Origin of the sequence: Enterococcus sp. 4E1_DIV0656 (assembly GCF_002140695.1) — a bacterium.
Lineage (GTDB): Bacteria > Bacillota > Bacilli > Lactobacillales > Enterococcaceae > Enterococcus_D > Enterococcus_D entomosocium.
Window position 1 is genome coordinate 1,420,518 of record NZ_NGLF01000001.1, and the last position, 115,343, is coordinate 1,535,860.

Here is a 115,343-nt window from a genome sequence, read left to right on the forward strand (position 1 = left end):
CAGCGCTTGTACGGCGGGCAATGTTGAACCCTCCCATGTGCTAGAAGCGATGGTAGGCAAAGAGCATCCAGCTATCCGGGAATCGGTCAGAGTCAGCTTTGGCTATGGCAACACATTGGCGGAAATCGAAGCATTTGCTCAGCTATTAGCAGAAACTGTCTTAGCAACGAAAAAGTAGGAGAACAGCTAGCAATCTCGCTGAAAACTATTTATAATGAAAGAAATGATGTTAAAGAGGTGAAGAACATGGCATTTGAAACAACAGCAACCGTTTTAGGCGCAGCAACCCAATACCGCATTGCTCCTGAAGCAAAAAAATATACGTTGCGGGACAATGGCTTTACAGAAACGAACGGCGGCAACTTCCAATTGATTCGTGGCCTTGAAGCAACACCCCAAAGCAAAGAAGGATTTAAATTAAAAATCACTGTTGCAAAAGATCTGCAAACCTTCAAGATGTCGATCACGACAGCCAATGGATTAAAAGCAGTCAATATTTTCAAAGATGAACAGCACAAAATGCTGCAAGAAAAATTTTACTTTTTAATGGATGGTTTTATCAGCCGCGGGTTGTTTGTCAAAGCGTAAGCTTTTGTCAAAAGCAGCTATACCGTTCAAAGGGCAAGAAGTGTGTCACTCCGCCAAACAGGCAAGGGATTGATACACTTCTTTTGTATCTTTGCCGGTTTCTTTTTATACTAAAGTAAACAAACCTAAGCCGTTCTCAGAAAGTGGATACGTTGAGACGAGAAAGAAGGAATCCAGATGAAACGAACCTTAAACAAGCAATCCGTGTTAGCCGTTGGAATGGGGACTTGGCATATGGGGGATGACCCTGCTAAGGAAAAAGCCGAGATCGATGCGCTGCAAGCGGGCATCAAAGCCGGAGCGGCTGTCATCGATACCGCAGAAATGTACGGCGAGGGAAACGCAGAAACGCTAGTTGGCAAGGCGATCCAGCCCTTTACACGAGGGGATCTTTATTTGATTTCAAAAGTTTATCCCTGGAATGCCTCCGCAGATGAATTGCCGAAAGCTTTAGACCGTAGCTTAGCGCGTTTAGGCACCGACTATCTTGATCTGTATCTGCTCCACTGGCGAGGAGATGTGCCGTTAGCAGAAACAGTTGACGCACTAGAAGCTGCCAAAGCCTCTGGAAAGATTCGTGCATGGGGCGTCTCTAATTTTGACGTGGCAGATATGGAGGAGCTGTTGCGGTTAGAAAACGGCGATCAATGTGCCGCCAACCAAGTACTCTATAATTTAGGTGCCCGGGGGATCGAATACGATCTTTTGCCTTGGCAGGCAGAGGCTGAGATTCCGGTGATTGCCTACTCACCCATTGCTCAAGGCGATCGGCTAGGGCACCACTTCAAAAATGATGAAGTGGTGAAAGAGCTGGCAGAAGCCAAAGGCTGCACGATTTTTCAGCTGCTTTTGGCATGGACCCTTCGACAACCCCACGTCTTAGCGATCCCCCAAACCAGTGACTCGCTGCATATGCTGCAGAACATTGAAGCTACCAAAATCGTTTTTTCCAAAAGCGAATTGGCGACAATCGATGCACGCTTTCCGGAGCCAACGAAAAAGCAGCCGCTAGCGATGATTTGAAGACCCTAATCACAGAAAAAAGCAGTAAAGTAAGGAGCGACTATGAAATTTTTTACGTCTGATACCCATTATTTTCATGCAGCCTTGCTCGGGGACAATGACTTTGCCCCACGCCCCTTTGAGACAGTGACGCAAATGCATGAAACGATGATCGCTAGCTGGAATGAGGTCGTTGCGGATAAAGATGTCGTTTATCATTTAGGGGATGTCGCGATGCACCCTGCTTATGAAGCAGGTTTTCCAGAAATTGCGGCGCTGTTAGCACAGCTGCAGGGCAAAATCGTTTTTATCAAAGGCAATCATGATACCCGGGCTTTCTTTGCGTACTTGCGCAAGCATGATCCTGGTTGTTTGGGAGCCCAAAAGTATGCGTTTGAAGATGTTGGTGTTTTGCTGAAGTTTGCTCATCAGCAATTTTTACTAACCCATTATCCTATGCTGCTGGGGATCACCAAAAACAGCCGCAATCTGCATGGGCATATCCATCATCATAGTGTACCAATCGCTGAGAATCTCAACGTAGGAGTCGATGCACCGGAATTGGCGTTTCTGCCGCAGCCGCGTCCCTTCGGTCGACCAGTTTCCGAAAATGAACTGGCGGTGCTACATCATGCAAAGCAACAAGAACTTGCCAAGCTAGCTCGTTAACAGATAACAAGAAAAGCAAGCATCCAAACAGATTCGGGTGGCTTGCTTTTTTTGTGATGACTTTGACAGCAAGCTTTGATTAAGGAAATTTTTTTGATAAAAATAAACTTTATATGTAAAAAATAATCGATTCCAAGAGTTATTATTTGATGGATATTTAAGAAATGTGTATGCTTTAAGTAGAAAGCAGTAAAGGAGGTTGCCAATGCGTAAGATTTCTAAAGTGATTTTTATCATCGGATTGCTTTTACTCTTACTTGTCTTTTATTTTGGGATCATCGCCAATCAGCAAGCGGCTTCATTGCCTGTTTACTTGATTCCTTTGGATGAATATCCTTGGGTCGGATCTTCCATGAGTATGCTGCTCTTTTGGTTATCTGTTGGCTTTGCTATTTTTACAGTGATCGCACTCTTTGTCGTTTTGTTTTATCCAAAACGCTCAGACCGCTTGATCATTCCCCATAAGACAGGCGATTTAGTGATTCAGAAGAAGGCGTTAGAGCATTTTGTGCTCGAGCGGGTGAAACAAACAGATTTCATCCATCAGCCATCGGTAAAAATCAAAATCGTCAAGAATAAAGTAGCGGTAAAAATCGATGGAGAAATGAAACAAACAGCAGCCATCCCGCAAAAACAAGAAGCTTTGGTTGGTGAGATCAGCAGCAGTCTGCAGCAGCTTTTCGGTATCGAAAGCAATATCCAAACGGAAGTTGTTTTAAAAGATACGCAAGAAACGCCAGCAGCCCATGACCAACCGCGTGTAGTTTAGGAGGAACAGGTATGAGTGAATGGTTCTACCACTATAAGATCCCGCTTATCTTTGCAGGTTTCGGTTTGATCCTAGCGATCCTGTTTCTAACGATCGGCTTTTTGAAAACCATACTGCTGGTGCTATTTACGGCACTAGGTACGTATCTGGGATTTTATCTCAAAGAAGTCGGATTCTTTGAACAATTTCAAAGACCGCGCCGTTAACTTTGGTAACATTATTAGTTTAATTTATATCAAGATTATAGTAGGAGGAATGTACGATGGAAAACCAAACAAAACCAACAGCAGGTGTTAAAGGAGAATTAACTTACGAAGATAAAGTGATTCAAAAAATCGTAGGCATTGCATTAGAATCTGTAGACGGACTCTTAACAGTCGATGGCGGTTTCTTCTCAAATATTGCAGGTAAATTAGTCAACACCGATGATGTGACTTCAGGGATCAACGTTGAAGTTGGGAAAAAAGAAGTGGCAGTCGATCTTGATATCGTTGCAGAATATGGCAGCGACATGACCACGATCTACGACCAAATCAAAGAGGTTGTTTCAACACAAGTCAACAAAATGACGAATTTAGAAGTCATCGAAGTAAACGTGAATGTAGCAGATGTCAAAACACGTGAACAATTCGAAAAAGACTCTGAAACAGTTCAAGACAAAGTAAGCAGTGCGGCAGAAACAACTGGCGACTTTGCGTCAAAACAAACACGTAAAGCCAAAGGTGCCTTCAACCGGACAACGACGCGTATTCAAGAAAACAACGAACCACGCGTTCAATAATAGCAAGATAAGCAAAAGACTAGCTGCGGCTAGTCTTTTTTTGTCCCACAAAAGGTGTATTTTTGCAGCTTCAGCCGATCAGAACATCAAAGCCAAAAGCTCCAATAATGGATTCCTTCTGCTTGAAAGACATCGTTAGGATAGCTTTTCTCATAATGGGCTTTTTCGGGGGAATCATTAGGATCGAATACTTGAATCGTTCCTTCTTTGTTCAAAGCCAATACCATAATATGTCCGGATGTCGTAAAGGTTCCTGCTTGAACCGAGACCACAACGGGGATGCCTTGTGTCATTTTCTCATAGGCAGCCTCAAATGAATCCCCTAAATCGGCAAATTGGTAACCAAAAGCTTCGGCAAACTGAGGAAAGATTTGCCAACTCGTTCCTTGTTTGGGAAGATAAAATTGATCGCCAGCCCACTCCAATAGTTTGTCAGGATTCGGCGGACGATCCGTCCAAAAAGAATCGATCATGGCTAAAGAAGCAATAGCGCACCCGTTTGCCGCAAACGTATTTTGCTCTTCTCCATATCCATACGTGTTATTGCCCCAGCGTTGATCGGTTTGTACAATCAACGGCAGTTGCTGCGTATCTGCCATCGCTTGTTGAAGAGCTTGATTGGCTTGGCGAGTGAACTGTTTTGAGACAAGCGCTGTCTGATCAAACGCAGCATCCCTGACCTGATCAATCACGTAATGAATGACAAAAACACCACCGATGAGAAAAAGCAGCAGTGCAAGGCTCTTTTCTTTCTTCCCATCGTTTCTCCTCGTTTTCGATATCCTTGTGTGCAATCGCATGAAATGCCCCTCCTCGTAAAGTAATATCTAAGAGAAGTATAGTCTTTTTCTAATAAGAGCATTTCTGCATTTCCTGAAGAATTTCATACGATTTTATGACAACCACCATTTGAAAAGTAAGTTGTTGCTGTTTGGACAGCTGTCGATGACAGACACAAAAGCAGCGCTTCCTCTATTTGGCTGAGTGGGTGGAGTAACGAACAGCAACTTCTCTCCAGATGTCTTTTCTAAAAAAGGAATTTTTAAGAAAAGACAGCAAACAGTGAAGTTTTTTGTGTTTTGTTGTATAATGCAAATTACTGAAAAGTTGCGACCTTCAAATCGTAGATGATTTCAGAATCTATAATTGAAATGATGGTGAAACGATCATGTCTAACGAAAACACCCGTGTGGTGGTTGGAATGAGTGGCGGGGTAGACTCGTCAGTAACAGCACTTTTGCTGAAAGAACAAGGGTATGATGTTGTTGGGATCTTTATGAAAAATTGGGATGATACCGATGAAAACGGTGTTTGTACCGCAACAGAAGACTACAAAGACGTAGCCAAAGTGGCTGCGCAAATCGGGATTCCTTATTATTCAGTGAATTTCGAAAAAGAATATTGGGACCGTGTATTTGAATATTTTCTTGCAGAATACCGTGCCGGACGGACGCCAAATCCAGATGTCATGTGTAACAAGGAAATCAAGTTCAAAGCCTTTTTGGATTATGCGATGGATCTTGGTGCCGACTATGTAGCAACTGGCCATTATGCGCAAGTGACCGTTGATGAAAACGGCGTAACTCATATGTTGCGAGGCGTGGATAACAACAAAGATCAAACGTATTTCTTAAGCCAATTGTCACAAGAACAATTGAGCAAAACCATGTTCCCACTAGGCGGCATGGAAAAATCAGAAGTACGAGCGATCGCTGAACGGGCAGGTCTAGCAACAGCCAAGAAAAAAGATTCCACGGGTGTCTGCTTTATCGGAGAAAAGAATTTCAAACAATTTTTGAGTAATTACTTGCCAGCGAAAAAAGGCAATATGGTTACATTAGATGGCGAAGTCAAAGGACAACACGATGGCTTGATGTACTACACCATCGGACAACGTCAAGGCTTAGGCATTGGCGGCGGCGGTGCCACTCAAGAACCATGGTTTGTCGTAGGAAAAGACTTAGCGACCAACACTTTGTATGTGGGACAAGGATTCCATCACCCCGCTTTGTATGCAGATCGCTTGGAAGCAAGCCAAATCCACTTTACTACAGAACAAGACCGCGGCACGGAATTTTCATGCACAGCAAAATTCCGCTACCGTCAACAAGATGTACCGGTAACCGTGCGTCTATTAGATGGAGATCGAGCAGAAGTGATTTTTGACGAACCAGTACGCGCCATCACTCCGGGACAAGCAGTCGTTTTTTATGACGGCATGGAATGCTTGGGCGGCGGTTTGATCGATGCAGCCTACAAAGAAGCCAAAGAATTACAATATGTTTAACACCTAACAAAATCAGCCCTAGCTAAGAACACTGAACCAATCAGTTGCACTTAGCTAGGGCTTTCTTTATTTGTACCAACGAATGTTTTGCGTAATCAAGAGAACCAAAAAAATAGGTAGCCGTTTATTCTTTGATCTTGAAAAGGTGGATCTTTTCGCTAAATGCAGCGACTTGTGCAGGATCGATCGTACCGTTTGTTTTCGAGAGCGCATTAGACATACCGCAAGCCATCGAATAGATCAATGCTTGTTCCATTGGAAACTGTTTATTCAATGCAACAGCCATACCACCAACGGTTGAATCACCACAACCAGTCGTATTAACGATGGCGATTTTAGGGATCTCGATCTTAAAAAAAGTCGACTGATGTTTAACGATTGCCCCATCGTCGCCTTGAGAAACCATGACGGTGTCGATCCCTTCGAAGAGAGAGCTCTCTAAGACAGAGAAAATGTCTTGCGATGAATGCAATTTTTGACCCATTAGTTCTTCTAATTCCTGTTGATTTGGTTTAATAAAATTCGGACGAGCATTCGTTTGAGTCAAACAATTTTTTAGTTGTTCCCCAGCTATATCCATGAGGATCGGGACTTGTTCACCTAATGATTGACGGATGAATTGAAGCAATTGATCGTGAAAATGCCCATTATCAGAATTTACTGATCCAGAAATACAGACGACCGTGATGGGGTGTTGTTTAATTATTGCTGCAAGGTGTTGGTAAAAAAGTTGTTCGTTTTCCTCCGACAGATAAAGTCCTTTTTCTACTAGCTCAGTATGGGTGTTACCGTCATGCATGATCGTGATCGCATTGCGAGAATTGCCGTTGATGGTGAGGAAATCCAATACATAACGTTCTTCAGCTAGTAAAGAATCAAGGATCGTTTTGCCTACAGGTCCACCTAAAATACCTGTCAATAAAACGGCTTCCCCAGATTGTGCGATGACTCTGCCAGCATTGATGCCTTTTCCTCCAATTGATGTATGTGGGTTATCTACCCGATTTACTTGATCCAATTTTAGCGAAGGAACAAGATAGTTGTAGTCCATGGAAGGGTTCATTGTGATGGTTAAAATCATTTTTGTTCCTCCTTGAGGATCTCTGTAAAGGAACGATAATAGTCAAAAGTAGTCTCAGAAAGTTTATCATCAGTGATCAAATAGTCGATATCTGAAAGCGAGTAGAAGGTATAAACGTCAGAGCGATTAAACTTGGAACTATCTGCAACGATGCATTTTTTGCGGGAATGTTTGAATGCGACTCGTTGAATCGAACCTTCAACAAGATTTGCAGTGGTAATATTATTTTCAAAAATCCCATTTGTAGCAGCAAAAGCGATATCGATATTTAAATTTTCAAAACTCTTCTCTGCTGTTTCCCCATAAAATTCTTCCGTCGTGCGGGAAAATTCTCCACCGGTCAATAAGACACGATAGTCTGTGTTGTAAATCAAATAATTAAAAGCAAGTAAACTATTTGTGATCACGAATAAGTTTGCTTTTTTTAGTTCAGGTAAAGCGTGGAGCATCGTAGTTCCCGCACCGATATAGATAGTATCGTTGTCTGATATGATACTGTTCATTACTTTTCCGATGAATTTCTTTTCGGCAACGTTCGTATCGATTTTTTCTTGAGTAGAAAGCTCGTGTTCGATTTTTTCGAGTTTTTGGGCGCCACCATAGATTTTTACCAATAAAGATTGATTCGCTAACTCTGTAATATCTCTACGAATGGTCATATCGGAAACGTCTAATGTTTTGGCTATTTCTGCAATGGATAAGTAATCGTGCTGATTCACTAGCGCTAGAATTTTTTCTTGCCGTTCTTTCTTTAACATAGTTTCACCTCTGGTTGATTAACGATTTTTTTAAGTTTCTTTTTTATCGATGTTCTTTATACATTAATTAATAGCATTTACTTTTGGAAAAAGCAAGGGAAAATGTTCATCTTTGTTAAAGTTTGATAGTTTCGTGTATTGGTGAAAGGAATCAGTTTGAAAAAAATACCAAAAGAAAGCGTTGACAAGAAAAATTAACTATTGTATATTTACATTGTAAAACATATTGTAACAAACTTTAACAATATTTATCATTTGAGTTGAACAAGGAGGAAGAATAGATGGGCTATACGAGCATGTTTGATGAAAGGCTAATTTTTCTCGATGTGGAAGGAGAGGAGTTGAAAGAACTATTTGAAGAAATAGCCAAACGATTACAGCAACAAGGTTTTGTGAATGAACAGTATGTAGAAGGATTACTAGCAAGAGAACAAGCTTTTCCAACTGGACTGATTACACAGTATTTGAATATTGGCTTGCCTCATTCAGAACCAGCGTATGTCGAAAAGCCTTTTATTGCGATCGTGCGTCTGAAAAACGAGGTGAAGATGAAGCAAATGGGCGACAGTCAAGAAATGCAGGTCAAGGATCTCTTTTTTCTAGGAATCAAAGAACCAAAAGAGCAAGTCGGCTTACTGCAATCGTTAATGGCATTATTTATGGATGAAGGATTTGTAAAGGCATTCATTGAAACACAAGAAGTGCAGGCAATTTATCAGCTAGTTACACAGTATACAAAATAAAATTTTTGGAGGAATTTAAGATGAAAAGAAGATTGGTCGTAGCATGTGGAAGTGGGGTTGCAACAAGTCAAACGATCGCAAGTAAAATTGCTGGAATGCTTGAAGATGACGGAATCGATTTCCCCGTTGAAGCAGTTGATTACAAGTCGATCCAAAATGAATTGCCGTCGACAGGAATTTATGTGTATGTTGCTCAGCCAGATGATGAAGTATTGGAAAAAGCCGCTGAGCTAGGTGTACACGTTTTTGCTGGGATTCCGTTTCTTACCGGTATGGGTATGGATACGATTTATGAAGAAATCAAAGAATTGATTGGCTAGTACAAAACATCCTATCAAAAGAAAGAAGTGAAAAAAATGCAAGTATTTCAAGACATTATCAATTATATCTTAGGTTTAGGTTCCGCTATTTTTGTGCCGCTAATCATTTTAATCCTAGGCTTGGTTGCAGGGATGAAATTCAAAAAAGCCTTTATGTCTGCAATCACGTTAGGTATTGCTTTTACTGGGATGTCTATGGTCATTGGCTTTATGTCAAATGCAGTTAGTCCAGCTTCCGAAGCATTGGCAAAAAATACTGGCTTGAACTTGCCTGCGCTAGATTTAGGGTGGACAGGAGCGGCAAGTATCACCTGGTCATGGTCCTATGCATTTGTTTTCTTTGCCGTCGTTCTTGGCGTGAATTTTGTCATGTTGATTTTGAACTGGACCAAGACGTTGAATGTCGATATGTGGAATGTATGGGGTAAAGCGCTGACTGCCTATCTGGTCTACTTTATCAGTGGAAGTTTACTTGCTGGGTTTATCACCGCCATCGTACAGGTTATCTTGGAACTTAAAATGGGGGATATGTTCCAACGCCACATTGAGGATTTGACTGGTATTCCTTTAGTAACAGTGACCCACTTGATGAATATTTCAGCAGTGCTTTTATTACCGATCAATGTGATTATGGATAAAATTCCTTTCTTTAATCGACGGGCCGATACCAAAGCCTTAAAAAAGAAAATCGGTATCTTCTCTGAAAATTCGGTGATGGGCTTTCTCATTGGTTTGGGCTTGGGATTAGCTGCAGCTTATGGCGTGTCAGGCTCATTGAACTTAGCTATTCAAATCGCGACTGCAATGGCTTTGTTCCCAATGATCTCAAAAATGTTTATGCAGTCTCTTTCACCACTGGCTGATGCAATGTCGGAAATGATGAAAAAACGCTTTAAAGATCGGGAAGTTTACATTGGGTTAGATTGGCCCGTATTAGCTGGTCGCTCTGAGATTTGGGTCACTGCTATCTTGTTGGTACCTGTCTTTATTGGCTATGCTATCATCTTGCCGGGAAATGCTGTGTTGCCTTTAGCAGGAATCATTAACTATTCGATCGCAGTAGGTGGATTATTGCTCACCGGCGGAAACTTGGTGCGTATGCTGATCATGGGGGTTATTTCGATGCCAATCTATCTATATGCAGCTACGTATTTGACGCCGATCCTAACGGGCTTAGCAGATCGAACCGGCGCAGTAGAAGGAATACAAAAAGGGCAGCAAATCACTTGGTCTTCGATCGAAGGACCGGAATTTCGAATTTTATTTGCAGAAGCGTTTAAAGGAAATATCTTGGGTATCGTCGGTTCCGTTGTGTTTATCGCAATGTTTGTCTGGTTGTATAAATATATGAATAAGGTAAAGGTACCAAGTCAAAGATATGAAGAACAAGGGACCCCATCGACGCAAGTACGTGCGACGAATGGCTAATATTTTCAAAAAGGAAAGGACGACAGGAATGGGAAAGAGCGAAAAAATAAAATGGCAATTGCTTCTTTTTCTAGCAATTGGCTGCTATCTCTTAGCTTTGGTGACACAACAGTACCTATTTAATGTCGTAGCGATTGGTCTAGCAGTCTGTGTATACAAATATGGCAGTCCAGTACTTTTTAAAGAATACGATGAACGAAAAAAGAAAAAAGAGGAAGAAGCAGCTAAAGTAAGGGAAGCTGTACAAACAATCTTACGCAACAAAACGTTTGAAAAATAAAAAAGGTGGTCTTGAATATGTCAGATGGACGGATGATTTTTGAAAGAGAACGGGAAGATTTAGCACGAATCGTAAAATTGATTTTTACCCGGAAGAATACAAATGTTGCAGGCGGTAATTTTTCTTTTAAAACAACCGATGAAACTGGAAAAGAATACATTATTATGACACCAACTATGATGTCAGAAGCCTATTTAGGAGAGGTCTCACCAGCCCAGATTTTAGTCGTTGAGCCTCATACGAGAACAGTGATTGATGGGGTTGGTCAGCTGACACGAGAAATCAACTTACACGAAGCGGTTTATGATACGAATCCAGCGATAAAAGCAGTCTTACATGCCCATTCTCCTCACTCGATGTTTTGGGCAACCGCCGGATTGGATATGCCTAACTTAACAGAAGCGACCCAAAAAATTGGCTATATTCCTGTACTAGACTTTGAACCTAATTGCTCACCAGAATTAGCAGAATTAGTTTCTGATTACATGAAAAAAGAACAACTCGCCTTACCGAATATGTTGCTCCTCAACAGTCATGGGGTACTGATCAGTGCGCCAGGAGCATCTGGCATCGAAGCAATCCATAAAGCTTTGCAAATACTAGATACCACGGAATGGAATGCGGAAATTGCCTATAAGCAAACGATTTTTCAATCTTTAGGCTTGTTAGATGGTTTTTACTCCAAAGGGAGACAAGTAGGAACACTTGAAGACTTGAAAAAACATACACCGATTTATAATAAAGAAGAAATTTTTGCTGGTGGTGATTAGCCAGCAAGTAATCATCTTTTTCGATTGATAAAAATCCAAGAACATTCGTTTACGAGTTCTTGGATTTTATTTTTTTATTCAAAATATGCTATAATTTAGTCAGAAAATGAATGTTTTTGATGCATTGGCATTTTTAAAAGAAAGGGGGAGGGGCATGAATCGTACAAGATTCAACCTCATGAAATGAGGGACGTTAGTGCCGTAGGGGTGGTGTTGCTTCATCAGAATCAGGTCATTTCAAGCCAAATCAACCAACTTGCCTTAGCTGTACTATTTGGTTTAGCAGGGTATTTGATTGTTGTAAAAAGTTCTACTTTTTGTCCGCTCAGATTGCGGGGCATTCCGATCAGTATAACCAAGCAGAAGTCAAGTGGGGCAAAATTGCGGGAGTGGTCGCCTTCTGTATTGCGCTGATCAATTTGATTTTGGTCTTTGTGTGAGTGCGACGGAAAAAAGCCACCAAAAGAAATCTTTGGCGGAAAATGGTTTACTTTGGTCATGATCGATCATCAAATTCGGCTTGATGTGCTTGAAAAAAGCGGTAATACTGCTGGACACTAGCTAACTGGGTCCACTTCCGAACATCGACGGGCGTTTGATCCAAATCATAGATTTTGGCTTCCTTTAAAGATAAAACGAAAGGACTATGGGTAGCAATAATGAATTGACACTGTTCATAGCGGACAAAATCTTCCAGTAACTGCACTAGTTCCAGCTGACGATCAGCAGAAAGGGAATTTTCTGGTTCATCTAATAAGTAAAGACTGTTGGGACGAATTTTTTCTTGAAAGAAGCGAAAGGCACTTTCACCATTGGAATATTCTCGGACGTTGTCGATCAAGTGCTTGCGAGTGAATTTGGACTGTGTGTTGGATCGTGCGAGATTGATTTTCTTCAATTCATGGTAATCTTCAAAACCTGTGAAACGAAAGTCCGCATGCTTTGCTTGGTAGTATTCTTGGAACACTTCTTCTCGGCGATGATCGATCCCTTGATTTAAGTTTCGGATATCAAGCATGAAGTCAAAGACGTCATCGCTGGTCAATAGCACTTTTTCTTGCGGTTCGTCGTTGCTACGAGCAGAACAGTAGGATAGATAGTCCTCGAAAAAATTCGACCGATTATACGCAGCAAAGCGCTGCGCGTGGATCTTTTCGGCAATCACGTTCAATGCAGTGGTTTTGCCAGAACCATTGCCGCCATATAAAATCGTGATTGGTTCAAAATCGATCTGCTGAAAACGGCGGGCACTGAGAATCTGAAAAGGGTAGTAAGAATCATAGACAGTCCGTTGGATAGAAAGGAAAAAATCAAACTCGGTTTCTTGATCGGGAAAAGTGATTTGTTCGAGATACATGGGGCACCTCCTAGCAGTTTCGTGGTTGCCATTATTGTAGCATATCCATCACAGATAAAATTTTTTTTGCGAGGTTAAAATAAATCTTGTTTGATATTTTTTTAATCTTTTACTGTTATATTCACAACAGGAAACTTCTGTGCTAGACTATAAGGGCATAGAAATGATGTAATCTTAAGCAACCGATAAAACGTACAAAAAAACGAAGGTTTAATGAATTCTTTAAGCGATGTTTAAATGCTGAAACTTATTCCTTGCAAGTTTAAGTAAAAGTGACTAATATGGGGAAGGAATCGTGAAAGGAGCAATGGAATGTATCAAGTAGTAGTCATGTATGGGGACAATGAACCGTGGTGGTTTTTTGAGGGATGGCAGTCAGATATTCAAGAGGCGTTCACATTTGCAACTTTCAGCGAGGCGCAGTCATTTTATGAACAAAAATGGCAAGAAATCAGAGAAGAGTATTCGTACATAAATGCAAAATCAAACTTTATGACGGCTTTTTGGAATGAAGAAGACGAACGCTGGTGCGAAGAATGCGACGATTACCTCCAACAATATATTGGACTGGCATTGCTTAAAGAATATCAGCAAGTCGTCGATGAAAGCAGGAAAGATTTTTATGAAACAACTAATTCTAGCGGAAAAGCCAAGCGTTGCCAAAGACCTCAGCAAAGTTTTGGGCTGTGAGCAAAAACATAAAAATTATTACGAAGGACCCAAGGCGATTGTTACTTGGGCCCTTGGTCATTTATTGGGCTTGAAAATGCCTGAAGATTTAAACAAAGAGTGGGCATCATGGCAGATGGAAACATTACCGATGATCCCTAAGTCCATCGGGATCAAGCCGTTGCCAAAAACCGGTCATCAACTAAAAGCCATCAAACAATTGGCTCAAAGAAAAGATGTCGGGGAAGTCGTGATTGCCACCGATGCGGGAAGAGAAGGGGAGCTAGTCGCTCGCTGGATTTTGGAGTGGGTTCGTTTTGACAAACCAGTCAAACGTTTGTGGATTTCTTCGCAAACCCCTAAAGCCATCAAAGAAGGCTTTGCAAAATTGCAGTCAGCCAAGCACTACGACAATCTTTACTACTCCGCCCTTGCGCGGGCAAAAGCCGACTGGCTGGTAGGATTGAATGTCACGCGGGCATTGACGGTCAAATATCAAGACAATCTTAGTGCGGGTCGGGTCCAAACCCCTACCTTAGCTTTGGTGCGCAGTCAGGAAATGCAGATCGAGAGTTTCCGTCCGCAAACCTATCATGTGATTACCCTAAACGTAGGCGATGCCAAGGCCCGCCTGCAACAAAAAAATCCTTATCAACTAAAAGAACGCAGCGACGCCGAAGCATTGGTCAAACAAGTGAGTCAACAGAATGGTCGCGTGACAGCGATCGAAGAAAAGGTCAAAACAGAAAGTGCACCACTGCCCTACGATTTGACCGAGATCCAACGAGAAGCCAATCAGCGTTATGGGTTTTCAGCCAAGAAGACCTTGTCGCTTGTTCAAAGCTTGTATGAAACCCACAAAATCGTCACTTACCCAAGGACGGATTCCAAGTATTTGACCAATGATATGAAGGCAACCATGAAGGAACGCCTGCAGGCAGTTGCGGATTTTGCCCCAGAAGTCAAAGGATACTTGAAAAATGGTGGACAAGTGGTGCAGCAAGCTGTCTTCAACGATAAAAAAGTCACGGATCACCATGCCCTACTGCCAACGGAACAGCGGGCACGTTATGAAAAATTAACTACCGATGAACAACGAATCTATCAAATGATCGTTAGTCGTTTCTTAATGCTCTTTGCGAAACCTCATAAAAAACAGCAACAGAAAGTGACAGTGACCTTTGGTTCTGAGACCTTTGTGTTCAACCGCAATACCGTGTTAGAAGCGGGATGGAAAACGACTTCCGAAGAGGAAACCAGTGATGTGGCTTGGCAAAAAGGCAGTATCGTCAAGCCTGATTTTACCATCCAGAAAGAGTTGACCACACCACCGAAACCGTTGAATGAAGGAACTCTTTTAGGCAAAATGGAAAAACACAGTCTTGGTACGCCGGCAACCCGTGCGGAGATCATTGAAAAGCTGATCAAATCTGAGCTGATGGAGCGGACCCCAAGCGGCTTGCAAGTATCGCCAAAAGGCAAGCAGTTGTTAGTCTTAGTCAATCCTTCCTTGGTGACACCAGAGTTGACGGAAAAATGGGAGAAGGAACTGGAAGCCATCGCGAAAGGCACCTACTCTGCCCAAACCTTCCTCGCGCAAATCGAAGCAGACACTAAACAATTGGTTAAAGAAATCAAGCAAAGTGAGAGCAAGTACCAAGATTTCTCATTGACCCAAAAACGGTGTCCAGAATGCGGCGAACCATTGCGGGAGAAAAATACCCGTGATGGCAAGATCTATGTTTGTTCCAGTGGCACCTGCAAGTACCGTCGTCGGAAAGACCCGAAAGTTTCAAACCGACGTTGCCCGCAATGTCACCGAAAGATGGAGATCATTGAGGGCAAAAATGGCGCCTATTTCCGCTGTAAATTCGATGGGACCACCGAAAAAATGGCGGATAAAAAAGAGCGCAGCAAAAAGCTGTCGAAACACGAAGAACGCCGCTTGATGAATAAAATCAATCAAGAAGAACCGCAAGAAAGCCCATTAGCAGCTGCTTTAAAAGCTGCGATGGAGAAGAAATAACTGAATGAGGTAGAAAATAAAAAAGAGTGAGGACGATTTTGCTGTCTCTCACTCTTTTTTTGTATCCATTCATTCATTTAAGCATTTTTTTGACGGTATTCTTTCGGTGAGATACTTTCTTTCTTCTTGAACAAAAAGGAAAAATAATTTGGGTCATTATAGCCAACATCAAAGGCGATCTCAGATAGCCGTAGATTTGTCGTTAACAGCAGTTCCTTAGCTAAGGTCAATCGTTGCTCGGTCAAGTATTCGATAAACGTAGAATCAGTGGCTTGCGAGAAGATGGTGCTGAAGTGCGCCGGACTCAAATGAACTTTTTCAGCAACTACATTTAAGGAAATATTGGGATCAGAAAAGTGCTCACTGATAAAGGCTTTGGCTTGATTGATGACGCTTTGATACTTCGCCATTGCAGGATTGATGGGTTGTTTGGTCAATAGCGGCAACAGTTCTGCCAGAGTCGTTTGATAGTTCTCTGGCTCATGGGTCAATGCCGCTAGATAGTCTAAGTCATGGGCGTGCTGAACGATCTGGGGCAGCGAATGACTGTCTTTTTTCTTCAATAATGCCAGCAATTCGACCAAGACGAACAAACGGTACATTTGCGTTCGCTCAACGGTCCCTTGAGGCGCCATCAATTCATCGGTCAGCTCAGGGATCGTCTGTTTCCCAGCATTTGCCAGTCTTGAAGCAAGATCGGTTTTGAAAGGATTGGTGGGGGACAGTTCCCCTTCTCGAATGTCATCTTCATAGCTGATGATTTTTTCCTTGCGGATGCTGCCATAGGTTTTTAGCATGTCACGAGCTTTCTGATAAGAAAGAGGGATGCCCGAGAAACGATCTGCTATAGGTCCGATCGCCACTGCCACTTCTTCCCCAGAACCATGAACGAGGCTTTGAGCGATCTGATAGGCTTTTTCTAAAACTTGTTCGCGGTCATGGTCAAAAAGTAAAAACTTGATGAAGCGGCTAGACACACTGGAGAACAAGACGGCATCATCTTGCTCATAGGCTTTGGTCAGCTGCTGGCTAAAGCGAGTGTAGTCAGAAAAACTTTGATTGAAGGGGGTTTTTGCTAACAGCACACAAAACTGTTTGCCTGAAAAGCGCCGTCCCAGTTCTTCTGCTTGCAAAAAAGCTTCTGAGATCGTGATCTTTTGTTTAAAAAGATGATTCAGAAAGTGATTTTTTTTGATTTCCATTTCGAATAAATCGTCTTCTTTGGATAATTGCTGATGGGTGGTTTGTTGTTCATCTAAGTGTTGAACGACGGTTTTGATGGCCTGTTCTAATTCTTCGTTTTTGATGGGCTTGAGTAAGTAATCGTCTGCTTGCAGCTGCAGTGCCGTTTTTGCATAGTCAAAATCATCAAAGCCGCTAACAAAAATAATGCGAACTTGCGGCAATAATTTTTTGGCTTCTTTCGCAAAGACCAAGCCATCCATAAACGGCATTTTGATATCGCTGATAATAATATCCGGACGCAGATCAAGGATCGAAGCTAGCGCCAATTCGCCATCGGCGGCTTCATCGCTATAAACGATCGGGTATTGTTTGGCGAGAGTCATGATTTGGTGACGCAAACTATCGCGAATCAGATGTTCATCTTCAACTATGAACACTTTGTACATGGTTGGGTTCCTCCCTTTTTGGTACTGTGACGTTAATCGTGGTGCCTTCTTGGTATTGACTGTGGATCGTCAGTTGCGCTTCGCTGCCGTAGTTCAGCTGGAGACGGCGATAGACGTTATATAGGCCATAGCCGCTCTCAGAGGCGGGATCAGTGGTTTCTTTAAGGTTACGACGAATCTCCTCCAAACGCTCAGGGTCGATCCCAATGCCGTTGTCACTGATGGTCATTTGAATCTGGTGAGGCAATTCTGACACTGTAATTCGAATCATGCCGACGCGACGGACAAACTTGGTGCCATGATAAACGGCGTTTTCAACTAGGGGCTGCAGGACCATTTTCAAAACCTGCAGTTCTGGACTGACGGTTTGATCTTCGATGGTGTAAGACAGCATCCTACCATAGCGAATCTGCAAAATCTTCAAGTAATCGCCCACATGCCGCAATTCTTTTTCCAAAGGAATCCAGTCTTGCCCTTTGCTTAAGGAGATACGGAAAAAATCCGACAACGCATAGGTCATTTCCGTTGCTTGCTCGTAACGGGCAGCTTCAATCAAAGAAACGATCGCATCTAAACTATTATAGATGAAATGTGGGGTAATCTGGGCTTGTAAGACCCGCACCTCACTTTGGGCTAAGTGATACTGCTTCAAGGCATTTTCTTCCAAGAGCCGGGTCAAGTCATCTGCCATTCGATTCAAGCTACTCGTCAAGGTCCGCAGCTCTGGGGTTTCTGGCAGTTCTGCTCGGTAGCTCAAATGTCCTTGGGATAGTTCGTTAGAAAGATCTAATAACCGATCCAATGGGTCTTGCAGATTGTCCCGAACAAAGCGCCGATTTTTATTGATGATAGCAAAGATGATCAAAAGCAACACGACTTGAAAAAGGATCAGTAACAATACCGATTGGACTAGTTCGTGATTGGTTTGGCTGGCTAAGCTGATCTCTACCCCGACGAATTGCTGCAAAATATCGGATAGCAAATCGATCACCGAATCCACTTGGATCATGACGTATTGGTTTTTTTCCACTGGTTCATCCTTGAGAATATTGTCGATCAACTGTTGCTGATAGGTTTCTAAAGAATCGAGCGTCCGAAAGGCGACCGCTAAAATATTGAGCTCTTTCGCAGTGCTGGTATTTTCTTGGATGTGTTGCAGGTCGCTCCTCAATTCCTCAATTACATTGGTTTCTTGGACTTGTGCGACGGTTTTTTGGCCGAAGACTAAGTCCCACATCTCCTCCAAGACAATGGCATCGACTTTTTCCGATAGTTGATTGGCTTCTTCAATATTGTTGATGGTATTTTGGTAAATGAAAATCTGCCGTGAGTAAAACACACTACTTAGTACGAGGGGAATAAAGGCGACGAGGATCATCAGTTTATTCGTCTGTTGAAAGATGCCCTTGATACTTTTTGTTTTCATCTTCATCTCCTCAATAATTTCTCGGTGGAATCTGATCGAAATCCATGTCACTGGAAAAAACTGTTTCATGGACATAGATTTCACGAGGAATGGCATCGGCGCCGCGAGCCAAGTAGCGAGAGATGGCATTTTTGACGAACACCCCGGCATCTGGGTTGCACTCAACGACACAATTGACCACTCCTTGCTTCAATTTATCGATCATTTCTTTTTGAGCATCGATCGATACGATCACTAAATCCTTCCCCGGCTCAATATCGGTTTTTTCTAAGGCTTCTAGGGCACCCAACGTCATCTCATCATTGTGGCTGAACAAGACATCAATCTGTTCCATTTTGCCTGCTTCGATGTATTGTTCGATGACTTCTTTGCCTTTACGGCGGATGAAATCGCCGTTTAATTCGTCTACGACTTGGATCGTCACATTGTTATGGGCATAATCACGCTTGATGGTTTCTCGGAACCCTTCTGAGCGCAAATACGTCGGGGACGTAGCATCCAGTCCCGTCAATTCTAAAACATTGACTGTTTCGTTCTCATGCTCTTTATAATAATTACTAACGTAGAGACCTGCACGATTGCCCTCGGCTTTGAAGCTTGGCCCGATATGGGTCAAAAATAAAGAGGGATCGCTGACATTGACATGTCGATCTACCACGAAAACGGGAATCCCAGCTTGGGCCGCTTCTTCCAAAATCGGTTCCCAATTGTTTTCCTGAATGGGGGTAAAGACGATGGCATCGACTTGATACACGATAAAATTACGGATATCTTGGATCTGTCGCTCTTGATTCATATAACCGTTACGATAAAGGACTTCATAGCCTTCCTTCTCTAATTCAGTGCGGATCGATTCCGTATGGCGTTTACGCCAGCTGCTTTCCGTTCCCGACTGGGAAAAACCGATCACAATACTTTCTTCCGCTGTTTCAGTGGTTGTTTCTTTGTTTGCTTGGCAACCAGCCAAGCAAGCTAGAAACAAACAGACGAACAACCCAATTTTTATATTCCTCATTTTTTTCACCTCTATGGTCTATTCTACTAAAAAATACGGAAGCGCTTTACACAAAATATCAAATCAAATAAAAACCAAGGGAATCTTAAAAAATCCAAGATTCCGAAGAGAAAAGGGGGTAACTGGGCCGTTTTTTCTCAAGAAATCCAAGAAACCTCGAAAAAATCTAAATGTAAGCGATTCCTTAACTAGCTATACTGAATATGTAAGAAAAAGACATGGAGGGATCACAATGAAAGGTACTTTTGGTAAATTGGTCGTCCTAGCATCCACCTTATTGGTTGGTGGATTGTTAGCAGCTTGTGGGAATGGATCAGATAGCGGGGCAAACGGTGACGGAGACAAAGGATTTGTTGGGATCGCGATGCCGACCAAATCGGCAGAACGATGGATCGCAGATGGCAACAATATGGTAGAGGAATTAGAGAAGCTTGGCTATAAAACTGACCTGCAATATGGAGAAGACAAAGTAGAAAACCAAGTGGCACAAATTGAGAACATGATCACCAAAGGCGTTGATACTTTAGTGATCGCCTCGATCGATGGTTCGGCACTGACGGACGTGTTGGAAAAAGCCCATAACGAAGACATCACAGTCATCGCCTATGACCGTTTACTGATGAACTCGGAATACGTCGATTATTATGCCACCTTTGATAATTTTGGAGTCGGCGTGCTGCAAGCGTCTTATATTGAAGACAAATTAGGTCTCAAAGACGGTGAAGGACCATTTAATATTGAATTATTCGGCGGCTCTCCAGATGATAACAATGCATTGATCAATTATAATGGGGTCCTTTCGGTCTTCCAACAATACTTTGACAGCGGACAGCTAGTCGTTCCTTCTGGTCAAACCAACTTCAACCAAATCGCTACCTTGCGTTGGGATGGTTCAACCGCGCAAGCTCGGATGGACAACTTGTTGAGTGCCAACTATACGGATCAAACATTGGATGCTGTTCTTTCACCGTATGATCCAATCAGCCTAGGAATCATTTCATCGCTTAAAGGTGTGGGCTATGGTTCCTCTGATAAACCACTACCTGTGATCACCGGTCAAGATGCGACGGTGGCAGGAGTGAAATCAATCATCGCGGGCGAACAAACCCAAACGATTTTTAAAGATACACGAGTGTTAGCGAAAAACACGATCGAAATGATCGAAGCCATCACCAATGGCGAGGAAGTGCCAGTCAACGATACTGAAACCTATGACAATGGCGTCAAAGTCGTACCAACCTACTTGTCAAATCCCGTTTCTGTGGATAGCGACAACTACAAAGAAGAACTGATCGATACCGATTACTATACAGAAGAAGAGCTGGGCATTTAAGCAAGGAGTGCAGATCCAGCGAGAAAAGATGCTAGTTTCCCCTAAAGCAGCAGAGAAGAACGAATCATCCCCAGTATTCGTTCTTTCCGCTTTTCTTGCAAAGGGAGCGCATCACTTTTACATAAAAAGGAAAAGGGTGAAAGAACATGGCAGATAATATTTTGATGATGAAAGGCATCGTCAAAGAGTTTTCAGGGGTTCGCGCCCTTGATAACGTCAACCTCTCGATCGAGCGAGGAGAGATCCACGCACTGTGTGGAGAAAATGGCGCCGGAAAGTCCACGCTGATGAATGTCTTAAGCGGACTCTATCCTTACGGCAGCTATGATGGAGAGATCTATTATGAAGGGGAGTTATGCAAGTTTAAAGATTTGCGGGACAGTGAGGACAAAGGAATTGTTATTATTCATCAAGAGTTAGCCTTAAGTCCTTACCTGTCGATCAAAGAAAATATCTTTCTAGGAAATGAACAAGCCAAGCACGGCATTATTGATTGGGATCTGACCGAAAAGAAAACAGATAACCTCTTAAAGATCGTTGGCTTGAAATTAGACCCGAATACGCTGGTTTCACAAATCGGTGTCGGGCATCAACAGCTGGTGGAAATTGCCAAAGCATTTTCAAAATCCGTCCGATTGTTGATTTTAGATGAACCAACCGCGGCGTTGAATGAAGAAGAAAGTGCCAATCTGTTAGAGCTGATCAAAGAGTTTCGCAACCAAGGGATCACCTCGATCATTATCTCCCACAAGCTGAATGAAATCGTCAATGTGGCGGATCGCATCACGATTTTACGAGACGGGCAAACGATCGAGACGCTGAGCGGGGCCGAAATCTCTGAAGAGCGTATCATTCGCGGCATGGTTGGGCGAGATTTGACCAATCGTTACCCAGAGCGGAAACCCGCTATTGGTGAACCGTTTTTTGAAGTCAAAAATTGGACGGTCCATCATCCAATCGACCATACCCGTGTGGTGAATGAAAATTTGAACTTGATGATCCGCAAAGGAGAGATCATCGGCATCGCCGGTTTGATGGGTGCGGGACGGACAGAGTTTGCCATGAGTGTCTTCGGTCATTCCTATGGCAGTTCGATTTCGGGGGAAGTCTATAAAGACGGCCAACCGATTTCTGTCAAAGACGTGCCAACCGCCATCAAAAATGGGTTAGCCTATGTGTCGGAAGATAGAAAAGCGTTGGGCTTGAATCTGCTGATGGATATTCGCGAGAACACCACCATCGCTAGTCTTGCCAAAATCAGCCGCCAAGGGGTCATCGATAAAGAAAAAGAAGTCACGATGGCAGAAGAATTTCGCAAAAAAATGCGGACGAAAACCAATTCAATCTATCAAAACGTCGGCAGCTTGAGTGGTGGGAATCAGCAAAAAGTCGTTTTGGCAAAGTGGCTGATGACCACACCAGATATCTTATTTTTAGATGAACCGACCCGCGGGATCGATGTCGGGGCGAAGTACGAAATCTATACGATCATCGAAGAGATGGCAGCAGCTGGCAAAGCCATCTGTATCATCTCCTCGGAGTTACCAGAACTATTAGGCATGTGCGACCGGATCTACACGATGAACGAAGGCCGCTTCACGGGCGAAGTGTTACGGGAAGAGGCAGACCAAGAACGATTGATGAATCTAATGACACTAGAAGAGAGTGGGGTTTGAGATGGAAACAACCAATAAATTAAAAAAAGAACGCAGCCATTCGCTGAAAGAAAAGGCACTGGAAATCTTTAGTAAATACAGTATGATCATTATCTTAGCAGTATTATTGGTGGCCTTTCAGCTCATGACCGACGGAATTTTCTGGCGGCCGCTGAATATCACCAACCTCGTGTTGCAAAACAGTCATATTCTCGTTTTAGCAGCCGGTATGCTTTTGGTCGTCTTGTTAGGACATGTCGATCTATCCGTAGGCTCCGTGATGGCGTTTGTCGGTGCGATTGCAGGCGTCTTGATGGTCAATAACGGCATCAGTCCTTGGTTGGCAGTGCCTCTTTGCTTACTGATGGGCGCAGTGATCGGTGCCTGGCAAGGCTTCTGGGTCGCGTATGTCGGTATCCCAGCATTTATCGTGACCTTGTCTGGTTTACTAATGTTTCGAGGATTGACCCAAGTCGTCTTAGGCGGTCAATCATTGGCACCGTTTCCCAAGGCATTCCAACAAATTTCCACCGGCTATTTGCCAGATATTGCAGGCGGTCAGATCCATTTACTTTCCATGATTTTAGGTGTAGTGATCACGGGCATCCTGATTTTAGGCCAATGGCGGACCCGTGAGCGCCGCAAAAAAAATCTTTTTGAAGTGGAATCAATGGCAGCCTTTGCCTTTAAAGCCGTCTTTACTGCGGTTGTTTTTCTCGGTGCTACCTACATCTTTGCCTCTTATCAAGGGTATCCGATCATTTTGATCGTCTTAGGGGTGATCGTGGCTGCCTATGGCTTTTTGACTAACAAAACCGTCGCTGGTCGGCAAATCTATGCAACCGGCGGCAACAAAAAAGCAGCCGAACTTTCGGGAATCAAGACGAAGAAAATCACCTTCTGGGTCTTCGTGAACATGGGGATGATGGCAGCTTTGGCGGGCTTGGTTTTAGCGGCTCGGTTGAATGCAGCCACACCGCAAGCGGGAACGTCAATGGAATTAGATGCAATGGCCGCAGTGTATTTCGGCGGTGCTTCTACCTCAGGCGGTATTGGTACTGTGATGGGGGCGATCGTTGGTGGTCTCGTGATGGGTGTCTTAAACAATGGGATGTCGATCTTAGGGGTCGGTGTCGATTGGCAGCAAGCCATCAAAGGGTTGATTTTGCTGCTGGCTGTCGTGCTGGATATCTACAATAAGAAAAAGAAAATTTCGTAGGAGGGCCTGTTTATGGAGGACCAAGCACAAAAGACGATTTTATTGATTTGTACCGCCGGCATCACTACGGGTCTCTTAGTGAAAAACATGCAGCGGGCCGCAGATGAAAAAGGGCTAGCTGTGCATATCTATTCGGCACCAGCCATCATTGCTGAACAGATCCTGCAGCAGCAAACAGTCGATGCTTTGTTGATCGGTCCGCAGTCGAAGTACGAAGTCAATCGATTAAAAGACTTTCTCATGGTCAAAGCGGTGCCATATAAATTAATCAAAGAAACAGATTACGAGCTGTTAGATGGCGAAGCTGTCCTTACAGACAGCCTGACCCTCTTACAAAACGATCACTAGGCTCGCGTAAAAAGATGTGTCTTTTAGCGTTTGAATATGTTGTTTAGAGTAGTGCCTTGCGAATCCCCCAAGCAAGCACTACTCTTTTTATCGTAAAGTAGTTTGATCACCTGATAGGGAAGACCCGTCGATTGAATGGTGCTTCAGTCAGTTCCTGTACTTCGTTTGCCAGTGAGCGTACAGATGACGGAAGTACAGTAAAGGCGTTGGATCTTTTCCAATGAGGAAACAGTCAAGAATCGATCTTGTATCTGTTTCCTTAAAGCAGCAAACAACTCATAGAATGGAGGAACAGATTATCGAACCAGCAGAACTTACCCAGATTCGCCCCAGTAAACGACAACTACAGTGGCAGCAGTTGGAATTTTATGGCTTTATCCACTTTGGTCTCAATACGATGACCAATCGTGAATGGGGGCTCGGCAATGAGTCGCCAACGGTATTTGACCCGCAAAAGCTAGACTGTCATCAATGGGTTTCCACAATGAAGCAAAGCGGTATGCAGGGAATCATTTTGACCTGCAAACATCATGACGGCTTTTGCTTATGGCCAAGCCAGCACACTGCTTTCACAGTCGCTTCAACGCCCTGGCGCAATGGTCAAGGTGATTTAGTGAAAGAACTTTCTGATGCTTGCCGTCAAGCAGACCTGAAATTCGGCATTTATTTATCGCCTTGGGATCAGCATGAAGCTTGTTATGGAATGGGGCAAGTCTATGATGATTTTTATACGGCGCAGTTGACAGAACTTTTAACCAATTATGGTGATATATTCGAAATATGGTTAGATGGGGCCAATGGTGAAGGACCCAATGGAAAACGCCAAAACTATGATTGGGAACGGTATTATCAAGTGATTCGTGAGCTGCAACCCAATGCAGTGATTGCGGTTTGCGGACCGGATGTCCGTTGGGTAGGAAACGAAGCGGGGCAAACCAGACTTCAAGAATGGAGTGTGGTGCCAGCAGCATTAAAGGATGCTGAAAAAACAGCGAGTCATTCGCAAAAAGCCGATAGCACAGCGTTTCGGCAATCGATTTCCAGTATGGAAATGGATTTAGGAAGCCGACAAGCGCTGAAAAAGTACGGCATTAAAGAAGCTGCCGAATTGGCTTGGTACCCTGCTGAGGTCAACTTATCGATTCGCCCCGGCTGGTTTTATCATCCATCAGAAGACCAACAAGTAAAAAGCGGCGCTGAGCTCTGGTCTTTTTACAAGCAGATCGTTGGGGGCAATAGTTCTTTTCTACTTAATGTGCCGCCGATGCCGGATGGTATGATCCATCCAACGGATCAAAAGGCATTGCAGCAATTAGGTCACTCGATTAAACAATTGAAAGAGGTGACGGCTGAAAGGACCGGCACGTTTGCGAGCTCTTCAACCAGTGTGTCCAGCAGAATGGATAAGCTCCAACTATCTCAAGCGTTTGGCCAGTATTGGAAACCGGACTTGGAAGACAAACGGCCATGGCTGACCCTACATTTTGCAGAACCGGTCGTCATCAATTCACTTGTATTGAAGGAAGCGATTCAATATGGGCAACGGGTAGAAAAAGCAAAAATTTTTCTGCAAACTGTAGAAGGACAAACGTTACTGACCGAAATAGTGACGATCGGCTATCAAAAAATCATCAGCTTTGAAGCGGTCGGCGTGTCTGCTGTCAAAATCGTTTTTACTCAAGTTCGGCAAACACCGATCATTCAAACCATGGTCGCGCGCTATGTGCCTCAGGAAGAATAAAGTAACCCAAAAACAGACAGTCGGCTGACTGTCTGTTTTTGAGGGATACAAATAAGGAATAAAAGTGGATATTAGTTAAATGCGACTGCCTAGGGGGCAAATCCGAGAACAGTGCATGGTAACTACAAATTAAGGAAGTGTGATGACATTTTCTGAATCTTTGTCGAAGAAATGCGCTTTGTTGATGTTGAAAGCTAAATCAACTGTTTCACCTGGACGGTGGAAGTCGCGGGCATCAACTTTCGAGATAAATTCAGTCGCACCTACACGTGTATAAAGCATTGTTTCTGCACCTAATAGTTCAGATACGACCACTTCAGCACGTACAGTTGCTTCAGGAGAAGCTTCCAATGCGATTTGTTCACTGTGGATATCTTCTGGACGAATACCAAAGACTAATTGTTTGCCTTCGTAGCCTTTTTCAACAAGAATCTTATTCTTGCCTTCAGGAATACGTAAATTCAAACTTTGACCATCAGAGATCATACCGTTATTCAACGTAACATTGAAGAAGTTCATTGCTGGTGAACCGATAAAGCCGGCAACGAAAATGTTTTTCGGTGTGTTGTAGACTTCTTTTGGTGAACCGATTTGTTGAATGAAACCATCTTTCATGATAACGATCCGGTCAGCCATGGTCATCGCTTCTGTTTGGTCATGGGTTACATAGATCGTCGTTGTTTCTAAACGTTGGTGTAATTTTGCGATTTCCGCACGCATGGCAACCCGCAATTTCGCATCTAAGTTTGACAACGGCTCATCCATCAAGAAGACTTTGGCATCACGAACGATGGCACGGCCTAAGGCAACCCGTTGACGCTGACCACCTGAAAGGGCAGCAGGTTTACGATCTAAGTATTCTGTCAAACCTAAGATCTCAGCGGCATTTTCTACGCGTTTTTTGATTTCTTCTTTGTCGTATTTACGCAATTTCAAACCAAATGCCATGTTGTTGAAAACAGTCATATGGGGATACAATGCGTAGTTCTGGAAAACCATCGCGATGTCGCGGTCTTTTGGTGCTACATCGTTCATTACTTTTCCACCGATGCTCAATTCGCCTTCAGAAATATCTTCTAAACCAGCGATCATTCGAAGGGTTGTTGATTTTCCGCAACCAGAAGGTCCAACGAAAACGATAAATTCGCGATCCGCGATATCTAAATTAAAATCAGTTACCGAATACGCATCATTATTGTCATATTTTTTGTGGATATTTTTTAAGGCCATTTCTACCATTGGGATTACCTCTTTCCATTTAGTTTACATGAATAGCATAAATGAAAACGCTTCGAATGCGCAACGGAAACCTGCACAAGAAAAAAACGTTTTCTTGTGCAGGTTGTTTAATTGCTCTGATGGGTGAATTGGTCGATCAGTAAATAGCAAAGCAGCAGATCATCCATATTTTTTAAATTTAAACGTGTCAGTGTTTGAAACTTATCGATCTTATATAGGAGAGAATTCCGATGCATAAACAGTTCTTTGGCTGTGGAACTCGCATTGCCTTGATTGCGCCACAGGGATTGAATGATCGTTTCGGTCTCTTCTTCAAACCAATCTAGATACAAGGTACGAAACAAGGAAATATACTCGGAAAAGCCATTGCGAAAAAGAGCGAAGACCACTTTGGGCAGATCCATACTTTTACTGGTAGTTTTCGTTTTTAACTCATTTTTAAACAGGGTAGATTCACTCGTCCATAAGGTAGTGAAGTCGTGGCGTGGGTGATGGAAGGGGCCAACGAACAGCTGGGAAGAGCAGTCGAAATCCATATCCAAAGCCACGAATAAGCCGTCGAGATCTTCGATGGGTAAATTAGTGTCGTCTTGTTTTTCTACGATCACCGCATGGTCTTCGGTGAGGAAAAAAAGATCCACCACGCTAGGGAGCATTTGCTGGATCTCTGCGAGCCATTCGGATTGCAAGGAGTCAATGGTTCGGGTGAAATGAACTTGCAGCATTCGGACCCACGTTTGGTCTTGAACGGGCTGATGTTCAAATAAAATCGGATACCATGGATGGTTTCGGTTATCGATTTCTGGTTGCAAAGAGCCGTTTCCCAGTTGGATCAGCAGTTTTTCACTGTCACTTAATTGGTCAGTTGGCAGCCAAATATATTTTTTGCCGAAAGCGATGGATTCGATGTCCTTCGTTGTGGATACTTTGTCATGCAGCGTTGCCTGGGGGAAACGCGCTTTGATGTCATTAAAAGAAAAAATGAGAAAGACCTCCTTTGAGATACTCTACGTATTCTTCATTTAGTATAGCATGTTCTAAAAAAACCGTTCAAAATTTTCCCAGAAAAAAGCACAGCCCTTCACCGAAATCTCTGCCTTTGCATGGCAGGAGGATTGCTTTTTTCCCGAAGCGATGACTTCTATAATCCTAACAGTTGTTTTTTCTTTAAGGCAAATTCTTCTTCAGTCAAAATTCCTTCATCGACCAACATTTTCAGTTCGCGAAGATCAGCAATGACCTGTTCCGTCGGAGTTACAGTTGGTCGCGGGGGCAGTATTGCATGCTCACGGGGGAAGTTAGTGAGATAGCGCTGTATGATCCGAGCAATCAGCAGGTCTTTTTCGGCAAAGCAAAGGGAGTGGTTTGGTTCCGTCCTTCTGCGAGAATGGGTTTCTCTGATTGCCCCGCCGCCAATATACAGTTCCAAGAAGCCATTGCCTTTCCAAAGACCAGATTCGGCAACTTCTTTCAAACTGACACTGGTGATCTGGGGAATCTGCAAAACCTGCTTTTCTTTCTTTTTGTAGTCGATGATCGTGAGCGTATCTTCTGTGATGGCCCAAGCCTCACGATAATGATAAGACAGTAATTTGATTTTACCAGCCTCCTCATCCACGTAACTTTTGGCTGATTGCCCGCCAAGTACTGCAAGGCGAGTGGTTAAAAAATCATAGGCTTTTTGGGCATCGATTCGATTGGTGAAATAAAGCAGATGAGGATCACCTGGTACCTGCAGGCGGAGGTAGTCCACTAAGAGACCTTTGCCTATATGTAATTCCACATCGGCAATTTTTGCCATGGGAATCTTTTCATCTGGGATTTTTGGATGGGTATGGTTTATCAAAACACCTTTACTGGTAATAAACCAGCGACAACTAGCCTCGTGTTTGCGATTCTCTCGATATTTTTTTGAATAAAGAATGATTGGCGCCTCACGATTTTCATTCATATTTCTCGTCAAAGTGTTTGCCTCCTTCATAGAAATAACTAACTATTTATTCAATTATACAACAAATTTAATCTTATTTATTTTTATTATGAGTAAAATCTAGGTGAATGATCGTTTGGAATTTTTTCTCTATTACTTTTTCAGAAAAATTAGTATAGCAGCAATTGACAAGGAAGCGGTTTCTTGGTATCTTAGATGTACGGACAACTTTTGAAAGATGGGATGAAAATGGCGAATAAGTACGAACAAATAGCGGATATCTTAAGAGAAAAGATCCGCTTAGGCACCTATCAAGAAGGCGATGCGATCCCTTCAGAAGCAACCTTACAGGAAGAATTTCATTATAGCCGCCACACGGTGCGCCAAGCGATCGCTGTTTTGGTCAATGAAGGTTATTTAAGAAAAGAACGGGGCTCAGGTACCTACGTTTCAAAACCTGAGACTGTCAATCATAAAAACCGCAAAACGATTGGGATCATCATGACCTATTTGTCTGATTATATTTTCCCATCGATCATGCGTGGCGTGGAGCAGACATTGCGGGAGCAAGGCTACTCACTGCTTTTAGGCTCAACCAACAATGACCATGAGCAAGAAAGAGCGTGCTTGCAGCAAATGATGGATCAAGGGGTAGACGGGTTGATCGTTGAACCAACGAAGAGCAGCCAGTACAACCCGAATCTTGCCTATTATGTCGCCCTCCAAGAAGCTGGGATTCCTCTCGTCATGATCAATGCCTATTACGAAGAACTAGACTTGCCGCATATTTGTGTCAACGATACACGTTCTGGTTTTTTAGCAACCAATTATCTATTAGAACAACAGCATCAGCAGTTGATGATGATCACGAAAATCGATGACTTACAAGGGAAATATCGGATGAAAGGGTTTGTCAAAGCGTTGACCCAAGCCAAGCGGACGTTTGCAGCAGAAGACGTCTTGACGTATACGACGGAGACGAAAGAAGCCGTTATTGAACAAGCGATCCAGCGCTTGACGGCTGCCGATAATCAAGTCACAGGCATCGTTTGTTACAACGATGAGATCGCGCATCGCTTGATTCAAGCATTGACGGCTGCTGGGAAGAACGTTCCTACTGATTTTTCGATCGTGGGTAACGATGACTCGCCTCTTAGCACCTTGTCCACACCGACGATCACCACACTGACTCACCCGAAAGAAGCGATGGGGGAATTGGCGGCACAATGGATCACTACAGGTAAGGCAACAGAAGCGCAACGCTTTTATTTTGAACCGGAGCTGATCGTTCGCGGTTCAGTCAATAACCAAAAAGGAGAATAAGAAGATGACGCAACAAGTAAGGCAAGCAATTATTGACGGGCGCACGTCTCTTGGGATCGAGCTAGGCTCGACACGGATCAAAGCTGTCTTGATCGATGAGCAGTTTCAGACGATCGCTTCAGGTAGCTTTGAATGGGAAAATCAATTGGAGCAAGGGATTTGGACCTACTCACTAGAGGCGATTTGGCAAGGACTGCAAGCCAGCTACCAAGAGTTGGCGCACAACATCCAACAGCAATTCGAGGTACCTTTGACGACGATCGGCAGTATCGGTTTTTCTGCAATGATGCACGGCTATATGGCTTTTGATCAGCAAGGCACGCTGTTGGTACCTTTTCGGACATGGCGCAATGCGATCACGGAAGAAGCAGAAAAAGCCTTGACGGCATTGTTCCAATACAACATCCCGCAGCGTTGGAGTATCGCGCATTTGTATCAAGCGATTTTGAATCAAGAAGCCCACGTCCCAGAGGTTGCTTTTTTCACTACCTTAGCCGGCTATGTCCATTGGCAGCTGACAGGGGAAAAAGTTATCGGAATCGGCGATGCATCAGGGATGTTCCCAATCGACAGTACGACAAAAAACTATGATGCGAATATGCTGCAGCAATTTGATGCACAAATCAGCAGTCAGGGGTATCCTTGGCAGATCAAAGACCTTTTGCCGCAAGTGTTGACAGCAGGCGAACCAGCCGGCACATTGACGGCAGAAGGGGCAAAAAAACTCGACCCAACTGGTACTTTGCAAGCTGGCATCCCGTTATGTCCGCCAGAAGGCGATGCGGGCACTGGCATGGTTGCCACGAATAGTGTGGCACAGCGAAGCGGGAATGTTTCAGCCGGGACGTCTGCTTTTGCCATGATCGTCTTAGAAGAACCCTTAACTAAAGTGTATCCAGAGATCGATTTGGTCACGACGCCTTCTGGTGATTTGGTGGGGATGGTCCATACGAATAACTGTACCTCGGAGATCAATGCCTGGGTCAAACTTTTCCGCGAATTTGCCGACGCAGCTGGAATGAAACTTTCCACGGAAGAATTGTTTGCGACCTTATTCAACGAAGCATTGAAAGGGGATTCAGACTGTGGCGGGATGCTTTCTTATGGCTATTATTCTGGTGAAAATATCACTAAGATCCCTGAAGGACGGCCGCTTTTCGTCCGATCGCCAGAGAGTTCTTTTACTTTAGCAAATTTCATGCGCTTACATCTGTTTAGTGCCTTTGGTGCGATGAAGATCGGGATGAAGATTCTGGAAGCCGAAGACGTCGCTATTGATCGAATCGTTGGTCACGGTGGGATCTTCAAAACGCCAGAAGTTGCCCAACGTGTCTTGGCAGCTGTCATGGAAGCCCCAGTCACGGTCATGGAAACGGCTGGTGAAGGCGGCGCCTGGGGGATCGCCCTTTTAGCAGCGTACCTTCGCCGTCATACGCCAGAACAATCCTTGGCAGCATTCTTAGCAGATCAAGTGTTTAAAAATGACCACGGCGTGACCTTAGCCCCGACAGAAGCCGATATTCAGGGGTTCACCGTCTTTACCCAACGTTACCAAGCAGGGTTGCCGATCGAGCAAGCGGCAATCGATGCGTTGATTTAAAAAGAAAGAAGGGAATTTTGTGTTAGAAGGATTAAAAGAAGAAGTCTTTCAGGCCAATTTGGCATTGCCTAAGCAAGGATTGATCAAATACACCTGGGGCAATGTGTCAGCAGTGGATCGCCAACAGCAATTGTTTGTCATCAAACCTAGCGGTGTTGACTATGAAACCATGCAAGCCAGTGATATGGTGGTTTGTGATTTTGAGGGCAACGTAGTGGAAGGAGCGAAAAATCCTTCCTCCGATACGCCAACGCATGCCGTTTTATACAAAGCATTTCCAGAAATTGGTGGAATCGTCCATACCCATTCTACTTGGGCGACGAGCTGGGCTCAGGCAGGACTCGATCTGCCAGCGATGGGCACGACCCATGCCGATACGTTTTATGGAGCAGTCCCCTGTGCGCGCTTTTTGACGCAAGCCGAGATCGATGAAGGTTATGAAGCACAAACAGGACAGGTGATCGTCGAAACCTTTAAGGAACGCGGCATCACGCCAGAAGAAATTCCTGGTGTCTTGCTTCACGGTCATGGACCGTTTACCTGGGGCAAAACGGCGGATGCGGCGGTGATGAACGCAGTGGTCTTAGAAGAAGTTGCTAAGATGAATTTTATCACGCGCCAGCTCAACAGTTACGCACCCGAATTGCCGCAGCGGGTCTTAGACAAACATTATTTACGCAAACATGGAGAAAATGCCTATTACGGGCAAAAATAACGAAAAAGGAGCAAGTAGAATGTTAGAAATCGGGAAAAAAGAATTTTGGTTCGTCGTAGGATCACAGCACTTATACGGAGAAGAAGCATTACAAGAAGTACGGGACCATGCAGAAGAAATGGTCAAAAGCTTAAATGACAGCTCAAAGCTGCCTTATCCAGTCGTTTTACAAGAACTCGCTGTTACTGCCGATACGATTACGAAAATCATGAAAGAAGTCAACTATCGGGATGAAGTCGCTGGGGTGATCACCTGGATGCATACCTTCTCACCAGCAAAAATGTGGATTCGCGGCACGAAATTATTACAAAAACCATTGCTGCACCTTGCCACTCAATACAATGAACAAATTCCATGGGAAACCATCGATATGGACTTCATGAACTTGAACCAAGCGGCTCATGGTGACCGAGAATATGGATTTATCAATGCCCGTTTGAAAAAGCAAAACAAAATCGTTGTCGGCTATTGGAAAAATGAAGCCATCCAAAAAGAAATCGCTGCTTGGATGGACGTGGCAGTCGGCTACAATGAAAGCTTCCAAATCAAAGTCGCTCGTTTTGGCGACAACATGCGTAACGTTGGGGTGACCGAAGGCGATAAAGTCGAAGCACAGATCCAATTTGGTTGGACCGTTGATTATTTTGGGATCGGCGATTTGGTACAAGTTGTCGATGCGGTGACTGACGAAGAAATCGATGCACTCTTTGAAGAATACAGCCAGCTGTATGATTTTGATTATGGCGATTACGACAAAGAAGAGTGGGGACGTCATGTCAAAGCCCAAGCCAAACAAGAAATCGGTCTGCGCCGCTTCCTTGAAGCAGGCGGCTATACGGCATTTACCACGAACTTTGAAGACCTGTATGGTATGCAGCAGTTGCCTGGTTTAGCTGTACAACGCTTGATGGCAGAAGGCTACGGGTTTGCCGGTGAAGGGGACTGGAAAACAGCCGCTATTGATCGCTTGATGAAAATCATGGCTCACAATAAAGCGACTGGTTTTATGGAAGACTATACCTATGAGCTGACACCAGGAAAAGAAGCCATCTTGCAATCCCATATGATGGAAGTCGATCCAGTATTAGCAGCCAATAAACCAAAAATCGTGGTTTCACCACTGTCAATGGGGGATCGTGAAGACCCAGCTCGCCTCGTCTTTGACGGCCAAGGCGGCGAAGGTGTCGTGGTTTCGATGGCCGACTTTGGCACCCACTACAAATTATTGATCAATGAAGTCGATGCCTTTGAGCCAACTGAAGAAGCACCAAAACTACCGGTTGCACGAGTAATGTGGACGCCAAAACCAAACTTCCACGATGGCGTCAAACAATGGATCGAAACAGGCGGTGGCCATCACACCGTTGTCTCACTTGTCTTAAATTCTGACCAGATCGAAACATGGGCGAAGCTTGTAGGATTAGAATACGTAACGATCAAATAAGTACCCAATCACAAAAGAAATCGTTGGCGATGCCGGCGGTTTCTTTGCGTTTTTCTTAAGCTTTCTTGCCTTCTGGCTGTAAAGTGCGGGCAAGCAAACCCTTGAAAGCACCAGCAATCAGCAAAATTGACTTTTAAATATAGGGGGCATAGACTTTTATGTAAGAGTGGAACAATGGACTAAAAGGAGGAGCACAATGAAGACAACCTACGATACACCAGAGTATTATCAGAAAATGAACGCTTGGTGGCGAGCAGCCAACTACCTTTCCGTTGGTCAGATCTATTTGAAAGACAATCCCTTATTGCGCCGCCCCATCGAAGAAAAAGATTTAAAAGTGAATCCAATTGGTCACTGGGGAACGATCGCCGGACAAAATTTTATTTACACCCATCTCAATCGCGTCATCAATAAGTACGACTTAAACATGTTTTATATCGAAGGACCAGGCCATGGCGGACAAGTCATGGTTGCGAATGCTTATTTAGACGGCAGCTACAGCGAGATCTATCCAAAAGCCACCCAAGACGAAGTAGGGATGAAACATCTATTCAAAACCTTCTCTTTCCCAGGTGGGATCGCTTCTCATGCGGCACCTGAAACGCCAGGTTCGATCCATGAAGGCGGCGAGCTAGGCTATTCCATCGCCCACGCTACCGGAGCTATTTTAGACAATCCCGATGTCATTGCAGCAGTAGTGGTCGGTGATGGTGAAGCCGAAACCGGACCGTTAGCGGGCAGCTGGTTTTCAAATACCTTTATCAACCCAGTCAATGATGGCGCAATTTTGCCTATCTTGCATTTGAATGGCGCCAAAATTGCCAATCCAACGATTTTGGCTCGTAAAAGCGACCAAGATCTCACGAAATATTTTGAAGGCATGGGTTGGACCCCTTATTTCGTAGAAGGGGACGATCCAGAAGCGGTTCATCCGCAATTGGCACAGAAGATGGATCAAGCCATCGAACAGATCCACGCGATCCAAGCAGAAGCCCGCAAAGGTTCTGCGGAAGAAGCCGCTATGCCTCATTGGCCTGTTTTGATCGTTCGCACACCAAAAGGGTGGACTGGACCGAAAGTCTGGGATGGCGAGCCGATTGAAGGGGGCTTCCGTGCCCACCAAGTGCCGATCCCTGTCAATGCGAAACACATGGAACACGTGGATGCTTTGACGGATTGGCTGCAGTCTTATCGTCCAGAAGAGCTTTTTGACGAAAACGGCCGCATCAACGCTGAGATTCAAGAATTGGCGCCAAAAGGGGAGCAACGGATGGCTGTCAACCCAATCACCAACGGGGGGATCGATCCGCAACCGCTACGCTTGCCAGATTGGCAAGCACATGCCATTGCGATTGAGACACCAGGGGAAACGACGGCCCAAGATATGATGGTCTTTGGGAAATTTGCCCGTGACATCATCAAAGAAAATCCTGACAACTTCCGCATTTTTGGCCCAGATGAAGCCAAATCCAATCGGTTGAACCATGTGTTCGAAGTCACGGACCGCCAATGGTTGGAGCCAAAACATCCTGATTATGATGAATGGCTATCTTCAGTGGGCCGTGTGATTGATTCACAATTATCAGAACATCAAGCAGAAGGCTTCTTGGAAGGCTATGTGCTGACGGGGCGTCATGGCTTCTTTGCCAGCTACGAGTCATTCCTAAGAGTCGTTGATTCTATGATCACGCAGCACTTCAAATGGTTACGAAAAGCCCATGATCTTGACTGGCGCAACCCGTACCCCTCATTGAATTTGATCGCTTCATCAACGGTCTTCCAACAAGACCATAATGGGTACACCCACCAAGATCCAGGGATCATGACCCATATTGCAGAGAAAAAAGCCGACTTTGTGCGGGTCTACTTGCCAGCCGATGCCAATAGCTTGATGGCTGTCATGGCAGAAACGCTCGCTTCTGAAGAAAAGATCAATCTAGTGGTCTCTTCGAAACACCCACGTCCGCAGTTTTATTCGGCGGATGAAGCGAAAGTGCTTGTCAAAGATGGCTTGAAAGTCATCGACTGGGCATCGACAGATGAAGGACAAGAACCGGACATCGTGATCGCAGCTGCCGGGACGGAACCGAATTTGGAAGCATTAGCTGCTGTTTCCTTGCTGATTGAAGCCTTCCCAGAGTTGAAAGTCCGCTTCATCAATGTGGTCGATCTATTGAAATTGCGTCGTCCAGAAGTCGATCCTCGTGGGTTGAGCGATGAAGCATTCGAAGCCTACTTTACGAAAGACAAACCGATCGTGTTTGCTTTCCACGGGTATGAAGGACTGATTCGCGACATCTTCTTTGGCCGTCGCAACCAACAGCTTCATATTCATGGGTACCGAGAAAATGGCGACATCACGACACCGTTTGATATGCGGATCCTTTCTGAATTGGATCGCTTCCACTTAGCCAAAGACGCCGCCGAATGGGTCTATGGAGAAAAAGCAACGGACTTTGCCAAAAAAATGGCAGACACCGTTGCGTATCACCATGACTTTATTCGAGAAAACGGCTATGATATCGCCGAAGTCGAAGAGTGGGAATGGAAACCATTGCGTTGATTTTTTCTCCATAACACCAACGTAAGACAATTTAAGAACAAAATAAGTACAAAACGATCCGCAACAGGGTCGGGACGCCTTACCAAGGAAGCCCGACCGACTGTCTGCGGATCGTTTTTTTAAAAGACGTCGAAACCGTAATTTTTGATATGCTGTTTCAACAAGGCGAGATAGTCCAAAGCCATCTCACTCAGTTCCATTTTCTTGTGTTTGAGGTAACCTAGTGTCATCGCATCATCGACTTCCAAAGGAATCGCAACGATTTTTTCATCATTCAGCTCACTGCTGATGATCCCAGAGCTGATGGTATAGCCGTTGAGACCCACCATCAAATTGAAGATCGTGGCACGATCGCTGATGCGAATGTGTTTTTTGCGTTGTAAAGTGCTTAAGATCTCTTCAGAAAAGTAGAAGGAATTGGTTTCCCCTTGTTCGTACGACAAATAGGTATAAGGTTCCAAATCAGCTAATGTGATGCTTTTTTTCTGAGTCAGTGGATTTTCTCGGCCGATGAAGACGTGGGGTTTGGCTTCAAATAAAGGAATGAATTGCAGGTCTTTTTCGTGGATCAAACGGGTGAGGACCGTCGTGTTGAAATCATTCAGATAAATGACCCCCAATTCGCTCTTAAACGTCTGGATATCATCCAATACATTTTGTGTTTGGGTCTCCCGCAAGGTGAATTGAAATTCATCTTCCCCTAACTGTTTGACCAGCTCTACGAAGGCGTGGACGACGAAGGCATAGTGCTGTGCAGAAACACTGAAAACATGCTTGCGATGGCTGTCTTTGCGAAAGCGTTCGTCCAAGAGATTGACTTGGTCTAAAACATTTCGAGCATAGTTGAGAAAGGAACGGCCATCATCGGTCAAGGTCACCCCTAATTTACTGCGGTAAAACAGCTGCAGATCATACTCTTTTTCCAACTCTTTCATGGCTTGGGAGAGGGAGGGCTGACTGATGAAAAGCTGTTTGGCGGCTTCATTGAAAGAGCCGGTCTCTACGATTTTTTCCAAATATTCAAGCTGCTGGATACGCATGGGAAGCAACCTCCTTTTTGTGTTATAGGTATTGCCTATGGAATATATAAGTTTATAAGTATTATCTATAGTATAAGATGTTTGCTAGAATAAATCTAACAATTTTGAAAACTTTGTATAGGAGGAATGGATATGGCAACAGACAAATTTCAGCTTGTGGGGTCATTGTTACGACCACAAGATTTATTGGACTACAAAAATCAAATCGAGCATCGGGAGGACATCCGCTACCCGTTTTATGATGCGTTTCCTGGCTACCAAGAAACGGAAGCAAAAGCGATCGCTGACATCATTGAAGCGCAAAAAGAACACGGCATTACAGTCATCACAGATGGCGAACATGGCCGCTCGATGTGGCACCTGGATTTTCTCTGGGGATTAAAAGGCGTTGAGCGCTATATCTCCGATCATGGGTATGCCTTTGAAGATTTGGACGGTGGACATTTTGAAACGCGTAAAGACATCGGCATCCGGATCACAGAACCATTATCTGGCAAAAACCATCATTACTTGACATTGTTTAAAGAAACCAAACGCCAAGCTGGCGACCTGCCAGTCAAAATCACCGTCTGGGGGGCTGCCCACGCGTTTACCGAGCTGACTGTCTTTAACGACCTCGTTGGTGAAGGTCAGGTGTATCCAACGAAAGAAGCCTTGCGGGAAGGGCTGCTTAACGCCTACAAGGAATTCTTGCAGGAATACCGAGAAGCCGGTGGTGAGATCGTTCAGTTCGATGATTGTTTATGGGAACTATTTGCTGAAGACAATGACAAGAGCTTCTTCACCCAAGGCAATGACGGCTTAGAAGCGTTAGCCGATGAATTCGTGGCGATCAACAACGAAGTCGCTGATTACGCCCACGAATTAGGATTAAAAGTCTGGACCCACAATTGTCGCGGCAATTACCAAAGCCGCGCGGCTGCCAGTGGTACCTACAAAGCGATCGCCGAAAAATTCTTACGTGATCAGCATTATGACCGCTTTTTCCTGGAGTGGGACGATGACCGTGCCGGTGATATCTCGGCTTTAGAAGCGCTGAAAGATCGTTCAGAAGTGGAAGTTGTCTTAGGCTTATTATCCAGCAAAACCGCCACATTAGACGATGGAGAGCGAGTGATCGCCTTATTAGACAAAGCTAGTCAAATCATTCCTAAGGATCGGCTTTATCTTTCTCATCAATGCGGCTTTGCCTCTTGTGACTGCGGCAATGAGCTTTCGACTGAGCAGCAATGGGCAAAAATCAAGCAAGGGCAAGCCTTAGCTGAAGCATACTTCGGTTAAGCAGTTGCGTCTTCTTTACCCTGAATCTTCCCCTGGAAATCGGTGCATTCCACAAAGTTTCGAAAATTTCAGAAAAAATGTTTGACATTTTCTTTAAGAGCGAGTAAAGTAAGACACAACTTAATGAAACAGACATCGAAAAGAAGAGTAGCAAGGCTTGCTGTTTGAAGAGAGTCTCTGGTTGGTGCAAAGAGATAACGCATGGTTGTGAAACACATCTTGGAGTCGTTTTTCCGAAAGAAAAGTAGGAGAGACCGGGTTTGCCCGTTACAGCAGCAGTCATTGATTGATGACTTTCTGAGTTCAGTTGCTGTGAAGCACTGATAAACAAAGGTGGAACCGCGTTGATAACGTCCTTTAGCTGTAATGGCTAGGGGACGTTTTTTTTTCTCTTTTTTTGCGGCTCACCGAAAATCGAAAGTGGAAGGATCACAAGAACTGCACGAGGCCTTTTCCTGTGAAGGAAAGGCAAATTGAGGTGGAACCACGTATCTAGCGTCCTCTGGCAAATGCCAGTGTGCGCTTTTTTTGTTTTTCTTTTTTAGAAAAATGAAACTTGCCAGTTGCCCTCACCAGCCAACGCACAGCGCCACATAAGCGTCGGAGTAAGCCGTCGCTAAGCTGTTTTTCTGCCAAGCGAAATTGAAACCTATCAAGGAGGAAGTCACCATGTTTGAGTATTTAGTCAATGTTATGCCCCAACTAATTTCAGGAACCGGAATCACCGTTAAATTGTTCGCACTGACCTTAATCGGGTCCATTCCCTTAGGCATCTTGTTTGCCTTTGTTTTAGCCAGTCGCCTGCGTATTTTGAAATTGATCGTGCAAGTCTACGTTTGGTTGATGCGAGGAACGCCTTTATTGCTGCAGTTGATCTTTGTTTTCTACGGTCTGCCGATTTTAGGGATCGTCTTTGATCGCTTTGAAGCAGCCTTGATCGCCTTTATCATCAATTACGCTGCGTATTTTGCTGAGATTTTCCGTGGGGGGATCCAATCGATTCCAGCCGGACAATACGAAGCTGCGAAAGTCTTGCGTTTATCCCCAATCCAAACGATCCAAAAAATCATCATCCCACAAGTCGTCAAGATCACCCTGCCATCTGTCGGCAATGAAGTCATCAATCTTGTCAAAGACACATCCCTCGTCTACATCTTGGGCTTGTCAGACGTGATGCGAATCGGAAAAATCGCCATGGAGCGAGACAGTACCTTGCTTCCGTTAGTTGGGGTCGGCTTGATCTACTTGGTGATGACGGGCGTCTTCACGTTATTGTTAAAACAAATCGAGACCAAACTGGACTATTACCGTTAGGAGGAACCACATATGTTAGAACTAAAACAAGTATCAAAATCATTTGGCGCCAAAAAAGTCATCGATCAGCTAGACCTGACGATCGAAGACGGCAGTATCTTAGCGGTGGTCGGTCCTTCCGGTGGCGGGAAAACCACCTTGCTTCGGACACTGGCTGGGTTAGAAACGATCGATTCTGGAAGCTTTTTACTGGATGGCAAAGCCTTTGATCCCACCGACACAAAAGAACAAGAACAAGTCGTCGGTGTCGTCTTCCAAGACTTCCAATTGTTTCCCCACTTGTCGGTTTTTGAAAACATCACTTTGGCACCAAAAATGGTGCTAAAACAAGACAAAGCCGCGTATACAGCAAAAGCCGAACAGTTGGCAGAAAAACTAGGGTTAAGTGACCTATTAGCCCAATACCCCTTCCAGTTGTCCGGGGGGCAGCGGCAACGGGTGGCTATCGCACGAGCGATGGCGATGAATCCCAAAGTGTTGGCCTATGACGAGCCTACCAGCGCCTTAGATCCAGGCTTGAGACAGCAAGTCGAACAGCTGATCTTGGATCTGAAAAAAGAAGGAGTGACCCAGATCGTGGTGACCCATGATTTGGTTTTTGCCGAAAATATTGGCGATCAATTATTAAAAGTAGCAGGAGAATAAGGGGGAGAACAAAATGAAAAAATTACTATTAACGGGAATCGCAGCAGCAAGTGTATTTTTATTAGGGGCGTGCGGCAGCAGCAATGACACCACAACCAGTGCCGCTGACAAAGAAGAAGTGATCGTCGGCCTAGACGATACCTTCGTACCGATGGGCTTTAAAGACGACCAAGGCAACATCGTTGGGTTTGATGTGGATTTAGCCACAGCGATTTTGGATCTAACAGGAACCAAAGTCAAATTTCAACCAATCGACTGGTCCATGAAAGAAACCGAACTAAGCAATGGCACCATCGATATGATCTGGAACGGGTATACCAAAACCGCAGCTCGTGAAGAAAAAGTATTGTTTACAGATACTTATATGGAAAATAAACAAGTCTTGGTCACAGCGAAATCAAGCGGCATTACTAGCTTCGATGATATGGAGGGCAAAGTCTTAGGTGCCCAAGAAGGTTCTTCTGGTTATGAGACCTTCAATAACCAACCGGAAGTTTTGAAGGATCTTGTAGACGGCAATGACGCAACCTTGTATGCCAGCTTTAATGAAGCCTTTATCGATCTAGAAAACGGTCGGATCGACGGTCTTTTGATCGACCGCGTCTACGCAGAATATTATTTGACTCAAACAGGCAAAACCGATGACTTCAACGAAATCGAAAGCCCTTTTGAAGCAGAAGATTTTGCTGTAGGTGTGCGTAAAGACGATCAAGCCATGGCAGATAAAATCAATGATGGTTTGAAAGAATTGCAAGACAATGGTACCTTTGCTGAAATCTCTGAAAAGTGGTTTGGCGAAGACGTCACACCAAACTAAAAACAAGTCAACAAGAGGCACTGGCTGCTTAGCAGCTGGTGTTTTTTTATACATTCATTTCTTTTGCGTATCTAAGTAAAGAAGGAACGATTGAAGTATATACTTGTGTATACATATGCGTGCTCATGTTACAATGATAGGTAGTAAGGAAAATCCGATAAAAAGGGGTGAGCCGAATGGAACATTATAAAGAGACCGCTCATTTGATTAAGTGGGGCAACGGACAAGGGGTTCGCTTGTCTAAGAAAATGATTCGAAAATTGGATCTCCAGGTAGGTTCTGAACTAGAAATGGAACTGGCAGAAGAAGTCAATGGCAAAAAACAGTTAGTTATTACAGAAAAGCAACCAGCAGGGGAGTTGTCCCCAGAGGAGAAACTTCGTTTAGTCGATTCTTTGCAAGGCATTTTAGCAGATTCATTTGAAACACCTGACGTTGTGGACATCAAAAAAGTAAGAAACGAACGGCGTAGGAAAAAATATCTGGGAGAATAAAAGGAACATGACCAAATACAAAGCCAAACGAGTCGTGATTGACACCAATGTGATCCTTGACTATTTATTAGGAAGAGGGTCTAAAAGCCATCAAGAAGCCATCAAACTGATATACAACAGTTCTATCTATGGACTTTGCGAGGGCGTGATTACGGCAAGTACATTAACGGATCTTTTCTATATTCTCGATGGAGCAGCAGGAGTCGATGCTCGGAGGGAAGTCAAAAAACTGATCCAAGTGCATACCGTCTTAACAGTCACGGAAGCAGATTGCGTTCAGGCGCTTGATTCAACAATGACAGATTTTGAAGATGCTGTTTTAGCAGCTTGTGCGAAGCGAAATCAAATCGACAGTCTAGTAACGACCAATACAGCTGATTTTAAATCATCAGGACTGATTGTCTATACAGTCGCTGAATTTGTTCACCAACTAAAAAGAGGATGATCACTGCTCTATCTGGCAGACATCCTCTTTTTTCCTTAAATTCCAACAGCTAACCAAAATTTCTCACAGGAAAACTTTTGTTCGCCTTCTTTTTTCGTTATAATAGGGAAAGATGAAAAGAGGGATAGAAATGGCGCAAAAAAAACGCGCAAAGAAACGCAAAACAAAAAAACAACAAAAACAGCAAGAGAAATTAATGCTGGTCGGCGTCGGCCTGCTCTTTGTCTTGTTTTCGATATTTGGCTTTTTCCATTTAGGTTTTTTAGGAACCTTGATTGCCAACGGGTTTCGGATCGTTGGCGGAAACACGTACCAATTTTTGAGTGTTGCCCTAGCCGCTTATGGTGTCTGGTTAGCGATCAAAACGACCGATGCTCGGTTTAAGAGCATTCGTCGAGTGATTGGCTGTGTATTGGTGTATTTTGGCTTACTGATCATCCTCCATGCGCAAATCTTTAGTAATGTGGTGGGAGAACAAGCCAATGTCTTCCAAACGACGTGGATGACGCTGTTAGGCGATATCCGGCGCAGCCAAGTGACCCAAAATGTCGGGGGCGGAATGATTGGCGCCATGCTTTATGGGGCGACCTATTTTCTTGTTTCCCAGATCGGCAGCTACATCATCGCTGTTTTACTCATGCTGATCGGGGCGTTCTTGTTCAGCCAAATGAGCAGCCACGAGTTAGTGGAGCACCTGCAAGCAGCTGGTGACAAGCTGCAGCGGTTGTTAGAAGGCTCTCCAGAAAAGCAAGCCGAACGAGAAGCCCGCAAAGCAGAACGAGCAGCAGAGAAACAAGCGGCGAAAGAAGCCAAAAAAGAAGCCGAGCGAGCAGCAGTCATGGCGGAGATCAAAGAAAAGAATCAAGTCCGACCAATGACAGAAGACGAAAAATCAGCAAAAGAACAGCAGATGCAAGCGCCAGTTGATTTTGAACCAGAGCAGCTGAGCTTTGTACCCATCGACCACTTCCAAGAATTGCCGCAAGCGACGGGACCAGAGGCCGCTCAAGCACCGCATCCAGCAGGAAACAAACCGGGACCAAGCAAAAAGGTCAACGAAGACGGGGAGATCCTCGATGACGATGGTGAAGTATTGGAATTTGAGATTTCGGAAGAAGCTGAAAATCGTGATTATGAATTGCCTTCAGCGCAATTACTCGATTCGATCCCTTCAACGGATCAAAGCAGCGAGTACAAAAAGATCGAACAAAATATTGGTGTGTTAGAAACCACCTTCCAAAGCTTCGGTGTTGACGCAAAAGTCGTCAAAGCTAGCTTAGGACCAGCAGTAACCAAATTCGAAGTTCAACCAGCAGTAGGGGTCAAAGTCAGCAAAATCGTCGGGTTGACCGATGATATCGCCTTAGCCTTGGCCGCCAAAGATGTGCGGATGGAAGCGCCGATCCCAGGGAAATCATTGATTGGGATCGAAGTTCCAAACAGCGCAGTCAGCATGGTTTCATTCCGAGAAGTGATCGAAGCCCAACCAGATCATCCAGATAAACTATTAGAAGTACCTTTAGGACGCGATATTTCTGGCCGTGTCCAAACGGCAGACTTAACGAAAATGCCCCATCTCTTGATTGCCGGATCGACCGGGAGCGGGAAGTCCGTAGCCATCAACGGCATCATCACCAGTATTTTGATGCGGGCAAAACCCCATGAAGTCAAACTGATGATGATCGACCCGAAAATGGTTGAATTAAATGTTTACAATGGGATTCCCCATCTCTTGACACCCGTTGTGACCAATCCTCGCAAAGCGGCGCAAGCGTTGCAAAAAGTGGTCAAGGAAATGGAAGAACGCTACGAAAAATTTGCGGCAACTGGGGTCCGAAATATTACTGGCTACAACGATTTAGTAATCAATAAGAATTTAGAAGATGGCGAAAATCGTCCGATCTTGCCATTCATTGTGGTGATCGTTGATGAGTTAGCTGACTTGATGATGGTTGCTAGCAACGAAGTCGAAGATGCCATCATTCGTTTGGCACAAATGGCGCGGGCAGCTGGTATCCATATGATCTTAGCAACGCAACGACCAAGTGTGGATGTCATTACAGGGATCATCAAAGCCAATGTTCCATCACGGATGGCGTTTGCTGTTTCCAGCGGTGTCGATTCTCGGACCATCATTGATGGGAACGGGGCCGAAAAACTGCTGGGCCGCGGCGACATGCTGTATCTGCCGATGGGTGAGAACAAACCGATTCGGGTCCAAGGGGCCTTTATTTCCGACCAAGAAGTCGAACGAGTGGTTGAATTCGTGACAGATCAGCAAGAAGCCAATTATGAAGAAAAAATGATGGTCACTGAGGAAGAAACGAGTGCCGGCAGCAGCGGACAACCGCAAGATGAGCTGTTCGAAGATGCCAAAGCCCTTGTGGTGGAAATGCAGACCGCCAGCGTTTCTCTCTTGCAGCGACGTTTTCGCATCGGCTATAACCGAGCGGCTCGGTTAGTGGATGAATTAGAAGATCAAGGTGTCGTGGGACCTTCTGAAGGCAGCAAGCCGCGGAAAGTCTTGATTGAGCCGCAACCAGAAGACATTCCTACCTTTGATGAATAAGGAGAACACCAGACCAATCCAATGAGAGAAAGGCGAGATAGCAATGAAACGCAAACACATTCTTTACCGTGATGTTGCCGATAAGCTCAAAGAAGACATCATGTCGGGTCGCTACCCGATTGGTTCATTTTTACCGACGGAAACAGAATTGGAAGCTACCTTCAATGTCAGCAAGATCACTGTCCGCAAAGCCATCGAATTGTTAGCGGCAGATGAGTATGTGGAAAAACGCAGCGGACGTGGGACGACGGTTTTAAGCAATCGCCCCTACAACAAGCTGTCAAAAGGCACGACGTTTAGCCAATTGCTTGAAAAGACCGGCAAGGAATACACAAAGAAAAACCTCAGCTATGAATTAGTCGAACTTGCGCCTGAACACCCTGCGTATTCTTTGATGGGCAAAGAAGTCATGCGTTTACGTCGCATGTACTATTTTGACCACCAACCTTTTATTTACTATGAGTACCATTTGCCAAAGCAACTAAAGGGAACCTCCATCGAGGTCTTTGAAGAAAAATCATTGTATCGCCTATTGGATGAACATCGAATGATCATCGATCGCTTTCAAGATGCGTTTGTGGCAACGACGTTGACTGAAGAGCAACAGAAGTTTATGATCACGCCGGAGGTCGCTGCCTTGAAACGAACCCGTTATTCGTATGATCTACAAGGAGAAGTGGTAGAATATACAGAAGGGATCTATAACACTGCCTTGCATCCGTATATGATCGAATTTGAAGCCTAGTCATTGATTAGGCTTTTTTAGCAAAAAGTGGTACCAAAATCAGAAGTGGAGCGTGAAATACATGAGAAAAATCGCCTTTTTAGGAGCCGGTAACATGGCAAAAGCTATCATTAATGGCTTGATTGCAGCAAAGCTGTATGAACCAGCAGAGATCTTGGTTTATAACCATCGCTACGAGCCGACTTTGGCACAATTAGAAAAAGAAACCGGAATCACTGGGACAACTAAGCTGGCGGATGTCACAGAAAAAGCAGAGATCTTCGTCTTAGCAGTCAAACCTTTTGTCTTTCCCCGCTTGCTTGCTGATTTAAAAGCAGGATTGACTGAGGAACACTTGCTAGTATCCATTGCCGCGGGTGTGACGATCGCGCAAATGGAAGAAATCATCGGTGCGCACAAAATCGTGCGGGTCATGCCAAATACCCCCGCACTTGTCGGCGAAGGGATGTCTTCTATCAGCCCCAACGGTCAAGTAACGGAAGCCGAAGCCAACGAAGTCAAACAACTTTTTGAAAGCCTTGGGAAAGCCGAGCAAGTACCAGAAAGCATGATCGATGCAGTCATTGGTGTCAGTGGTTCTTCGCCAGCCTACACGTATTTATTCATTGAAGCTTTGGCAGATGGAGCAGTGGCAGAAGGTATGCCGCGGCCGATGGCGTATGAATTTGCTGCTCAAGCGGTATTAGGCGCAGCGAAGATGGTACTAGAGACGAAGGAACACCCAGGTGTCTTAAAGGATCGTGTCAGCTCGCCTGGGGGCACAACGATCCAAGCAGTCAAAACCTTAGAGGAAAATGGCTTTCGTGCGGCTGTCATCAAAGCAGTGCAAGCAGCTGCTGACAAAAGTCGGGAAATGTCTTGATACCCAGTGAGTGAGGGGAAAATCTTAGCAAAACGAAGGAGCGTTTATGAAAGAACTTTTGATTTTTGATTTTGATGGATTGTTAGTCGATACTGAAAAAGTCTATTTTGATGGGTGGTTGGCTCTATTTAAAAAGTATCAGCTTCCGATTACAGCCGCTGATATTTTTGGTTGGCGTGGTCAAAGTTGGCAACAGACGGCTAGTAAATTAGCCGACCTCGTAGGCGGTCAGCAGCGGGTGCAGGAATTACGAGCAGAACGGGAAGTCTATATTGCCCAGCAAATAACTGATGGCACCTTCAAAACTAAACCCTATGCGAAAGAAACCATCGCATTGGCTAGGGAGAAAGGCTTCCAAACGGCACTAGCCACCTCGACGATGAAAAAAAGAGCCTCTGAATTGTTGGCGCATTTCGATTTGTTGCAGGCCTTTGACTATCAGACCTTTGGCGATGATGTCTCCGCCCATAAACCTGATCCCGCACCTTACTTGCTGACTTTAGAAAAAGCGCAAGCCGCAGCAGAAAAAGCATTAGTCATGGAAGATTCTCTTGTGGGAGCAACAGCTGCGACACGTGCGGAGATCGATGTCGTGTTGATTCCCGATCAAAGTTTTGATCAAGTCTACTCCCCAGAAGAGAAGGCCGGACTTCAGTTATATGGCGAAGCCACCTCACTGAAATATGTGTATGATTTATTGGCAAAGGATCAACTGAAATAACACCTAAAAAAGCTTCCTTTTCGTTGCAGAAAAAGGAAGCTTTTTTTGTGAAGAAAAGACCGGTAAAAAAACAGTTCAAAGGATATGAGTGGTTTGTTTTTCGCCATCATGGTAAAGTTAAAGAAAGTTTAACAATAAGCGAAAAAAAACAAAAAGTAAAGGGGTTTCATTTTGACAAAAACGTCCATTTGTCAAAAGGACTTTTCTTGGTCGATCGTAGCCGTTGGCGGCGGGGGAAAAACATGGTAAATTATCCTTCGACGAAGAACTAGTGGGGGAAGAAAAAAATGAATAAACTAAAGAATGTTTTCTATTTATATAAACTGGACTGGAAACGAATTTTCAGCAATCCAATCTCTGCATTTTTGATCATTGCCTTAATGATCTTACCCTCGCTTTATGCGTGGTTCAATATCAAAGCACTTTGGGATCCATATGGCAACACCAGTGAATTGCCAATCGCCGTGTATAGTGCGGATAAAGGGGCAGAATTTCAAGGCAAGCATATCGATATCGGTGATGAAGTCATCGACACCCTCCATGATAACAAACAGTTAGGCTGGCGTTTCGTGGATTCAAAAGAGGACTTGGTAGAAGGGGTCAAATCAGGAAAGTATTACGCCGGTATTTATCTGCCAGCTGATTTTTCAGATGATCTGATCAGCTTTACCAGCGGGACAATTGAAAAACCGACCATTGAGTATTACAGCAACCAAAAAATCAACGCCATCGCACCAAAAATCACCGAAAAAGGAGCCAGCAGTCTTCAAGAAGAGATCTCACAAAACTTTATTGAGACTGCCAGCTCTACGTTAATAAAAGTCTTCAATGAAATCGGCTATGACATTGATTCCAACTTAGTCAGCATCAACAAAGTCAAATCCATGATCTTAGATACCGATGACAATTTGGCTACGATCGACGGTTATACGAAAGAGATCGTCACCTTGCACGATAAGTTTCCAGAAATCAAAGAAAAGATCGCAAAAGCCGAAGAATTTACCGATTATATCCCGCAAGTGGATGCTATGGGGGAAAAACTGATTGGCCTAAACGATAAGCTGCCGACATTGAAGAAAGAAGCCAGCATCATTTTGACCTTGCAAGAGAAGATCCCAGAGATCCAAAATGCCGGCAAACAATTGAAGATGATCGATGATGATTTTGATGACATTGCCAGCACCATGACGGACGGCATCGAAACCGCCAAACAAGGACTGCAAGTCATCGAACAAGTTCAAGCAGCGTTACCACAGATCGAACAACTAGGCGACCAAGCCGCCAGCTTCGCCACAGCGACCAAAGATGGGGCGCAACAGTTGCAAGATGCCCTGCCAAGTATTTCTAGCAGTGTGAAGGTGACGATTGAGTCGATCAGTCAAGTGGCAACAACTACTGCTGGGCTGACAAGTACGATTCGTCAAGCACTAGCTGACAATGAACTAACGGATGAAGAGCGTCAAGCAATCAGTGCAACGATCACTGACTTTCAAAAGAACATCCAGCAACAACAAGCAGCCTTGGATTCCTTGATTGCCTTTTTAACCAATATTCAGAATTCCGGTAGTAACGCCGATTTAGAAGGTATCATTACGCAACTAAGCAATGCTAAAACATCGCTAGGAGTTTTATCTGACCGCTTATCGCAATTGAATAACCTTGTTCAAAATGGTTCTGTTGATGAAATTACAGCGTACCTCGATCAAGTTACCGCAGCTGCTCAAAACATCGCTGATCTTATGAACAGCATCAATGTTGATTCAATCACTGCAACCATCAACGACATCCTAACCAAACTAATCGAAACCATCACCACTGCCGAAGATGTCTTGAAAAAAGCCCAAGAAATCGATTTTGACTCGTTGCTGTCTTCCACCAAATCAGTGGTCAGCAATGCCGTGACGATTTTGGAAAAATACCAAAAAGAATTGCCTGCCATCAAGCAAGAATTGCACGATGCCAATACGATGCTGAATGGTCATATGGATGAAATCGTCAATGCCATCAACAAAGGAGCCGACCTGTACAACAACGAATTGCCAGTTGTCGAAGAAAAATTAGGGCTGGCCGTAGACTTCTTGCAAAACGATTGGCCAACCATCAAATCAGAAATCAGTTCTACGATGGCGATGGTGGATGAAAAACTGCCAGAAGTTGAAAAAGCCTTGGATGCGGCTGTCGATTTAATCAATAACGATTGGCCAAGTATCAAAGCAGGCATCCACAAAGCCGCTGATGCGATCCGAGCAGGAGAAAATGAAGTCGATCTCGGGGAAGTCATCAAATTATTGAAACTTGATGCCACGGATGAAGCCGACTTCTTCAAACAACCAGTGGAATTAAAAAGCAATGAAATCTACCCAATCGCCAACAATGGTTCAGCTAGTACACCATTTTATACCGCATTGTGTTTGTGGGTAGGGGCATTATTGTTGTCAAGTGTCGCTACAACGGAGTATCATTTAGAGAAGAAAGACAAAAAACGCTTTACACAACGTGAAACCTTTGTGGCACGGATGCTGACATTCTTGACGATGGCAGTCGCCCAAAGTTTGATCGTGACCCTAGGAAATATGTTTTTATTAGGCGTCGATGTCCACAACCCTGTGTACAGTGTCTTCTTCGCATTACTCGTCGGACTCGCCTTTATGATGATCGTCTACGTACTGGCGGGACTGTTCGGCAACCTCGGGAAAGGGATCGCCATCATTATTTTGGTTCTCTCCATTTCAGGTGGGGGAGGAAACTACCCAATCCAAGTCTCTGGGAAGTTCTTCCAATTCATTAATCCGCTACTGCCGTTTACTCATGCGGTCAATCTGTTAAGAGAATCAGCCGGTGGGATCTATTGGCCAAATGCTATCCCGCAATTGATCATTTTAACGATTTTGTTCCTAGTCTTTGGGATCGTCGGTACGTACGCGTATCCTTATCTAGTCAACTCTACGAAGAAACTAAGTGACATTTCCAAAGAAAGTCATTTCTTCCACTAAAATCTTAAAGCAGAAAGAGCATTTGTTCTTTCTGCTTTTGTGCCATCACGTGAAATTTCTAATAATCAAAAGAGGGAAAAAGGGTCGTTTTTTCATCTGATTTTCATTGACTTTTCGCGGTTACAAGAGTAGCATACAGTCTTGATAATTCAATATTTGTGAGGATATCGTTACAAGTTTAACGAAGGATTTTTTCATGAAAAGGAGTGTAGAAAAAGTGGAGTATTTGAAACGTTTGTTGGTCGGACGTCCATTGAAATCCGCAGAGAATGATGAACAAAAACTGAGCCGGACGGCGGCCCTTGCGTTGCTATCTTCTGATGCTTTGTCTTCGATTGCTTATGGGACAGAGCAGATCGTTGTCGTATTAGTGGCACTTTCCGCTGCTGCTATCTGGTATTCATTGCCGATCGCTGCTTTTGTTATTATTCTTTTGATTTCATTGACCTTGTCTTACCGCCAGATCATTCATGCTTACCCTCACGGCGGTGGGGCATATGTAGTAAGTAGTGAAAATTTAGGGAAAAATGCGGGCCTGATTGCCGGCGGCTCTCTATTGATCGATTATATGCTGACAGTGGCAGTATCCGTCTCAGCAGGGGCAGAAGCCATCACTTCAGCTGTGCCGGCGTTGTTCGGTCATCAAGTGGCCATTTCTGTCGTGATCGTAATCTTGATCATGATGATGAATCTGCGAGGGTTGCGAGAATCAGCTAGCTTCTTGATGATTCCTGTCTACACCTTTATCGCAGTGATCACAGTCTTGATCGTGGTCGGTTTGTACAATATCGTAACGGGTGCGCAACCGTTAAATGCAACCGCACTACCGGGAGCGGTCGTACCTGGGGTATCCGTGGCCTTGATTTTACGGGCTTTCTCATCAGGTTCCTCTTCTTTGACAGGGGTCGAAGCGATCAGTAACGCGGTGCCGTTTTTCAAAAAACCACGGGCGAAAAATGCAGCTGCGACCTTGACAATCATGGCGTCGATTTTAGGATTCTTCTTTGTCGGCATCACTTTTATCAACTATTGGTATGGTATCGTACCAGAAACAGAAGTGACCGTCCTATCTCAAATCGGTTCTGCCGTTTTTGGTCATGGGTTTATGTACTACGTTTTGCAATTTGCTACGGCACTGATTTTAGCAGTTGCCGCAAATACCGGATTTTCAGCTTTCCCCGTGTTGGCGTATAACCTAGCGAAAGACAAATATATGCCGCATATGTATCAAGACCGTGGGGACCGTCTTGGCTATTCGAACGGAATCATCACCTTGGCTGCTGGTTCCATCGTATTATTGTTTATCTTCCAAGGATCGACCGAGCGTTTGATTCCTTTGTATTCCATTGGGGTATTTATTCCTTTTGCCTTGTCCCAAAGCGGAATGGTGATCAAATGGAGAAAAGAAGGCAAAGGCTGGTTCTTTAAATCGATCGCCAACATCGTTGGGGCTTTGATTTCCTTTGCGATCATTGCCATCTTGTTCGTGTATCGCTTAGGCGATATTTGGCCATTCTTTATTATCATGCCGATCCTCTTGTATATCTTTTACAAGATCCATGATCATTATAAGAAAGTCGCAGAACAGCTGCGGTTGGAAAAACAAGAAGCACTACATGTTTATGAAGGAAATACCGTGATCGTTCTCGTCGGAAATGTTACCCGAGTAAATATCGGCGCATTGAACTATGCCCAATCGATTGGTGATTATGTCGTAGCGATGCACGTATCGTTGGATGAAGATGTGAAGAAAGAAAAAGAAATCGAACAAGAATTTAAGCAAAAATTCCCAGACGTGCGTTTCTCCGTCGTTCATTCTTCGTATCGTTCGATTGAAAATCCCATCTTGCGTTATGTGGATCTAGTCAGCCGCAATGCAGCCAAACACAATTACACAACGACCGTCATCATTCCACAGTTTGTCCCAAGACGTCGCTGGCAAAATATTTTGCACAACCAAACAAGCCTGCGCTTGCGTTTCAGACTCTCTTGGCGTGAAAACATCATTGTAAGTACGTACAGTTACCATTTGAAAAAATAACAAAAACGCTAGTTTAGCGACCTGATTCCCAAAAGCAATGTTTAGGTCAGCCGCTAAGACTAGCGTTTTTTTTAGCTATAAAACATTTTTAGTTTGATATCTTGATCGTAATTCCCAAACCCCTTGCCAAAGAGGGTACAACCGCCGACATGCTCGGCATCTTCTTTGACTTCCACTTTTAAATGCCACGTATCTTCGTAGGCAGGTATATCCTTGATCGTAATGTCGGAAAGAGGAACACCTTCCATGTAGGTTCCATGATCCATGATGCGGATCGTCTTCAATAACCCGTACTGATTAAGATTGTCTGGATACCAATCCGGTGTATACTTTCCACGAATGTCTGCAAAATCCCCTGGGCTAGTCCATGTACCAAGCTCCACACCATTTAAGCTGAAGGTGATGTCTGAAGGCCAGTTGTTATTGGAAAAAGGAAATTCAGACGAAACTTCCATTGAAATCTCCATCATTTCGAGTTTTTCTTCTTTTGCTAAGAAGTTTGGCGATTGGTATTCGACAAATCCTTTCGTAAACCACAAGATGCGGGCATCCATTCGTCGGGGATCCATGAAAAACTTCGGTTCATCTACCATTCCCACAAAATCAGCTGAAGTAGCAAGCCCACACGTTGGTTCTACCGAATAATTTGTATAATGACCGATCGGTATCGCCGTTTCTTTCGTATCAAAGGCATTAAAGATTTTCTCAGGAAAGTTGATATCGATATGGTCCACTCTCAAACTGGAAATCTTTTTTTGCCCCACACGCTCTGTTTTGATGATTTTGGCTTCTTCTAATTTTTTGATATGCATCGTAATGATAGCGCTGCTTAAGCCTAACTCTTGTGCCAACTCTTTGACATTCATCTTGTTTTTAGCCAGCAATTGAATGATTTTGATTCGCACGTTACTGGCAAGTGCCTCATAGACAGGCAATGCTTCTTGATTGATTTCTAATTGCATCGTGTCACCTCCGCTTAAACTGTTTGATTTACTTGAATGTTAACATATTTGCTAATTTGTGTAAATAGCGTTGTTTATTTCGCTAGTTATTAATATATTTATTAATTAACATAGATATTATCCTTGATAAATTAATCAAAATATTGTTGACAGCGATTACAAATAAAGTTATGATTTATTTGTAAATTGAAAGTGTTTGCAAACATCAATTTCTATGTTTTGTTTTTGTGAATTGTTTATAGGCTTCTTTATAGGAAATATCTTAGGTGTTAGGAATTATTATGAGCAGTTAGTAAGGTCTTTTTTTAGAGAGGTCAATGAACAAATGTGATAACGTACCTGCAAATATCTATAAAACTTGAGAGGATGGAAAAGATGAACATCAAAAAGGTTATTTTTTCGGGAGCAGTTCTAGGTTTAAGTAGTTTGGTATTAGGGGCCTGCGGAAACAGTAATAATAGTTCTGGTGATGATAGCGGAAGTAAAGAAATTACGTTTATGTTTCGAGGCGGCGAGGATGAGAAGAAAGCCTATGAAACAGCAATTAAACAATTTGAGGAAGAAAATGATGTAAGCGTTAAGATTATTGCTACAGATGCTGATCAATATGCAACAAAGCTACAAGCGGCAATCTCAGGCGGTAATATGCCCGATGTTTTCTATGTAGAACAAAGCAATCTAATGGCTTACGTTGATAATGGTGTTTTGCTAGATATTACGGATGAAATTGAGAATTCAGATTTTGATCTTTCAAACATCTGGGAATATGGGGTAAATAGTTATCGGTATGATGGTGAAAAAGTTGGTAGCGGTGCTTTGTATGGATTACCAAAAGATGTTGGACCATTTGCTTTAGGATATAACAAAGACATGTTTAAGGAAGCTGGTATTGATTTGCCTGATACAGATACGCCTTATACATGGGATGAATTCGTTGAAGTATCTAAACAGTTAACGAAGGATTCTGATGGAGATGGAAATCTTGACCAATGGGCAACAGGATTTAACGTAAACTGGAGTTTACAAGCTTTTGTTTGGAGTAACGGAGCAGATTGGATCAACGAAGCCAAAGATACCGTTACTGTAGATACACCAGAATTTGCGGAAGCATTGCAATGGTTTGCGGATCTGCAAAATGTGCATGAACTCACCCCTTCAATTTCTGATGCACAAACATTGGATACGTATCAAAGATGGATGAATGGTGAGATTGCTTTCTTCCCTGTAGGACCTTGGGATATGAGTACGTATGCAGGATTGGATTTTGAGTATGACTTGATGCCTTGGCCAGCAGGCTCTACAGGTGAATCTGCAACGTATATCGGTTCTTTAGGTATTGGTGTTGCTAGCAAAACCAAACATCCAGAAGAAGCAGTGAAATTAGTTGAATATTTAAGTGCATCTGAAGAAGGTCAACAACAATTAGTAGACGCACAGATTCAAATTCCTAACCTGATTGATATGGCTGAAGAATGGGCTTCTGATAAGGACAGTGTACCTAATAATAAACAGGAATTTATTGATATCGTCCAAGATTATGGTCGCGCATTGCCAGTGGCAACCACCTACAATGCAGAATGGTACGATGAGTTCTTTATCAATATCCAACCTGTGTTAGATGGAGATCAAACGGCAGCGGATTATTTGAAAGAAGTTCAACCTAAGATGCAAGAAAAACTAGACTCAGCAATTCGCCAACAAGAAACAGCAAGATAGACTCACTGGGGTCACATATCTATGTGACCCCAAAGATTTTTATGGAGGGACGCGTAATGGAACAAGTGGAAATAAAAAAAACAAAAAATAAAAATAGTCTTTATGCAAAAGAGCACAAAGTTGCTTTCTTGTTCGTTCTACTTCCAGTTTTAGGATTTATTTTGTTTTCATTGATACCTTTAGGCTATTCGGTTTATGCTGCCTTTACAGATTGGAACGGTCTAGGGCAAATGAATTTTATCGGTCTTGAGAACTTTCAGAAGCTTTTTAGAGATGAGTACTTCTATAAGACGATGTTTAATACCGTCTTTTTGATGTTAGGGATTCCAATCGGTTTGATTTTGTCATTTATGCTAGCATCAGCACTGAGCAGAGGAATTAAAGGAACGACGATTTTTCGAACAATCTATTATATTCCAGTCATCTCATCATTAGCAGCCATTTCGATTTTGTGGCAATGGGCTTACAATGGTGATTTTGGTTTAGTCAATCAGGTCTTGGATATCTTCGGTATCAGCGGCCCTAACTGGTTGCAAAACCCATCAACAGTCAAACCGGCAATTATTATTATGTCTGTTTGGAAGGGCTTGGGCTATTCTATGCTCTTGTACTTGGCAGCGATTCAAAGTGTACCAAAAACCTTTTATGAAGCAGCAGAATTAGATGGTGCTTCTTCTTTTCAAAAGTTTCGCAATATCACTTGGCCGATGGTTAGACCAGTCACTTTCTTTTTAGTCGTTACGAATATTATCGGCGGCTCACAAATCTTTACGGAAATAAACATTATGACACCAACTGGCGGACCACAATATAGCAGTGCTACGGTCGTTTGGTATATCTGGCAAAAAGCTTTCAGAAATTGGCAAATGGGTTATGCAAGCAGTATGGCGTTGATTCTAGCAGTATTGGTTTTTGTGATAACAGCATTCCAATTCTATATGAACAATCGTTCAAGCTATAAATTAGATTAGGAGGGAAAAGAATGAAAAAACTGAAAATAAGCAACGTACTCATTATTTTAATTCTCTCCCTTGGAGCAGTTATTATGGTGGGGCCGTTACTTTGGATGATCTCAACATCGCTAAAAGACCGAGCTGGCGTCTTCCAGCTGCCACCTCAATGGATTCCAGACCCAGTACAATTTGATGCGTACAAACGTTTATCTGAGCTGGACACTTTGTTCTCAGGGATTAAAAATACAGTGATCGTTTCACTTTCTGTAACTGTTGTAGGTACTCTGACATCCAGTTTAGCTGCCTTCTCATTTGCCAAATTACGGATGCCGCATAAAGATGCGCTATTTCTAATCCTTTTAGCCGCTTTGATGATTCCCTATCCAGCGGTGATGATCCCGCAATTTATGATGTTCTCCCAAATTGGCTGGGTTGATACGTTATTACCATTGATCATTCCGGGAATGTTTGGAAATATCACGATGATTTTCTTTTTGCGACAATATTTATCTAATATTCCTGATTCGATCGTTGAGGCGGCAAAAATTGATGGTGCAGGCTATTTACAAACCTTTATCCAATTGATTTTCCCGTTGATTCGTCCAGCAGTTGCTGCTCAATTTATTTTATGGTTTATGGGCGCTTGGAATGACTACTTAGCACCATTGATCTACTTGAATAGTCCAGAAAAACAAACATTGCAAGTAGTGATCGCAAACCTAAATGCCGCCTATGCTATTCAAACGGATTATCCGTTGATTATGGCAGCTTCCGTTGTTTCATTACTTCCGGTTTTGATCGTATTTATTATTTTCCAAAAGCAAATTATCGAATCAGTTGCACTTTCTGGAATGAAAGGGTGAGTAGATGTTTCTAAAAGCAATGAACTGGCTAAATGCATTCGTACTTCTGATAGAACTAAATATTTTGTGGCTTCTAGGTATTTTAGCTGGTTTTTTTGTGGTCGGCTTTGTTCCAAGTACTGTTGCTGTCTTAACGATTCTAAATAAAGAGGATCTATTTACAGGCTATTACTCTTATATAGAAGTATTGACTTTATTTTGGAAAAACTATGTGTCAGCTATTCGCTTATACAAATGGCGGGTCTTTATATTTCCACTTATTCTAGGCATTCTCTATTTGGAATTGCTGATTGTGCAGCAAAGTGATCTAATGAGAGCATTTTTCCAATGGCCACTTTTGTTTTTGTTCAGTTATGTGATTTTAGTATTGATCAATTTATCCTTAGTTACTCGATTGAGTAAAGATAAGTGGCGGAAAAAAGCCGTTTTTTCATTGACGAGTCCATTCTTGTTACCAAAAGAATCTTTTCTTTGTCTTTTGATGGTTCTTACATTTTCAATTGTTAGCATGGCGTATCATTGGTTCTTTTTTGTCGCAATTTCAATCTTTTTGTACAGTGCCAGCAAGTGCTTGTTGTCAGGCTATAGCAAGAAAGGATTGTTAAAATCATGATCAAAAAATTTCTTTTCTCGTGTGTTCCTCTAATGATTCTTTTATCTGGCTGTACTGCTTCTGCAGTTGAAGAAGTCTTATCCCCTCCTGAGTTTGCCGATGTTAGTGTCCATGACCCATCGGTGATCAAAGCGGATGATACGTTTTATATTATTGGTTCACATATGCAATTTGCCAAGTCTCAGGATTTGTTGAAGTGGGAGCAGATATCTAATTCAGTATCTGAAGATACTCTATTTGAGAATATTCGAGAAGAATTGGCGGAAGAATTTGAGTACGCACAGACAGATACGTTATGGGCTAGTGATATCCAACAGTTTAAGAATGGAAAATACTATTTGTACTATTGTTTGTGTCAAGGAACTTCACCGCTATCCGTAATGGGAGTGGCGGTATCTGACTCTATTGAAGGTCCTTATGAAAAAGTCGAATCTTTTCTTTATTCAGGAACTTCTCCGCAGTTTGGTGAAGCGTACAATGCAGCGATTCATCCAAATGCGATCGATCCTCATGTTTTTTATGACAATGAAGGGAAATTATGGATGGTCTATGGATCATACTCAGGCGGGATTTTTATCCTAGAAATGGATGATGAAACGGGTTTGCCTAAAGATCGCAATTCTTACGGAACACATTTGATGGGCGGAAATCACAGTCGCATCGAAGCACCATACATTCAATATAATCAAGAAAATGGCTACTATTACTTGTTCACTTCATTTGGTGGGCTAGATGCAGACGGTGGATACAACCTTCGAGTCGCGCGGTCAAAGAATCCCGATGGTCCTTATGAAGACAGCCAAGGAAATCCAATGGCTGAGGTCAAAGGGAAATTTGGAACGGTTTTTGATGACGCAAGTATTCAAGAATTCGGAACTAAGATTATGGGGAACTTCCTATATACCGAAAATACGAGCAATGAAGGGGTTGGCTATGTTTCGCCAGGTCACAACTCGACCTATTATGATGAAGAAACCAATCAATATTACTTGATTTTCCATACACGTTTTCCAAATAGCGGAGAATATCATTCTGTGAGAATCCATCAAATGTTTTTCACAGAAGCAGGGTGGCCGGTTGTTTCTCCATTGAGATACAGCGAAGAAACGATTGCTGATTATACAAAGAATCAAGTTACGGGTGCCTATACGCTGATTTCCTTTGACAAGTTTTTAACGGATGATTTGAAAGAACCACAGGAAATTACAGTTGAAAAAAATGGCCCGATCAATGGTGATCGCACTGGAACATGGGAACTAGCGGAAAAGAATAGTCAAGAAGATTCAAGTGTGGTTATCGATGGCACTGTTTATAAAGGGAAGTTTCTTTCCGGCTGGGATGAAAATCAGCAAAAGCAAGTAATGACATTTACAGGTACCTCAGAAGCAGGAGTACCATTATTTATTGTTAGGAATGAGGAGTAAGGTATGGCAAAAGCAAATGCAGAGACAATACAAAATCCAATCGTGTATGAACGAGCAGACCCTTGGGTATATTTACATTCCGATGGTTACTATTATTTTACAGGTTCAGTTCCTGGATATCAGTCGATTGAACTTAGACGAGCGAAAAGCCTCAATGAACTGGAAGATGCAGAGAGAAAGACGGTTTGGCAGGCACATGAATCGGGACCAATGAGTGAATTGATTTGGGCACCAGAAATTCATTTCATCGCTGATAAGTGGTATATCTATTTTGCCGCTAGTGATAATGAAGAGATCAGAAATGAAAATCATCATCATCGAATGTTCGTGATCGAAAATAATTCAAGTGACCCTTTTGAAGGGGAATGGGAAGAAAAAGGACAAGTCATCACGCAATTTGAAAGTTTTAGTTTAGATGCAACTGTGTTTGAACATCAGGAGAAACTTTATTATGTTTGGGCGCAACAAGATCCAAGAATTCCAGGAAACTCTAATCTTTATCTATCAGAAATGGAAAATCCATGGACACTAAAAGGGAAGCAGCTTTTACTATCGATCCCTGAATACCCTTGGGAACAGATTGGTTTCATGGTGAATGAGGGACCGGCCGTGCTTAAACGAAATGGTAAGATTTTTATCACTTATTCGGGCAGTGCTACAGATGAAAATTACGCTATGGGATTATTGTGGACAGACGAAAATAGTGATTTATTAAATGGGTTTTCTTGGCAAAAATCCCAAGATCCAGTCTTTCAAACGTCAGAACGGAATTCTCAATATGGACCGGGGCATAACTCTTTTACAAAAGGGGCAGATGGTGAGGACATTTTAGTTTATCATGCAAGACCAGAAAAAAATCAGGCAGGCGATCCTCTGGCAAACCCGAATCGACATGCAGTTGCACAACCATTCACTTGGGATGAAAAAGGATTCCCAGTCTTTGGTGAGCCGGTCGCAAACAATAAATTAGAGATGAAGGTGAACTGATTGACGATTAACATTCAAAACACAAAATCAGGAACAACGATCAGTAAATATATCTACGGTCATTTTGCAGAGCATCTAGGCCGTTGTATCTATGAAGGATTATACGTTGGAGAAGATTCGCCGATCCCAAATAAAAATGGGATGCGGATTGATGTGGTTGAAGCACTGAAAAACATTCAAATCCCTGTGCTACGTTGGCCAGGCGGCTGCTTCGCCGATGAATACCATTGGAAAGACGGGATTGGTCCTAAAGAAAACCGCAAAACGATGGTCAACACCCACTGGGGCGGCGTGACTGAAAACAATCATTTCGGGACCCATGAATTTTTTGAATTGATCAAGCAACTGGAATGTGATGCGTATGTCAACGGCAATGTCGGCAGCGGAACGGTACAAGAAATGTCGGAATGGGTGGAATACATCACGATGGATGGCATTTCTCCGATGGCTGATCTTCGCAGAGAAAATGGCCATGAAGAAGCGTGGGAAATGAAATTTTTTGGCGTAGGAAACGAAAACTGGGGCTGCGGCGGCAATATGCGGCCAGAGTATTATGCGGATCTGTATCGCCGTTATCAAACCTATGTCCGCCAATACGGCGACAAAAAAATCTACAAAGTCGCCGGCGGAGCGAATGTCGCAGACTATCATTGGACAGAAACGCTGATGAAAAACGCGCATTGGTTGATGGACGGCCTAAGCTTGCACTACTACGTTCATCCGCAAGGCTGGGAAGAAAAAGGTAGTGCCTTGGAATTTGATGAGGCAGAGTGGCAAGTGACCTGTGAAAAAGCAGCCTACATGGATGAATTATTGACCCGCCACAGCGCGATTATGGACCAGTATGACCCAGAACAGCGTGTGGGAATCATTGTTGATGAATGGGGCACTTGGTTCTCAGCAGAACCTGGTACGAATCCAGGCTTCTTATACCAACAAAATACGATCCGTGATGCCATGGTCGCAGCGATCACCTTGAATATTTTCCATAAACATGCCAAGCGAGTGCATATGGCAAATATCGCACAAACCGTCAACGTCCTGCAGGCGATGATTTTGACAGATGGCGAACAAATGGTGAAAACCCCAAGCTATCATGTCTTTGATTTGTACAAAGTCCATCAAGATGCTGAAACCATTGATAGCCATGGAACTAGCAGCGATACCATTACGTATACGATTTCGAAAAAAGAAGATACGATCCATCTATCGGTTTGTAATTTTGCTACCCAAGGCACGGAAGAATTATCCTTCTCCCTTGAAACAGCGATCAATGAAGTGAAAGAAGCTCGTTATATCGTGGGAAATAAAATGAACGCACACAATGATTTTGATCATCCTGAAGATGTGGTGATCCAAGACTTCACCGCTTACAATGTTGAAGAGAACAAAGTCAGCTTGCGGGTGCCAGCAATGAGTGTTCTAACGATCTCATTGACAGTCTGATCCCATGACTTGTAAAGGATGCGAAGTGAAAGATGCTGCGGCAGCAGCACAGGAAGACATTGAATCCTTGATTGCAGAACAACTTTCTTTAGAAAGCGACTTGGCTTCGCCGGAGATCGTCAGTAGGAGAATCGTTGTTTGTGAGACTTGTCCATTGCGATTGAATCATACCTGTACCAAATGCGGCTGCTTTTATCGGTTTCGCGCAAATTTAGCTAAGAAAAACTGTCCTGCAGGAATGTGGGAACAAACAGGGCAGCTCGTCAAGTAGCTGTCCTGTTTTTATAAAATAAAATAAATCAATTAGGAGATGAGGGAAGACATGACAGCGATCAATGGGGTTCATGATCCTACGATTATTGAACATGAAGGCACCTTTTATTTATATTCAACGGACACACAACAGCCCAAAACGGCTGGTGTACCAATTCGTCGTTCAAAAGATTTGATCCATTGGCAATTTGAGAAACAGGCATTGTCAGAAATGCCTGAACCAGCAGTAAAATGGAGCAAAGCTCAAGGACTATGGGCACCGGAAGTTATCCGCTACAAGGACGAATTCCGTATGTATTATTCTGCTTCGACATTCGGCAGTACCACTTCTTTTATTGGCTTAGCTACAGCATCAGATCCTTTGGGCCCTTGGGAAGATCAAGGAGAGGTTATTAAAACCAATGCTACTCTTGCACAGCATAACGCGATCGATGCCAATATTGCTTTTGACCGCTCAGGTGAGCAGTGGTTTGTCTATGGTTCTTTTTTTGGCGGAATCTATATTGCTCCATTGAACAAAGAAACTGGAAAACTTCAAGAAAAGAGCTATGGTCAACGGATTGCTTTTCGTCCGAAAACAGTTGATACTGCTATTGAAGGCCCATTTGTCTATTATCATCCTGAAACCGATTATTATTATTTGTTTGTTTCTTTCGACTCCCTTAACGATTCGTATAATATCCGTGTCGCACGAGCAAAAGAAATTACAGGGCCATATCTGGACTGGCATGGTACGGCCATGACGGATCAAGAGAAGACGCCAACCGAAGTAGGAACCAAACTGTTGGGCAGTTATCAGTTCTCAGAAGAACCAGTTGTATACGCTCCTGGTCATAATTCGATCTTTACGCAATCCAATAAAGAAAGCTTCGTTGTGCATCATGCACGGAGAAAACCCTTCAGTGACCAATTCTATTTACAAATACGTAAACTCTATTGGCTAGAATCAGGTTGGCCAGTAATCTCTGCTTCAATCTATCAGGGAAGTGTTTCACGAATGCCAGAGCAGGAAACTCTGTTAGGAAAGTGGGAAATCATCCAATTTGATCACGAGTCTCAAGTTATATCTTCTCAACAGCAAGAAATAACAGCATTAAAAAAAGAAGGACGAAGTTACTTGTGGGGAGAAAATGAATTTGTCCCATATTATGAGTACATCGACCAAAAAGAAAGGTTGTTTTTATCTGGAATCAATGATCAAGGCGTTGCGTTTCTTGGTCGAAAAGTGTACGAAGAATAAAAAATAAGCAGCACAATGGGCAGGTTGCATTGTGCTGCTTATAAACTTATACTGCTGCCGGTTTTACTAAATACTGCCTTTGAATAATCGGACACCATGAGTAGGAACCTCAGCATTGGCAATTGTTTGTTCTTTTTGTTGCCATAACTCAGTGCCGTTTTTAAGTGGTAGTAAATCAGTGATCGATTTTGGGATGGTTTGCGTTTGATCAGAAACATTGAAAATGGCATAGTAGACTGCTGTGTCGCTCAACGCCTCCCAAATGATCCACTCTTGATCACGATAGAACTCTTTTTTCGTATAAATTCTTCGATACATTTCTAAGACTTCAGTATTCGTCAATAAACGTAAGGTAAAGAGATCGATGTCTGGTAAAGTACCACCAAACATCAATGGAGATTGGAAGATCGTCCATAAACTCATCAATAAGTATTGCTCGTCTTCCGTAAAACGTGTCCAGCTGTCACCACCGCCACCATCAACTGCCCGAATGCCGATATGACCCAACGGCAACATATCACAGTCAGGCCAGTTACCTGGACGGACGAAAGGTGCCCACTCTGCTGCCCGGTCAAACATGGCGTAAAGGGCATCCCAATGATCCCAAAAGTCATCCGTCAAGCGCCACATATTGGCATGATTTTGAAAGAAACTACCATTTTTGAGGGCAGCGGGTCCGGGAGACAAAGAAAGGACGATCTCTCGACCGGATCGATCGATCGCACGGCGAATCGCTTTGATTTCTGCTTTATGGGCATCACCGTAAATTTTCGAATCGCCGATATCATCCACCTTTATAAAGTCAACACCCCAAGAAGCATATAATTCGAGCAAAGAATCATAATAAAGCTGTCCTTCAGGCAATGAAACATCGACCCCATACATATCGGAATTCCAAGGGCAGATTGAATTCATAGCAATGTCCCGTGCCCGTTTATCCGTTCCTTTGATCGGCGTATTTTGGTGAACTGCTTGTCGTGGAATGCCGCGCATGATATGGATACCAAATTTCAGCCCTTTTTGATGCAGATAGTCACCAAGTTTTTTGAAACCAGCACCATCTTTTGCTGAAGGGAAACGATTTTCAGCAGGAATCAAGCGAGAATAGTCGTCCATACACAATGGATGAAAATCATTGTACCTTGTAGACTTTGCTTCTGGTTCGCTCCATTGAATATCCACGACGACATACTCCCAACCATAAGCTTTCAAATGCTCTGCCATAAAATCAGCATGGGCGATCACTTCTGCTTCGGTCACAGAAGCGCCATAGCAGTCCCAAGAATTCCATCCCATTGGGGGTGTTTGTGCAAAATGTAAAAAAGACATCGATTTCCTCCTAGTACGTTTTTCTTATAGTATAGTAAGCAATAAAAAAGAGAGGGAAAGTTTTGTCTACTAGAAATAAAAAAGAAAGAAATCGTCAACGAATGAAAAAGGAGTTGTTCAATGGTGTTTCCACAAGAAACAAATTATGCGAAGATTACAGCATACTATAGTGTTGCCCTTGAGCGTTTTTCCATGGATCCACATCAACACCCAGCGTGTGAAATCATGTTTGTGACCAAAGGAAAGTGTAAGATAAAGGTGCAAGATCAAGTGATTGTTCTGGAAAGAAATGATTTCGTTTTCATAAATGCGTTTGTGGAACACGCCTTATTCGTTGAAGGAGATTCCTGCACATTACTGAATATTGAATTTCTTCTGAGTGAGACGCCGTCCGCTCTTTGTGTTCGTGATGTTTTTGCATACATCAAAGGAAATTTACAATGGAATGAGCCTTACGCGAAAAGTCGCGATGTCCGCCAATTTGGACAAGCGATCAAGTCATTGCTGCAGCTGCTAATGATCGATGATACTCAGGAGCAACCGTCTGCTGAACGGCAATTTACGATCGAGCTCTTGTTTAAGCGGATGCTGATGGAATTAGCCTTTTCATTACGTACGAAAGAAACCAAACGGGGCAATTGCTATGTGAACGCTGCGATCGACTATATTCAACAGCATTTTGATGAAGACATTCAAGTCTCCCAAATCGCAACGGCGGTGGGGATTACGAAAGCCTACTTGCATAAACTCTTTCATGAGCAACTGGGAGTGACGGTCAACCATTTTCTCACCAGTGAGCGTCTGAAGCAGGCAGCATTTTTACTAAGCAATAGTCAGCTGCCAATCGTCGAAATTGCCGCTCAAGCAGGATTCAACAGTAGGCAGCACTTTACCAATACCTTTAAACAGAAAAAAGGCATGAGTCCTAAAGCCTACCAGCTCTTATATAAGCAAACGATCAAAGAGGAGGCAGGGCAACATATCACAGGAGATGATTCGGCCTTTCTATTAATGAAGTGAATATAGAACGAATGATCAAACATAAAAAAATAAAAGAACAGGAGAACGAAATGAAAGAATTCGCATTAAACAAGATCCAGCTCACGGACGAGTTTTGGCAAGGATACCAAGAGCTTGTTCGCAAAGAAACGATTCCTTACCAATACCAAGTCCTAAATGATGAAATCGATGTAGATGTTCAAGCAGAACGGGAAGATCCCAATTTGCCAGCTGGGAAAAGCCATGCATTGGCGAATTTTCGCATCGCTGCAGGGCAAATGGAAGGGGAACATTTTGGCTGGTTTTTCCAAGATAGTGATGTCTACAAATGGATCGAGTCGGCTGGGTATAGCTTGTTGAATACTAGCGATCCGCAATTGGAAACGACAGTAGATGAAGTGATTGACTTAGTTGCTGCTGCGCAAGAAGTGGATGGCTACTTAAATACCTTCTTTCAATTGACTCGACCGAAGTTAAAATACCGTCAGTTGTATTTCAGTCATGAACTTTATTGTGCGGGGCATCTAGTCGAAGCGGCTATCGCTTATGATCAAGCAACAGGTAAGGATAAATTACTGACCGTGGCAGAGAAAAATATCGCCAATATTTGCACGTATTTTGGGCGGGAGCCTGGAAAAATTCAAGGTGCTGATGGCCATCAAGAGATCGAATTGGCGCTGGTGCGTTTGTATGAATACACCGGTAAACAAACCTATTTGACATTCGCTGATTTCTTTCTTGAAGTACGTGGGGAAGATCCTGCCTTTTACGAAAAAGAAATCTTGAAAAACCAAGCGGATGGCTTATCGGATGAAACGCCAAGGGTAGACCTCACCTATTTACAAGCCTACGATCAACCTAAAAAGCAGCATGAAGCCAAAGGTCATGCGGTACGAATGCTGTATATGGCAAGCGGGATGGCAAAAGTCGCCCAGCATACCCAAGATCAAGAATTAATCGACGCTTGTGAAGCGATTTGGGAAGACATCGCCTGTAAGAAAATGTATGTGACCGGTGGCGTCGGCTCAACCGTTCACGGGGAAGCCTTTGTCGGTCCCTATGATTTGCCAAATGATACGATGTATTGTGAAACCTGTGCAGCCATTGCATTGGTCCAATTTTCTTTTGAGCTGTTCAAACTAACCAATGAACCAAAATATTTAGCGACGATGGAACGAGCGTTGTATAATAGCGTCCTTTCTGGTGCGGCAATTGACGGCAAACACTTTTTCTACGTGAATCCTTTGGAGGTCAATCCCCAACGAGATCAAGAAAATCCTGGCAAAGGTCACGTCAAAGCCCAACGACCCGATTGGCTCGGTTGTGCGTGTTGTCCGCCCAATTTTGCACGGATGGTCGCATCGCTGCAGCGCTTGGTTTACACTTGCGATCAAGAGAAGCTTTACGTGAATTTATTTGTAGCAAGCCGTTTAGAAGAACCTGATCAATTTACGTTTGAACAAACGGGCGGGTTTCCTTTTACAGAGGACCTCACGATTCGCTATCAAGGCATTCCAAAGACGCTCATCATCCACAAACCTAACGGACTAAGTAAGTTTCAAATCGATAGTGAACACGAATGGCAGGAGACGAACGAGGCAATCATCTTTGAGGCAGTCGAAAACGTGACGGCCAATATCCGTTTTGAACAACCATTGCAAATCTTGCGTGCGAATCCTCAAGTTATTCAAGACATCAATCAAGTCGTATTGCAACGTGGCCCCTTCGTGTATTGCATAGAAGAAGCCGACAATGGTCAAGCACTCTGGCGTTGCCGCATCGACCCACAGGCGCTGGAGGCGACCTTTGCGAAAGAGGATACGTTGTTGCCAACTACTTTACGTTTGGCGATCAAAGGCTACCAAAGCGAAGAATGGTCGGGAACAACCCTTTACGAAGAACGAGCGGAAACGGTCATACCTCGTACGTGGCAACTGATCCCATACCATTTATGGGGCAATCGGGGCATAGGCGAAATGCGCGTTTGGCTGCCGCTCGTTGGAAAGGAGTAAGAAGTAAGCAGGGCCAAAGAGCTTCCCAAAAAGGAGGCTCTTTTTTTTCTAAACTCAACCTTCTTGGATTTGTTGCATGATTTCTTTAATTTGTTCCTATATTCCTATCTTTGAAAGCGTTATCGTTTTAGTGTAGGAATGTTGGCGGGTTTATGTAAAACAAGGAGGAAGAAGTGTGACAAGGAAAATCAGTAAAGTTGGCGTATCTTTGTTGGTATTGGCAGCGGCAACGGCAATCGGTGGCTGCACCCAAAGTGAGGCGAAGACAACTGGAAAAGTCGTTTACCAAGAAACAGCCAAAAGTACGTTGGAAAAAGCGATGGACAATCAACCGGAGTCGTCTTATTGGTTCCCAGAGGATTTGTTGGCATGGTCTTTTGAAAAAGATCCAGATGCGAAATACAATACCAGCGTTGTTCCATTAGCGCAGCGGGCAGCTAAAGAGACGTTGCCGAAGATGAATGACACGCAAACGGCAGAAACCAAAGTCGTAGCGCTTTCGATCATGAATAGCAGTACGAGCGGCAATGCACCACGAGGGATCAATACCTTTGATGCCAATGTCTTTTCTTATTGGCAATACATCGATCAATTGGTTTATTGGGGCGGCTCTTCTGGCGAAGGGATTATCGTACCACCAAGTCCTGATGTAACGGATGCTGCTCATAGGAATGGCGTGCCGGTTTTAGGAACGATCTTCTTTCCACAAACTGCCCATGGTGGGAAGTTGGAATGGCTAGATACGTTTTTAGCTAAGGATGAGGACGGCAATTTTCCGATCGTAGAAAAAATGATCGAAGTTGCCAATACGTATGGCTTTGATGGCTGGTTCATCAATCAAGAAACCGATACGGCGGTCACTAGTTTTGATGATGCAGCGGAAGGTGTCGAACAATCGGGGGCTGATGGTAAAGGACTAAATGAAAGCCACGCCAAAGCGATACAAGAACTGATCGCCCAATTCAAAGAACAAGTCGACGAGCATTTAGAGATCATGTGGTATGATTCCATGACGAGTGATGGGAAAATGGATTGGCAAAACGCGTTGACGGATAAGAACAAAGCCTATTTAGTGGATGCAGAGATGAACCCATTGGCAGATAGTATGTTCTTGAATTTCTGGTGGACCACTGACAAATTGGCGGACAAAGAGCTGTTGAAGGCCTCCAATGAAAAAGCCCGTGAAATCGGTGTCGATCCTTACGATCTTTTTGCTGGGATCGATGTACAAGAAAATGGCTATGCAACGCCTGTGCGCTGGGATCTGTTTACGGATGAAAAAGGCGTTCCTTATACCTCATTGGGCCTGTATGTGCCTAGCTGGACCTATTCTTCTGCTAGTACGCCGGATGATTTCCAAAGCAAAGAGAATGCTTTTTGGGTCAATAACACGGGCGATCCTCGGGAAAGCCAGCTGCCAGAAGCGACAGAGTGGCCTGGAATCTCCACGTATGCCCTGGAACAGACCGCTATCACAGAGCTGCCTTTTGTGACGAATTTTAGTCTGGGTAATGGCTACAACTATTTTATCGACGGAGAAAAAGTGTCCAGCCGCAATTGGAACAACCGAAGCTTGCAAGCTGTTTTGCCGACCTATCGTTGGGTCTTTGATCATGGAAAAGATAATGATTTGGCTGTATCAATCAATTATGCGGATGCCTACAATGGCGGAAATGCACTGAAACTACGTGGACAGATGACAAAAGGCAGTACCAGTCACATGGCATTGTATCAGACAGCATTTCCTGTGACGAAAAAGACGAAGCTAACAACGACTGTCAAAGCAACGGTACCGACAACTCTTGATTTGGTCGTGACCTTAGCCGATGGTTCGACACAAACAATCAAAGGAGACAAAGAGGTCGCAACAGACTGGACGACGATCACCTACTCATTGAAAGACATCAAAGGAGAAGTGACAGCGATCGGTTATGACATAACCACGAAAGAAACCAGTGATGTCTATGAATTGAATTTAGGGCAATTAACGATCGGAGATCAGAAAGCGGAGAAATTCGCTGCCGAAGCATTGACGGTTGAGGATGTGCTCTTTGATGAGGAAGAGGGCAACTATGCGGGTGTCCGTTTAACGTGGGAAGCTGCCAAGGACAAGACAGCTGCGGTTTATGAGATCTACCAATTGAACGATGACGGCTCACGCTCTTTCTTAGCAGCTACGCCAGCAACCAACCACTATTTGAATGCCGTTGAACGTCCAAAAGGGACGAAAACCAAGTTCGCGGTGGTGGCAGTGGATCGCTATGGCAATCGTGGCAAGCTATCAGATACGGTGGAGATCACTTGGCCGAACAATCAGCTGCCAAAAGCGGCCTTTACAGCCTCTAGAACCTTGGCAGCACCGGGGGAAACGATCACCTTCACGAATACCTCATCTGCGAATGCTGAAGCATTCGAATGGACGTTTGAAGGCGGCGATATCACGAGCAGTACAGAAGAAAATCCCCAAGTGACCTATTCGGAACCAGGTACCTACAAAGTCACGCTTGTTGCCAAAAACGAAGCAGGAGAGACCCCTCTGGAAATGGCGGGATTGATCACGATTTCTGCTGATGCGCCGAAAGAGTTGCTGCTGCTTTCAAAAGATGCCGAAGCAACTGCTTCATCGTTTGTCAATGATGCCGAAGCACCAGCTTTTGCCCTCGATGGTGATTTGAGTACGAAGTGGTGTGCGACAGGCAATGCGCCTCATGAGTTGATGATCGATCTCGGTCGACCACAAACGGTCAGTGAAGTACGCCTCGCTCATGCGGAGGCTGGTGGAGAAGGTCCAGACATGAATACGCGGGCGTATACGGTGCTCGTCAGTGAAGATGGCAAAGACTATGAGCCAGTTTCACGAACGTTGAAAAATGAAGCCGGCAATAGCACCAATACGTTTGGCGTCCAGAAGGTGCAATATGTAAAAATCAGTATCGATAAACCAACACAAGGAGCAGATTCGGCAGCCCGAATCTATGAAGTCGAAGTATACGGAATGGATAAATAGCGAAAAAGAGCAGGGCGTTAACCCTAAGAAGGGAAGCGGCTGAAGCATGCTTTTCTGAAAAATGACCGAACCCAAAAAGCCGTTGCGACCAATAAATGGTCACAACGGCTTTTGCTTTTTGCAAATAAGTTTAGCGTGAAGTACGGCTGGCTGGATCTAAGCGGCGTTCAATAAAGCTCAACCCAAGATCCGTAATGATCGCCATCAAGGCAGTCGGTAAAGCACCGGCTAAGATGATCGATGCACCATCCGTCGCATTGGTTCCACGGATGATGATGTCCCCCAGTCCACCAGCACCAACGAAGGCGCCAATAGCGGTGATACCGATCGCCACGACTAAGGCGTTTCGAATCCCTGCCATGATCACCGAAACAGACAATGGCAATTCGATCATATACAATCGCTGCCAGCTAGTCATCCCCATCCCTTTGCCGACATCTAACGTATTGCGGTCGACTTGGCGCATGCCGGTATAGGTATTTTTGATGATCGGTAACAAAGAATAAAGGAAAATCGTTAAAATCACGACATTCACACCTAAGCCCATGCCGATCATTAAAATCGAGATCATCGCTAAAGATGGAATCGTCTGGATGATATTGGCGAAACGAATCACCCAATCTGCCAAACGCATTTTTTTAGAAATCAAGATCCCGATTGGAATCCCGACGATTGAGGCAAAAAGTACCCCGTAGATTGAAATCAAGAAGTGACGAATGAACTGGGCAAAAACATAGCCGCCATTTTCTTGAAAATAGAAAAGAAATTGTTGGAATAAATTCATGTCTGCCATTTCGTCACTCTCCTTCGAAGTAATTATTTTCTTCTAAGAAACGTTCGGCAACTACCGTTGGTTCTAGAAGGTCATTATCCACTTGGTAATTCAATTCTTGCATTTTTTCGGTATCAATTTTGCCTGCTAATTTGTTCAGAGCATCGCCGATTTCAGGTGTTTCTTCCAATAATTTGTCATCGACGATCGGTGCGGCATCATAAGGCGGGAAGAAGTTTAGATCATCTTCTAGCATCACGAGATCGTAACTGCCGATCCGGCCGTCGGTTGAGTACCCTAAAACGATATCCATTTTTCCGTTATCAACAGCATCATAGACGAGACCGATCTGCATCGGTAGGATATTTTGGAAAGAGAATCCATAGGCTTCCTGGAAGCCATCGTACCCATCGCCGACCCGTGTGATCCACGCGGTATCGACCCCTGCGACCAATTGATCTGCGACATCTTTCAAGTCACTGACTTTTTCCAATCCGTATTTTTCAGCAGTGTCTTTCCTGACAAGAAAGACATATGTGTTATCAAAGCCGTAAGATGGGAACCAAGTCTGTTGGTATCGTTTCTCAAATTCTGATTTGACTTTGTCAAAGGCGGCTTGCGGATCAGATTCTGGTTCCAACCCTAACGTAGTGGTCAAGTCAGTTCCTGTGTAGCGGGCAGCTGAGATCGACGCATCGCCATTCATCATCGCTTGGTGATTGATGGTCGTTGTTGCTAAGTTGTTAATGACGGTTGTGTTTTTATCCGTATAGTGTTCGACCATACCGGCAACCACCGCGCCAAGAATTTGGGCTTCGGAAGTGATCCCGCCTGTGATCGCCACGGTATTCTCATCAGAAGTCGATGCTAAACCGGGAAAGGAACAGCCAGACAGTAAAGCGACACTTAAGGAAAACAACAGCGCTAATTTTGAAGTTTTTTTCATTACGCATCCCCCCTTAAGGCAGCTGGTGTCAGTTTGTTTTCTAACAAACCCAGTAACCAGTCAGCTAATAAAGCAAAGATCGTCACTGGAATCGTCCCAGCAAAAATCAAAGGCGGTTGGTAGTTGTTTAGTCCGCTAAAGATCAAATCACCAAGTCCACCGGCACCGATGTAAGAAGCCAAGGTAGCCCAGGCTAAAACATACACGGCCGATAAGCGGATCCCTGCCATGATCGTTGGGATCGCTAGAGGTAATTCCACACTGATGATCGACTGCAAGTTGGTCATCCCCATCCCTTTGGCAACATCGCGGTAATTCCAATCGACTTTTTTCATTCCAATGTAGGTATTTCGCAAAATCGGCAACAAGGAATAAATGAAAAGAGCGACGATAGCAGGGACTTTTCCGACACCTAAAATCGGGATCATCAATGCCAATAGTGCCAAAGAAGGCACGGTTTGCAACGCACTGGTGATGCCGATCACGATCGTTGCTGCTTTGGGGAAACGGGTCAAGATCACACCGATCGGTACGGCAACAAGAATCCCTAAGAGCAAAGCCGCAAAGGAAATATACAAATGTTCAAGACTTTTGGTGACCAATTGGCCGCCATATTCATTAAAGAAGCTTTGCATGCGCTAGACCTCCTCAGTTTCTTCAGGTTTCGCCGACTCAATGGCTTCCATGATCGATGGCTCATCGCCCCAAATCACGTCATAAACGATATCAACTAAGGAAGCACGGGTCAAAATCCCAACTAAATGTTTGTCGGCATCTACTACTGGGACATATTTTAAGCCGCGTTTTAAGATGCGTTGCAAGGTATCCCGCAACAAGGCGGTTTCGCGAACGAAAAAGACATCTTTGTTCAAGATATCGCCGACACTAGTAACTTTGCCACGGTTGCGGTCGATGGATTCGACATCGATGTAGCCTTTTAGCACGTTGCTATTGTCGGTAACAAGCAAGGTATCGACCCGTTTTTCCCGCATCAAGTGAATCGCTTCTTGTATGGATTTTTCTGGTGTGATAGCGATCGGGGTATTTAACATTACGTCTTTGACTGGCGTCGTGTCAGGTTTTGCTTGTAACAAGCGGTCTTCACCGATCAATTCTTCCACAAACGGTGTTGCTGGGTGTTGCAGAATATTTTCTGGTGTATCAAATTGAATGACTTTTCCTTCACTCATGATCACGATACGGCTAGCAAGCTTCAATGCTTCGTCCATATCATGGGTAACGAAGACGACGGTTTTTCCAAGCCGTTCTTGCAAGTCTTTAACCAAATCTTGTAAGGAGTCACGAGTGATTGGGTCTAGTGCGCCAAAAGGCTCATCCATTAAAATGACATCTTGGTCAGCTGCCAAGGCACGGACAACACCGATCCGTTGCTGTTGCCCTCCAGACAATTCGTTGGGGTAACGGTCGAGCATTTCTCGTGGCAATTCCACTAAGTCGATCATGCGCTCGGCAGTTTTGTTGCGTTCTTCTTGGCTGACTTTTAACAATTTTTGAACCAATGTGATGTTTTCCCGAATCGTCATGTGAGGCATCAAACCGATGCTTTGGATCACATAGCCGATTTGACGGCGTAACTCCACTGGGTTGATCTCTGTAACGCTTTTTCCATTGATCAAGATTTTTCCTTTAGAAGGATCCGTCATACGGTTGATCATCCGCATACAAGTCGTCTTTCCGCTACCACTTGTCCCGATGAAGCAAATGAATTCGCCTTTTTCAAAGGAAAGATTCACATCTTCAACAGCGACTTTACCACCTTTGTAAATTTTGGATACCTGCTGAAACTCAATCATGATGTCACCTCTATTTTTATTTAAGCAATCTGAATAATGGCTTAGAATCTGTACTAAGTATGCCGAAAAGTCACGTGTTATTCAAATAATCTGCCCATTTTTTTCATAATTGTATAGACAAAACTGAAAATAGCGCCATAAGCAAGTCCAAATTAAGGAGCGATGCATAGAGAAAAGAAGCAGCGGAAATATGTCGTTATTTTTCATTGGGAAAAAGGAGACTTTTTTGCTGAAGGCCTTAGCAGCAGTCTCTTTATTTTTTTCTAAGAAAGGGCAGAATTAAAAGCTGTTTTTTCAATTTTTATAAAAACATGCTAGAATAGAGAAGAATTTAGGGAAAGAGAGGAACAACATGCTTACAACTGAAGATTTTGATTTTGACTTACCGGAAGAACTGATCGCTCAAACGCCATTAAGTGATCGCTCAAGTTCCCGTTTATTAGTGGTTGACCGCGAGACTGGCAAATTTGAGGACAAGCACTTCTATAACATCATTGATGAATTGGAACCAGGGGATGCCTTGGTGATGAATGATACGCGGGTATTACCAGCTCGTATCTATGGCGAAAAACAAGAAACAGGTGCCCATCTGGAAATCCTTTTACTGAACAATATTGAAGGGGATACGTGGGAAACCTTGATCAAGCCAGCCAAAAGAGCCAAAGTCGGCACGAAGATCACCTTCGGCGACGGACGATTAGAGGCAGTGGTGGAAGAAGAGCTCGATCACGGCGGCCGGATCATTCGTTTTCAATACAAAGGAATCTTTTTAGAGATTCTGGAATCACTTGGCGAAATGCCGTTACCGCCTTACATCAAAGAACGGCTAGAAGACCCAGACCGCTATCAAACGGTTTATGCCAAAGAAAACGGCTCAGCGGCCGCACCAACTGCCGGCTTGCATTTTACCCCAGAATTGCTAGAGCAGATTGCAGCGAAAGGCGTCAAGCTGGTTTATCTGACTTTGCACGTTGGTTTAGGAACGTTTCGTCCAGTCAGTGTCGATAATATCGCTGATCATGAGATGCACAGCGAATTTTACCGTTTGACAGAAGAAGCTGCCGCACAATTGAACGAGGTTCGGGCAAATGGTGGCAAGATCGTTGCAGTCGGAACGACTTCGATCCGTACATTAGAAACCATTGGGACCAAGTTTGATGGGCAAATCAAAGCCGATAGTGGGTGGACGAGTATTTTTATCACGCCAGGCTATCAGTTTAAAATCGTGGAAGCTTTTTCTACCAACTTCCACCTACCAAAATCAACCTTAGTGATGTTAGTCAGTGCCTTTGCAGGACGCGACCTAACACTTTCTGCCTACCAGCATGCCATCGATGAGCGGTATCGCTTCTTTAGCTTTGGCGATGCGATGTTCTTAAAATAAACAAAAAAACTGAGCGACGTAAGCGGCTCTTTAAGTTGAATCAATTTCTCAACTTTTAGAACTGCTTTTTTGTCGCCCAGCTTACTACTAGAGGAAGGTATAAGTGGTGGTCGCTTTTTGTGGTCCATGCAAAGCAATGTTTCTCGAAAATTTGTTTTCATTTACAAACTTACACATGTTTCGTGTATTCCGATACAAAATGAGACGTATCATTTTTCGATATGGAAATGTTCGATCCTTGTTACGTTTTTCTTCTTGTTACTTTACACGTTTGGTACTAGGTGAAACTTGTACGTTCAACAACTTTTAGTAGATTGAGTTTGCGATATTTACGAAAACCACCAACAGAGTTGCTACCTTCCTTACACGTATACTATAACACGAAACGGAAGCGTTTGCAAAAGAAAACGATTCTTTTCTTCAAAAAAAAAAAGACCGGCGAACCGATCTTTTAAGCAAGTGCTCGTTTAGGCAGATTGTCATAGAATGCTGCTTTGGTTGCACTGATGTATGGCGTCAACCATAAGTAGCCGATTCCTGCTGTCATGATGGCCAAAATGTGCCAGCCAATGAAGCTCAAATCTAGGATGAACAATTGTCCTTTGTAGCCTTTCATTAAATGACGACTCCCCGTGATACAGCTGAGAAAATCTGGCCGCATACCGGTTTCTTCGTAGGTATCATAAAAGACAAAATATGCTTGAGAATAAGAATAAGCTTTGATGATCCCAGGAATGATAAACAGGAACGTCCACAACGTCGTGAAAATAGTCGACAAAATATAGATGACGATGATCCCTAACACGAAAGCACCACTGAAGCCACGAAAGACATCAGAAAAGGGCTGGATCGATTGCTTCTTACCGCGTAAAATGTCAAGGAAAGTCCAAGAGATCCCCGCACCGAATAAGGCAGAAAATAGACCGCTGATCAAACCGCCGCCACCACTGCCACCGCTTCCGCCAGCGGAATTGACTGCATCGGTAGAACCAAGATCATTGAACATACCGCTTTGATACAATGGAATAACAGCAAGAACGATAATGACGAGTGCGATAGCGATCGAGATCAAAGTCGGTACAATACACATCAAAACACTGTCTTTCCAGCGTCCTCGCAGGATTGCTTTTGCTTCTGCTTTTAGTTCTCTATTTGATTTCATTTCAAAAAACCTCCCTTCAATATAAATAACATGATAGCAAACTTTCGCTAAATCTTCAAAAAAAAGTAATAGATGTTTCGCATAACTAGGAGAAAATACTCTTAGTTTCTTTAAACTTCCTTGCAAAATGTAAGGGCAACCCTTATCATAGATAGGGTTGCACAGTTAATCGAGTTTAGAGAGAAAGTAGGGAAATGAATGACGGAACCAGCCATTCGTTATCGTCTGATAAAGAAAGAAAAGCATACCGGTGCCCGTTTAGGCGAACTGATCACGCCTCACGGAACCTTTCCAACGCCAATGTTCATGCCAGTCGGCACATTAGCAACGGTCAAAACCCTTGCCCCTGAAGAGTTGAAAGAGATGGGTGCAGGCGTCATTTTAAGCAATACCTATCACTTGTGGTTGCGTCCAGGAGAAGACATTGTTGCAGAAGCAGGCGGCTTACATAAATTTATGAATTGGGATCAACCGATCTTAACAGATTCAGGTGGTTTCCAAGTCTTTTCATTAGCCGAAATGCGCAACATCGTCGAAGAAGGTGTCCATTTCAAAAACCATTTGAATGGGTCGAAAATGTTTTTATCTCCTGAAAAAGCGATTGATATCCAAAACAAATTAGGATCAGACATCATGATGAGTTTTGATGAGTGTCCGCCATTTGATGAAAGCTATGACTATGTCAAAAAATCGGTGGAACGGACGTCTCGCTGGGCAGAACGTGGCTTGAAAGCTCATGCCAATCCAGATCGTCAAGGCTTGTTTGGGATCATTCAAGGTGCAGGCTTTGAAGATTTGCGCAAGCAAAGTGCCCAAGACTTGATTAGTATGGACTTCCCAGGTTATTCCATCGGCGGCCTGTCAGTTGGCGAACCAAAAGCGGAAATGAATCGCGTGTTGGAATTTACGACCCCTTGGATTCCAGAAAACAAACCACGTTACCTGATGGGCGTTGGGGCAGCGGACTCCTTGATCGATGGCGTGATTCGCGGTGTCGATATGTTCGACTGCGTTTTACCAACACGGATCGCAAGAAACGGTACCTGTATGACTTCAAAAGGTCGTTTAGTCGTGAAAAATGCGCAATATGCCCGTGACTTTCGACCAATCGACGAGAAGTGTGATTGCTATACATGTAAAAACTATTCTCGTGCGTATATTCGTCACTTGATCAAATGTGACGAAACCTTTGGTATGCGTTTGACGTCTTACCACAATGTCTACTTCTTATTGAATCTGATGAAAAACGTCCGTCAAGCCATCATGGATGACAACTTGTTGGAGTTCCGTGAGCATTTTATTGAAGAGTATGGGTTCAACAAGGAAAATGCGAGGAATTTCTAACATTCTCTACTAAAATGGTGGGAATAATAGAGGAATTCTGATAAAGTATCTTATAGGAAAGAAAATAAATCGAGGTGAAAAAAATGGCACAATCTTTACCAATGCTCTTTATGCTGGTTGCTTTAGTGGCAATGTGGTTCTTTATGAGTCGTTCACAAAAGAAACAACAGCAAGAGCGTAAAAATCTTTTAGAAAATATGAAAGCTGGCGATGAAGTCGTAACCATCGGCGGACTCCACGGTGTTCTTTCTGAAGTCAACACAGAAAAAAGCACCGTGATCATCGACTGTGAAGGAATTTTCTTAGAGTTTGATCGTTCAGCGATCCGCACAGTGAAACCTGGAACTGTTGCATCCGTTGAGACACAAATCGAACCAGCTGATGTCGAAGACGCAACGAGCATCCAAGACGAAACCAAAGAATAAGCACAAACGCACCGTCGCTTTCTCAGAAGCGATGGTGCGTTTTTTTAGTAGTCGGACAGTTTCTAAAATAAAACAAGCACCGCAGCAAAACAGAGATCGCTCGTTTTGCTGCAGTGTTTTGATTGCCTTCGCTACTCGATCGGAATCAGTTTCTTTGACGCTTGTTTGCCTTGATCTTTTGGCAACGTCAATTTCAAAATTCCTTCAGCGTAAGAGGCCTTGATTTCATCCTCTTTGACGTTTTCTAACAGGTATTGCCGTCGAACGCTTGTCAAGCTGCGCTCGCTGCGAACCAGACGTCCTTTTTCATCTTCGGTCGCATGATCCGTCTGGTGTTGTCCCGTAATCGTTAAAACCCCATTCTCATAGGTTACTTGAATATTTTCCTTAGGGATGCCAGGCAGTTCTGCTTCAACGAGAAATTCATTGTCATTCTCGTGAATATCGGTTTTGATCAGGTTCGATGGAAACCCATCAAAAAAACTGCGGCCAAAATCTTCAAAGAAATCAAAAGGTGTCATACTGTATGAATCTGAGCGGCGTGGCACAATCTCATGTGTCATAAGAATCATCCTTTCTTTGTTCTTTTGTTTTTACACTTTTTATTTTATTCATTTTTCAGAGAATCTCAAGTGATTTACTCACTTTAAAAAAATCTTTAAAAACCTTTGATACCAACATTTTACTCCTTAATTTTAGCGTGTTTTTACATTGCTTCGTTTCCGTTCCCCCCCTCATTTCGCCTGCTTTTTTCGCGTGACAGTATATACTTAATGATATATACTAAAAGTGAAGTGGAGGAGGAAAAACATGGCACGTTATAGAAAACGAATGCTTGTTGCTTTGATCTATGCATTGTTGTCGTCGATTGCCTTAAATCTCTTTTGGCTGCCGGGAAATATTTATGCGAGTGGGATCACTGGTTTGTCGCAATTGTTGTCGCAGCTTTTAGACGAGCAGTTGAATCTGCAGCTTTCGATCCCGCTTTTGGTGCTTTTTTTTAATGCGCCATTGTTAGCGGTTGCTTGGGTCAAAATCGATCGAGAATTTACCATCATGACGGTTTGTACCGTCGTCCTGTCTTCTGTTATGATGAAGGTGGTACCGGTCATTGCTTTAACGACCGATCCGGTGATCTGTGCCGTGTTCGGCGGATTGCTGCACGGGGTGTCGGTGGGCTTGACATTGAACGACGATTTTTCAACGGGTGGGCTTGATATTTTAGGGATTTTAGTGAAAAAAGCCACTGGTAGAAGTATCGGTAGTTTCTTTATCGGCTTCAATGTTAGTTTGCAGCTAGCAGCCGGGCTGATCTTTGGCTGGCCCTATGCTTTTTATAGTGCTATTTCCTTCTTCATCAGTGGACGGATGGTCGACTACGTCAACCTGAAGCAGCGGCGTGTGCAGCTGCTGGTCGTTACAGAAAAAGCAGAACCCGTCATTACGACGTTGCAATGTGCCTTGCAGCGAGGCATCACGGTCATCAACGATGTCGAAGGTGGATTTGATCATCAACAGAAAAAACTATTATTACTGGTCATTTCCCATAGAGAACTCAAGACTGTCGAAGGCATGATCCAAGGAATCGATGAACAAGCATTTGTCAGTGTTTCTTCTGGCGTCAGTGCCAATCGATCGTTTTATGAATGGTAGCAAAGTGAAAGAAAGTAGGAGAGACGTTGAAAAAACAAGCAGTATTTCAAGAAGTTGCCCAGCAGATTGCGCAACGGGTTCATGAAGGTACGTACGTGACGAGTCAAAAGCTTCCTTCCGATTATGATTTAGCAGAGGAATTTCAGTGCAGCCGTTTAACGGTGCGCAAAGCCATCGATCTATTGATTGGCCAGAATTTGTTAGTGAAAGAAAAAGGCAAAGGAACCTATGTCATGAAACAGCCCAAGATCCAAAGCGGCTCCGGCGGCCTTCAAAGTTTTACTGAAACTGCAAAGGTCCAAGGGAAAAAGACCCGTACGGAAGTTCTGCATATCGAAACCGTCAAAGAGCTCCCGATAGAGATTGGTCAGTTGTTTGGTGATTACGCCAAGGAACCGATCGTTTATTTGGTGCGCTTGCGTTACTTTGATGATGAGCCGATGACGGTGGAAAATCTTTACGTACTGAAACGCTATCTGCAAGAAGACACCGCAGAACTCACGAAAGCTCAATTGGAGTCGTCTTTGTATCAAGTCATTGAAGCCAACATCGAGATTGGTTATTCCCATCAAGAGGTGGAAGCTGTAAAAAGTCCAGCCGATATTGCGAAACTTTTACAGGTGCCTCAAGAGGAACCGATGCTTTTAGTCCATTCGATGACCTATTCCGCATCAGCCAAACCGATCTTATACGATACATCCTATTACCGAGCAGACAAATACACCTTCAAAAATACATTAGTGCGTCAAAAATAAAATCAATCCTTTAGAGGTGAAGACAATGGATCCACTCACAGCAAGTATTGAAGCCAATTGGCCAGAATTTCTCACGCTTTTGAGCGAAGTGATGCAGATTGCAAGCGTCAAAGGTGAGCCGGGGCCCCATGCGCCTTATGGCAAGGGACCACGAGAAGTGTTAGCATACATCATGGAAAAAAGCGCAGCATACGGGTTTCAAACAACGGTCATTGATGATGCGATCGGCTATGCCCATTGGGGACCAACGGATACCGACTATATCGGTGTGTTAGGACACTTGGATGTCGTCCCGGCAGGTTCTGGCTGGAGCTACCCACCGTTTGCACTAACTGAAAAGGACGGCAACTTTTATGGCCGAGGGATCTTAGACAACAAAGGCCCGATCATCAGCTGTTTGTTTGCCATGAAATTGTTGAAAGACCTTGGGCATCAACCGCAATTACCGCTGCGGATCATTTTCGGTACAGATGAAGAAAGCGGCATGTCGGATATCCCACATTATCTAGCGGTTGAGCAGCCACCGCGTTTTGGTTTTACGCCAGACTGCAAGTATCCAGTAGTTTACGGCGAACGAGGTGTCGTCAATGTGCAACTTGATTTTCCATTGCCCGCCCAAGAACAGCAGCTGTTAGCGGCGTTTTCTGGCGATCAATTCCGCGATCATGTGCCAGACCACCTATCGGTAACCATAGGCAGCCAGTCCTTTGAAGCACTAGGCAAACGCTCCCCTAGCAATGCCCCTGAGCTAGGGGACAACGCCATTACAAAACTTGCGCAGCAAGCAGCACCGCAACTAGCGGCGACACCGTCCGTGCAAGCAGCTTTGCAGTGGATCGCCCAAAGTTTTCACCAGCAGCACTATGGCGAAGGCATTGATTTGGTACTAGAAGATGCCGACTCAGGAAAATTGATCTTGACACCTGTGGTTCTCCAAAAATCCGCCAGTGGACTAGTGTTAGAAGTGGCCTTTCGCTATCCTGTATCGGTAACGGAGGAACAAGTGCTCGCTGGGGTGCAAAAGGCATTGCCAGAAGGGGCAAGCCTTACGATCCTTCGCAGCATTCCGGGGTTCTGCCGATCAAAAGATGCCCCCGAAATCCAAACGCTATCGACGATCTATCACCAAGTAACGGGCAATGATCCAACTCCCGTGACCACCACAGGAGCAACCTACGCCCGCAAAATGCCAAACATCCTTGCTTTTGGTCCGTCTTTTCCAGGGCAAAAAGGGATCGCTCATAACCAAGATGAGTACATGGCGGTTGCCGATCTGCGGATGAATCTTGAAATTTATTTGCGCAGTTTACAAGCACTGACAAAATAAGCGAAGACACGAACGAAGAAGAGTTTTTCCATTTTTTTTGAGAAACTCTTTTTTTAGTATAGACATAGTAGTATATACCGTATAGAATATACTTGAAAGCGCTATGAAAAATGGAGGGATATTTATGTGGGGAATGATTGCTACATGGCGGATGGCACACGATGGCGTGCTCGCTGCTAAAGCACTATTAGAGCAACAAGGCTCCTGCCAAGATGCAGTAGAAACAGCCATTAAAGCAGTGGAAGATTATCCATTTTATAAATCGGTGGGGTATGGCGGGCTGCCCAACGAAGAAGGCGTGTTGGAAATGGACGCTGCCTTCATGGATGGTGATACCTTCAAAATTGGTGCCGTCGCTGGGATCGTCGATGTGGAAAATCCTATTTCCGTGGCACGCAGCCTAAGTGAGGAGAAATTCAATAGTTTTCGGATCGGCCAAGGAGCGGTCGCTTATGCGCTTGCCGAAGGATTCCAGCCCAAAGAGATGCTGACACCGCGAGCCAAAACCATTTGGGAAAAGCGCAAAGCAGAGATCGCTGCCAACAACCTCGATCCCTATGACGGCCATGATACAGTGGGAGTAGTTGCGCTGGATGAACACCAAAGCATGGCAGCAGGAACCTCGAGCTCTGGTTTATTTATGAAAAAAAGCGGTCGTGTCGGCGATTCACCTTTATCTGGTTCTGGTTTTTATGTGGATAGTGAAATCGGCGGTGCCGCTGCCACAGGGTTAGGGGAAGACTTGATGAAAGGCTGCCTTTCCTACGAAATCGTCCGTTTGATGGGAGAAGGACTAGCACCGCAAGAAGCATGTGATCAAGCCGTTTACGACTTTGAAGCGCGATTGAAGAAGCGCTACGGCAAAGCCGGCGCCTTCTCGCTGATCGCTTTAGATAAACAGGGGCGCTGGGGCGTGGCAACCAATGTAGAATTTACCTTTAGTGTCGCAACCACCAAACAAGCGCCAGCTATTTTTATGGCAACGCCAGGACCTGAGCAGACAACCATGATCGAGCCTATTACGAAAGAATGGTTGGAAGCGTATGAAGAACGAATCAAAGCGCCGGTCTAACAACCGCGATTGAGAAAAACAAACATTGGAGGAATGGATATGGCAACGAAAAAAATCTATTTGTTTTGTGAAGCTGGAATGTCAACGAGTATCATGGTCAATAAAATGATGGAAGTCGTCAAAAAGCACAACATGCCTTTGACGATCGAAGCATTCCCTGCAATCCATGCAGAAGAAAAAGTCGAACAAGAAAAACCAGTTGCTATTTTGTTAGGTCCACAAGTACGACACTTAGATAGCAAAATGAAAGCAACTTTCGAGCCAATGGGGATTCCAGTCGGCACGATCGCGGCAGAAGCATACGGCATGATGGATGGCGAACGAGCATTGAAAGATGCCTTAAGCTTGATCAAAAAAGCCAAAGCAAAGTAATAAAAGTGTTGGAGTAACAGGGGACTACGTGTTATCTGCCAGATAGCACGCAGATGGGAGGAAGAAAAATGCAGAAATTTTTAAACTGGTTAGAAAAAGTGTTAACACCGATGGCAAAGACGATCGGTGAAAACAAATACTTGATTGCGATTCGTGATGGTTTCTTATTATCCACACCGTTGTTGATCGTGGGGTCACTCTTTTTAGTCTTGACCAATTTTCCGATTCCAAATTGGAACGAGATGATGAGCAGTTTGCTGGGAGACAACTGGGCAACGATGTTGAATATGCCAGCAACAGCCAGCTTTGACATTATGACGATTTTAGCCGTTGGTGGGATCGGGTATAGTTTGGCAAAACAGTTTAAAGTTGATGCCATGCAAGCAGCCATTATTTCACTCGTTTCTTTTTTTATCGTGACACCATTTACGACCGTTTTCACACCAGAAGGCTCTACGGAAGTGTATGAAGTTGGCAGCCTGCCATTACGGTGGATGGGTTCCAGCGGTTTGTTCTTAGGGATGGTCGTTGCCTTGATTTCCACCAGAATGTTCGTTGCGTTATTACGCAAAGGGTGGACGATCAAAATGCCTGACGGTGTTCCCCCAACCGTGGTGAAATCCTTTGAGGCATTGATTCCTAGTTTTGTGATCGTGACGGTTTTTATGATCGCCAACTGGTTAGCCAACTTGACGTCTTATGGCAATCTCCAAGAGATCCTCTTTAAGTTCTTACAGACACCGTTGTTAAGTTTAGGAAATACTTTAGGTGCCATGATCATAGCTTACCTATTTTTGCATTTTTTCTGGTTCTTTGGGATCAATGGTTCCAGTGTGGTCGGTGCCGTCTTCAACCCTATCTTACGGGCATTATCTATTGAAAACTTAGATGCTTTCAAGAATGGCGCAGAAATTCCTAACATCATCACCGGTCAATTTCAAGACATGTTCGCGACCTTTGGCGGGGGCGGTTCGACATTATCTTTGATTTTAGTCATGATCTTAGTCTGTAAAAGCCAAAGGGTCAAAAAACTATCACAGTTATCGTTGATTCCAGGTATTTTCGGGATCAATGAACCAATCATCTTTGGGTTACCAATCGTCTTGAATCCAGTTCTGCTGATTCCTTTTGCTTTAGTGCCAACGATCAATATTATTATCTCTTACTTCTGTATGGATCTTGGGTTAGTCAACTATACCAATGGAATTCAGCTGCCATGGACCACGCCACCGATTATTTCTGGTTTCTTAGTCAGTGGTTGGCAAGCGGCCGTGTTACAAGTCTTGTTGATCCTCTTAGGAATGGCTATTTATTACCCGTTTATCAAAGTCTTAGATAATCAATATCTAAAAGAAGAAGCGGATGCTGTTGAACAAGAAGAAGAGGAAATCAATTTTGATGATTTCGATTTTGATGATCTGTAAGAAAAGAGGCACCGCTCATGAAAAAAATAATTTTGATTCTTAATCATGTCACTGCAGGGATGGGAAGTGATGAAAATGCTCAGTTGCCGCCAAGCGGCAAAAAAGCTGCCCTTGGTCCAGGTCGAACCTTGAATCCACTTTTTCAAGAGCAAGACGCACAAATCGTTGCAACGCTTTATTGTGGTGACCAATATTATCACGAGCATCAAGAAGAAGTGAATAAAAAATTTGTGGGGTTTGCCAAAAAAATTGAAGCAGATGCCGTTCTTTGCGGACCTGCGATGCATTATCCTAATTTTGGCGAAATGGCAGCAGGATTGACGAAAGTATTCAATGCGCAAGGAATTCCAGGGGCTGCAGCGATGTCAGAGGAAAACCCAGCAGTGGCAATCTATGCCAAAGACATCTATATTTTGAAGATGCCGAAAAAAGGTGGGATTGGATTGAATGATTCCTACAAAAAGATGGCGCACGTTGTTTCCCAGCTTGCCCACGGGAAGCCTCTAACAGAAGTAGACCAAGAGGATTTGTTTTAAAGAGAAAGACGATCAGCGATGGCTGGTCGTTTTTTTGTCCTCAATAGACACTAATAGCCATTGAAAGAAGGGCAGAATACTAGAGGGAGTATACGGCAATCTTAGATAAAATAGTAGAAGGAAGAGTGATTTTTTTCAAAAGTGAACAAAAATTTTTTAAACCTATTGTTCAACTGAGCACATGACATTTTTCTTAATAAAAACCGAAACTTTTGTCCACTTCTTTTCCTTAAAAGCTCTTGAAAACGCTTAATTTAAAGGGAGTTTAATAAACTGTGAAAAAAATCACAAAAACTATTTACAAACGAAAAAAGATGTTGTATGATCTGTATGTGAAGTAGTTAACAAACAAAACATGTTTAAAAACTAGGAGGACATACAATGGCTAAGACATTGGAAAAAGAAGTGACAATCGACGTACAAGCAATGATCGACGATTTAGCAACGAAGGCAAATGTGGCGTTAAAAGAAATGGAAAGCTTTGATCAAGAAAAAGTGGACCACATTGTTCATGAAATGGCAATGGCAGCATTAGACAAACACATGCCTTTAGCTAAAATGGCAGTAGAAGAAACTGGCCGTGGTATCTATGAAGATAAAGCGATCAAAAACATGTACGCTTCAGAATATATTTGGAACAGTATCAAACATGACAAAACAGTCGGCGTGATCAATGAAGACAAACAAAAAGGCTTGATCGAAATCGCTGAACCAGTTGGTGTCGTTTGTGGGGTAACACCAACAACCAACCCAACATCTACAACGATCTTTAAAGCAATGATCGCTTTGAAAACACGTAACCCGATCGTTTTTGCTTTCCACCCATCTGCACAAAAATGTTCAGCAGAAGCTGCACGTATCGTTCGTGATGCGGCCATCGCTGCTGGGGCACCTGAAAACTGTGTGCAATGGATCGAACATCCATCAATCGAAGCGACTGGCTTATTGATGAACCACCCAGGAATTGCGATCGTATTAGCAACTGGTGGCGCTGGCATGGTCAAAGCAGCATACTCAACTGGTAAACCTGCATTAGGTGTTGGACCAGGGAACGTACCTGCCTATATCGAAAAAACAGCGAAAGTGAAACGAGCAGTCAATGACTTGATCGTATCAAAAACCTTTGATAACGGAATGATCTGTGCCTCTGAACAAGCAGTGATCGTTGATAAAGAAGTCTATGCCTCTGTGAAAGCAGAATTTGAAGCACATCAAGTATATGTTGTAAAAGCAAAAGAATTACAAAAACTTGAAGATGCCGTGATGAACGAAGGAAAATATGCCGTAAATCCAGCAATCGTTGGACATTCAGCAATGGAAATCGCGAAATTAGCAGGCATCAACGTACCAGAAGGAACAAAATTATTGATCGCTGAACTTGACGGTGTCGGTGCTGATTACCCACTATCAAGAGAAAAACTTTCTCCAGTTTTAGCAATGATCAAAGCAAACAACACAGAAGACGCGTTCGAAAAATGTGAAGCAATGCTTGATTTAGGCGGATTAGGCCATACAGCGGTGATCCACACTGAAAACGAAGACTTGCAATTAGCCTTCGGCCTACGCATGAAAGCTTGCCGTATCTTAGTTAACACACCATCTGCAGAAGGTGGTATCGGAAATATCTACAACGAAATGATTCCATCATTGACACTTGGTTGTGGTTCATACGGGAAAAACTCTGTATCACGAAATGTTTCTGCCGTGAACTTGATCAACGTGAAAACTGTAGCGAAACGGAGAAATAATATGCAATGGTTTAAATTGCCACCAAAAATCTTCTTTGAAAAGAACTCTCTAATGTACTTGGAGAAAATGGAAAACGTTGAACGTGTCATGATCGTTTGTGACCCTGGTATGGTTCAATTCGGCTATTGCGATACGGTCCGTGAAGTACTTGCTCGTCGTAAAAATGACGTGAAAATCGAAGTCTTCTCTGATGTAGAACCAAACCCATCAACAAACACCGTTTACGCTGGAACAAAAATGATGGTTGATTTCAAACCAGATACAGTGATCGCTCTTGGTGGTGGATCAGCAATGGATGCTGCCAAAGGCATGTGGATGTTCTATGAGCACCCAGATACTTCATTCTTCGGCGCAAAACAAAAATTCTTAGATATCCGTAAACGGACATACAAGATCGACAAACCAGAAAAAACGCAATTCGTTTGTATCCCAACAACGTCTGGTACTGGTTCTGAAGTAACACCATTTGCGGTTATCACTGACAGTGAAACACACGTGAAGTACCCATTAGCTGATTACGCATTGACACCAGATGTTGCAATCGTTGACCCTCAATTCGTAATGTCAGTACCTGCTTCTGTTACAGCAGACACTGGAATGGACGTTTTGACTCATGCGATCGAATCTTATGTGTCAGTAATGGCATCTGATTACACTCGTGGATTGAGCTTACAAGCAATCAAGTTAGTCTTTGACTACTTAGAAAAATCAGTGAAAACACCTGATATGGAATCTCGCGAAAAAATGCATAATGCTTCAACAATGGCAGGTATGGCCTTCGCCAATGCATTCCTAGGTATTTGTCACTCAGTAGCCCACAAAATCGGTGGTGAATATGGTATTCCTCACGGACGTACAAATGCGATTCTTTTACCGCACATTATCCGTTACAATGCCAAAGACCCACAAAAACATGCAATGTTCCCTAAATATGACTTCTTCCGTGCCGATACAGATTACGCAGACATTGCGAAATTCTTAGGCCTTAAAGGCAAAACAACGGCTGAATTGGTTGAAGCATTGGCAACAGCTGTTTACGAATTAGGACAATCTGTGGGTATCGACATGAGCTTGAAAGCGCAAGGCGTCACTCAACAAACACTAGATACAACAGTTGATCGCATGGCTGAATTGGCTTACGAAGACCAATGTACAACAGCAAATCCAAAAGAACCACTAATCTCTGAATTGAAACAAATCATCGTTGATGCCTATAACGGCTAAACAATGAGTCAAGAACACCCTGCGGTATCTTAGCTGCCGCAGGGTGTTCTTTTGTCGTCTCTTTTTTTGGAAAACAAGCTGGCAGTTGCCGCCTTTTTGCCCAGATCAGTTAAGAATGCGAAAAATAGCAATTGAACAGGGGGGATCATAAAAAAGGAGTGGATGTCTCCACTCCGTAAAAGTCTCGTTTTTTCAGGATGTCACCAAGGCTGCTGCTTTTTTTGGCTAAAACAGATACGCTCGTTACTTGCTGCCGTTTTTCTTCAAGCGTAGCATCTGGAAGCTTTGTTTTTCCAAGACGACACGCAAAATGCCGTCATTCAATTCCGCTGTTTTTCCATTGACGGGCACAACGTTGTTCGGGGTTGCTTCGGTATTGACGGCATGCAAGTCTGGGTGGTGCAACACTTGATGGGTAGCGATTTGCAATGAATCATATTGACGCAAGTCGCAAGTGAATTCGTTGGCATCCTGCAAATCCTTATTTACCAAGAAAAAGGTCAAATAGTCATCTTCGTTTTCGATCGCAATGGCATCCACATAAGAAGCTTTTCCGTGGCTGCTATCGAAATCAGCTCCTCGAAGGATGCTATGCAACACGTGACCGCGACCATAGTTGCTGATCATTTCATAGGGATAAAAAATCGTTTGTTTCCAAGCGGCAGTATCGGAAGTCATGATCGGTGCGATCACGTTGACCAGCTGTGCCATGCAGGCGATTTTAACGCGATCTGCGTGATGAAGCATCGTGATCATCATGCTTGCGACGAGTAACGCATCTTCAAAGTGATAGACGTCTTCTAATTGTGGTGGGTGTTGACTCCAAGGTTCAATTTTTTGATCCTGTTCATTTGAGTGATACCAGACGTTCCATTCGTCGAAGGAAATATTGATCGTCTTCTTGCTTCGGCGTTTGGCTTTCACCGCATCACAGATCGCTGCGACTTGACTGATGAACTGATCCATTGCGACATTGCTTGCTAGATAATCTTGGCTATCGCCGCTACGGTTGCCATAATATTGGTGCATGGAAATGTAGTCGACTTGATCGTAACAATGACTTAATACTGTATCTTCCCACATGCCAAAGGTCGGCATCGTGAGAGAAGAACTACCACAAGCAACGGTTTCGATCGTTGGGTCCACCAGACGCATCGCTTTGCCAGCTTCTTCTGCGAGACGGCCATATTCATCGGCTGTCTTATGTCCTTCTTGCCAAGGGCCGTCCATTTCATTGCCTAGACACCAAAGTTTGATGTCATGAGGATCGGCCACCCCATGGGTACGACGGAGATCACTATAATAGCTGCCGCCTTTTAAATTGGTGTATTCGATCAAGTTTTTCGCTGCTTCGATTCCTCGTGTCCCAAGATTGATCGCCATCATCGGTGCCGTATTGACTTCTTTGGTCCAATCCATAAATTCGTTTAAGCCGAACTGATTGCTCTCGATCACCCGCCAGGCCAAATCGATTTTTGCTGGCCGTTGCTCTTTAGGTCCGACGCTATCTTCCCATTTATACCCAGAGACGAAGTTGCCTCCTGGGTAACGGACGATCGGCACATTCAACTGCTTGATCAAGGTAACGACATCTTGACGAAAGCCTTGCTCATCGGCAAAAGGACTTTCTGGTTGATAGATCCCTTCGTACACACAGCGCCCTAAGTGCTCCACAAAAGAGCCATAGATCCGTTCGTCGACTGGTGCCAAAATAAAGTGTTTGTCTAAATACATCGTAGTTTTCTTCAATGTTGCAACCCCTATCTTTTCTTTCATTGTAGCGATAGTCCTTGAAAATAAACACTACATTCTGTCTTATTCTATTGATGTTTTGTCCGTTTTCTTTATACTAAAGGCAAGTAGGAAGGAGTGAGAAGTTGAACGTAACCTATTCAGGATTTCAAATGCACAATGCTGTTTCCGATCATATTTATCGCCCCTCTGGCTTAAAGCATTATCTTTTCGTGTTGACGTTGTCTCCAATGGTTTTCACTTTTGAAGATGGTCATCAAGAAACCAGTGAAAAAGGTAACTGCATTCTTTTTCCTCCAACCGTCTATCAAGATTATCGTGGCAAAGAAGATTTTTTTAATAGCTTTGTTGAGTTTCAAACGGATCAGGTGATCGAAGAAACCTATGCGATCCCTTGCAACCAACTGTTCCAGCCGAAAAACATTCAACAAATCAACAAATTGATCCAAAAGATCAATCATGAATCCTTGTTGCCACAACGGCACACGCAAGAATTGATTGCGGCGTATATGACAAATCTATTGGTCTTACTTGAACGCAATTTTGAAGAAAGCATTCCGCAACCACAAAACGAACACTATCAACTGTTTCAAGCGATGCGGTTGAAAATGTTAGTCAATTGCGAACAGCAATGGGATTTTTACCAGTTTAGCCGAGAGCTTTCCATCGGTAAAAGCCAATTCTACAAGCTCTATCAACAGTTTTTTCATACCACGCCCAAAGAAGATTTATTGCAAGCTCGGTTTCAAAAGTTTTTTTATCTACGCAGCAACGAAACACTAACGATTCGAGAGGCGGCGTTTCAATCTGGGTTCCAAAACATCAACCATTTTAATCGGCTCTTTGCGAAGCGCTATGGCTGTGCACCCACAAAGTACCAACAGGAGCAATAGTCAGGGGTGATTGGTAAAAACGCAGAAAAAAGTCCGACGAATTCTTGACGGATGAAAGAGAAAACGGGACAATGTCATTAGGAGGTGGCATATGGATATAGAAATGATCGTAAGCGAACTTTCTAAACGTTCAAGTGAATTGGAAGCGCTACAAAGAAAATTGAGTCAAAGCCAATTAATGAATAATGAAGCGGCACAAACGTTCATTTTTGACTTAAAGGATTATTTAGATAGCTTAAAGCTCATAACAGATTTAGTACCGTCAGCGGCAACTACAACAGTGGAAGTTGACCAGTTGTCGTACGTCTTAGGTGAACAAAATCAAAGCATCCAGCAGCTGCTGGTTATTTTGGAAGAAGCCGAAGCAAATGACGACCAGCGCTTTTTCGGCAAAAGTGCGGGAGAAGTGCGGCGGATGATTGGCAGTCTGTCTGGGATCCTGGAACTAAACGGTCTGTTGCTGCAAGACAATCGTGGCTTTCAGCAAGTCGTGAAGGAAACTGGACCGCTTCAGGTGACTGAAACAAAGGAAGTCTCTGAGAAAAAAGGATTTCTCCAAAAGCTTTTCGGGAAATAAGCACTGATCGTCAATCAAAACATGAATCACTTGTACCAAAAAAACGGCGCTTCACAATGTGTGAAGAACCGTTTTGTGGTACAAGTATTTTTTTGCTCTTTGCCAATAGAAACGGAGAGATCAGAAGGTACCGACGCTGAAACGTTAGAAATCGAACTTCTGGGGGGGCATTCTTCAATCCCGTAAATCAGAAAGGTGTTTTCGGTAGCTTTTCTACTAGCATTTGCCAATAATTTTTTGCTAGTAGTTAAGCTGAATAGTTTTTCTCTGATCCCCTTTGCTCATTGTTATTTTGTCCGCTGTGATAGTGACATCAAAGGGTGGGATCTGATCAGAAAAGGCATTGCCTAAACACGCAACGAGCCATTCCTGTTGTCCGGCGAGAACGGTTTTGCTTACTTGAGGGATGACTGTTCGACTATAAAGTAGATTCGTGTTGGGTTCTGGCATCAAGAGGGTACCCTCTTGATGCGTCGCGAAGGTTTTGATACCAACACAGCCAACCGAGCTTTGATAAAAGGTGCCTTCTTTGCTAGAAAACGCAGTACCATCAGCCGGTGCTGCAAAGCTGCCATTGACCAGTTGCAACCTTCGATCCGTTTGAATCCGATGGTAACGCAGATGCCAAGGATACATCGGAATCACAAAGGTTTCGATGATGACCTGTTCGTAGGGACGCCAGCGACTATAGACGTAGTCATCTTCAATCGCAAAGGCTTCATAACCAAAAGCCGTTTTAAAATCCGTCTGCCCTTCTGAGATCGCCAATGTATTATCATAAGCACCTTGTTTCAATAAAACGGTTGCTTTCGGTACGCTAAACCCAAACGTTGTCGAATAGACAAACTTTTCGTATTTGGCATTGCCGTGAGCATGTTCGTGGGAATGCTGCCCCACCGTGAAAGCTTGCAATTCTGTGCCTTCTTGGTTATGCACCAAGAGCATCCGACTATGAAGATTGCGCACCTGTGTGGCAAAGGTTGGCACCTGCTCCTCAAGCGTCCAAAATTCAGCATCCGCTGGGATTGCCAATACACAGAAATTTTTGAAAGCCCAATAAGGCGATCCTGGTGCGTTATAGCCTTCAGCCATATTTAGGTTGGGGTAGGCATAGCCAATACTTAAAAAGCCTTCTTGCGTAAAGATTGGTTGGCGAAACCAGTAACGCATGTTTTGTAACAGTAAATATTTTCCTTCATTTTTTGTGAAGCCTTCATATTCTATATCGGCGAAAGCACCGACGGCAAAGAAACTTGATTGCGCAAACCGATACGTTAGACTACGGCCAAAAGGCAATGCCGCACCGGTTTTTGTGAACCACTGCTTAAAGGATTGAGCAAACGTAGCGGCTCTTTGACGGTAGTTAAACTGATAAGGGCATTGGGAACGACAGGTAAGAACACTGTAAAGGAGTCCGTAGTATTGCATCCCAAAAGGAATATAATAGTCGATTTGATTTTCATAGCCATCAAAATACCAGCCGTCTGCTAAGTAATACCTCTCGATCTCTTCTTGATCAGCCAAAAGGGTGGTTTCTACAAAAGGCAATGCTGCCATTTCAAAGAAGGTATTGACTAAAATCCGAAAGAAGAGCCAATTGGTTTTAGGGATCGTGTGCTGATTGATCTGGTTGAGCCAATCAAAGAGATTCGTTTGCTCTCTTGGTGTGAGGCGATCCCAAAAGATCGGTTTGGTAAAAATCAAATAGCTAGCAAGGGCACCCATTTCCACAAACAATTGGTCATAGTCATGCAATTTTCCCCAGTACTCCTGAGAGGTCGGGGTGGTGCCTGCAACGATCCCGGCATTGGCTTGTTGAAAAAGTTTTGGGAAACGAAGACACGCTTCTTCTTGGCTGAACAATGGGCCCAATCCCCAGAGTGTCCGTAAAAAGCCTTCGATGTCACTCTTTTCCTGATTGTACACCGCTCCTGAATTTCCTAGGTGGACCCTCCCGGGAGTTCCTTGTTGTGCCATACATTCGTATATGGGAGTGACCAGATCAACAAGGGCCTCTTCTAGATCGGTTTTGGTTCGAAGAGGGTTCTTACTTAATGCTTCTTGGAAGTTTCTCATGCAAACAGCTCCTTTTAGTTGTTATTTTACTTTATTTAGTAAAATAAAGAAATGGAAACTGTTGCATTTCTCGGTTTTAAGTAAAAAAATAGTAAAAAATCGCTGGAAACAGTTACATTTTTTTGTCGACATCGCTATAATGGAGAAAATACGAGAGGAGCTACATGCAATGACCCAGATTTCCTTAACGATTTATGACCAAAAGCATCAAGTAAAACAAGGCAAACGAGCACCTGAAAGTGAATCTACCCTTCTGCAAGCGACGGCGGAAGACTTTGTCACGTTGGCATCCCAAGAGTGTTGTTACGAGGACGGAGATAAAATCGTTGTTTCGCTCTCACGCAGCGGACAATTTGTGTGGGTCACACTCGATGAAACGCTGGCGACTACTTTGGTGTACATCAAAGGCAACGAGTGGATCTACCCCGTAAATCTTAGTAAAAATGCCAAAGAAGCTGCGCCAGAAGGCCGTTTTGCTGGGAAAAGTCACTATTTGAGTGTGCGGGTAGCAACAAAAGAAGAACTAGCGGCTTACCGCAACGTCGCCTTAAACCCTCATGATCAAAAAGAATTCTTGGGTGCCTATCCGCATGCCCATGCCAATGTTGAAACAAGAGATGATGCGACGTTTTTCGCTTGTAACGCTATTGATGGCATTTTTGCCAATACGTCTCATGGCAATTATCCCTATGGCTCATGGGGGATCAATCAACAAGCAGATGCCGCTTTGACGATCGACTTTGGTCATGAGGTCAGCATCGACCAATGTGCGCTTACGTTACGGGCGGATTTTCCCCATGATAGCTATTGGCAACAAGTCACGTTGGCGTTTTCCGATGGGAGTCAAGAAATCTTGCATACGGTCAAAAGCAGCCAGCCTCAACGGTTTTCTTTCCAGCCGCGAACGGTCACTTGGGTAAAATTGCATGAACTGATCCAAAATGACGATCCCTCACCATTTCCAGCGTTGACCCAAATCGAAGTCTTCGGACGCTCTATTCAGGAGGAAAACGCGTGAATCCAGCAGAGGTAAAAGAAGAAATTTTACAGGCGGCACAGGCTTATCTTGACACTGGTGAGATTCCCTATTTGCCTTATCAAGGCTATCAAGAGTATCTCGAATCGGGGAATCGTGTTGTCTTCGAATCCCATTATTTTGCCCGCCGACGGATGTTGGTGGTTTTAGGACTTGCTTATGAAATGGAGCGTAAGGCAGCGATCAAAGTGCTGCTGGAGCAAGTGATTTGGGAAATCTGCAATGAATATACATGGTGTCTGCCAGCGCATCTGCCGATTGTCGATGGCCAGTTTTCTTCGCAAGCGCGCCACACAGTCGATCTTTTTGCAGCTGAAACTGGGCAATCCTTAGCGGAATTGTTGATGCTGATTGGGGGAGACCTTTCACCAGTCATCACAGAACGAGTGTTGTATGAGATCGATCAACGGCTTTTTTTACCCTTCGAGGAGCAAACCTGGGAGTGGGAGACAAAAGAGAACAATTGGTCCGCGGTCATTGGTGGCTGTCTTGGAATGACGGCGCTCTATGTATTGCCGAAAAAAAGTGAGCGACAATTGCGGATGATCAAACGATTGGATACCGCAATGCAAAGCTATCTTAACAGCTTTGGCGAAGATGGTGCTTGTGTAGAAGGTGTTGGATACTGGGCGTATGGGTTTGGTTATTTTCTGTATTATGCGCAATTGTTAGCAGAAGTATTGCAAGAAGACACCTACCTAAAGCAGCCTAAAATCAGAAAAATTGCCGCTTTTCCTTATTACACGATGATTTCTCCAGGGCATTACATTCCTTTTTCTGATTATTCGGCGATCGAACTGCCTAGTGGTTTGGTCAGTTATTGCTACGAGCATTTGGGCGTGGCGGTTCCCCAATTATCGGGGGTCAGTCCGTTAGATTTTGATCCTTGCTACCGGTTTGCCCATAGCTATCGAAATTTGTATTGGCATAACGAAGCGATCACACGAGAAACGAATGCCTCGTTTCATCACTATTTTGAACAAGCGCAGTGGTTCGTTGCAAAAGATGTGCAGCAGGATCTCTTTTTTGCTGCCAAAGGGGGGAGCAATCAAGAAAGCCACAATCATCTCGATGTCGGTCATTTTGCCTTAGGAACGACAGAGGAGTTGTTTCTGACGGACCTTGGTGCAGGGGAATACACCAAAGAGTATTTTGACGAGAACACGCGCTATCACTACTTTCCCGCAGCCGCAATCAGTCATTCGCTGCCAATAATCAACCAGCACACCCAACGCCCAACAGCCGAGGAAGCAACGGTGCTACAGGTTAATGACCAGCAATTTGACTTAGACCTCAGTGCGTTCTATCCGAAAGCAGCGGTCACTGAATACCAGCGGCGCTTCGTGGTCTCGCAGCAACAAGTAACGATCGAAGACCATTTTGTCTTTGACGAGCACCAACCAAAGAATCTGGTGGTGGAAAACTTTATTACGAACATACCACCAATGGTGCAAGATAAGATCGTTCAACTAATGACAAAAAAAGCACGCTGTGTTCTTGGTTTTACCAGTGATAAGATCCAAATACAGCCAGTCACTTATCAAGATCACCATGGTGTACAGGCACAAGCGTATTTGATTCAAGCCGAATACGCGCTTGAGCAGACAGGGGAAATCAAAACGACCATTAAAATAAAAAAAGGGTGAGAAGGATGCGGTGCTTCCTTGCAATGACGTTGATCAATGCAAGAAGACACCGCAGCTTCTCAGCCTTCTTTTGGTTTTGCGGTAGATTGACGAATCACCAGCTGTGTACTTAAAAAGATGCGTCTGGCGATCCCAGGATTTTCGATGCGGTTATAGAGTAGCTCTAACCCCGTTTCACCCATCTCTTCAGTAAATGCTTGGACTGAAGAAAGGGGGGGAGAGACATAGCGGGACACCGAAATATCGTTGATGCCCATAACACTGATGTCTTCAGGAATCTTGATTCCATGAGCCGTTAGCGTATGAATGACCCCGATCGCAAAGGCATCATTGGCTGCCAAAATCGCAGTCGGCAAGCGGTCTTGCCACAAAGCCAAAGCCTGCTCCGTTAATTCTTCCCCCGTTTGGACATCCAACCGACTATTTTCTTTCACGATGAAATAATCCTCATCAAACAGCTGATAATGCTGCATCATATCGACATAGGTGTTGACCGTTGGCGTTTTGTACCGTCGATACCCATACATATTTTGACTTTCCTCGGCGCCGATAAAGGCGATTTTTTGATGACCAAGTCCCATCAAGTGAGAAAGAGCCAACTCCGTTGCTTGCGTAAAATCGGTATTGACAGAATCGTAGTCATCCAGGGGAAAGTTACTGCCAATCACACAGAGGTTGGGGTGTAGCTCATGGAGTTTCTTGACCCGCTCTTCTGTAAACTTGCCGATTGCCAGTAAGCCGTCGACGGACTGGATCACTGACTCATCAAGGTTGGAGATTTTTAACAGATCACAACCCAGTTCGGCGGCGCGTTTTTCCACACCTAAACGAATCGACATATAGTAAATGTCTTCCAATTCTTCATCATCCATCCGCCACTGAACGATCCCGATCGATTTGTTGTGTTTTTTTGGTACATCCACTGGTAGTTCACGCTGCTTTTGCTTGTTTTTGTATTTCGTATAATTTAGTTTTTCAGCTGCCTCGAAAATCTTTCGTTTGGTTTCTTCGGTCACTGAAAGACTAGGATCGTAGTTCAGAACCCGTGATACGGTTGATATTGATACCTCAGCTATGGTCGCTATGTCGGTAATCGTAGCCATAGAATCCCTCCTCCAATGCTTCTCCTCTTCAGTATATTTCTTTTTAGTAAAAAAACCAAGAGAGAATTTGCCCTCAAGTAAAAATTTTACTTTTTTTAGGAAAAACTATTGATTATTTTCCTAAAAAAAAGTATGATTTGAATTGAAGAAAGCGTTTTAAAAATGAGGGTGGCATGAATGAAGTGGATTAATTCGTTATTTATCCTGGGTCTACTTATGGGGTTGACTGCTTGTTCTCCAAATGAAGCAACGCAGACGCAAGCATTTTCTCAAAGCAGCGAAAAGCAATTAAAAGAACGAGCGCTTTGTTATTCTGACGAAGATTTTTCGCAAGGTGTCGTCCCGTTGCATGAATTCGTGAAGCTATCTGGCACCATCGTGAAGAGTGATGCGAAAACAGCAGACATTGAGAAAGGGAATCGATTTATTTTAGAAACAGCGGCTGGACAGTACCAAGTATTCAATGAACAAAGTCAGCAATTGAAACTACAAGAAGTGGTGACGATCTACGGAGAATATTATGGGTTTATTAAAGCGACATTGATTGAAAGGAAGGATGCGGATGCAATCACAGAAGCTGCAGCAATTGAAAAAGAATAAATTTGAAAGTTATGAAGATGTAGCAGCCGGCTTCAAAACGATCATGGATCAACTCAAACCCGCTTTTGCAAGCAGTCGTCCCGGTCATTTGGCTTTAGGCAGCCATGGGACTGTCTATGAGAAAGAGGTACAGGAACTTGAAGCGTTCTTGCGACCGCTTTGGGGATTCGCGCCTTATCTAACCCAGCAAGAAGATTCATTCATGGAAACCTATCTCTCAGGAATTATTGCGGGTACAGATCCAGAGAGTCCCGATTATTGGGGTGTTGTGGAAGACTTCGACCAACGAATCGTGGAAATGGCTTCGCTAAGTACCTTTTTACTATTAAACAAAGAAAAAACGTGGGATGTTTTATCCCAACGCCAAAAAGATGATCTCCATGCGTGGCTGATCCAAGTCAATCAACGAGAAATTCCTGCAAACAATTGGCATTTCTTTCGGGTTCTCGTCAATGTAGCCATGAAGCGTTGTGGCAGCAGCTTTTCCCAAGAAAAAATCGATGCTGACTTGGCATTGATCGAGACCTTTTATTTAGGGGAAGGATGGTACTGTGACGGAGTAGCCACTCAAATCGATTATTATGTATCTTTTGCGATCCACTACTACAATCTTCTGTACTGTCGATTTGTCCCTGAAGATCTTGAAAGGACAACGAAGTTCAAACAACGAGCCACCGATTTTGCTGGAACCTTCAAGCATTGGTTTGCAGCAGGTGGTGCCGCCGTTCCTTTTGGTCGAAGTTTGACGTATCGCTTTGCGCAAGTTTCTTTCTTCAGCGCATTGGTTTTTGCGGATGTTGAAGCATTGCCATGGGGAGAGATCAAGGGGTTGATCAGTCGTCACCTGCATCAGTGGATGCAGCAAGACATTTTTACTTCCGAAGGGATACTGACGGTCGGCTATTCGTACCAGAATCTGATCTTTGCCGAAGGTTACAATGCACCAGGTTCGCCTTATTGGGCGTTAAAAACCTTTCTTTTGTTAGCGGTACCAAAGGAGCATCCCTATTGGCAAGCCACTCCCACGCCATTAGCGATCGCTGAAAGAACACTGGCTCATCCTATCAGTAAGAACTTTTATCAACACAATCAAGACTTGACGCATGCCTTGATGTTTCCTGCAGGACAATTTATCAACTATCAAAGTCATGCCAGCAGCAAATATAGCAAATTTGTCTACTCAACGACGTTTGGCAATAGCGTGCCCAAGAGCAATTATTGGTTTTATGAAGGAAATTATGACAACACATTGGCTTTGTCAGAAGATGACCATTACTTTCGCACCAAAGGATTGGATCGCCAGTATCAGCTTTTACCTGATCGGATCATTCATGAATGGGATCCGTGGGAAGACGTGAAGATAAAAACAACGATCATTCCACTGATAGGCAGTCACCTTCTCATTCACGAGATCAATTCTCAGCGCGCCCTTTCTTTCTATGAAGGTGGATTTTCATCACCGAAAGAGCCTACTGCCATCACTGAAAAAACCGCAAGCAGCGCTGCGGTACGAACATCGATCGGCTATTCGAAAATCGAGGCGATCGCTGGCTATGAAACGAGCGATGTCTTACGAACGGAGCCCAATACGAACCTCTTGTATCCTGCAACTTGGCTGCCGTATCTAACTGCTCAACGACAAGCGGGAAAGCACCTGTTCGTTTCCCTCGTCACCGGCTTGCTTCCACAAGAACAAGAACAAGCAGTGACCGTCGAAGTGACAACAGACAACATTACGATCAATCAATCCGGACAAACGATCCAGGTTGAGCGAATAGGAGGAAAAAATGGAAACCAGCTATGACGTACAGCTATCACAATGGATAGCCGAGCAAATCGACTTCACCGTTAATCAAGTAAGAAAGAATACTAAGACCTTTGACACGTTGGTCCCACCGGCAGCAAGTGAACAGCTTGTCTATCGACCAGAAGCCAACCATGATTGGACGGCGAGTTTTTGGACTGGCATGTTGTTTTTGAGTAAAGAACTGACGGGATCAACAGAATTTGATGAAACCATCGAAAAACAGCTGCACTCTTTCCAAGAACGATTGAACCAAAGAATTGGATTAGAAACCCATGATATCGGGTTTTTGTATAGTTTGACTGCGATTGCCGACTATCGGGTGAACGGACGGGAATCTTCGAAAAAACTCGCGATTGCCGCCGCCGATCTATTGATGGCCCGTTACTCACCCAAAGCCCAGATCATTCAAGCGTGGGGCAATCTCGATGATCCGCAACAACGGGGGCGCATCATTATTGATTGCTTGATGAATTTGCCGCTATTGTATTTTGCTTCCCAAATGACCGGGGATGAATCCTACAAAAAAGCAGCCTATGCTCATGCCAAGCAGACCCAGAAATACATCGTGCGAGACAACGCCACGACGTACCACACCTATTACTTCGACGTTGAAACTGGAGCGGCGATCGGCGGCAATACCCAACAAGGCTATGCTGATGATTCCTGCTGGGCAAGAGGGCAAGCGTGGGGAATCTACGGATTTACGCTTAGTTACCTTTACACCGGTGATACCAGTTTCTTGAAGACTGCTCAAGACCTTGCGGATTACTTTATTGCTGAATTACCGGCGGACAAGGTCAGTTATTGGGATTTAGTGTTTAGCGATGGTAGTCAGGAAGAAAGGGATAGTTCGGCCGCCGCCATCGCAGTCTGTGGCTTGCTAGAACTGGCGAAACATTTACCGATCACGCAGCCAAACCAAGCCGCCTATCAGGAAAACGCCTTGGCGATCTTGGCATCGTTAGCCCAAAACTATACAACGATCGACCATCCCGAATCAAACGGACTATTGATGCATGGGGTTTATGACAAGAATTCCCTCAAAGGGGTCGATGAATGCATGATCTGGGGCGATTATTATTACATGGAAGCGCTGATGCGGGTGTCACAAAGTTGGTATTCCTATTGGTAGTTTTAGGGGCGACCCTTTAAAAAAATGTTTAATGGAGGAATGAAAATGCACTTTTTGAAAAAAGGTTTATTAGCAGCAACGATGTTTGGGACGATCGCAGCTTTGGCAGCCTGTGGAGGCGGAGCGACAGATGATTCCGCTGCTTCTGAAGATGGCGATATCAAATTGACCGTAACCACTTGGAATTACGATACGACACCTGAATTCGAAAAACTATTCCGTGCCTTTGAAGAAGCGAATCCGGGCATTACCGTTGAGCCTGTCGATATTGCTTCAGATGATTATGATACCAAACTGACGACCATGCTCTCTTCCGGAGATACGACAGATATTTTGACCATGAAAAATTTACTTTCTTACTCTAATTATGCGTTGCGGGACCAATTGGTGGATCTCACCGACCATATCGGATCATTGGATATTGCCCCAGCGCAAGAAAGCTATGACATGTATGACGTAGAAGGCAAAACCTATGCACAACCGTATCGGACGGATTTTTGGGTCTTATATTATAACAAAAAAATGTTCGATGAAGCAGGCTTAGACTACCCATCGAACATCACCTGGGACGAATATGAGGAGCTTGCCAAGCAGCTAACAAAACCAGACGAACAAATTTATGGTGCGTATCAACACACATGGCGTTCTACTACTCAAGCGATTGCAGCTGCTCAAAATGGTGCCAACTTGATCGACCCTCAATACGACTACTTAGAAGAATATTATGATCGTGCATTGCGGATGCAAGACGATAAAGCACAAATGGACTTTGGGACAGCAAAATCAACGAAAGTTACGTATCAATCACAATTTGAAAATGAAAAAGCAGCCATGATGTACATGGGAACTTGGTATATGGGTGCATTGATGACCAATATCGACGATGGCAAGACAGATGTCGAGTGGGGCATTGCGGAAATGCCGCAAAATGAAAAAGGGGAAGTAACGACATTTGGTTCTCCGACTGCTTTTGCCATCAATAAAAATTCAAAACATCAAGAAGCTGCGCAAAAATTCTTAGACTTTTGTTCCGGTGAAGAAGGCGCCAAAGTATTAGCAGAAGTCGGTGTCGTTCCTTCATATAAGACTGATGCCATTGATGAACTTTACTTCTCCCGTGAAGGCATGCCCGCCGATGAAGTATCGAAAAAAGCCTTCAATCCAGAAACCGTCGCGATCGAGTTTCCTGTCGATGAAAATGGACCAGCGATCGACAAAATCTTGCAAGAAGAACATGACTTGATCCTTGTAGGGGATGAAACACCAAAAGAAGGCATTGCGAATATGGAAAAAAGGGTGAAATCTGAAACAGAATAGTCCTAACGAGAGAAGGGACTTGGGCAAAAAAGTTCCTTCTCTTTATTAATGAAAGGGGGCCTGCTGGCAAGCAGCAGGAGACAAATATGGAAATAACCTCAAAATCAAAAGCAGCCAATAAGTTGAAACGCAAAAACACGCTAACCGCGCTGTCTTTTATTGCACCGAACTTTATCGGCTTTTTCTTATTTACCTTAGTGCCAGTTGTGTTCTCATTGATTCTGGCTTTCATGGAATGGGATTCCTTTAGTTCGCCTGAATTTGTGGGAATGAAAAATTTCAGCAAAATGCTAGGGGACGACACCTTTTGGATCTCGTTAAAGAACACCTTTCTCTATACGATTGGCGTCGTTCCATTAACGTTAGTATGTTCCTTAGGCTTAGCGATTTTATTGAATAAAAAAGTACGTGGAATGAAGTTTTTCCGTACTGCCTTCTTCTTTCCTTATGTCACCTCGTTAGTTGCGATCGCTGTCGTGTGGAACATGTTGTTTCACCCAACGATGGGACCAATCAATCAGTTTTTGAAATTTTTTATTGAAAATCCTCCTGGTTGGACCTCCAGCTCTGATTGGGCTTTGACGGCGATCATCATAGTCAGCGTCTGGCGTGGCATGGGGTATTACATGATCTTATACTTGGCAGGGCTACAAAGTGTGCCAAAGGAATTGTATGAAGCGGCTTCGATCGATGGGGCCAACAAGTGGCAGCAGTTTCGCAACGTGACGTTGCCGTCCTTACGACCAACGACCTTCTTTGTTTCGATCATGCTGGTCATAAACTGTTTCAAGATCTTCGATTTGGTCCAAGTCATGACTGCCGGCGGACCCGGTCGAGCCACCAATGTCTTGGTGTATCAAATTTACAACGAAGCGTTTGTGAAATTTAATTTTGGTTACGCGTCTGCGATCGCCATGGTCTTGTTTGTGATCGTTTTGGGCATCACGGTGATCCAGTTTAAGTGGAACCAAAGACAAGAACGGGTGTAAGGAGGGAGTACAGATGGAAAATACACTGAGTAAAAAGAATGTTCAAGCCAAACCAAAACAAAAAGCCAAGCTGTCGATCGGCAGTGTCTCCTTGATTCTCTTATTAACATTTCTCGCGTTAGTGACACTGATCCCGTTTCTTTGGATGATCTCTGCTTCTTTTAAGACCAATAACGATGTTTTTAGCGTACCGATCCAATGGATTCCAAAAAGTTGGCACCCAGAAAACTATACGGTGATCTGGGATCGCATACCTTTGCTGACTTTTTTCAAGAATACAGCATTTTTGAGCATCATCATTACCTTGGTCCAATTGTTTACCTCTAGCTTTGCGGCCTATGGGTTTTCAAAGATGCATTTCAAAGGACGCGACCTGTTGTTTCTGACATACATCGGTACGATTGCGATTCCTTGGCAATCCTATATGATTCCTCAGTTCATCATGATGCGCCAGTTTGGGCTGACAGACACGCTTTGGTCTTTGGTCCTCTTACAAGCTTTCAGTGCCTTTGGCGTCTTTTTGTTGAAACAATACTATAGTAGTATTCCTGATTCACTGTGTGAAAGTGCGCGGATCGATGGCTTGAGTGAGTGGGGGATCTATCGAAAAATCATTCTACCACTGACGAAGCCCGCTTTAGCGAGTCTGACCATCATCACCTTCGTCAATACATGGAACGATTATATGGGACCATTTATCTACCTCTCCTCAACCGAAAACAAAACCATTCAGTTAGGGTTGAAAATGTTTGTCGGCTTATATGATGCCGAGTACGCCCTGATCATGGCAGCATCTGTGGTCTCCATTTTGCCAGTAGCGATCGTCTTTTTAGCAATGCAAAAATACTTCGTAGAAGGAATCGCTACTTCGGGAATGAAAAATTGAGGTGATCAATCATGTTTACCAAACCTACCTTTGAAAACAATCTTTACATGCGGATCTTCCGCTGGCTATATATTGGCTTTGCCCTGAATATCAGTTTTTGGGTCGTGAACACACCCTACACCCTCACGGCAATGTTCTTGGCAGTCGATCCTAGAAACCTCCTTTGGTTTGCATTGGCACTCTTGCTGATTGGGCCAAGCATGATCAGCCTCCTGGCTGCGATCGATCGCTTTGCAGAACACAAAGACATCGATCCTGTAAAAGATTTCTGCTACTTTTTACGAACCTTTGCCGTGCGCGGGTTTCTCTATTGGCTCATCGGCTGGCTGGGAAGTGTCATTGCGATCGTGGATATTCTGTTTGCGGTTCAATTTGAAAGTGGCAAATGGTTCGTTCCGTTCTTTCTTTTGTTAGGGATGCTTTCCATAGCTCTTAGTATCAACGCGTGGTACTTCCAAGTGCGTAATCCAAAAGCCGCTAAGAAAGATGTCCTGCGTACCGCACTTTTCTTCACTTTGAAAAAATGGCCTGTTAGTTTGTTAGCAACCTTTTTGTTTGTTGCCGTTTTTGTCGCCTTGATTTTGAAGCCGCAATTTGGCTTTACTCTTTTTCCAGTCCTTTTTTTCGGACTCCTTTATTTAAATTTACGGAAATTTCAGATAAAATAGAAAGAAAGTCGTCTACGAATAAAGGAGACGACTTTTTTTAGGAGAAAAGGGGGGGGATGAAGATGGCAGAAACAGTCACACTTCAACCGATTACTGAAGAAATGATTGCTGAACTTTGGTCGATCAGCTATGGACCAAAGGCAGATTTAGAATGGAAAAAATGGGACGGACCGTATTTCCAAGACCCCGTGTTGACGTGGGAAGAATTTCGAACGGGGTTTGGCGTTAGCTGTATCGACAACCCGTTACGTAAAGCGATCAGCTATCAAAGAAGAATCGCGGGGATCGCGACCGCTTACTGGGAAGACAATACCTTGCAGCAGTGGTTGGAATTCGGGATAGCCATCTATGATGCTTCCCTTTGGAATCAAGGGATTGGCAGACAAGCAATTCGTCAGTGGATCAATGAGTTGTTTGAATCACAGCCTCATATCCAGCGTGTCGGTTATACCACATGGTCCGGCAATCACCGCATGATGAAACTAGGAGAAAAGCTAGGGATGACCAAAGAAGCCCAGATCCGCAAAGTCCGTTTCTGGGAAGGCACCTATTATGATTCCATCAAGTATGGCATCTTGCGAGAAGAATGGGCACAGCAGAAGTGAAGGTAGGGGATGCGAAATTTTTTCGTTTCCTCTTTCGTTGTTGATGATTTATCAGATGCATTTTGCGTATAGTAAAGTACCTAGTAAAAAAGGGGCTGATCTCCTAGCTGTATTTTGTAATTACAGTAATTACGTGGTAAAATAGACTATACATGTTATGAAGGAAAGGTGATTGTTTTGGATACAGTGAAAACAAGAAAGCAAGGAAATGCGGTAATGGTCACGCTAGCAAGTAAGTTTGAGATTCCTGCTGGTAAGACCTACTTTATCAGCAAAGAAAACGATGGTACGATTTCCTTGATTCCTAAGATCGATGATTATTTTTTAGCTGCGAAAGAGAAAGAATTTGTTGATGAAGAAGATATGCTAGCTGCTGATTTTATTGTTGAAGGCAGGCAGCTTGATGAATAGGCTCGAACAAGGGACTCTTGTATTTATTGATTTTGATCCCTCGAAAAGGAGTGAAATCAAAAAGCGCAGGCCTGCTTTAGTCATCAGCAGGGATGAGTACAGTTACACCTCAAATTTGATCATTGTTTGTCCAATAACGAGTACAGATCGGAAGCGTCCTTACTTTGTCGATATTCAACACGATAAATTGAAACCTGGGAGTAAAGTAAATACAAAGCAAGTTTATACGCTAGATTATTCCGAGCGTGACGGTAGAAAGATTGAAATTTTAGGGAAACTATCAAAAAAAGAACTGATTAGTGTTGCACAGCATTTTATGATGAACTTTAATTTTCCATTATAGTTAAAAAAACAGCAGGATGGAAAAAGTGAAGGACCCTCACAAAAAACGAGTGAGGGCCCTTCACTTTGATTTCCTAAGAATACAAGGTTTCAACAATAGAGAAAAGAAGATAGTGGAAAGATAAAAGTAAAATTTCAAAAATAGTCGACTTTCTGAACAATAACCATGTACTATCTCTATGTAATACTTTATAATAATTCCAATGTACAGATTAGAAATATTTTAAAAAAGTCGGGAATAGCGTTTGAAGTTCATTCTCAATTAGTCTAAAATAGTGAGAAAGAAAAGATACTGGAGGGAAAGAAATGTCAGTTTTAGAAATTAAAAATCTACACGTCCAAATCGAAGATAAAAAGATCTTAAAAGGCGTTGACTTAGTGTTAAAAACTGGAGAGATCCATGCGATCATGGGACCAAACGGTACAGGGAAATCAACCTTGTCCGCTGCCATCATGGGTAACCCGAATTATGAAGTGACAGAAGGGGAAATTTTGTTCGACGGCGAAAATGTCTTGGAAATGGAAGTGGATGAACGGGCTCGTTTAGGTCTGTTCTTGGCGATGCAATACCCAAGTGAAATTCCAGGCATCACCAATGCGGAATTTATGCGGGCAGCGATCAATGCCAAACGTGACGAAGACGACAAAATCTCCGTCATGGATTTCTTGAAAAAATTAGATGAAAAAATGGATTTATTGAATATGCCAGAAGAAATGGCGGAACGCTATTTGAATGAAGGCTTCTCTGGTGGAGAAAAGAAACGAAATGAAATCTTACAATTGTTGATGCTAGAGCCAACCTTTGCGATTTTGGATGAGATCGACTCTGGTCTAGATATTGATGCCTTGAAAGTCGTAGCAAAAGGCGTCAATGAAATGCGCGGCGAAGGCTTTGGCGCTTTGATCATCACCCATTACCAACGTCTGTTAAACTACATCACACCAGACGTGGTTCATATCATGATGGAAGGCCGTGTCGTGATGACCGGTTCGGCAGATTTAGCCAAACGCCTAGAAGCAGAAGGCTATGCTGGGATCAGTAAAGAGTTAGGGATCGACTACAAAGAAGAAGAAGCGTAAGGAGGCAAGGTAAATGGCAAAATTACAGGATTATCTTGAACAAGTCAACGTTTTTTCAGCGTTAAAAGAAGAGCCTGAATGGATGTTGGAATTACGCCAAGCAGCCCTTGCGAAAGTGGATGAACTTGCGTTTCCAAAAATCGAGCGGGTGCGTTACGAGCGTTGGCCATTGTTCAATATCGACGAACAAGCACTTGCTGGTGAGTACGCTTTGTCAGAAGAAGAAGTGGCAGGCGCAGTTCCCGCCTTTGACGCGATGGATAACCATCCGACCCTCGTTCAGTTCGATGACACCACCATCTTTGAGCAATTACCGCAAGAGTTGATCGACAAAGGCGTGATCTTTACCGACTTGTTTACAGCAATGAAAGAAGTACCAGAGTTGGTCAATCAATACTACATGACCAAAGCAGTGCCAATGGATGAAGACAAAATGACCGCAGCACATGCGGCGTTTATGAATAGCGGCATGTTCTTGTATGTACCAAAAAACGTGGTGATCGAAGAACCCCTTGAAGCGATTTTCTACCACAATGGCAATAGCCAAGCGCATTTCTTCAAACACATTTTGATCGTTGCTGATGAGCACAGTGAGTTTAGCTACTTGGAACGTTTCCAAACCAAAGGCGACCAAGCGAAAAAACTGTCTGGCAATATCGTAGTGGAAGTGATCGCCAAAGCAGGTGCGAAGGTCAAATTCTCTGCGATTGATCAGTTAGGTGTCAACATTACTACGTATATGAATCGTCGCGGCTACGTATTACGAGATGCGATGGTAGATTGGGCGATCGGAGTCATGAATGACGGCGACGTCGTGGCAGACTTTGATTCTGATCTTGTAGGCGAAGGCGCGCATTCGGAAGTCAAAGCGGTCGCAATCAGTGCTGGGCGTCAAACACAAGGGATCGATACCCGCGTCACCAATAAAGCACCGCATTCCATTGGTCATATCCTGCAACACGGCGTTATCAGAGAACGCGGCGTCTTAACCTTTAACGGTATCGGACACATTTTAAAAGGAGCCAAAGGAGCGGACGCGCAACAAGAAAGCCGTGTCCTAATGCTTTCAGACCAAGCCCGTGGCGATGCTAACCCAATCCTTTTGATCGATGAGCACGAAGTAACAGCCGGACACGCAGCCAGTGTGGGACGGGTCGATCCAGAAGAAATGTACTACTTGATGAGTCGTGGGTTGCGCAAAGAAGAAGCGGAACGTTTGGTGATTCGTGGTTTCTTAGGATCCGTTTTGACCGCGATCCCAGTCAAAGAAGTGCAACAAGAATTGGTTGCCGTTATCGAAGGGAAGTTGCTCGCATGATCGATGCCCAAAAAGTGAAACAAGCGTTTCCCATCTTGGATCAGCTCGTAAATGACGAACCATTGATCTACCTCGACAATGCCGCCACTACGCAAAAACCAGAGGCAGTGCTGCAGGCAATCACCGATTATTACTATCAAGACAATGCCAACGTTCATCGTGGGGTTCATACCCTCGCAGAACGGGCGACCCATTCCTATGAAGGCGCACGAGAAAAGGTTCGCCGTTTTATCCATGCGAGTGAGACGGCGGAAGTGCTGTTTACTCGAGGGACGACCACTGGTTTAAATTGGGTCTCCCGCAGCTACGGCGACCGTTTTGTCAATGAAGGCGATGAAATCGTGATTTCTTATATGGAACATCACTCCAATATCATCCCTTGGCAACAATTAGCTGCTCGGAAAAAAGCTACCTTGAAATATATCCAGTTGACACCAGAAGGCACCTTGGACATGGAAGATGCCAAGAAACAGATCACAGACAAAACCGCCATCGTTTCGATCGCGCACGTTTCCAATGTTTTAGGCGTGATCAATCCGATTGCAGAGCTAACCAAATTGGCGCATCAGCACCAAGCCGTCATGGTGGTGGATGGTGCTCAGGCTGTTCCACATATGGCAGTTGATGTCCAAGCACTGGATTGTGATTTCTATGCCTTTTCTGGCCATAAAATGTGCGGACCAACTGGCATCGGTGTCTTATACGGCAAACGGCAATGGCTGGATCAAATGGAGCCCGTCGAATTTGGCGGTGAAATGATCGATTTTGTCCATCTGCAAGAAAGCACGTGGAAAGAACTGCCGTGGAAATTTGAAGCGGGCACACCAAATATTGCCGGCGCGATCGGCTTAGGTGCAGCGGTGGATTACTTAACAGAAATCGGCTTAGAAAACATCCACGCCCATGAAGCATACTTAGCTGCCTACGTTTTGCCCAAACTGCAAGCCATTGAAGGTTTGACCATCTATGGTCCCCAAGAAGCAGCAAAACGCACGGGAGTGATCGCCTTTAATCTAGCAGGCATCCATTCTCATGATGTTGCTACCGCTTTAGACATGGAAGGCATTGCAGTACGGGCAGGTCATCATTGTGCCCAACCCCTCTTGACCTATTTGCAAGTCCCAGCGACTGCACGGGCCAGCTTTTACCTGTATAATACAAGAGAGGACGCCGATCGACTGGTTGACGCCATCAAGCTGACGAAGGAGTTTTTCCAACATGGCACTAACGAAATTAGATAATTTGTATCGACAAGTCATTCTGGATCATTCTAGCCACCCACATCATCGGGGCACCTTGGATGATTCAACGTACAAAGTCGAATTGAATAACCCTACCTGCGGCGACGTGATCCACTTGGAGCTCGCTGTCGAAGGAGACACCATCAAAGACATCGCGTTTACTGGCGAAGGCTGTTCCATCAGTACCGCCAGTGCATCCATGATGGGGGATGCGATTATCGGTAAGACACTAGCAGAAGCTGGTGAGCTATCAGGCTTGTTTTCTGAGCTCGTCCAAGGAAACGACATTCCCCAAAGCGATCGTTTAGGCGATGCTTCCATGCTTGGGGGTGTGGCGAAGTTTCCTGCACGCATCAAGTGTGCGACCTTAGCTTGGAAAGCATTAGAAAAAGCCATTGCTGCTGACAGTACACAAGCATCTGTCAGTCACAGCCACGCCAATGAATCTGACACTGAAGAAACCAGCGAATAGACAACCGCACTACAAAAGGAGTGAGAACCATGGGTGTACCCGAATTAGAAGAATATAAATTTGGCTTCCACGATGACGTGCAGCCTGTTTTTAGTACCGGCGAAGGATTGACCGAAGACATCGTCCGTGAAATCTCACGGGTCAAGCAAGAGCCAGAATGGATGCTTGAGTTCCGCTTGAAGTCTCTTGAAGCCTTCAACAAGATGCCCATGCAAAACTGGGGCCCGGATCTGTCTGACATCGATTTTGATGCCATCAAATATTACCAAAAACCAAGTGATCGTCCTGCCCGTGATTGGGATGACGTACCAGAAAAAATCAAAGAGACCTTTGAGCGCATTGGTATTCCAGAAGCCGAGCGGGCATACCTGGCTGGCGCTTCTGCCCAATACGAATCAGAAGTCGTTTACCACAACATGAAAGAAGAGTTTGAAAAACTTGGCATCGTCTTTACCGATACCGATTCAGCCTTGAAGGAATACCCTGAGCTGTTCAAACAATACTTTTCAAAATTAGTCCCACCAACCGATAACAAGCTTGCTGCTTTAAACTCAGCCGTTTGGTCAGGTGGTACCTTTATCTATGTACCAAAAGGCGTTCGTGTCGATGTGCCATTGCAAACCTATTTCCGGATCAATGCCGAAAATACCGGTCAGTTCGAACGAACATTGATCATCGTTGACGAAGGCGCCAGCGTTCATTACGTCGAAGGCTGTACCGCCCCAACCTATTCAAGCAATAGTTTGCACGCAGCCATCGTTGAAATTTTTACCCTAAAAGACGCTTACTGCCGCTACACCACCATTCAAAACTGGTCAGACAACGTCTACAACCTAGTAACCAAACGGGCCAAAGCCTTAGAAGGTGCTACCGTTGAATGGATCGATGGCAACCTAGGTGCCAAAACAACGATGAAATACCCAAGTGTGTATCTTGATGGCAAAGGCGCACGAGGCACGATGCTTTCCATTGCCTTTGCAGGTGCCAACCAAATCCAAGATACTGGTGCAAAAATGATTCACAATGCACCAAACACCTCCAGCTCCATCGTCTCAAAATCAATTTCTAAAGATGGCGGTGCAGTAAACTACCGTGGACAAGTCACCTTCGGCAAGAAGAGCGCAGGCTCTATCTCCCATATCGAGTGTGACACCATCATCATGGATGACCTATCGAAATCTGATACCATCCCATTCAATGAGATCCACAACAGCCAAGTGTCCCTAGAACACGAAGCCAAAGTCTCCAAAATCTCAGAAGAACAACTGTACTACCTAATGAGCCGCGGCCTCTCCGAAAGCGAAGCAACCGAAATGATCGTCATGGGATTCGTCGAACCATTCACCAAAGAATTACCGATGGAATACGCAGTCGAATTGAACCGGTTGATTAGTTATGAGATGGAAGGGTCTGTGGGGTAATAGGGGTACACTATTACATTCAAAGCTTCATTGACTTGATTAGTATGTTACTGTTTTCCATAAAATAATGAAAAAGGAGTACTCTAAGGAGTGCTCCTTTTTGTATCTTCTTTAGGCTTATTGTTATTAAATTCCTTCAAGAAAAAGGTAGTAATGTCCAACCTACAAAATATAGATTGAACATTACTACCTTTTTCTTAGAGTTTTATCAATTAATAGTTTTCCGAGTTCATAAATTGCTGTTAAAACTGCGATACAAAAAAGTAGTGCAGTATATTGTACAAGAAAAACTATGTTGAACCATAGCCCATAGACCATTGGGAAAACGACTAAAAGACAAACATATAATTCTATCTTTCGTCTTTTTCTTATTTGGAACCATCTTTCGTCTGTCAAAACTAAAACCCCTTTAAGTTAAATTAAAACCGTTAGCCCGTATTCGATCATTGAATTTTTTGGTCAAGCAAGTGATGCCCTCAGCTAAGTATAAGAATAATTGAGAGCTACCAAATAAATATTACCTTATTATCTATATTGGAATAATTTTATCGCAAAAGAATAAATTTAGAATATTCGGACTGTTTTCTCGTCCCAAAATAAGTTGACAATCCGACGAAAAAACTGATTGATAACGGTATCAATCAGTAAGAGCTTAAAACGATCGAAGATTAGTATTACTTAGCATCGTTTTCTTTAAAGTAGTCATCAATGTAATCCTTAATTTTTTCAAAATCTTTAGTCAGAAAAAATTTAGAAGGAACTTTTATGATGGGGAGGTTATTTTCATTATCAAAAGGAGCGAATGGCTCAGGAAGGACCAAGTAATCAACAGTATCTTTATCTCTCAGATAATTGATTGAAACGTCGTAAAACGGTGAAAAATAGTCTTTGAGGCTTGTGTCTCTTTGATAAAGAACACCTGGAGTTAATGGTGTGTAAGATAATCCATTGCTCAAAACTAAGACAAAACAAATTCTTTTCATAAAAAATCACCTTTCCATTCGATTAAATACTAGCGTCATCTCAACAGTCAAGGATTCGTTATTCATTTAATAAATCCATTTTAATAGACAAATGGATAAAATAGTGAGCAATAGAAAAATAATTTAGTTGTTGGGTAGAAGGGAACCAACAATCACAAGTTGTTCCTTTAAAAAACAAGAGATAGGAAAATACCAAGAACAATTGTGGTTAAGATTTCTAGAGCTCTTTCCAGAAACAAATTGTTGCTTTTTAAAAATATTGTTTTCTTTTTATAAGGGAACCAAAATGACTGGTTTGCGTAGTCTGGCGGGTACACGAGATCTAAAATACCACTGATTAACAGTAATGGAATTGCTTCGAAAATATTGTCATGGACGGCTAAATAAATATAGTATGTTAACAAAGGAATTTGAGCGATCCGTAGATATCTTAGGCTGGTAACTGTATGGTTCATCAAATCATCCTTTCGTAAATGATTATCGCATATTGAATGATTTAGTCAAATTAAAATTATAAAATATTTATTTATTTTAATATTGAAAAATATTTTTTTGATTTACTAAACAATTTATAAATATCCTAAACAGAGGATATTTGATGAATTATCAAAGGGGATTTTCAGCTATCTATTTTAGAACGTCATAGAGAGGATTCGTTTGAAAAGAGTTTCAGGATAATAAGTTAGTCTATTAAATCATTAGCAAAGTATGCAAGTTGGGCGAAATTAGTAGATTAATCAATAGCGATTTTTTTAGATAATGGTTATTTTGCTAAAACAAAAAATTACCAATTTTGTCTTTAATGCTTTAAGAGCAAAATATGCAATGATATACTAAAATAAATAACCTTAATGGAATAGACACTAAACGGAGACTCTAAAATATGACCAACCAACTAATCATAGAAGATCATCATTTCAAGAAAGGTGAGCTATCTAGCATAACGACGGCTTATATCGATCAGTACCCAGTCGTTTACATACTCTACAACCGAAATGAAAAGAAAAGGCCTGTTGCGTACATTGGTCAAACGGTTCAAGTGAACAAACGATTGAAGCAGCACTTGAATAACTCTAAGCGCAGAGAAATTAAAGAAGTCTTGCTGATTGGACATGAAAAATTCAATCAATCAGCGACCTACAATATCGAAACCAATTTGATCAATCACTTCATTGGGGATGAGCAGTTTCAGTTACAAAATGTCAGTCAAACAAGACAGGTGCAGATGCATCAGTATTATGAAAAAGAGTATTATGATGAAGTGGTCTTCCAAGAGTTATGGGAAGAATTGCAAAGGCGTCAATTGGCGAAGCACTCAATCGATACGATTCGCAACAAAGATGTATATAAATTATCCCCTTTTAAAGAACTGACGCCAGAACAGTTAGATATAAAACTTGAAATCATTGAGTACTGTAAACAAGCGATTCAGCAGGATGAGACACAAAAAGTCTTGATGATCGAAGGAGAAGCTGGAACGGGAAAGAGCGTCCTTTTGGCATCTCTCTATAACACCCTTCAAGACTATACAAAGTCAGAGCCTGTATTAAAAGGCACCGATAACTATTTGTTGGTCAACCATTCAGAAATGTTAAAAACCTATCATACAATGGCAGAAAGTTTGCCAAATTTAAAAAAGAATCATATGTTAAAGCCAACTTCCTTTATTAATAAAACAGATAATCAGAAGTTGCACCCAGACATCGTTATTGTGGATGAGGCCCATTTGCTTTTAACGAAGAAAGACAGCTATAACAGTTTTCACTATGAAAACCAACTAGAAGAGATTATCAAGCGAGCAAAAATCACGATTTGTATCTTTGATCCGAAGCAAGTATTGAAAATCAAAAGTTATTGGGATCAGGACAAATTGGATCAGTTTCAGAAAAGGTACAATGCTTCTCGCTTTAAGCTAAAAGATCAATTAAGAATGAAAAGTAGTCCACAAATTATTCAATGGATCGATGATATCGTAGAAAAACGTGTAACACCGATTCCAGAATCGACAGCATCTTTTGAGCTTCAGATTATGGAAACCCATGATGCGTTGAAGAACAAAATCTTTTCTCTCGATAAAAAGGAAGGTCTGTCACGGATCATCTCAACATTCGATTATGTTCATAAGAAAGACGGAGCTTCATATCTTGTAGATCCTGGTGGGATCAACCTGCCATGGAATACGACCGATACGAAGCGAACATGGGCGGAGCGACCAGATACAATCAGTGAAGTCGGTTCAATCTACACCGTCCAAGGGTTTGATTTAAACAATGTAGGAGTCGTCATTGGCCCTTCCGTTGATTACGATCCAGAGACCGACCAGCTTGTCATCGATATCGATAAATATGAGGACAAAGGGGCGTTTACGGGACGTGACGATATGAACCAAGAATTGACGAAGAAAGCCAAAGAAACGATCATCCTTAATTCATTGAATGTATTAATGAAACGAGCAATCAAAGGGCTTTACATCTATGCAATCAATCCCAATCTGCGCCAAAAACTCATAACCCTACAAAACGAAAGGA

At 43.7% G+C, this 115,343-nt stretch carries 105 protein-coding genes and 1 other annotated feature (2 of these 106 cut by a window edge); of the genes, 81 read left to right on the forward strand and 24 right to left on the reverse strand.

Annotated elements, in window-relative coordinates; all coding sequences use genetic code 11:
- The 7 genes from A5882_RS06760 to A5882_RS06795 all read left to right on the forward strand — a co-directional run.
- Positions 1–178 carry the 3' portion of a cysteine desulfurase family protein gene (locus A5882_RS06760; protein ID WP_016611430.1) on the forward strand. The gene continues 962 nt to the left of window position 1, outside the view, so 178 of the gene's 1,140 nt are visible here — the last part of the coding sequence; its start codon lies beyond the left edge, outside the window; its stop codon occupies positions 176–178.
- Positions 179–246: 68 nt separating this feature from the next.
- On the forward strand, positions 247–588 hold the full coding sequence (locus A5882_RS06765; RefSeq protein WP_005232263.1) for a DUF1831 domain-containing protein: 342 nt from the start codon (positions 247–249) through the stop codon (positions 586–588).
- 177 nt (positions 589–765) lie between these two features.
- Positions 766–1,611 (forward strand): aldo/keto reductase, encoded by an 846-nt coding sequence (locus A5882_RS06770; RefSeq protein ID WP_008376169.1) that lies wholly within the window; start codon positions 766–768, stop codon positions 1,609–1,611.
- Positions 1,612–1,653: 42 nt separating this feature from the next.
- Positions 1,654–2,259, forward strand: coding sequence for a metallophosphoesterase (locus A5882_RS06775; protein WP_005232261.1), 606 nt, complete (start codon positions 1,654–1,656; stop codon positions 2,257–2,259).
- A gap of 205 nt (positions 2,260–2,464) precedes the next feature.
- Complete coding sequence (gene amaP, locus A5882_RS06785; protein ID WP_086372567.1) at positions 2,465–3,028, forward strand: alkaline shock response membrane anchor protein AmaP; 564 nt, start codon at positions 2,465–2,467, stop codon at positions 3,026–3,028.
- A gap of 11 nt (positions 3,029–3,039) precedes the next feature.
- A complete protein-coding gene (locus A5882_RS06790; protein WP_005232259.1) occupies positions 3,040–3,234 on the forward strand; it encodes a DUF2273 domain-containing protein in 195 nt (64 codons plus the stop codon).
- A 56-nt stretch (positions 3,235–3,290) separates the two neighbouring features.
- Positions 3,291–3,809, forward strand: coding sequence for an Asp23/Gls24 family envelope stress response protein (locus A5882_RS06795; RefSeq protein ID WP_086372568.1), 519 nt, complete (start codon positions 3,291–3,293; stop codon positions 3,807–3,809).
- Between the two features lie 86 nt (positions 3,810–3,895).
- On the opposite strand, the gene A5882_RS06800 is transcribed toward A5882_RS06795, so the two are convergent.
- Positions 3,896–4,609 (reverse strand): C39 family peptidase, encoded by a 714-nt coding sequence (locus A5882_RS06800; protein ID WP_086372569.1) that lies wholly within the window; start codon positions 4,607–4,609, stop codon positions 3,896–3,898.
- Positions 4,610–4,977: 368 nt separating this feature from the next.
- On the opposite strand from A5882_RS06800, the gene mnmA reads away from it, so the two are divergent.
- Complete coding sequence (gene mnmA, locus A5882_RS06805) at positions 4,978–6,096, forward strand: tRNA 2-thiouridine(34) synthase MnmA (RefSeq protein ID WP_026008140.1); 1,119 nt, start codon at positions 4,978–4,980, stop codon at positions 6,094–6,096.
- Between the two features lie 124 nt (positions 6,097–6,220).
- Here the strand turns inward: mnmA and A5882_RS06810 are convergent, their stop codons facing one another.
- Both A5882_RS06810 and A5882_RS06815 read right to left on the reverse strand, forming a co-directional pair.
- Positions 6,221–7,177 (reverse strand): 1-phosphofructokinase family hexose kinase, encoded by a 957-nt coding sequence (locus A5882_RS06810; protein WP_086372570.1) that lies wholly within the window; start codon positions 7,175–7,177, stop codon positions 6,221–6,223.
- Positions 7,174–7,935, reverse strand: coding sequence for a DeoR/GlpR family DNA-binding transcription regulator (locus tag A5882_RS06815; protein ID WP_008376158.1), 762 nt, complete (start codon positions 7,933–7,935; stop codon positions 7,174–7,176). The genes A5882_RS06810 and A5882_RS06815 overlap by 4 nt, the downstream gene beginning before the upstream one ends.
- 281 nt (positions 7,936–8,216) lie before the next feature.
- Here A5882_RS06815 and A5882_RS06820 point away from each other — a divergent pair, with 281 nt between their 5' ends.
- Genes A5882_RS06820 through A5882_RS06840 form a run of 5 tightly spaced genes read left to right on the forward strand, consistent with a single transcriptional unit; the run spans position 8,217 to position 11,476 of the window.
- Positions 8,217–8,678 carry a PTS sugar transporter subunit IIA gene (locus A5882_RS06820; protein WP_008376156.1) on the forward strand — a complete coding sequence of 154 codons (462 nt, stop codon included), beginning with the start codon at positions 8,217–8,219 and terminating at the stop codon, positions 8,676–8,678.
- Between the two features lie 20 nt (positions 8,679–8,698).
- Positions 8,699–8,998 carry a PTS sugar transporter subunit IIB gene (locus A5882_RS06825; RefSeq protein WP_086372571.1) on the forward strand — a complete coding sequence of 100 codons (300 nt, stop codon included), beginning with the start codon at positions 8,699–8,701 and terminating at the stop codon, positions 8,996–8,998.
- Between the two features lie 36 nt (positions 8,999–9,034).
- On the forward strand, positions 9,035–10,426 hold the full coding sequence (locus A5882_RS06830) for a PTS galactitol transporter subunit IIC (protein WP_008376155.1): 1,392 nt from the start codon (positions 9,035–9,037) through the stop codon (positions 10,424–10,426).
- A gap of 28 nt (positions 10,427–10,454) precedes the next feature.
- Positions 10,455–10,706 (forward strand): hypothetical protein, encoded by a 252-nt coding sequence (locus A5882_RS06835; RefSeq protein WP_008376154.1) that lies wholly within the window; start codon positions 10,455–10,457, stop codon positions 10,704–10,706.
- 17 nt (positions 10,707–10,723) lie between these two features.
- Complete coding sequence (locus A5882_RS06840) at positions 10,724–11,476, forward strand: class II aldolase/adducin family protein (RefSeq protein WP_061053679.1); 753 nt, start codon at positions 10,724–10,726, stop codon at positions 11,474–11,476.
- A gap of 227 nt (positions 11,477–11,703) precedes the next feature.
- On the opposite strand, the gene A5882_RS19750 is transcribed toward A5882_RS06840, so the two are convergent.
- Together A5882_RS19750 and A5882_RS06850 are read right to left on the reverse strand one after the other, a co-directional pair.
- Positions 11,704–11,976, reverse strand: a complete 273-nt coding sequence (locus A5882_RS19750) for a hypothetical protein (protein ID WP_176462005.1) — start codon at positions 11,974–11,976, stop codon at positions 11,704–11,706.
- A complete protein-coding gene (locus A5882_RS06850; protein ID WP_086332942.1) occupies positions 11,973–12,833 on the reverse strand; it encodes an AAA family ATPase in 861 nt (286 codons plus the stop codon). Before A5882_RS06850 ends, A5882_RS19750 begins: the two co-directional genes overlap by 4 nt.
- Positions 12,834–13,145: 312 nt before the next feature.
- Between A5882_RS06850 and A5882_RS06855 the strand changes: the two genes are divergently transcribed.
- Positions 13,146–13,523, forward strand: a complete 378-nt coding sequence (locus A5882_RS06855) for a DUF1033 family protein (protein WP_005227251.1) — start codon at positions 13,146–13,148, stop codon at positions 13,521–13,523.
- Entirely contained in the window at positions 13,456–15,528 is a 2,073-nt protein-coding gene (locus A5882_RS06860; RefSeq protein WP_061053681.1) for a DNA topoisomerase III, read from the forward strand. The genes A5882_RS06855 and A5882_RS06860 overlap by 68 nt, the downstream gene beginning before the upstream one ends.
- Positions 15,529–15,605: 77 nt before the next feature.
- On the opposite strand, the gene A5882_RS06865 is transcribed toward A5882_RS06860, so the two are convergent.
- Genes A5882_RS06865 through A5882_RS06875 form a run of 3 tightly spaced genes read right to left on the reverse strand, consistent with a single transcriptional unit; the run spans position 15,606 to position 19,600 of the window.
- Entirely contained in the window at positions 15,606–17,159 is a 1,554-nt protein-coding gene (locus tag A5882_RS06865; RefSeq protein ID WP_005232247.1) for a response regulator, read from the reverse strand.
- Positions 17,137–18,585 (reverse strand): sensor histidine kinase, encoded by a 1,449-nt coding sequence (locus A5882_RS06870; RefSeq protein ID WP_034872067.1) that lies wholly within the window; start codon positions 18,583–18,585, stop codon positions 17,137–17,139. Before A5882_RS06870 ends, A5882_RS06865 begins: the two co-directional genes overlap by 23 nt.
- A gap of 10 nt (positions 18,586–18,595) precedes the next feature.
- The gene (locus A5882_RS06875) at positions 18,596–19,600 is read right to left on the reverse strand and encodes an ABC transporter substrate-binding protein (RefSeq protein ID WP_086372572.1); all 1,005 of its coding nucleotides are present in this window, start codon (positions 19,598–19,600) and stop codon (positions 18,596–18,598) included.
- 232 nt (positions 19,601–19,832) lie between these two features.
- Between A5882_RS06875 and chvE the strand changes: the two genes are divergently transcribed.
- The 5 genes from chvE (at position 19,833) to A5882_RS06900 (ending at position 25,896) form a co-directional block, all read left to right on the forward strand.
- A complete protein-coding gene (chvE, locus tag A5882_RS06880) occupies positions 19,833–20,933 on the forward strand; it encodes a multiple monosaccharide ABC transporter substrate-binding protein (protein WP_086372573.1) in 1,101 nt (366 codons plus the stop codon).
- Positions 20,934–21,079: 146 nt separating this feature from the next.
- Positions 21,080–22,609 carry a multiple monosaccharide ABC transporter ATP-binding protein gene (gene mmsA / locus A5882_RS06885; protein WP_005232243.1) on the forward strand — a complete coding sequence of 510 codons (1,530 nt, stop codon included), beginning with the start codon at positions 21,080–21,082 and terminating at the stop codon, positions 22,607–22,609.
- Position 22,610: 1 nt separating this feature from the next.
- Positions 22,611–23,807: a multiple monosaccharide ABC transporter permease gene (gene mmsB, locus A5882_RS06890; RefSeq protein WP_005227258.1), complete on the forward strand. Its 1,197-nt coding sequence runs from the start codon at positions 22,611–22,613 to the stop codon at positions 23,805–23,807.
- A gap of 12 nt (positions 23,808–23,819) precedes the next feature.
- Positions 23,820–24,155 (forward strand): PTS sugar transporter subunit IIB, encoded by a 336-nt coding sequence (locus tag A5882_RS06895; RefSeq protein WP_005232241.1) that lies wholly within the window; start codon positions 23,820–23,822, stop codon positions 24,153–24,155.
- Between the two features lie 220 nt (positions 24,156–24,375).
- On the forward strand, positions 24,376–25,896 hold the full coding sequence (locus A5882_RS06900; RefSeq protein ID WP_086372574.1) for an alpha-L-fucosidase: 1,521 nt from the start codon (positions 24,376–24,378) through the stop codon (positions 25,894–25,896).
- Between the two features lie 129 nt (positions 25,897–26,025).
- Here A5882_RS06900 and A5882_RS06905 read toward each other — a convergent pair whose 3' ends face one another.
- The 3 genes from A5882_RS06905 to A5882_RS06915 form a co-directional block, all read right to left on the reverse strand.
- Positions 26,026–27,135, reverse strand: a complete 1,110-nt coding sequence (locus A5882_RS06905; protein WP_008376142.1) for an ABC transporter ATP-binding protein — start codon at positions 27,133–27,135, stop codon at positions 26,026–26,028.
- A 107-nt stretch (positions 27,136–27,242) separates the two neighbouring features.
- The gene (locus tag A5882_RS06910) at positions 27,243–27,947 is read right to left on the reverse strand and encodes a helix-turn-helix domain-containing protein (RefSeq protein WP_254908464.1); all 705 of its coding nucleotides are present in this window, start codon (positions 27,945–27,947) and stop codon (positions 27,243–27,245) included.
- A gap of 329 nt (positions 27,948–28,276) precedes the next feature.
- Positions 28,277–29,098: an SHOCT domain-containing protein gene (locus A5882_RS06915; RefSeq protein WP_254908465.1), complete on the reverse strand. Its 822-nt coding sequence runs from the start codon at positions 29,096–29,098 to the stop codon at positions 28,277–28,279.
- 216 nt (positions 29,099–29,314) lie between these two features.
- Between A5882_RS06915 and A5882_RS06920 the strand changes: the two genes are divergently transcribed.
- The 5 genes from A5882_RS06920 (at position 29,315) to A5882_RS06940 (ending at position 36,710) form a co-directional block, all read left to right on the forward strand.
- On the forward strand, positions 29,315–30,388 hold the full coding sequence (locus A5882_RS06920) for a GntR family transcriptional regulator (protein WP_176462006.1): 1,074 nt from the start codon (positions 29,315–29,317) through the stop codon (positions 30,386–30,388).
- Positions 30,389–30,392: 4 nt separating this feature from the next.
- Positions 30,393–31,988: a xylulokinase gene (locus A5882_RS06925; protein ID WP_081116183.1), complete on the forward strand. Its 1,596-nt coding sequence runs from the start codon at positions 30,393–30,395 to the stop codon at positions 31,986–31,988.
- 19 nt (positions 31,989–32,007) lie between these two features.
- Positions 32,008–32,703 (forward strand): L-ribulose-5-phosphate 4-epimerase, encoded by a 696-nt coding sequence (locus tag A5882_RS06930; protein WP_008376133.1) that lies wholly within the window; start codon positions 32,008–32,010, stop codon positions 32,701–32,703.
- 19 nt (positions 32,704–32,722) lie between these two features.
- Positions 32,723–34,147: an L-arabinose isomerase gene (araA, locus tag A5882_RS06935; protein WP_081118304.1), complete on the forward strand. Its 1,425-nt coding sequence runs from the start codon at positions 32,723–32,725 to the stop codon at positions 34,145–34,147.
- Positions 34,148–34,343: 196 nt separating this feature from the next.
- Positions 34,344–36,710 (forward strand): phosphoketolase, encoded by a 2,367-nt coding sequence (locus tag A5882_RS06940; RefSeq protein WP_008376128.1) that lies wholly within the window; start codon positions 34,344–34,346, stop codon positions 36,708–36,710.
- A 119-nt stretch (positions 36,711–36,829) separates the two neighbouring features.
- Here A5882_RS06940 and A5882_RS06945 read toward each other — a convergent pair whose 3' ends face one another.
- Positions 36,830–37,750 carry a LysR family transcriptional regulator gene (locus A5882_RS06945; protein ID WP_005227268.1) on the reverse strand — a complete coding sequence of 307 codons (921 nt, stop codon included), beginning with the start codon at positions 37,748–37,750 and terminating at the stop codon, positions 36,830–36,832.
- Positions 37,751–37,876: 126 nt separating this feature from the next.
- Between A5882_RS06945 and A5882_RS06950 the strand changes: the two genes are divergently transcribed.
- From A5882_RS06950 to A5882_RS07010, 13 genes are all read left to right on the forward strand, one after another.
- Positions 37,877–39,031: a cobalamin-independent methionine synthase II family protein gene (locus tag A5882_RS06950; protein WP_176462007.1), complete on the forward strand. Its 1,155-nt coding sequence runs from the start codon at positions 37,877–37,879 to the stop codon at positions 39,029–39,031.
- A gap of 126 nt (positions 39,032–39,157) precedes the next feature.
- Positions 39,158–39,392, forward strand: a binding site (T-box leader).
- A 308-nt stretch (positions 39,393–39,700) separates the two neighbouring features.
- The gene (locus A5882_RS06955; RefSeq protein WP_005232226.1) at positions 39,701–40,345 is read left to right on the forward strand and encodes an amino acid ABC transporter permease; all 645 of its coding nucleotides are present in this window, start codon (positions 39,701–39,703) and stop codon (positions 40,343–40,345) included.
- Between the two features lie 12 nt (positions 40,346–40,357).
- Positions 40,358–40,990 carry an amino acid ABC transporter ATP-binding protein gene (locus A5882_RS06960; protein ID WP_005227272.1) on the forward strand — a complete coding sequence of 211 codons (633 nt, stop codon included), beginning with the start codon at positions 40,358–40,360 and terminating at the stop codon, positions 40,988–40,990.
- A 13-nt stretch (positions 40,991–41,003) separates the two neighbouring features.
- Complete coding sequence (locus A5882_RS06965; protein WP_005232224.1) at positions 41,004–41,807, forward strand: amino acid ABC transporter substrate-binding protein; 804 nt, start codon at positions 41,004–41,006, stop codon at positions 41,805–41,807.
- Positions 41,808–41,983: 176 nt separating this feature from the next.
- Positions 41,984–42,301: a toxin-antitoxin system, antitoxin component, AbrB family protein gene (locus A5882_RS06970; protein ID WP_086316834.1), complete on the forward strand. Its 318-nt coding sequence runs from the start codon at positions 41,984–41,986 to the stop codon at positions 42,299–42,301.
- A 7-nt stretch (positions 42,302–42,308) separates the two neighbouring features.
- Complete coding sequence (locus A5882_RS06975; protein ID WP_016611400.1) at positions 42,309–42,746, forward strand: PIN domain-containing protein; 438 nt, start codon at positions 42,309–42,311, stop codon at positions 42,744–42,746.
- 130 nt (positions 42,747–42,876) lie between these two features.
- The gene (locus tag A5882_RS06980; protein ID WP_086316835.1) at positions 42,877–45,315 is read left to right on the forward strand and encodes a DNA translocase FtsK; all 2,439 of its coding nucleotides are present in this window, start codon (positions 42,877–42,879) and stop codon (positions 45,313–45,315) included.
- A gap of 43 nt (positions 45,316–45,358) precedes the next feature.
- On the forward strand, positions 45,359–46,060 hold the full coding sequence (locus tag A5882_RS06985; protein WP_005232219.1) for a GntR family transcriptional regulator: 702 nt from the start codon (positions 45,359–45,361) through the stop codon (positions 46,058–46,060).
- Between the two features lie 61 nt (positions 46,061–46,121).
- Positions 46,122–46,922 carry a pyrroline-5-carboxylate reductase gene (gene proC / locus A5882_RS06990; RefSeq protein ID WP_008376116.1) on the forward strand — a complete coding sequence of 267 codons (801 nt, stop codon included), beginning with the start codon at positions 46,122–46,124 and terminating at the stop codon, positions 46,920–46,922.
- A 46-nt stretch (positions 46,923–46,968) separates the two neighbouring features.
- Positions 46,969–47,643, forward strand: a complete 675-nt coding sequence (locus tag A5882_RS06995; RefSeq protein WP_016611398.1) for an HAD family phosphatase — start codon at positions 46,969–46,971, stop codon at positions 47,641–47,643.
- 47 nt (positions 47,644–47,690) lie between these two features.
- On the forward strand, positions 47,691–47,915 hold the full coding sequence (locus A5882_RS07000) for a hypothetical protein (protein WP_223347157.1): 225 nt from the start codon (positions 47,691–47,693) through the stop codon (positions 47,913–47,915).
- A gap of 15 nt (positions 47,916–47,930) precedes the next feature.
- The gene (locus tag A5882_RS07005) at positions 47,931–50,636 is read left to right on the forward strand and encodes a YhgE/Pip domain-containing protein (RefSeq protein ID WP_086372579.1); all 2,706 of its coding nucleotides are present in this window, start codon (positions 47,931–47,933) and stop codon (positions 50,634–50,636) included.
- A 217-nt stretch (positions 50,637–50,853) separates the two neighbouring features.
- Positions 50,854–52,677 carry an APC family permease gene (locus A5882_RS07010; protein ID WP_034872061.1) on the forward strand — a complete coding sequence of 608 codons (1,824 nt, stop codon included), beginning with the start codon at positions 50,854–50,856 and terminating at the stop codon, positions 52,675–52,677.
- A gap of 71 nt (positions 52,678–52,748) precedes the next feature.
- Here A5882_RS07010 and A5882_RS07015 read toward each other — a convergent pair whose 3' ends face one another.
- The gene (locus tag A5882_RS07015; RefSeq protein ID WP_008376111.1) at positions 52,749–53,639 is read right to left on the reverse strand and encodes a transcriptional regulator; all 891 of its coding nucleotides are present in this window, start codon (positions 53,637–53,639) and stop codon (positions 52,749–52,751) included.
- 375 nt (positions 53,640–54,014) lie between these two features.
- Between A5882_RS07015 and A5882_RS07020 the strand changes: the two genes are divergently transcribed.
- Genes A5882_RS07020 through A5882_RS07060 form a run of 9 tightly spaced genes read left to right on the forward strand, consistent with a single transcriptional unit; the run spans position 54,015 to position 63,154 of the window.
- On the forward strand, positions 54,015–55,355 hold the full coding sequence (locus tag A5882_RS07020; RefSeq protein WP_176374312.1) for a sugar ABC transporter substrate-binding protein: 1,341 nt from the start codon (positions 54,015–54,017) through the stop codon (positions 55,353–55,355).
- Between the two features lie 56 nt (positions 55,356–55,411).
- Complete coding sequence (locus A5882_RS07025; RefSeq protein WP_034872060.1) at positions 55,412–56,326, forward strand: carbohydrate ABC transporter permease; 915 nt, start codon at positions 55,412–55,414, stop codon at positions 56,324–56,326.
- 11 nt (positions 56,327–56,337) lie between these two features.
- Positions 56,338–57,171 (forward strand): carbohydrate ABC transporter permease, encoded by an 834-nt coding sequence (locus tag A5882_RS07030; protein WP_005232200.1) that lies wholly within the window; start codon positions 56,338–56,340, stop codon positions 57,169–57,171.
- A 4-nt stretch (positions 57,172–57,175) separates the two neighbouring features.
- The gene (locus A5882_RS07035) at positions 57,176–57,784 is read left to right on the forward strand and encodes a DUF624 domain-containing protein (RefSeq protein ID WP_005232198.1); all 609 of its coding nucleotides are present in this window, start codon (positions 57,176–57,178) and stop codon (positions 57,782–57,784) included.
- Positions 57,781–59,208 carry a glycoside hydrolase family 43 protein gene (locus A5882_RS07040; protein ID WP_086372581.1) on the forward strand — a complete coding sequence of 476 codons (1,428 nt, stop codon included), beginning with the start codon at positions 57,781–57,783 and terminating at the stop codon, positions 59,206–59,208. Before A5882_RS07035 ends, A5882_RS07040 begins: the two co-directional genes overlap by 4 nt.
- A 3-nt stretch (positions 59,209–59,211) precedes the next feature.
- The gene (locus A5882_RS07045) at positions 59,212–60,195 is read left to right on the forward strand and encodes a family 43 glycosylhydrolase (protein ID WP_005232195.1); all 984 of its coding nucleotides are present in this window, start codon (positions 59,212–59,214) and stop codon (positions 60,193–60,195) included.
- Positions 60,196–61,641 (forward strand): alpha-N-arabinofuranosidase, encoded by a 1,446-nt coding sequence (locus tag A5882_RS07050; RefSeq protein WP_016611392.1) that lies wholly within the window; start codon positions 60,196–60,198, stop codon positions 61,639–61,641.
- Positions 61,642–61,645: 4 nt separating this feature from the next.
- Positions 61,646–61,912: a DUF6171 family protein gene (locus tag A5882_RS07055; RefSeq protein ID WP_005232191.1), complete on the forward strand. Its 267-nt coding sequence runs from the start codon at positions 61,646–61,648 to the stop codon at positions 61,910–61,912.
- Positions 61,913–61,963: 51 nt separating this feature from the next.
- Positions 61,964–63,154 carry an arabinan endo-1,5-alpha-L-arabinosidase gene (locus tag A5882_RS07060; protein ID WP_061053699.1) on the forward strand — a complete coding sequence of 397 codons (1,191 nt, stop codon included), beginning with the start codon at positions 61,964–61,966 and terminating at the stop codon, positions 63,152–63,154.
- Between the two features lie 66 nt (positions 63,155–63,220).
- Here the strand turns inward: A5882_RS07060 and A5882_RS07065 are convergent, their stop codons facing one another.
- The gene (locus A5882_RS07065) at positions 63,221–64,483 is read right to left on the reverse strand and encodes a glycoside hydrolase family 27 protein (RefSeq protein WP_086372582.1); all 1,263 of its coding nucleotides are present in this window, start codon (positions 64,481–64,483) and stop codon (positions 63,221–63,223) included.
- Between the two features lie 120 nt (positions 64,484–64,603).
- Between A5882_RS07065 and A5882_RS07070 the strand changes: the two genes are divergently transcribed.
- From A5882_RS07070 to A5882_RS07080, 3 genes are all read left to right on the forward strand, one after another.
- Entirely contained in the window at positions 64,604–65,503 is a 900-nt protein-coding gene (locus A5882_RS07070; RefSeq protein ID WP_086372583.1) for an AraC family transcriptional regulator, read from the forward strand.
- Positions 65,504–65,553: 50 nt separating this feature from the next.
- Entirely contained in the window at positions 65,554–67,494 is a 1,941-nt protein-coding gene (locus A5882_RS07075; protein WP_086372584.1) for a glycoside hydrolase family 127 protein, read from the forward strand.
- A gap of 175 nt (positions 67,495–67,669) precedes the next feature.
- Positions 67,670–70,501 (forward strand): discoidin domain-containing protein, encoded by a 2,832-nt coding sequence (locus A5882_RS07080; RefSeq protein ID WP_086372585.1) that lies wholly within the window; start codon positions 67,670–67,672, stop codon positions 70,499–70,501.
- Positions 70,502–70,631: 130 nt separating this feature from the next.
- Here the strand turns inward: A5882_RS07080 and A5882_RS07085 are convergent, their stop codons facing one another.
- Genes A5882_RS07085 through A5882_RS07100 form a run of 4 tightly spaced genes read right to left on the reverse strand, consistent with a single transcriptional unit; the run spans position 70,632 to position 74,033 of the window.
- Positions 70,632–71,294 (reverse strand): ABC transporter permease, encoded by a 663-nt coding sequence (locus tag A5882_RS07085; protein WP_005227316.1) that lies wholly within the window; start codon positions 71,292–71,294, stop codon positions 70,632–70,634.
- A 4-nt stretch (positions 71,295–71,298) separates the two neighbouring features.
- Positions 71,299–72,219: an osmoprotectant ABC transporter substrate-binding protein gene (locus tag A5882_RS07090; protein ID WP_086332965.1), complete on the reverse strand. Its 921-nt coding sequence runs from the start codon at positions 72,217–72,219 to the stop codon at positions 71,299–71,301.
- Entirely contained in the window at positions 72,219–72,854 is a 636-nt protein-coding gene (locus A5882_RS07095; RefSeq protein ID WP_005227319.1) for an ABC transporter permease, read from the reverse strand. The genes A5882_RS07090 and A5882_RS07095 overlap by 1 nt, the downstream gene beginning before the upstream one ends.
- Before the next feature lie 3 nt (positions 72,855–72,857).
- Positions 72,858–74,033 carry a betaine/proline/choline family ABC transporter ATP-binding protein gene (locus tag A5882_RS07100; protein WP_008376079.1) on the reverse strand — a complete coding sequence of 392 codons (1,176 nt, stop codon included), beginning with the start codon at positions 74,031–74,033 and terminating at the stop codon, positions 72,858–72,860.
- A 352-nt stretch (positions 74,034–74,385) separates the two neighbouring features.
- On the opposite strand from A5882_RS07100, the gene queA reads away from it, so the two are divergent.
- Positions 74,386–75,417 carry a tRNA preQ1(34) S-adenosylmethionine ribosyltransferase-isomerase QueA gene (gene queA, locus A5882_RS07105; protein WP_008376077.1) on the forward strand — a complete coding sequence of 344 codons (1,032 nt, stop codon included), beginning with the start codon at positions 74,386–74,388 and terminating at the stop codon, positions 75,415–75,417.
- Positions 75,418–75,868: 451 nt separating this feature from the next.
- Here the strand turns inward: queA and A5882_RS07110 are convergent, their stop codons facing one another.
- Complete coding sequence (locus A5882_RS07110; protein WP_061053705.1) at positions 75,869–76,579, reverse strand: DUF975 family protein; 711 nt, start codon at positions 76,577–76,579, stop codon at positions 75,869–75,871.
- 198 nt (positions 76,580–76,777) lie between these two features.
- On the opposite strand from A5882_RS07110, the gene tgt reads away from it, so the two are divergent.
- Complete coding sequence (tgt, locus tag A5882_RS07115) at positions 76,778–77,923, forward strand: tRNA guanosine(34) transglycosylase Tgt (RefSeq protein WP_005227333.1); 1,146 nt, start codon at positions 76,778–76,780, stop codon at positions 77,921–77,923.
- An 83-nt stretch (positions 77,924–78,006) separates the two neighbouring features.
- Positions 78,007–78,348 carry a preprotein translocase subunit YajC gene (gene yajC / locus A5882_RS07120; RefSeq protein WP_005232170.1) on the forward strand — a complete coding sequence of 114 codons (342 nt, stop codon included), beginning with the start codon at positions 78,007–78,009 and terminating at the stop codon, positions 78,346–78,348.
- Positions 78,349–78,479: 131 nt separating this feature from the next.
- On the opposite strand, the gene A5882_RS07130 is transcribed toward yajC, so the two are convergent.
- Positions 78,480–78,911, reverse strand: a complete 432-nt coding sequence (locus A5882_RS07130; RefSeq protein ID WP_008376072.1) for an Hsp20/alpha crystallin family protein — start codon at positions 78,909–78,911, stop codon at positions 78,480–78,482.
- A 247-nt stretch (positions 78,912–79,158) separates the two neighbouring features.
- Here A5882_RS07130 and A5882_RS07135 point away from each other — a divergent pair, with 247 nt between their 5' ends.
- The 8 genes from A5882_RS07135 (at position 79,159) to adhE (ending at position 88,460) form a co-directional block, all read left to right on the forward strand.
- Entirely contained in the window at positions 79,159–80,001 is an 843-nt protein-coding gene (locus A5882_RS07135; RefSeq protein WP_005227341.1) for a YitT family protein, read from the forward strand.
- Positions 80,002–80,027: 26 nt separating this feature from the next.
- Positions 80,028–80,756, forward strand: coding sequence for a GntR family transcriptional regulator, LSA1692 subfamily (locus A5882_RS07140; protein ID WP_005232165.1), 729 nt, complete (start codon positions 80,028–80,030; stop codon positions 80,754–80,756).
- A 25-nt stretch (positions 80,757–80,781) separates the two neighbouring features.
- The gene (locus A5882_RS07145; protein WP_086372586.1) at positions 80,782–82,083 is read left to right on the forward strand and encodes a Sapep family Mn(2+)-dependent dipeptidase; all 1,302 of its coding nucleotides are present in this window, start codon (positions 80,782–80,784) and stop codon (positions 82,081–82,083) included.
- A 124-nt stretch (positions 82,084–82,207) separates the two neighbouring features.
- Positions 82,208–83,155 (forward strand): N(4)-(beta-N-acetylglucosaminyl)-L-asparaginase, encoded by a 948-nt coding sequence (locus A5882_RS07150; RefSeq protein ID WP_086372587.1) that lies wholly within the window; start codon positions 82,208–82,210, stop codon positions 83,153–83,155.
- A 39-nt stretch (positions 83,156–83,194) separates the two neighbouring features.
- Positions 83,195–83,527, forward strand: coding sequence for a PTS sugar transporter subunit IIB (locus A5882_RS07155; protein WP_086372588.1), 333 nt, complete (start codon positions 83,195–83,197; stop codon positions 83,525–83,527).
- A gap of 68 nt (positions 83,528–83,595) precedes the next feature.
- Positions 83,596–84,951 (forward strand): PTS cellobiose transporter subunit IIC, encoded by a 1,356-nt coding sequence (celB, locus tag A5882_RS07160; protein ID WP_034872054.1) that lies wholly within the window; start codon positions 83,596–83,598, stop codon positions 84,949–84,951.
- Between the two features lie 17 nt (positions 84,952–84,968).
- The gene (locus tag A5882_RS07165) at positions 84,969–85,487 is read left to right on the forward strand and encodes a GrdB-related putative oxidoreductase (RefSeq protein ID WP_086372589.1); all 519 of its coding nucleotides are present in this window, start codon (positions 84,969–84,971) and stop codon (positions 85,485–85,487) included.
- 381 nt (positions 85,488–85,868) lie between these two features.
- Complete coding sequence (adhE, locus tag A5882_RS07170; protein WP_010748754.1) at positions 85,869–88,460, forward strand: bifunctional acetaldehyde-CoA/alcohol dehydrogenase; 2,592 nt, start codon at positions 85,869–85,871, stop codon at positions 88,458–88,460.
- A 243-nt stretch (positions 88,461–88,703) separates the two neighbouring features.
- On the opposite strand, the gene A5882_RS07175 is transcribed toward adhE, so the two are convergent.
- The gene (locus A5882_RS07175) at positions 88,704–90,236 is read right to left on the reverse strand and encodes an alpha-N-arabinofuranosidase (RefSeq protein ID WP_086372590.1); all 1,533 of its coding nucleotides are present in this window, start codon (positions 90,234–90,236) and stop codon (positions 88,704–88,706) included.
- Between the two features lie 101 nt (positions 90,237–90,337).
- Here A5882_RS07175 and A5882_RS07180 point away from each other — a divergent pair, with 101 nt between their 5' ends.
- Together A5882_RS07180 and A5882_RS07185 are read left to right on the forward strand one after the other, a co-directional pair.
- Entirely contained in the window at positions 90,338–91,105 is a 768-nt protein-coding gene (locus tag A5882_RS07180) for an AraC family transcriptional regulator (protein WP_086316847.1), read from the forward strand.
- A 91-nt stretch (positions 91,106–91,196) separates the two neighbouring features.
- On the forward strand, positions 91,197–91,682 hold the full coding sequence (locus tag A5882_RS07185; protein WP_086316848.1) for a hypothetical protein: 486 nt from the start codon (positions 91,197–91,199) through the stop codon (positions 91,680–91,682).
- 240 nt (positions 91,683–91,922) lie between these two features.
- On the opposite strand, the gene A5882_RS07190 is transcribed toward A5882_RS07185, so the two are convergent.
- A complete protein-coding gene (locus tag A5882_RS07190) occupies positions 91,923–93,758 on the reverse strand; it encodes a DUF2264 domain-containing protein (protein ID WP_086372591.1) in 1,836 nt (611 codons plus the stop codon).
- A 169-nt stretch (positions 93,759–93,927) separates the two neighbouring features.
- Here A5882_RS07190 and A5882_RS07195 point away from each other — a divergent pair, with 169 nt between their 5' ends.
- Positions 93,928–94,776: a hypothetical protein gene (locus A5882_RS07195; RefSeq protein WP_034878078.1), complete on the forward strand. Its 849-nt coding sequence runs from the start codon at positions 93,928–93,930 to the stop codon at positions 94,774–94,776.
- Positions 94,773–96,440: a heparinase II/III family protein gene (locus tag A5882_RS07200; protein ID WP_086372593.1), complete on the forward strand. Its 1,668-nt coding sequence runs from the start codon at positions 94,773–94,775 to the stop codon at positions 96,438–96,440. The genes A5882_RS07195 and A5882_RS07200 overlap by 4 nt, the downstream gene beginning before the upstream one ends.
- A gap of 59 nt (positions 96,441–96,499) precedes the next feature.
- On the opposite strand, the gene A5882_RS07205 is transcribed toward A5882_RS07200, so the two are convergent.
- A complete protein-coding gene (locus A5882_RS07205; protein ID WP_005232137.1) occupies positions 96,500–97,543 on the reverse strand; it encodes a LacI family DNA-binding transcriptional regulator in 1,044 nt (347 codons plus the stop codon).
- Between the two features lie 177 nt (positions 97,544–97,720).
- Here A5882_RS07205 and A5882_RS07210 point away from each other — a divergent pair, with 177 nt between their 5' ends.
- The 15 genes from A5882_RS07210 to sufB all read left to right on the forward strand — a co-directional run bounded on the left by A5882_RS07210 (position 97,721) and on the right by sufB (position 111,832).
- Positions 97,721–98,143, forward strand: a complete 423-nt coding sequence (locus A5882_RS07210) for a hypothetical protein (RefSeq protein ID WP_005232135.1) — start codon at positions 97,721–97,723, stop codon at positions 98,141–98,143.
- Entirely contained in the window at positions 98,106–99,947 is a 1,842-nt protein-coding gene (locus tag A5882_RS07215) for a DUF2264 domain-containing protein (protein WP_086372594.1), read from the forward strand. Before A5882_RS07210 ends, A5882_RS07215 begins: the two co-directional genes overlap by 38 nt.
- Positions 99,931–101,082, forward strand: coding sequence for a glycoside hydrolase family 88 protein (locus A5882_RS07220; RefSeq protein WP_005232129.1), 1,152 nt, complete (start codon positions 99,931–99,933; stop codon positions 101,080–101,082). The genes A5882_RS07215 and A5882_RS07220 overlap by 17 nt, the downstream gene beginning before the upstream one ends.
- Positions 101,083–101,127: 45 nt before the next feature.
- On the forward strand, positions 101,128–102,399 hold the full coding sequence (locus tag A5882_RS07225; protein WP_086299068.1) for a sugar ABC transporter substrate-binding protein: 1,272 nt from the start codon (positions 101,128–101,130) through the stop codon (positions 102,397–102,399).
- Between the two features lie 86 nt (positions 102,400–102,485).
- Entirely contained in the window at positions 102,486–103,388 is a 903-nt protein-coding gene (locus tag A5882_RS07230) for a carbohydrate ABC transporter permease (RefSeq protein ID WP_005232126.1), read from the forward strand.
- Positions 103,389–103,401: 13 nt separating this feature from the next.
- Positions 103,402–104,274, forward strand: a complete 873-nt coding sequence (locus A5882_RS07235; protein ID WP_086332981.1) for a carbohydrate ABC transporter permease — start codon at positions 103,402–103,404, stop codon at positions 104,272–104,274.
- Positions 104,275–104,285: 11 nt separating this feature from the next.
- Positions 104,286–104,942: a DUF624 domain-containing protein gene (locus A5882_RS07240; RefSeq protein ID WP_086372595.1), complete on the forward strand. Its 657-nt coding sequence runs from the start codon at positions 104,286–104,288 to the stop codon at positions 104,940–104,942.
- A 62-nt stretch (positions 104,943–105,004) separates the two neighbouring features.
- Positions 105,005–105,547 (forward strand): GNAT family N-acetyltransferase, encoded by a 543-nt coding sequence (locus A5882_RS07245; RefSeq protein ID WP_086372596.1) that lies wholly within the window; start codon positions 105,005–105,007, stop codon positions 105,545–105,547.
- Between the two features lie 168 nt (positions 105,548–105,715).
- Positions 105,716–105,958, forward strand: coding sequence for a type II toxin-antitoxin system PemI/MazE family antitoxin (locus A5882_RS07250; RefSeq protein WP_016611354.1), 243 nt, complete (start codon positions 105,716–105,718; stop codon positions 105,956–105,958).
- Positions 105,951–106,301: a type II toxin-antitoxin system PemK/MazF family toxin gene (locus A5882_RS07255; RefSeq protein WP_086372597.1), complete on the forward strand. Its 351-nt coding sequence runs from the start codon at positions 105,951–105,953 to the stop codon at positions 106,299–106,301. The genes A5882_RS07250 and A5882_RS07255 overlap by 8 nt, the downstream gene beginning before the upstream one ends.
- Positions 106,302–106,606: 305 nt before the next feature.
- Entirely contained in the window at positions 106,607–107,380 is a 774-nt protein-coding gene (gene sufC, locus A5882_RS07260) for a Fe-S cluster assembly ATPase SufC (protein WP_005227367.1), read from the forward strand.
- A gap of 13 nt (positions 107,381–107,393) precedes the next feature.
- The gene (gene sufD / locus A5882_RS07265; RefSeq protein WP_016619703.1) at positions 107,394–108,698 is read left to right on the forward strand and encodes a Fe-S cluster assembly protein SufD; all 1,305 of its coding nucleotides are present in this window, start codon (positions 107,394–107,396) and stop codon (positions 108,696–108,698) included.
- Positions 108,695–109,939, forward strand: a complete 1,245-nt coding sequence (locus tag A5882_RS07270) for a cysteine desulfurase (protein WP_086372598.1) — start codon at positions 108,695–108,697, stop codon at positions 109,937–109,939. Before sufD ends, A5882_RS07270 begins: the two co-directional genes overlap by 4 nt.
- The gene (sufU, locus tag A5882_RS07275; protein WP_005232105.1) at positions 109,917–110,411 is read left to right on the forward strand and encodes a Fe-S cluster assembly sulfur transfer protein SufU; all 495 of its coding nucleotides are present in this window, start codon (positions 109,917–109,919) and stop codon (positions 110,409–110,411) included. Before A5882_RS07270 ends, sufU begins: the two co-directional genes overlap by 23 nt.
- A 29-nt stretch (positions 110,412–110,440) precedes the next feature.
- Positions 110,441–111,832, forward strand: coding sequence for a Fe-S cluster assembly protein SufB (gene sufB, locus A5882_RS07280; RefSeq protein ID WP_005232103.1), 1,392 nt, complete (start codon positions 110,441–110,443; stop codon positions 111,830–111,832).
- Positions 111,833–112,506: 674 nt separating this feature from the next.
- Here sufB and A5882_RS07290 read toward each other — a convergent pair.
- Entirely contained in the window at positions 112,507–112,815 is a 309-nt protein-coding gene (locus A5882_RS07290; protein ID WP_008377858.1) for a hypothetical protein, read from the reverse strand.
- Between the two features lie 883 nt (positions 112,816–113,698).
- Here A5882_RS07290 and A5882_RS07300 point away from each other — a divergent pair.
- A protein-coding gene (locus A5882_RS07300; protein WP_086372600.1) for a DUF2075 domain-containing protein crosses the window boundary here: on the forward strand, positions 113,699–115,343 show its 5' portion. Its footprint extends 50 nt past the window's final position; the window shows 1,645 of its 1,695 coding nt (coding positions 1–1,645); its start codon is at positions 113,699–113,701; its stop codon lies off the right edge, out of view.

Excerpts from the sequence above, each read along its gene's own strand:
- A5882_RS06765 (WP_005232263.1), top strand. The coding sequence starts at position 247 with ATGGCATTTGAAACAACAGCAACCGTTTTAGGCGCAGCAACCCAATAC.
- A5882_RS06770 (WP_008376169.1), top strand. The coding sequence starts at position 766 with ATGAAACGAACCTTAAACAAGCAATCCGTGTTAGCCGTTGGAATGGGG.
- A5882_RS06775 (WP_005232261.1), top strand. The coding sequence starts at position 1,654 with ATGAAATTTTTTACGTCTGATACCCATTATTTTCATGCAGCCTTGCTC.
- amaP (WP_086372567.1), top strand. The coding sequence starts at position 2,465 with ATGCGTAAGATTTCTAAAGTGATTTTTATCATCGGATTGCTTTTACTC.
- A5882_RS06790 (WP_005232259.1), top strand. The coding sequence starts at position 3,040 with ATGAGTGAATGGTTCTACCACTATAAGATCCCGCTTATCTTTGCAGGT.
- A5882_RS06795 (WP_086372568.1), top strand. The coding sequence starts at position 3,291 with ATGGAAAACCAAACAAAACCAACAGCAGGTGTTAAAGGAGAATTAACT.
- A5882_RS06800 (WP_086372569.1), bottom strand. The coding sequence starts at position 4,609 with ATGCGATTGCACACAAGGATATCGAAAACGAGGAGAAACGATGGGAAG.
- mnmA (WP_026008140.1), top strand. The coding sequence starts at position 4,978 with ATGTCTAACGAAAACACCCGTGTGGTGGTTGGAATGAGTGGCGGGGTA.
- A5882_RS06810 (WP_086372570.1), bottom strand. The coding sequence starts at position 7,177 with ATGATTTTAACCATCACAATGAACCCTTCCATGGACTACAACTATCTT.
- A5882_RS06815 (WP_008376158.1), bottom strand. The coding sequence starts at position 7,935 with ATGTTAAAGAAAGAACGGCAAGAAAAAATTCTAGCGCTAGTGAATCAG.
- A5882_RS06820 (WP_008376156.1), top strand. The coding sequence starts at position 8,217 with ATGGGCTATACGAGCATGTTTGATGAAAGGCTAATTTTTCTCGATGTG.
- A5882_RS06825 (WP_086372571.1), top strand. The coding sequence starts at position 8,699 with ATGAAAAGAAGATTGGTCGTAGCATGTGGAAGTGGGGTTGCAACAAGT.
- A5882_RS06830 (WP_008376155.1), top strand. The coding sequence starts at position 9,035 with ATGCAAGTATTTCAAGACATTATCAATTATATCTTAGGTTTAGGTTCC.
- A5882_RS06835 (WP_008376154.1), top strand. The coding sequence starts at position 10,455 with ATGGGAAAGAGCGAAAAAATAAAATGGCAATTGCTTCTTTTTCTAGCA.
- A5882_RS06840 (WP_061053679.1), top strand. The coding sequence starts at position 10,724 with ATGTCAGATGGACGGATGATTTTTGAAAGAGAACGGGAAGATTTAGCA.
- A5882_RS19750 (WP_176462005.1), bottom strand. The coding sequence starts at position 11,976 with ATGACCAAAGTAAACCATTTTCCGCCAAAGATTTCTTTTGGTGGCTTT.
- A5882_RS06850 (WP_086332942.1), bottom strand. The coding sequence starts at position 12,833 with ATGTATCTCGAACAAATCACTTTTCCCGATCAAGAAACCGAGTTTGAT.
- A5882_RS06855 (WP_005227251.1), top strand. The coding sequence starts at position 13,146 with ATGTATCAAGTAGTAGTCATGTATGGGGACAATGAACCGTGGTGGTTT.
- A5882_RS06860 (WP_061053681.1), top strand. The coding sequence starts at position 13,456 with ATGAAACAACTAATTCTAGCGGAAAAGCCAAGCGTTGCCAAAGACCTC.
- A5882_RS06865 (WP_005232247.1), bottom strand. The coding sequence starts at position 17,159 with ATGTACAAAGTGTTCATAGTTGAAGATGAACATCTGATTCGCGATAGT.
- A5882_RS06870 (WP_034872067.1), bottom strand. The coding sequence starts at position 18,585 with ATGAAAACAAAAAGTATCAAGGGCATCTTTCAACAGACGAATAAACTG.
- A5882_RS06875 (WP_086372572.1), bottom strand. The coding sequence starts at position 19,600 with ATGAGGAATATAAAAATTGGGTTGTTCGTCTGTTTGTTTCTAGCTTGC.
- chvE (WP_086372573.1), top strand. The coding sequence starts at position 19,833 with ATGAAAGGTACTTTTGGTAAATTGGTCGTCCTAGCATCCACCTTATTG.
- mmsA (WP_005232243.1), top strand. The coding sequence starts at position 21,080 with ATGGCAGATAATATTTTGATGATGAAAGGCATCGTCAAAGAGTTTTCA.
- mmsB (WP_005227258.1), top strand. The coding sequence starts at position 22,611 with ATGGAAACAACCAATAAATTAAAAAAAGAACGCAGCCATTCGCTGAAA.
- A5882_RS06895 (WP_005232241.1), top strand. The coding sequence starts at position 23,820 with ATGGAGGACCAAGCACAAAAGACGATTTTATTGATTTGTACCGCCGGC.
- A5882_RS06900 (WP_086372574.1), top strand. The coding sequence starts at position 24,376 with ATGAGGAAACAGTCAAGAATCGATCTTGTATCTGTTTCCTTAAAGCAG.
- A5882_RS06905 (WP_008376142.1), bottom strand. The coding sequence starts at position 27,135 with ATGGTAGAAATGGCCTTAAAAAATATCCACAAAAAATATGACAATAAT.
- A5882_RS06920 (WP_176462006.1), top strand. The coding sequence starts at position 29,315 with ATGGCGAATAAGTACGAACAAATAGCGGATATCTTAAGAGAAAAGATC.
- A5882_RS06925 (WP_081116183.1), top strand. The coding sequence starts at position 30,393 with ATGACGCAACAAGTAAGGCAAGCAATTATTGACGGGCGCACGTCTCTT.
- araA (WP_081118304.1), top strand. The coding sequence starts at position 32,723 with ATGTTAGAAATCGGGAAAAAAGAATTTTGGTTCGTCGTAGGATCACAG.
- A5882_RS06940 (WP_008376128.1), top strand. The coding sequence starts at position 34,344 with ATGAAGACAACCTACGATACACCAGAGTATTATCAGAAAATGAACGCT.
- A5882_RS06945 (WP_005227268.1), bottom strand. The coding sequence starts at position 37,750 with ATGCGTATCCAGCAGCTTGAATATTTGGAAAAAATCGTAGAGACCGGC.
- A5882_RS06950 (WP_176462007.1), top strand. The coding sequence starts at position 37,877 with ATGGATATGGCAACAGACAAATTTCAGCTTGTGGGGTCATTGTTACGA.
- A5882_RS06955 (WP_005232226.1), top strand. The coding sequence starts at position 39,701 with ATGTTTGAGTATTTAGTCAATGTTATGCCCCAACTAATTTCAGGAACC.
- A5882_RS06960 (WP_005227272.1), top strand. The coding sequence starts at position 40,358 with ATGTTAGAACTAAAACAAGTATCAAAATCATTTGGCGCCAAAAAAGTC.
- A5882_RS06965 (WP_005232224.1), top strand. The coding sequence starts at position 41,004 with ATGAAAAAATTACTATTAACGGGAATCGCAGCAGCAAGTGTATTTTTA.
- A5882_RS06970 (WP_086316834.1), top strand. The coding sequence starts at position 41,984 with ATGGAACATTATAAAGAGACCGCTCATTTGATTAAGTGGGGCAACGGA.
- A5882_RS06975 (WP_016611400.1), top strand. The coding sequence starts at position 42,309 with ATGACCAAATACAAAGCCAAACGAGTCGTGATTGACACCAATGTGATC.
- A5882_RS06980 (WP_086316835.1), top strand. The coding sequence starts at position 42,877 with ATGGCGCAAAAAAAACGCGCAAAGAAACGCAAAACAAAAAAACAACAA.
- A5882_RS06985 (WP_005232219.1), top strand. The coding sequence starts at position 45,359 with ATGAAACGCAAACACATTCTTTACCGTGATGTTGCCGATAAGCTCAAA.
- proC (WP_008376116.1), top strand. The coding sequence starts at position 46,122 with ATGAGAAAAATCGCCTTTTTAGGAGCCGGTAACATGGCAAAAGCTATC.
- A5882_RS06995 (WP_016611398.1), top strand. The coding sequence starts at position 46,969 with ATGAAAGAACTTTTGATTTTTGATTTTGATGGATTGTTAGTCGATACT.
- A5882_RS07005 (WP_086372579.1), top strand. The coding sequence starts at position 47,931 with ATGAATAAACTAAAGAATGTTTTCTATTTATATAAACTGGACTGGAAA.
- A5882_RS07015 (WP_008376111.1), bottom strand. The coding sequence starts at position 53,639 with ATGCAATTAGAAATCAATCAAGAAGCATTGCCTGTCTATGAGGCACTT.
- A5882_RS07020 (WP_176374312.1), top strand. The coding sequence starts at position 54,015 with ATGAACATCAAAAAGGTTATTTTTTCGGGAGCAGTTCTAGGTTTAAGT.
- A5882_RS07025 (WP_034872060.1), top strand. The coding sequence starts at position 55,412 with ATGGAACAAGTGGAAATAAAAAAAACAAAAAATAAAAATAGTCTTTAT.
- A5882_RS07030 (WP_005232200.1), top strand. The coding sequence starts at position 56,338 with ATGAAAAAACTGAAAATAAGCAACGTACTCATTATTTTAATTCTCTCC.
- A5882_RS07035 (WP_005232198.1), top strand. The coding sequence starts at position 57,176 with ATGTTTCTAAAAGCAATGAACTGGCTAAATGCATTCGTACTTCTGATA.
- A5882_RS07040 (WP_086372581.1), top strand. The coding sequence starts at position 57,781 with ATGATCAAAAAATTTCTTTTCTCGTGTGTTCCTCTAATGATTCTTTTA.
- A5882_RS07045 (WP_005232195.1), top strand. The coding sequence starts at position 59,212 with ATGGCAAAAGCAAATGCAGAGACAATACAAAATCCAATCGTGTATGAA.
- A5882_RS07055 (WP_005232191.1), top strand. The coding sequence starts at position 61,646 with ATGACTTGTAAAGGATGCGAAGTGAAAGATGCTGCGGCAGCAGCACAG.
- A5882_RS07060 (WP_061053699.1), top strand. The coding sequence starts at position 61,964 with ATGACAGCGATCAATGGGGTTCATGATCCTACGATTATTGAACATGAA.
- A5882_RS07065 (WP_086372582.1), bottom strand. The coding sequence starts at position 64,483 with ATGTCTTTTTTACATTTTGCACAAACACCCCCAATGGGATGGAATTCT.
- A5882_RS07070 (WP_086372583.1), top strand. The coding sequence starts at position 64,604 with ATGGTGTTTCCACAAGAAACAAATTATGCGAAGATTACAGCATACTAT.
- A5882_RS07075 (WP_086372584.1), top strand. The coding sequence starts at position 65,554 with ATGAAAGAATTCGCATTAAACAAGATCCAGCTCACGGACGAGTTTTGG.
- A5882_RS07085 (WP_005227316.1), bottom strand. The coding sequence starts at position 71,294 with ATGGCAGACATGAATTTATTCCAACAATTTCTTTTCTATTTTCAAGAA.
- A5882_RS07090 (WP_086332965.1), bottom strand. The coding sequence starts at position 72,219 with ATGAAAAAAACTTCAAAATTAGCGCTGTTGTTTTCCTTAAGTGTCGCT.
- A5882_RS07095 (WP_005227319.1), bottom strand. The coding sequence starts at position 72,854 with ATGCAAAGCTTCTTTAATGAATATGGCGGCCAATTGGTCACCAAAAGT.
- A5882_RS07100 (WP_008376079.1), bottom strand. The coding sequence starts at position 74,033 with ATGATTGAGTTTCAGCAGGTATCCAAAATTTACAAAGGTGGTAAAGTC.
- queA (WP_008376077.1), top strand. The coding sequence starts at position 74,386 with ATGCTTACAACTGAAGATTTTGATTTTGACTTACCGGAAGAACTGATC.
- A5882_RS07110 (WP_061053705.1), bottom strand. The coding sequence starts at position 76,579 with ATGAAATCAAATAGAGAACTAAAAGCAGAAGCAAAAGCAATCCTGCGA.
- tgt (WP_005227333.1), top strand. The coding sequence starts at position 76,778 with ATGACGGAACCAGCCATTCGTTATCGTCTGATAAAGAAAGAAAAGCAT.
- yajC (WP_005232170.1), top strand. The coding sequence starts at position 78,007 with ATGGCACAATCTTTACCAATGCTCTTTATGCTGGTTGCTTTAGTGGCA.
- A5882_RS07130 (WP_008376072.1), bottom strand. The coding sequence starts at position 78,911 with ATGACACATGAGATTGTGCCACGCCGCTCAGATTCATACAGTATGACA.
- A5882_RS07135 (WP_005227341.1), top strand. The coding sequence starts at position 79,159 with ATGGCACGTTATAGAAAACGAATGCTTGTTGCTTTGATCTATGCATTG.
- A5882_RS07145 (WP_086372586.1), top strand. The coding sequence starts at position 80,782 with ATGGATCCACTCACAGCAAGTATTGAAGCCAATTGGCCAGAATTTCTC.
- A5882_RS07150 (WP_086372587.1), top strand. The coding sequence starts at position 82,208 with ATGTGGGGAATGATTGCTACATGGCGGATGGCACACGATGGCGTGCTC.
- A5882_RS07155 (WP_086372588.1), top strand. The coding sequence starts at position 83,195 with ATGGCAACGAAAAAAATCTATTTGTTTTGTGAAGCTGGAATGTCAACG.
- celB (WP_034872054.1), top strand. The coding sequence starts at position 83,596 with ATGCAGAAATTTTTAAACTGGTTAGAAAAAGTGTTAACACCGATGGCA.
- A5882_RS07165 (WP_086372589.1), top strand. The coding sequence starts at position 84,969 with ATGAAAAAAATAATTTTGATTCTTAATCATGTCACTGCAGGGATGGGA.
- adhE (WP_010748754.1), top strand. The coding sequence starts at position 85,869 with ATGGCTAAGACATTGGAAAAAGAAGTGACAATCGACGTACAAGCAATG.
- A5882_RS07175 (WP_086372590.1), bottom strand. The coding sequence starts at position 90,236 with ATGAAAGAAAAGATAGGGGTTGCAACATTGAAGAAAACTACGATGTAT.
- A5882_RS07185 (WP_086316848.1), top strand. The coding sequence starts at position 91,197 with ATGGATATAGAAATGATCGTAAGCGAACTTTCTAAACGTTCAAGTGAA.
- A5882_RS07190 (WP_086372591.1), bottom strand. The coding sequence starts at position 93,758 with ATGAGAAACTTCCAAGAAGCATTAAGTAAGAACCCTCTTCGAACCAAA.
- A5882_RS07195 (WP_034878078.1), top strand. The coding sequence starts at position 93,928 with ATGACCCAGATTTCCTTAACGATTTATGACCAAAAGCATCAAGTAAAA.
- A5882_RS07205 (WP_005232137.1), bottom strand. The coding sequence starts at position 97,543 with ATGGCTACGATTACCGACATAGCGACCATAGCTGAGGTATCAATATCA.
- A5882_RS07210 (WP_005232135.1), top strand. The coding sequence starts at position 97,721 with ATGAAGTGGATTAATTCGTTATTTATCCTGGGTCTACTTATGGGGTTG.
- A5882_RS07215 (WP_086372594.1), top strand. The coding sequence starts at position 98,106 with ATGCAATCACAGAAGCTGCAGCAATTGAAAAAGAATAAATTTGAAAGT.
- A5882_RS07220 (WP_005232129.1), top strand. The coding sequence starts at position 99,931 with ATGGAAACCAGCTATGACGTACAGCTATCACAATGGATAGCCGAGCAA.
- A5882_RS07225 (WP_086299068.1), top strand. The coding sequence starts at position 101,128 with ATGCACTTTTTGAAAAAAGGTTTATTAGCAGCAACGATGTTTGGGACG.
- A5882_RS07230 (WP_005232126.1), top strand. The coding sequence starts at position 102,486 with ATGGAAATAACCTCAAAATCAAAAGCAGCCAATAAGTTGAAACGCAAA.
- A5882_RS07235 (WP_086332981.1), top strand. The coding sequence starts at position 103,402 with ATGGAAAATACACTGAGTAAAAAGAATGTTCAAGCCAAACCAAAACAA.
- A5882_RS07240 (WP_086372595.1), top strand. The coding sequence starts at position 104,286 with ATGTTTACCAAACCTACCTTTGAAAACAATCTTTACATGCGGATCTTC.
- A5882_RS07245 (WP_086372596.1), top strand. The coding sequence starts at position 105,005 with ATGGCAGAAACAGTCACACTTCAACCGATTACTGAAGAAATGATTGCT.
- A5882_RS07255 (WP_086372597.1), top strand. The coding sequence starts at position 105,951 with ATGAATAGGCTCGAACAAGGGACTCTTGTATTTATTGATTTTGATCCC.
- sufC (WP_005227367.1), top strand. The coding sequence starts at position 106,607 with ATGTCAGTTTTAGAAATTAAAAATCTACACGTCCAAATCGAAGATAAA.
- sufD (WP_016619703.1), top strand. The coding sequence starts at position 107,394 with ATGGCAAAATTACAGGATTATCTTGAACAAGTCAACGTTTTTTCAGCG.
- A5882_RS07270 (WP_086372598.1), top strand. The coding sequence starts at position 108,695 with ATGATCGATGCCCAAAAAGTGAAACAAGCGTTTCCCATCTTGGATCAG.
- sufU (WP_005232105.1), top strand. The coding sequence starts at position 109,917 with ATGGCACTAACGAAATTAGATAATTTGTATCGACAAGTCATTCTGGAT.
- sufB (WP_005232103.1), top strand. The coding sequence starts at position 110,441 with ATGGGTGTACCCGAATTAGAAGAATATAAATTTGGCTTCCACGATGAC.
- A5882_RS07290 (WP_008377858.1), bottom strand. The coding sequence starts at position 112,815 with ATGAAAAGAATTTGTTTTGTCTTAGTTTTGAGCAATGGATTATCTTAC.